Annotated in this window: 87 protein-coding genes and 1 pseudogene (1 of these 88 running past the window's edge); 39 read left to right on the top strand and 49 right to left on the bottom strand. The window is 44.5% G+C overall.

Annotated features, from left to right (window positions below; genetic code table 11):
• Together AB4585_RS02580 and AB4585_RS02575 are read right to left on the bottom strand one after the other, a co-directional pair.
• Positions 1 to 439, bottom strand: the beginning of a protein-coding gene (locus AB4585_RS02580; protein ID WP_372169307.1) for a hypothetical protein. It extends 488 nt beyond the left edge of the window; the window shows 439 of its 927 coding nt (coding positions 1–439); it begins with the start codon at positions 437 to 439; the stop codon falls past the left edge of the window.
• Positions 440 to 1,037: 598 nt separating this feature from the next.
• A complete protein-coding gene (locus tag AB4585_RS02575) occupies positions 1,038 to 1,262 on the bottom strand; it encodes an alpha/beta fold hydrolase (RefSeq protein WP_372169306.1) in 225 nt (74 codons plus the stop codon).
• Positions 1,263 to 1,620: 358 nt separating this feature from the next.
• On the opposite strand from AB4585_RS02575, the gene AB4585_RS02570 reads away from it, so the two are divergent.
• Complete coding sequence (locus AB4585_RS02570) at positions 1,621 to 2,943, top strand: P-loop NTPase fold protein (protein ID WP_372169305.1); 1,323 nt, start codon at positions 1,621 to 1,623, stop codon at positions 2,941 to 2,943.
• A 525-nt stretch (positions 2,944 to 3,468) separates the two neighbouring features.
• Positions 3,469 to 5,277, top strand: coding sequence for a hypothetical protein (locus AB4585_RS02565; protein WP_372169304.1), 1,809 nt, complete (start codon positions 3,469 to 3,471; stop codon positions 5,275 to 5,277).
• 163 nt (positions 5,278 to 5,440) lie between these two features.
• On the opposite strand, the gene pheT is transcribed toward AB4585_RS02565, so the two are convergent.
• The 7 genes from pheT to AB4585_RS02530 form a co-directional block, all read right to left on the bottom strand.
• A complete protein-coding gene (gene pheT / locus AB4585_RS02560; protein WP_372169303.1) occupies positions 5,441 to 7,828 on the bottom strand; it encodes a phenylalanine--tRNA ligase subunit beta in 2,388 nt (795 codons plus the stop codon).
• An 18-nt stretch (positions 7,829 to 7,846) separates the two neighbouring features.
• A complete protein-coding gene (gene pheS, locus AB4585_RS02555) occupies positions 7,847 to 8,830 on the bottom strand; it encodes a phenylalanine--tRNA ligase subunit alpha (RefSeq protein WP_004734764.1) in 984 nt (327 codons plus the stop codon).
• Positions 8,831 to 9,048: 218 nt separating this feature from the next.
• Positions 9,049 to 10,158 (bottom strand): GGDEF domain-containing protein, encoded by a 1,110-nt coding sequence (locus tag AB4585_RS02550; RefSeq protein WP_029236452.1) that lies wholly within the window; start codon positions 10,156 to 10,158, stop codon positions 9,049 to 9,051.
• 202 nt (positions 10,159 to 10,360) lie between these two features.
• On the bottom strand, positions 10,361 to 11,569 hold the full coding sequence (locus tag AB4585_RS02545) for a hypothetical protein (RefSeq protein ID WP_017060449.1): 1,209 nt from the start codon (positions 11,567 to 11,569) through the stop codon (positions 10,361 to 10,363).
• Positions 11,570 to 11,578: 9 nt separating this feature from the next.
• Positions 11,579 to 12,385, bottom strand: coding sequence for an outer membrane lipoprotein-sorting protein (locus tag AB4585_RS02540; protein WP_017060448.1), 807 nt, complete (start codon positions 12,383 to 12,385; stop codon positions 11,579 to 11,581).
• Between the two features lie 44 nt (positions 12,386 to 12,429).
• Positions 12,430 to 14,892, bottom strand: a complete 2,463-nt coding sequence (locus tag AB4585_RS02535) for an RND family transporter (RefSeq protein WP_372169302.1) — start codon at positions 14,890 to 14,892, stop codon at positions 12,430 to 12,432.
• Between the two features lie 171 nt (positions 14,893 to 15,063).
• Positions 15,064 to 15,849, bottom strand: a complete 786-nt coding sequence (locus AB4585_RS02530) for a TetR/AcrR family transcriptional regulator (RefSeq protein ID WP_004741595.1) — start codon at positions 15,847 to 15,849, stop codon at positions 15,064 to 15,066.
• 545 nt (positions 15,850 to 16,394) lie between these two features.
• On the opposite strand from AB4585_RS02530, the gene AB4585_RS02525 reads away from it, so the two are divergent.
• Together AB4585_RS02525 and AB4585_RS02520 are read left to right on the top strand one after the other, a co-directional pair.
• Positions 16,395 to 17,180, top strand: coding sequence for a hypothetical protein (locus AB4585_RS02525; RefSeq protein ID WP_136982501.1), 786 nt, complete (start codon positions 16,395 to 16,397; stop codon positions 17,178 to 17,180).
• Positions 17,101 to 17,883 (top strand): hypothetical protein, encoded by a 783-nt coding sequence (locus AB4585_RS02520; RefSeq protein WP_372169349.1) that lies wholly within the window; start codon positions 17,101 to 17,103, stop codon positions 17,881 to 17,883. Before AB4585_RS02525 ends, AB4585_RS02520 begins: the two co-directional genes overlap by 80 nt.
• A 153-nt stretch (positions 17,884 to 18,036) precedes the next feature.
• Here AB4585_RS02520 and AB4585_RS02515 read toward each other — a convergent pair whose 3' ends face one another.
• The 3 genes from AB4585_RS02515 to AB4585_RS02505 form a co-directional block, all read right to left on the bottom strand.
• The gene (locus AB4585_RS02515) at positions 18,037 to 18,531 is read right to left on the bottom strand and encodes an outer membrane beta-barrel protein (RefSeq protein ID WP_017107497.1); all 495 of its coding nucleotides are present in this window, start codon (positions 18,529 to 18,531) and stop codon (positions 18,037 to 18,039) included.
• Positions 18,532 to 18,674: 143 nt separating this feature from the next.
• Positions 18,675 to 22,718 carry an ATP-dependent RNA helicase HrpA gene (gene hrpA, locus AB4585_RS02510; RefSeq protein ID WP_372169301.1) on the bottom strand — a complete coding sequence of 1,348 codons (4,044 nt, stop codon included), beginning with the start codon at positions 22,716 to 22,718 and terminating at the stop codon, positions 18,675 to 18,677.
• A 198-nt stretch (positions 22,719 to 22,916) separates the two neighbouring features.
• Positions 22,917 to 24,245, bottom strand: coding sequence for a MipA/OmpV family protein (locus tag AB4585_RS02505; RefSeq protein WP_372169300.1), 1,329 nt, complete (start codon positions 24,243 to 24,245; stop codon positions 22,917 to 22,919).
• 81 nt (positions 24,246 to 24,326) lie between these two features.
• Between AB4585_RS02505 and AB4585_RS02500 the strand changes: the two genes are divergently transcribed.
• The 3 genes from AB4585_RS02500 (at position 24,327) to AB4585_RS02490 (ending at position 27,494) form a co-directional block, all read left to right on the top strand.
• Positions 24,327 to 24,857: a hypothetical protein gene (locus AB4585_RS02500; protein ID WP_029235374.1), complete on the top strand. Its 531-nt coding sequence runs from the start codon at positions 24,327 to 24,329 to the stop codon at positions 24,855 to 24,857.
• Between the two features lie 24 nt (positions 24,858 to 24,881).
• On the top strand, positions 24,882 to 26,891 hold the full coding sequence (locus AB4585_RS02495) for an alkaline phosphatase family protein (protein WP_372169299.1): 2,010 nt from the start codon (positions 24,882 to 24,884) through the stop codon (positions 26,889 to 26,891).
• Between the two features lie 153 nt (positions 26,892 to 27,044).
• The gene (locus tag AB4585_RS02490; RefSeq protein WP_017060439.1) at positions 27,045 to 27,494 is read left to right on the top strand and encodes a TerB family tellurite resistance protein; all 450 of its coding nucleotides are present in this window, start codon (positions 27,045 to 27,047) and stop codon (positions 27,492 to 27,494) included.
• A 122-nt stretch (positions 27,495 to 27,616) separates the two neighbouring features.
• On the opposite strand, the gene AB4585_RS02485 is transcribed toward AB4585_RS02490, so the two are convergent.
• Together AB4585_RS02485 and AB4585_RS02480 are read right to left on the bottom strand one after the other, a co-directional pair.
• The gene (locus AB4585_RS02485) at positions 27,617 to 28,147 is read right to left on the bottom strand and encodes a 3'-5' exonuclease (protein WP_017068784.1); all 531 of its coding nucleotides are present in this window, start codon (positions 28,145 to 28,147) and stop codon (positions 27,617 to 27,619) included.
• Positions 28,148 to 28,234: 87 nt separating this feature from the next.
• Positions 28,235 to 29,773, bottom strand: coding sequence for a sensor domain-containing diguanylate cyclase (locus AB4585_RS02480; RefSeq protein WP_136974818.1), 1,539 nt, complete (start codon positions 29,771 to 29,773; stop codon positions 28,235 to 28,237).
• Between the two features lie 348 nt (positions 29,774 to 30,121).
• Here AB4585_RS02480 and AB4585_RS02475 point away from each other — a divergent pair, with 348 nt between their 5' ends.
• The 3 genes from AB4585_RS02475 to AB4585_RS02465 all read left to right on the top strand — a co-directional run bounded on the left by AB4585_RS02475 (position 30,122) and on the right by AB4585_RS02465 (position 35,706).
• Positions 30,122 to 30,754, top strand: a complete 633-nt coding sequence (locus AB4585_RS02475) for a DUF2760 domain-containing protein (protein ID WP_017060436.1) — start codon at positions 30,122 to 30,124, stop codon at positions 30,752 to 30,754.
• On the top strand, positions 30,754 to 32,712 hold the full coding sequence (locus AB4585_RS02470) for an Hsp70 family protein (RefSeq protein WP_372169298.1): 1,959 nt from the start codon (positions 30,754 to 30,756) through the stop codon (positions 32,710 to 32,712). Before AB4585_RS02475 ends, AB4585_RS02470 begins: the two co-directional genes overlap by 1 nt.
• Before the next feature lie 153 nt (positions 32,713 to 32,865).
• Positions 32,866 to 35,706: an Hsp70 family protein gene (locus tag AB4585_RS02465; protein WP_017067721.1), complete on the top strand. Its 2,841-nt coding sequence runs from the start codon at positions 32,866 to 32,868 to the stop codon at positions 35,704 to 35,706.
• A gap of 171 nt (positions 35,707 to 35,877) precedes the next feature.
• On the opposite strand, the gene AB4585_RS02460 is transcribed toward AB4585_RS02465, so the two are convergent.
• The 8 genes from AB4585_RS02460 to AB4585_RS02425 form a co-directional block, all read right to left on the bottom strand.
• Complete coding sequence (locus AB4585_RS02460; protein ID WP_017065431.1) at positions 35,878 to 36,093, bottom strand: hypothetical protein; 216 nt, start codon at positions 36,091 to 36,093, stop codon at positions 35,878 to 35,880.
• Positions 36,094 to 36,361: 268 nt separating this feature from the next.
• Positions 36,362 to 36,835 carry a DUF2947 domain-containing protein gene (locus AB4585_RS02455; protein WP_017060433.1) on the bottom strand — a complete coding sequence of 158 codons (474 nt, stop codon included), beginning with the start codon at positions 36,833 to 36,835 and terminating at the stop codon, positions 36,362 to 36,364.
• Between the two features lie 152 nt (positions 36,836 to 36,987).
• Entirely contained in the window at positions 36,988 to 37,575 is a 588-nt protein-coding gene (gene rimJ / locus AB4585_RS02450) for a ribosomal protein S5-alanine N-acetyltransferase (protein WP_372138990.1), read from the bottom strand.
• Between the two features lie 18 nt (positions 37,576 to 37,593).
• Entirely contained in the window at positions 37,594 to 39,138 is a 1,545-nt protein-coding gene (tyrR, locus tag AB4585_RS02445) for a transcriptional regulator TyrR (RefSeq protein WP_229647229.1), read from the bottom strand.
• Positions 39,139 to 39,261: 123 nt separating this feature from the next.
• Positions 39,262 to 40,314: a YcjF family protein gene (locus AB4585_RS02440; protein ID WP_372169297.1), complete on the bottom strand. Its 1,053-nt coding sequence runs from the start codon at positions 40,312 to 40,314 to the stop codon at positions 39,262 to 39,264.
• A gap of 14 nt (positions 40,315 to 40,328) precedes the next feature.
• A complete protein-coding gene (locus AB4585_RS02435) occupies positions 40,329 to 41,702 on the bottom strand; it encodes a YcjX family protein (protein ID WP_372169296.1) in 1,374 nt (457 codons plus the stop codon).
• A 199-nt stretch (positions 41,703 to 41,901) separates the two neighbouring features.
• Positions 41,902 to 42,087 (bottom strand): hypothetical protein, encoded by a 186-nt coding sequence (locus AB4585_RS02430; protein ID WP_004734731.1) that lies wholly within the window; start codon positions 42,085 to 42,087, stop codon positions 41,902 to 41,904.
• Between the two features lie 164 nt (positions 42,088 to 42,251).
• Positions 42,252 to 43,769 (bottom strand): fumarate hydratase, encoded by a 1,518-nt coding sequence (locus AB4585_RS02425; RefSeq protein WP_102320448.1) that lies wholly within the window; start codon positions 43,767 to 43,769, stop codon positions 42,252 to 42,254.
• Positions 43,770 to 44,023: 254 nt separating this feature from the next.
• On the opposite strand from AB4585_RS02425, the gene pabB reads away from it, so the two are divergent.
• On the top strand, positions 44,024 to 45,403 hold the full coding sequence (gene pabB, locus AB4585_RS02420; protein ID WP_372169295.1) for an aminodeoxychorismate synthase component I: 1,380 nt from the start codon (positions 44,024 to 44,026) through the stop codon (positions 45,401 to 45,403).
• A gap of 162 nt (positions 45,404 to 45,565) precedes the next feature.
• Here the strand turns inward: pabB and AB4585_RS02415 are convergent, their stop codons facing one another.
• Together AB4585_RS02415 and AB4585_RS02410 are read right to left on the bottom strand one after the other, a co-directional pair.
• Positions 45,566 to 47,284 (bottom strand): ATP-binding protein, encoded by a 1,719-nt coding sequence (locus tag AB4585_RS02415; protein ID WP_372169294.1) that lies wholly within the window; start codon positions 47,282 to 47,284, stop codon positions 45,566 to 45,568.
• A gap of 1 nt (position 47,285) precedes the next feature.
• Positions 47,286 to 47,828, bottom strand: a complete 543-nt coding sequence (locus AB4585_RS02410; protein ID WP_017060423.1) for a heme NO-binding domain-containing protein — start codon at positions 47,826 to 47,828, stop codon at positions 47,286 to 47,288.
• Positions 47,829 to 48,131: 303 nt separating this feature from the next.
• Between AB4585_RS02410 and AB4585_RS02405 the strand changes: the two genes are divergently transcribed.
• From AB4585_RS02405 to AB4585_RS02395, 3 genes are all read left to right on the top strand, one after another.
• Positions 48,132 to 48,731 carry a CoA pyrophosphatase gene (locus AB4585_RS02405; protein WP_102320451.1) on the top strand — a complete coding sequence of 200 codons (600 nt, stop codon included), beginning with the start codon at positions 48,132 to 48,134 and terminating at the stop codon, positions 48,729 to 48,731.
• 309 nt (positions 48,732 to 49,040) lie between these two features.
• Positions 49,041 to 50,294: an aromatic amino acid transport family protein gene (locus tag AB4585_RS02400; protein ID WP_102320452.1), complete on the top strand. Its 1,254-nt coding sequence runs from the start codon at positions 49,041 to 49,043 to the stop codon at positions 50,292 to 50,294.
• 120 nt (positions 50,295 to 50,414) lie between these two features.
• Entirely contained in the window at positions 50,415 to 51,776 is a 1,362-nt protein-coding gene (locus AB4585_RS02395) for an L-serine ammonia-lyase (RefSeq protein ID WP_017060420.1), read from the top strand.
• A gap of 133 nt (positions 51,777 to 51,909) precedes the next feature.
• Here the strand turns inward: AB4585_RS02395 and AB4585_RS02390 are convergent, their stop codons facing one another.
• The gene (locus tag AB4585_RS02390) at positions 51,910 to 53,052 is read right to left on the bottom strand and encodes an amino acid permease (RefSeq protein ID WP_372169293.1); all 1,143 of its coding nucleotides are present in this window, start codon (positions 53,050 to 53,052) and stop codon (positions 51,910 to 51,912) included.
• A gap of 780 nt (positions 53,053 to 53,832) precedes the next feature.
• Here AB4585_RS02390 and AB4585_RS02385 point away from each other — a divergent pair.
• The gene (locus AB4585_RS02385; protein ID WP_017068771.1) at positions 53,833 to 55,455 is read left to right on the top strand and encodes a methyl-accepting chemotaxis protein; all 1,623 of its coding nucleotides are present in this window, start codon (positions 53,833 to 53,835) and stop codon (positions 55,453 to 55,455) included.
• Positions 55,456 to 55,573: 118 nt separating this feature from the next.
• Here the strand turns inward: AB4585_RS02385 and AB4585_RS02380 are convergent, their stop codons facing one another.
• A complete protein-coding gene (locus AB4585_RS02380) occupies positions 55,574 to 57,064 on the bottom strand; it encodes a SulP family inorganic anion transporter (RefSeq protein ID WP_372169292.1) in 1,491 nt (496 codons plus the stop codon).
• 559 nt (positions 57,065 to 57,623) lie between these two features.
• Between AB4585_RS02380 and asnS the strand changes: the two genes are divergently transcribed.
• Positions 57,624 to 59,024 (top strand): asparagine--tRNA ligase, encoded by a 1,401-nt coding sequence (gene asnS, locus AB4585_RS02375; protein ID WP_017060416.1) that lies wholly within the window; start codon positions 57,624 to 57,626, stop codon positions 59,022 to 59,024.
• 134 nt (positions 59,025 to 59,158) lie between these two features.
• Here the strand turns inward: asnS and AB4585_RS02370 are convergent, their stop codons facing one another.
• Positions 59,159 to 59,365, bottom strand: coding sequence for a hypothetical protein (locus AB4585_RS02370; RefSeq protein ID WP_004734707.1), 207 nt, complete (start codon positions 59,363 to 59,365; stop codon positions 59,159 to 59,161).
• 127 nt (positions 59,366 to 59,492) lie between these two features.
• The gene (locus AB4585_RS02365; RefSeq protein ID WP_017065418.1) at positions 59,493 to 60,896 is read right to left on the bottom strand and encodes a PLP-dependent aminotransferase family protein; all 1,404 of its coding nucleotides are present in this window, start codon (positions 60,894 to 60,896) and stop codon (positions 59,493 to 59,495) included.
• A gap of 218 nt (positions 60,897 to 61,114) precedes the next feature.
• On the opposite strand from AB4585_RS02365, the gene AB4585_RS02360 reads away from it, so the two are divergent.
• From AB4585_RS02360 to AB4585_RS02350, 3 genes are all read left to right on the top strand, one after another.
• Positions 61,115 to 61,414 (top strand): hypothetical protein, encoded by a 300-nt coding sequence (locus tag AB4585_RS02360; RefSeq protein WP_372169291.1) that lies wholly within the window; start codon positions 61,115 to 61,117, stop codon positions 61,412 to 61,414.
• Positions 61,415 to 61,664: 250 nt separating this feature from the next.
• Positions 61,665 to 63,206, top strand: coding sequence for an HD-GYP domain-containing protein (locus AB4585_RS02355; protein WP_102394298.1), 1,542 nt, complete (start codon positions 61,665 to 61,667; stop codon positions 63,204 to 63,206).
• 202 nt (positions 63,207 to 63,408) lie between these two features.
• A complete protein-coding gene (locus AB4585_RS02350) occupies positions 63,409 to 64,599 on the top strand; it encodes an amino acid aminotransferase (protein WP_019822582.1) in 1,191 nt (396 codons plus the stop codon).
• Positions 64,600 to 64,723: 124 nt separating this feature from the next.
• On the opposite strand, the gene AB4585_RS02345 is transcribed toward AB4585_RS02350, so the two are convergent.
• On the bottom strand, positions 64,724 to 65,365 hold the full coding sequence (locus AB4585_RS02345; RefSeq protein WP_102320457.1) for an outer membrane beta-barrel protein: 642 nt from the start codon (positions 65,363 to 65,365) through the stop codon (positions 64,724 to 64,726).
• Between the two features lie 150 nt (positions 65,366 to 65,515).
• On the opposite strand from AB4585_RS02345, the gene AB4585_RS02340 reads away from it, so the two are divergent.
• Positions 65,516 to 67,405 (top strand): DUF294 nucleotidyltransferase-like domain-containing protein, encoded by a 1,890-nt coding sequence (locus AB4585_RS02340; protein ID WP_017060410.1) that lies wholly within the window; start codon positions 65,516 to 65,518, stop codon positions 67,403 to 67,405.
• 5 nt (positions 67,406 to 67,410) lie between these two features.
• Complete coding sequence (locus AB4585_RS02335; RefSeq protein WP_102320458.1) at positions 67,411 to 68,127, top strand: 3'-5' exonuclease; 717 nt, start codon at positions 67,411 to 67,413, stop codon at positions 68,125 to 68,127.
• 210 nt (positions 68,128 to 68,337) lie between these two features.
• Here AB4585_RS02335 and AB4585_RS02330 read toward each other — a convergent pair whose 3' ends face one another.
• The 4 genes from AB4585_RS02330 to AB4585_RS02315 all read right to left on the bottom strand — a co-directional run bounded on the left by AB4585_RS02330 (position 68,338) and on the right by AB4585_RS02315 (position 74,268).
• A complete protein-coding gene (locus tag AB4585_RS02330) occupies positions 68,338 to 70,227 on the bottom strand; it encodes a GGDEF domain-containing protein (protein WP_102320459.1) in 1,890 nt (629 codons plus the stop codon).
• A 20-nt stretch (positions 70,228 to 70,247) separates the two neighbouring features.
• On the bottom strand, positions 70,248 to 71,396 hold the full coding sequence (locus AB4585_RS02325; protein WP_372055821.1) for an extracellular solute-binding protein: 1,149 nt from the start codon (positions 71,394 to 71,396) through the stop codon (positions 70,248 to 70,250).
• Positions 71,397 to 71,747: 351 nt separating this feature from the next.
• Positions 71,748 to 72,842: a 3-phosphoserine/phosphohydroxythreonine transaminase gene (gene serC / locus AB4585_RS02320; protein ID WP_017065411.1), complete on the bottom strand. Its 1,095-nt coding sequence runs from the start codon at positions 72,840 to 72,842 to the stop codon at positions 71,748 to 71,750.
• Between the two features lie 163 nt (positions 72,843 to 73,005).
• A complete protein-coding gene (locus tag AB4585_RS02315; RefSeq protein ID WP_372169290.1) occupies positions 73,006 to 74,268 on the bottom strand; it encodes a DUF945 family protein in 1,263 nt (420 codons plus the stop codon).
• Positions 74,269 to 74,451: 183 nt separating this feature from the next.
• On the opposite strand from AB4585_RS02315, the gene AB4585_RS02310 reads away from it, so the two are divergent.
• From AB4585_RS02310 to AB4585_RS02300, 3 genes are all read left to right on the top strand, one after another.
• Positions 74,452 to 76,395 (top strand): ATP-binding protein, encoded by a 1,944-nt coding sequence (locus AB4585_RS02310; RefSeq protein ID WP_102320461.1) that lies wholly within the window; start codon positions 74,452 to 74,454, stop codon positions 76,393 to 76,395.
• A complete protein-coding gene (locus AB4585_RS02305; protein ID WP_017068761.1) occupies positions 76,388 to 76,885 on the top strand; it encodes a response regulator in 498 nt (165 codons plus the stop codon). Before AB4585_RS02310 ends, AB4585_RS02305 begins: the two co-directional genes overlap by 8 nt.
• 286 nt (positions 76,886 to 77,171) lie before the next feature.
• On the top strand, positions 77,172 to 77,714 hold the full coding sequence (locus tag AB4585_RS02300; protein ID WP_017065409.1) for a hypothetical protein: 543 nt from the start codon (positions 77,172 to 77,174) through the stop codon (positions 77,712 to 77,714).
• Between the two features lie 149 nt (positions 77,715 to 77,863).
• On the opposite strand, the gene AB4585_RS02295 is transcribed toward AB4585_RS02300, so the two are convergent.
• Entirely contained in the window at positions 77,864 to 78,445 is a 582-nt protein-coding gene (locus AB4585_RS02295) for a TfoX/Sxy family DNA transformation protein (protein ID WP_017060401.1), read from the bottom strand.
• Positions 78,446 to 78,802: 357 nt separating this feature from the next.
• Between AB4585_RS02295 and AB4585_RS02290 the strand changes: the two genes are divergently transcribed.
• The 5 genes from AB4585_RS02290 to AB4585_RS02270 all read left to right on the top strand — a co-directional run bounded on the left by AB4585_RS02290 (position 78,803) and on the right by AB4585_RS02270 (position 84,360).
• The gene (locus AB4585_RS02290; RefSeq protein WP_017066065.1) at positions 78,803 to 79,723 is read left to right on the top strand and encodes an HDOD domain-containing protein; all 921 of its coding nucleotides are present in this window, start codon (positions 78,803 to 78,805) and stop codon (positions 79,721 to 79,723) included.
• Positions 79,724 to 79,777: 54 nt separating this feature from the next.
• On the top strand, positions 79,778 to 80,683 hold the full coding sequence (locus AB4585_RS02285) for a lysine exporter LysO family protein (RefSeq protein WP_017071961.1): 906 nt from the start codon (positions 79,778 to 79,780) through the stop codon (positions 80,681 to 80,683).
• A gap of 174 nt (positions 80,684 to 80,857) precedes the next feature.
• Positions 80,858 to 81,385, top strand: coding sequence for a hypothetical protein (locus tag AB4585_RS02280; protein ID WP_017066066.1), 528 nt, complete (start codon positions 80,858 to 80,860; stop codon positions 81,383 to 81,385).
• A 118-nt stretch (positions 81,386 to 81,503) separates the two neighbouring features.
• Positions 81,504 to 83,147: a pyridoxal-dependent aspartate 1-decarboxylase PanP gene (gene panP, locus AB4585_RS02275; RefSeq protein ID WP_017068759.1), complete on the top strand. Its 1,644-nt coding sequence runs from the start codon at positions 81,504 to 81,506 to the stop codon at positions 83,145 to 83,147.
• A 358-nt stretch (positions 83,148 to 83,505) separates the two neighbouring features.
• On the top strand, positions 83,506 to 84,360 hold the full coding sequence (locus AB4585_RS02270) for a MurR/RpiR family transcriptional regulator (protein ID WP_004734686.1): 855 nt from the start codon (positions 83,506 to 83,508) through the stop codon (positions 84,358 to 84,360).
• Positions 84,361 to 84,484: 124 nt separating this feature from the next.
• Here AB4585_RS02270 and AB4585_RS02265 read toward each other — a convergent pair whose 3' ends face one another.
• Positions 84,485 to 85,777: an iron-containing alcohol dehydrogenase gene (locus AB4585_RS02265; protein ID WP_017060396.1), complete on the bottom strand. Its 1,293-nt coding sequence runs from the start codon at positions 85,775 to 85,777 to the stop codon at positions 84,485 to 84,487.
• A 406-nt stretch (positions 85,778 to 86,183) separates the two neighbouring features.
• On the opposite strand from AB4585_RS02265, the gene AB4585_RS02260 reads away from it, so the two are divergent.
• Entirely contained in the window at positions 86,184 to 86,447 is a 264-nt protein-coding gene (locus tag AB4585_RS02260; RefSeq protein ID WP_009847069.1) for a GrxA family glutaredoxin, read from the top strand.
• Positions 86,448 to 86,696: 249 nt separating this feature from the next.
• Positions 86,697 to 88,379 (top strand): aspartate:alanine antiporter, encoded by a 1,683-nt coding sequence (locus tag AB4585_RS02255; protein ID WP_017060395.1) that lies wholly within the window; start codon positions 86,697 to 86,699, stop codon positions 88,377 to 88,379.
• Between the two features lie 306 nt (positions 88,380 to 88,685).
• Here the strand turns inward: AB4585_RS02255 and fabV are convergent, their stop codons facing one another.
• From fabV to AB4585_RS02240, 3 genes are all read right to left on the bottom strand, one after another.
• Positions 88,686 to 89,888: an enoyl-ACP reductase FabV gene (gene fabV / locus AB4585_RS02250; RefSeq protein ID WP_372169289.1), complete on the bottom strand. Its 1,203-nt coding sequence runs from the start codon at positions 89,886 to 89,888 to the stop codon at positions 88,686 to 88,688.
• A gap of 210 nt (positions 89,889 to 90,098) precedes the next feature.
• Positions 90,099 to 92,381 carry an acyl-CoA dehydrogenase gene (locus AB4585_RS02245; protein WP_004734682.1) on the bottom strand — a complete coding sequence of 761 codons (2,283 nt, stop codon included), beginning with the start codon at positions 92,379 to 92,381 and terminating at the stop codon, positions 90,099 to 90,101.
• Positions 92,382 to 92,436: 55 nt separating this feature from the next.
• Positions 92,437 to 93,066, bottom strand: a complete 630-nt coding sequence (locus tag AB4585_RS02240; protein ID WP_029223634.1) for a TetR/AcrR family transcriptional regulator — start codon at positions 93,064 to 93,066, stop codon at positions 92,437 to 92,439.
• Positions 93,067 to 93,826: 760 nt separating this feature from the next.
• Here AB4585_RS02240 and AB4585_RS02235 point away from each other — a divergent pair.
• Together AB4585_RS02235 and AB4585_RS02230 are read left to right on the top strand one after the other, a co-directional pair.
• Positions 93,827 to 95,134: a TolC family outer membrane protein gene (locus AB4585_RS02235; RefSeq protein WP_372169288.1), complete on the top strand. Its 1,308-nt coding sequence runs from the start codon at positions 93,827 to 93,829 to the stop codon at positions 95,132 to 95,134.
• The gene (locus AB4585_RS02230; RefSeq protein WP_136978082.1) at positions 95,134 to 95,745 is read left to right on the top strand and encodes an OmpA family protein; all 612 of its coding nucleotides are present in this window, start codon (positions 95,134 to 95,136) and stop codon (positions 95,743 to 95,745) included. The genes AB4585_RS02235 and AB4585_RS02230 overlap by 1 nt, the downstream gene beginning before the upstream one ends.
• Positions 95,746 to 96,020: 275 nt before the next feature.
• On the opposite strand, the gene nhaA is transcribed toward AB4585_RS02230, so the two are convergent.
• From nhaA to AB4585_RS02205, 5 genes are all read right to left on the bottom strand, one after another.
• Positions 96,021 to 97,187, bottom strand: coding sequence for a Na+/H+ antiporter NhaA (gene nhaA / locus AB4585_RS02225; RefSeq protein ID WP_010441484.1), 1,167 nt, complete (start codon positions 97,185 to 97,187; stop codon positions 96,021 to 96,023).
• Between the two features lie 275 nt (positions 97,188 to 97,462).
• Complete coding sequence (locus AB4585_RS02220) at positions 97,463 to 98,611, bottom strand: lipocalin-like domain-containing protein (protein ID WP_017068753.1); 1,149 nt, start codon at positions 98,609 to 98,611, stop codon at positions 97,463 to 97,465.
• Positions 98,601 to 101,054: an ABC transporter permease gene (locus AB4585_RS02215; protein WP_137001714.1), complete on the bottom strand. Its 2,454-nt coding sequence runs from the start codon at positions 101,052 to 101,054 to the stop codon at positions 98,601 to 98,603. Before AB4585_RS02215 ends, AB4585_RS02220 begins: the two co-directional genes overlap by 11 nt.
• Positions 101,035 to 101,706, bottom strand: a complete 672-nt coding sequence (locus AB4585_RS02210) for an ABC transporter ATP-binding protein (RefSeq protein WP_017060385.1) — start codon at positions 101,704 to 101,706, stop codon at positions 101,035 to 101,037. Before AB4585_RS02210 ends, AB4585_RS02215 begins: the two co-directional genes overlap by 20 nt.
• 122 nt (positions 101,707 to 101,828) lie before the next feature.
• Positions 101,829 to 103,202, bottom strand: a complete 1,374-nt coding sequence (locus AB4585_RS02205) for an MATE family efflux transporter (protein ID WP_372169287.1) — start codon at positions 103,200 to 103,202, stop codon at positions 101,829 to 101,831.
• A gap of 98 nt (positions 103,203 to 103,300) precedes the next feature.
• Here AB4585_RS02205 and AB4585_RS02200 point away from each other — a divergent pair, with 98 nt between their 5' ends.
• A complete protein-coding gene (locus tag AB4585_RS02200; RefSeq protein ID WP_372169286.1) occupies positions 103,301 to 104,731 on the top strand; it encodes a DUF2867 domain-containing protein in 1,431 nt (476 codons plus the stop codon).
• A gap of 125 nt (positions 104,732 to 104,856) precedes the next feature.
• Here AB4585_RS02200 and AB4585_RS02195 read toward each other — a convergent pair whose 3' ends face one another.
• From AB4585_RS02195 to rsuA, 3 genes are all read right to left on the bottom strand, one after another.
• The gene (locus AB4585_RS02195) at positions 104,857 to 105,516 is read right to left on the bottom strand and encodes a DUF2913 family protein (RefSeq protein WP_017060382.1); all 660 of its coding nucleotides are present in this window, start codon (positions 105,514 to 105,516) and stop codon (positions 104,857 to 104,859) included.
• Positions 105,516 to 106,733, bottom strand: coding sequence for a Bcr/CflA family multidrug efflux MFS transporter (locus AB4585_RS02190; RefSeq protein WP_017060381.1), 1,218 nt, complete (start codon positions 106,731 to 106,733; stop codon positions 105,516 to 105,518). The genes AB4585_RS02195 and AB4585_RS02190 overlap by 1 nt, the downstream gene beginning before the upstream one ends.
• Positions 106,734 to 106,933: 200 nt before the next feature.
• Complete coding sequence (gene rsuA, locus AB4585_RS02185) at positions 106,934 to 107,629, bottom strand: 16S rRNA pseudouridine(516) synthase RsuA (protein WP_017060380.1); 696 nt, start codon at positions 107,627 to 107,629, stop codon at positions 106,934 to 106,936.
• A 97-nt stretch (positions 107,630 to 107,726) separates the two neighbouring features.
• Between rsuA and AB4585_RS02180 the strand changes: the two genes are divergently transcribed.
• From AB4585_RS02180 to AB4585_RS02165, 4 genes are all read left to right on the top strand, one after another.
• Positions 107,727 to 109,469, top strand: a complete 1,743-nt coding sequence (locus AB4585_RS02180) for a DEAD/DEAH box helicase (protein ID WP_372169285.1) — start codon at positions 107,727 to 107,729, stop codon at positions 109,467 to 109,469.
• Between the two features lie 104 nt (positions 109,470 to 109,573).
• Positions 109,574 to 109,972, top strand: coding sequence for a PepSY domain-containing protein (locus AB4585_RS02175; RefSeq protein WP_004734667.1), 399 nt, complete (start codon positions 109,574 to 109,576; stop codon positions 109,970 to 109,972).
• A gap of 81 nt (positions 109,973 to 110,053) precedes the next feature.
• The gene (locus tag AB4585_RS02170) at positions 110,054 to 110,713 is read left to right on the top strand and encodes a response regulator transcription factor (RefSeq protein WP_004734666.1); all 660 of its coding nucleotides are present in this window, start codon (positions 110,054 to 110,056) and stop codon (positions 110,711 to 110,713) included.
• Between the two features lie 104 nt (positions 110,714 to 110,817).
• Positions 110,818 to 112,164, top strand: a complete 1,347-nt coding sequence (locus AB4585_RS02165; protein ID WP_372169284.1) for an ATP-binding protein — start codon at positions 110,818 to 110,820, stop codon at positions 112,162 to 112,164.
• Between the two features lie 77 nt (positions 112,165 to 112,241).
• On the opposite strand, the gene AB4585_RS02160 is transcribed toward AB4585_RS02165, so the two are convergent.
• Positions 112,242 to 113,549 carry an LssY C-terminal domain-containing protein gene (locus AB4585_RS02160; protein WP_017070602.1) on the bottom strand — a complete coding sequence of 436 codons (1,308 nt, stop codon included), beginning with the start codon at positions 113,547 to 113,549 and terminating at the stop codon, positions 112,242 to 112,244.
• 14 nt (positions 113,550 to 113,563) lie between these two features.
• Positions 113,564 to 114,292 carry a glycosyltransferase gene (locus tag AB4585_RS02155; RefSeq protein ID WP_017079049.1) on the bottom strand — a complete coding sequence of 243 codons (729 nt, stop codon included), beginning with the start codon at positions 114,290 to 114,292 and terminating at the stop codon, positions 113,564 to 113,566.
• A 367-nt stretch (positions 114,293 to 114,659) separates the two neighbouring features.
• Here AB4585_RS02155 and rplY point away from each other — a divergent pair, with 367 nt between their 5' ends.
• A complete protein-coding gene (rplY, locus tag AB4585_RS02150; RefSeq protein WP_017060373.1) occupies positions 114,660 to 114,938 on the top strand; it encodes a 50S ribosomal protein L25 in 279 nt (92 codons plus the stop codon).
• Positions 114,939 to 115,106: 168 nt separating this feature from the next.
• Here the strand turns inward: rplY and AB4585_RS02145 are convergent.
• Positions 115,107 to 115,343: pseudogene (locus AB4585_RS02145) on the bottom strand (NTP pyrophosphohydrolase); the annotation flags it as partial.

The following is a 115,343-nucleotide window of genomic DNA, read 5'->3' as shown; positions in this document are numbered from 1 at the left end:
GCCTGACATCGCTACCGAAATAGGTATCTTCATACCAATAATGCGCCATATCCGGCGCGACCTTTGTTATGAGTGTCTCAGCCACACCCAGCTTTCCAAATATTGATGAAAAAGTATCTGCTAACGCCTCTTTCAGAAAACCAATTTTAGATACCTTGTTATACGTTGTTTTATTGAACTGGCTTGTCTTGTACTTTTTGAGTTCAGACAACGCTTGCTGACGACTTGCAGGGTCTTCCGTTGGTTTGTCTAACAATGTGTTTGATAGTTCACCGTAATAGACAAACCGTTTATCGACATCTTTAAAAGCTTGTAATGAACTTGAGTATCCACAATCTCGCTGCAAGCCATGTTCTATAGCCTCGTACCAGAGTGCTTGAAGGGGAGCTTTATCGGGCTTTTGAGCGCGACCATGAATGAATATTATTTTCTTAGCCATAGCAGGACGTCCTAAACACATAGTTAAAATTATTATCATTAGAAAGCACCACTAGATTCGGTCAGCCCTTACTAATAACAGTGGTACTAATTACGTATCTAGAGGTGGTTGATAGAGCATTTATATAACTATGAGGCCGTCGTTTAAGGACCAGAAACGAGTGAAAGACGCGGGTATGACTCGCAAATTGAAATGAATGCAGCTAGCAAAACCTCCGACTAACAAAAAGGCCTCGCACACGCGAGGCCTTAGTTTTATCTATAGAATGATTACATCCACCATTTAACAACTACAGCGCCCTACTTCACTGACTTCACCGCTTTCATCAACATTGTGGAATGGTTCTAGTAAGCCAAAGCCTCCCCCTCTAGCTCCCCCTCGAATGGAGTGACCCGATCTCTTGAGACACAAGAATGAGGGGGAGAACATTCTTTGTCGCTGAACATATAGCAGCACTTGTCACGATCGGTATTCAGTTCCTCCCCTTTATCGTTGCCAACAAGAGATTGGAGATGTAAACCAAGGGGAGGTTAGGAGGGGATTATCAGCCTATTCTCACGTACATCTGCCCTAGTCGTTTCAGGATCTGTACTGCACGTTAAAAGCCCTCACTCACTTGGTTTTGCCATAGCCTGCTGTCTAGGCTCCAGCCGTGAATGAAGATCAGCGCCGTCTCCCAGCTTCCACTTCTGCCATACGCAATTTGCTCACCATCGTGAGATACCGCGATACGGTACTTAACCGTTGAATCATGAGCCATGGCATTCATGCTACCAAGAGCGATAAATACCAAGAGTGTGATGTTTAGAATTAAACGTTGCATAGTGTCTCTCTACTTACTTTAAAGGGAACACAGAAAGCGCCCCTCGCAATCAATATAGCCACTATAAAGTGTGAAGTTGTAGACAGGTCAAGGGTGATTAAGATACAAAACTCTTTTGTTGTCGTGGCTCGACCACCACATTTTTGTCCTAAAGTCGCTTAGACCTTTTACTCATTCGCATTCTGTTCAAGAGCCTTTGCCCCACTAAAAGTTGTCCATTTCTCTAATGCTGTTCGTTGTAAATCACCGTGTTATATAACGGGGGTAAATTCGACCAACTTAACGCATTTATGTTGCTTCTCTAATAGAGCAACGAATTGTATAATCAACAAATTACATAAGGCTATTAGGTAACAAAATGCGACTATCTTTACCAGAATTAGAGATAACAAAGGACGAAGGCTTTAACCCTGAGAAAGATATATTCAGAAGGGCTAAGTATGGACAACAATTAACTAACTTCATTCTCAATGCAGAAGAAAACTTAGTTTTTGCATTAGACTCTAGTTGGGGGTCAGGTAAAACAACATTTATTAAGATGTGGCACTCACACAACAATACTCATGAACCACGGTTAAAGACTATTTATTTTGACGCGTTTCAAAACGACTATCAAAGTGACCCATTTTTAGCTCTTGCGTCTGAAGTTTACGACCTGTTCGAAGACGGCGATGAAGAAAGTAAGAACGACTTCAAAGAAAAAGCATCAAACGTTTTTAAAGCTTTTAGTCGTGGAGTAATTAGAACAGGAGTAAAGGTCGCTACAGCAGGAGTAATTGATGGCTCTGCTTTAGACAGCGCAGAAAAGGAAATTTCAACACTACTCTCAGATCAAGTTGATAGTGTAATTGCTGATAAATTCGAAAGCTCTAAAGCTGATAAAAACGCACTTAACGAATTCAAGAAATACTTAGAGAAAGTAGTAGCCGAGCATACTATTAACAACAAGCTAGTTTTTGTCATAGACGAATTAGATCGCTGTAGACCCGATTTTGCATTGGAAATACTTGAAAAGATTAAACACCTCTTCTCAGTTCCAGGTTTAACTTTTGTATTAGTCATGAACCGCGAACAGTTACAAGAATCGGTCAAGTCACGCTATGGTAATGGGATAAACGCTTCACTTTATCTTCAAAAATTTATAAATGTATGGTTAACCCTGCCAAACATGAAGTCTCATGGAATTTCAGACCACACTGGCATATTTTTAAATCATGCAGCACTTAAAATGAACTCACAACTATTCAGTGGGCCCGCTACTGTCAGCCGCTTGTTCAAAACATTAATAAAGCAAAACTCAACATCTTTTAGGGAAATTGAGCGCATGCTTACCTATTTTGCAGTTTTTGAAAATACACATGCATTACTAGGTGATCACAATGACCACTTAGCTATGTGTTGTGTTTGCTATCTAAAGGTCGCAGATCCATTAGTATTACGAGGTTTGTTAAATAAGAAAATTACGGCAGAAGAAGTCCATGAATCACTTGGTATAACTACTGACTCTCTAGACAGAGCATCACAAGCATTGGCTTATCTAATAGAAGCTAGTCTATGTACCGAAGGAGAATTAGAAATTATGATCAAGGATAAAAAGGTGCTCACAAACTCTTATGGAGAAGTAAGCCAAAATATATTCAGAGAAATAACAGAAATACTTGATGGCTTTTCTGTCGGATAAAACAATGTAGATGATAAAAGCCGAACCCATTTCTAGGTTCGGCTCTTTTCCTTTAAACATAATCAGACAAAGTGCGTACTATACGAATAAGTACTAATTGGCAAATTTTCCTTATGTAAAGTTATTCATTAACAGCTAATGTTAGAGCTCCTTAAGCACATTTATGTCCGAAACCTTCACAGGATAAATTTTTACACGTAGCACTTACTAACTCAAAAGTTTCCTAAACTTTCTTAGGATCACATCGGTACACAGTTCATATGGCCGAAAAACACTCTGTGAGCCAATCCTATTGAAATAGCCCCATCACATATACTCATAATTTTCATGTTGAATTAGCACTATAGACATTAGTGAGCATATGTATTGGAAATAGGTTTGACACGTAATTTTAGCTTTTTCAGTGATTTATTTTATCTAAATCACAATGATTTTGTTGTAACTGATTGATAAAAATGCAAAATGGCAGCATAGAAATGAAGCTATAGGGCTAGTCGCCCGAGTATTAAATTTTTGAGGTTTACATTGAAAATCCTAAAACAAGAAGCATGGGATAGACTACCTTTCCCTGATTGGAGAGCAAGGTTTTTTCTTGAGTGCTTTTCTGAATCTCTATCAGTGGAAACACCACATTTTCATCAAGCCAAGATGATGGGTGTACTTGATTTAGCAAAAGAAGTACTAGAAAACATTAAAGTTTATGAGGAAAATGACAAGGGCAAAGGGTATTTAACTTCATCATTAAAAGAGCTCAAGTTAGCTCTTGAACGTGACGTTGTATCCAAAAGTATTTTTGGTGACATTTTAGGTGTTTTCGATGATTGTGCCAAAAACTTTAGTGCCGATAAATTTCCTAGATCACTCATTATTCAATTAAGTATCCTATGTAAAAGGATTCTTGAGCAGCATGATTTGTACTTTGATACGATAAAGTTACTCTTAATTGAATCCATTTGTGATGATCGTGATATAAGTAAAAAGGGAAAGATCACAGAAGAAATATACTCATTAACAAGAGCATATGTTACATTTCTTTTAAGTTCTGGTTACTCTCCAACATATTTATTTAATAAGACACAAGTACTTACCAGAGCATCCAATTATAATAACAGAATATATAAAGACCAAGTTGATTTCTTCTTTAACTCTTTGGACTGTAAGGTTAGACCGTTTAAGGTATTTTTTGGCATTAAAACTAATAAAAAAGAAACCATTAGGAACTACACTCCAGTTAAAGGAATTAAGATCTTAGATAGTATTCCTGATAAGCACTATACAATATCGACAAAGACATTTTCAAAATTCTCTCCAGATTTTTATTTTCAAATATCGATTGATACTTTAGATTATGTTGGTGCATCTCTATTAGCTAATGAAAAAATAGAATCCGAAATTGATCTTTTAAAAACACTACTATCTAAGACTAACTTATCAATTCACGATAATTGCTATGTTGATTATAAAGCTAAGGGGCATACTTACCAACGTGATGTTAATGTTAGGCTGTTAAACAGCCTACTAACTTACGATTTGAGAAGTAGTCAATTTAATCAGTATGTTAACTATGATTTTAGAAGTCGATTTAAAATTTCTTCTCAGAAAAAAATTGAGGGTGTTCTTAAAAACTTAAGGCAGGTTAAGGAATCTGCACGTTTGGAGCAGAAATTGTTAAGTTTATGGATTGGTCTTGAGTCACTATCTTATTCAGGGGATGAGAAAAGTATAATAGCCTCCGTAATTAATTTCTTACCAAAACTATATGCCATACAATCAATAAAGCAACGTGTAGAATATGTTCTTATACTCCTGGAGAGTTATCAGGTTAGCATTCCAGATACGGTTAAAGAACGTCATCATATTGATGATGATATTTTTTCCAGGAAAATTTCATTGGAAGACTTCTACAAAATCGTAACTTGCGAGTCAAGTGCTAAAGAGGTTTGTGAATCAATCATTGATTTAGAATTTTTATACTTTAGATTTTTCGCTCTTTATAAAATTATTTCCAATAAGAAAGAGATAAGAAAAAGAATTAGTTATACACGAGAGGATATCGAGAAACAACTGTACAGAATATATCAAAAGAGAAACAATATAGTACATGTTGGGTTTTCTGATAGTTTAAGCCACTATGCGATAAACCACCTTTCAGATTACGTAAACACTCTTCTATTAATCGTGCTTGATACAGTGAAAAGCGCAAACTATTTGTCTAACTTAACATTGGACGACGTCATTCTTTCGAATCAATTAGTTGTTGATAATAAAATAAAATCTATTGATAATAATCCATTTGATAAAATTGGCGACTTAGAGTTTTCTGTGATTATTTAATATAACAAATAATCAAAGTTTCAAGGTGCCTTTCAACCTTTTTTAAACAATTTAGAACCATACTCCTAATCGTTTATGTCCAATAACAAGCTAGCCCCTTATCCATCCACAACAAAAAGGCCTCGCAATGCGAGGCCTTTGGTTTTCTATCTATCAGAAGAGATTAGTCGCGAAGTGCTGCGCCGAATTTCTCTGAGATTGAAGCTACGATAGCATCTACTGAACCTGCGATGTCTGCATCTTCTAGTGTGCGCTCTACAGACTGTAGGCTAAGTGCGATAGCTAGGCTCTTCTTACCTTCTTCAACGCCTTGACCAACGTATACGTCGAACAGTTTAGCGCCTGTTAGGAATTCACCACCAGCTGCGATACACGCTTCTACGATGTCGCCAGAAGCTACTGCTTCGTCAACAACAACGGCGATATCACGACGGTTTGCAGGGAACTTAGATACAGCTACTGCTTCTGGAAGCACGCGAGTGTTGATAGCTGCCCATTCGATTTCGAATACGATAGTACGGCCGTTAAGACCAAACTTACGCTCTAGTTCTGGGTGAACAGTACCAATGATACCCACTTCTTTGCCGTCTACTACGATAGCCGCAGTTTGACCTGGGTGAAGTGCTGGGTGCTTCGCTGCTTTGAAGCTGTATGCGATTTCGTTTGCTGAAAGCTCAAGAACTGCTTCTAGGTCACCTTTAAGATCGAAGAAATCTACAGTGTTAGTTGCAATGTCCCAGTGCTCTTCGCCACGAGTACCAGAGATAACGCCCGCAAGCATCATTTCTTGGCGCATGCCGTTTTCAGCAGTTGCTTCAGGGATGAAACGTAGGCCTGATTCGAATAGACGAACGCGAGACTGTTGACGCTTCTGGTTGTGAACAACTGTGTTTAGAAGACCTTGGATTAGGCCAAGACGCATTGCTGACATGTCCGCAGAGATTGGGAATGGCAGGATTAGCGGCTCAACACCAGGTACAACAAGCTTTTGCTGTTCTGGTTCTACGAAGCTGTATGTGATTGCTTCGTGGTAGCCACGGTCTACAAGAAGGTCACGAACGCGCTTAAGCGGTTGGTTAGCTTCTTTGTGGTCATTCATTTTAAGTGCCGCTTTAGGCGCTTGGTTTGGAATATTATCGTAACCGTAGATACGACCTACTTCTTCAATTAGGTCTTGCTCGATTGCGATATCAAAACGCCAAGATGGAGACGTTGCCGTCCAACCTGCGTCCGTAGTCTCAACTTCACAACCTAGGCGAGTAAGAATTTCCACTACGTCTGTAGATGGGATTTCGTGACCTAGTAGGCTGTCTAACTTAGCGCGACGTAGAGCAACTACGTTTGCTTTAGGAAGTGAGGCTTCAGATTCGCTGCCGTTTACTGGCGCAACTTCACCACCACAGATTTCAACTAGAAGCTGTGTTGCACGCTCCATAGCTGCTGCTTGTAGCGTTGAATCAACACCACGTTCGAAACGTAGAGAAGAATCAGTGTGAAGGCCGTAAGCACGTGCGCGACCACGGATGTGATCCGGTGCGAAGAATGCTGCTTCAAGAAGTACGTCTGTCGTTTCAGTAGTAACACCTGAATCTTGACCGCCAAAGATACCAGCGATTGCTAGTGCTTTGTTTTGGTCAGCGATAACAAGCGTGTTGCTGTTTAGTTCAGCTTCGTTGCCATCTAGAAGTGTTAGCTTTTCGCCCTGCTCTGCTAGACGAACCACGATACCGCCTTCGATCTTAGCGAGATCAAATGCGTGCATTGGTTGGCCTTGCTCTAGCATCACGTAGTTTGTGATGTCTACAACTGGGTCGATTGAACGGATACCACAACGGCGCAGTTTTTCTTGCATCCAGATTGGTGTTTCCGCTTTCACGTTTACGTTCTTAACCACACGGCCAAGGTAACGTGGACAAGCATCAGTTGCTTTAATTTCAACAGATACTGTGTCTTCAATGCTTGTTGCAACAGCTTCAACTGTTGGCTCTGTAACGTCTGCGCGGTTTAGTACGCCAACTTCACGAGCAAGGCCACGGATGCTGAAGCAGTCTGCGCGGTTTGCTGTTAAGTCTACATCGATAGTTACGTCGTTAAGCTCAAGAAGCTCACGTACGTCCATGCCTAGCGTTGTGCCTTCTGGTAGCTCAAGGATGCCGTCAGACTCTACGTCGATACCTAGCTCAGAGAAAGAACAAAGCATGCCGTGCGATGGAACGCCACGTAGTTTTGCTTTCTTGATTTTGAAGTTACCAGGCAGTACTGCGCCAACTGTTGCTACTGCTACAGTTAGGCCAAGACGACAGTTAGATGCACCACATACGATGTCTAACAGCTCTTCTTCGCCGATATCAATTTTAGTTACTTGTAGTTTGTCTGCGTCTGGGTGCTGACCGCACTCAACCACTTTACCTACTTTAACGCCGGTGAAAACACCCGCAACAGGTTCTACATCGTCAACTTCCAAACCAGCCATAGTGATTTGGTGAGCTAGCTCTTCGCTGTTAATTGCAGGTTTAACCCACTCGCGTAGCCAAGATTCACTGAATTTCATAGTTTCGACTGCCCCGGATTACTTGAATTGTTTAAGGAAACGAAGGTCGTTCTCGAAGAACGCACGAAGGTCATTTACGCCGTAACGAAGCATCGTTAGACGCTCTACACCCATACCGAATGCAAAACCAGAGTATTTCTCAGGGTCGATGCCAACAGAGCGAAGTACGTTAGGGTGAACCATGCCACAGCCTAGAACTTCTAGCCATTTGCCATCTTTACGTTTCACGTCAACTTCAGCTGAAGGCTCTGTGAACGGGAAGAATGAAGGACGGAAACGCACTTCAACTTCTTCTTCAAAGAAGTTACAAAGGAAATCGTTAAGAATGCCTTTAAGTTGTGCGAAGTTTACGTTCTCATCAACTAACATACCTTCCACTTGGTGGAACATTGGCGTGTGAGTTTGATCGTAGTCGTTACGGTAAACACGACCCGGAGCAATGAAGCGGAATGGCGGTTTGCCGTTTTCCATCGTACGGATTTGAACACCAGAAGTGTGCGTACGTAGCATTAGATCAGGGTTGAAGAAGAAAGTATCGTGATCAGTACGAGCTGGGTGATCGTCTGCGATGTTTAGTGCATCAAAGTTGTGGAATGCATCTTCGATCTCAGGGCCAGACTCAGTGCTAAAGCCAAGCTCACCAAAGAACTGTTCGATACGCTCAACAGTGCGAGTAACTGGGTGAAGACCACCGTTCTCAATGCGACGACCTGGTAGGCTCACATCGATAGTTTCTTCAGCTAGTTTCGCTTCAAGCTCTGCACGTTGTAGTGCGTCTTTGCGAGCTGCGATCGCTTGTTGAACAGCACCTTTCGCTTTGTTGATCTCTTGACCAGCAGTGCGACGCTCTTCAGGTGGAAGTTTACCTAGGCTTTGTAGTTGAAGAGTGAGTTCACCCTTCTTACCTAAATACTGAACTCGCACTTCATCAAGTGCGACTAACGAATCTGCTGTATCAATAGCAGTCGTTGCATTAGCAATGATCTCTTCTAGATGTTGCATCATTTCCTCATCTACCAGTTGGTAGTGTCCGTATCGGATGATTAGTTTTTTTAGATAGCTACACATAGTAATCAAACACGCAACCAATGCCAAATTGAATCGCTAAAAGAACAAGTTATTGCCTAAAAACACGGCAAATTTAACAGGATATTAATGAGGAGTAGGAAGAAGTGGAACAATTACAGGTTCCACTTCTTAATTTGGAAATGACCTGAAGGCTAGATCTGAATAGAACAAACGCTGTTCTTCCCTGCGTTTTTTGCTAAATAGACGGACTCATCCGCCGCTTTAATCAATTCGTTCATGGTTTCGAATTCTTGGGTCATTTCAGCGACACCGACACTAATACTGCCAATCCAAACTTGATGACTGGTTTCAACCTCTAATTCAGACACTTTCTGTCGAGCGGTTTCCGCGATGTACATCCCACCTTTAAGGTCGGTGTTTGGGCAAATAACCAAGAACTCATCGCCACCTAACCGGCAAACAATATCATCATTACGGAACGTGTTTTTCAGTTCACGCGAGAGGGTTTGTAGCACCAAGTCGCCTGCATCATGGCCGCTGGTGTCATTAATGCGCTTGAAGTGGTCGGCATCAATCATAATACACACTAAAGGCATGCCCAGTTCTTTGGAGTCTTGCCAATGCAGCGCTAACTGTTTAAAAGCACTACGACGGTTATGCAAATTAGTAAGAGAGTCGGTTAATGACAGTTCTTCAAGTCTCTTATTCGCTCGTTTTAATTCTGCCGTACGTTCCTCAACTTTATCTTCGAGTAACTGGTTGAAGCGTAACAACTGTTTGTTTCGTTCAGAGACTTGTTCAAACAGGCCGTTAAGCGCAGCCAACAGCGGGACAGTCGCAGAATCTTGCTGCTTTTCTTCCGCTTCAAAGGCTTGCAGAGGTGTCGCGCCCTCTTCTATCGCGGTCATTTGTCGCGCCATGTTTTGGTCGATGCCGAGGATGTGGTAAGCAAGCCAGTGGATCAATAAATCAAGTAACTGCCGTGCTGACGACTGTTCTTCTTCCATGATGAAAGCTTGCATACTGTAGATATCTTGCATAAATACACGATGCACTTTGATATGCTCTTCAATGTGTCGCTCATACACACCGCAATCTCTCATCAAAGATTCTTCTTCTTTAAAGTGAAATTCGGCATAGCATGTGAGATCGAGTAAAGCGACGTTTATGTCGTCGATAGAGATAGTGTTCTCTGACAACAGATTTCCGTAGTGGTTGATAATACCAACAAGATATTGATGCTGTTCATCTACAACACCAATGCCTGTTTCAAAGTTTTTATCCCAATTAAATGAATTCATAAATCCCTTAAGGCCGATACCACCAGCACAATTTACATGCATATTCGGAGGTTATAGATACTGAAAAAATATAACCATTTTACCTGTAGGTTTATTCGATTGTTTGATCCACTTTATAAAAAGACGACTTTGAACATTCTAAATATGGCTCATCTTAAATTTGAGACGTCCCCCCCAACAGGAACGCCCCACGAAGCTAACACTAGAAATAATATTCCAACGCCATCTCAACAAAGTCATCCTTGCGTGCGAAGAACAACAAGTCCTCTGGGGTTTCGTTCTCAAACAACCAAGCATTCAGTCGCCACTTGAGATTGTTGTTAATACGGCTCGATGCCTCTAGCTTGGCACTGTAGACATCACTGTTATCTAAGTCTTGAGTGATACCAGTAAGCACTTCGGTGCCGTCTTCATCGTTCAAAGCGAAACGGGCGCCAAGGAACACATCATTTTGGCCGATGGTTTGGGCATTGTTGCCTCGGCTGTCATACAGGTATTCAGCGATGAAGCCGATGTCCCAGTACGATTCAAGCGCCCCTACCCAAGTGTATTCAAAGCCTGTCGCCACGCCGGTATGGTTGTCGTAGCTGTCGCGATAAATGCTTTCCAGCTTCCATAACCAGTCACCGATAATGCCTTGAACATCCAATCCGAAGTGTTGCATTTGGGCGTAGTATGGCTTGAGTTGATTGCCTTCCACACGGTAATAAGGGTCGCGGTTTGTGCCGCCTAAGTAGCTTAAACCGACATCCCAATCACCGTACATTTGGCTGTAACGCAATGCCACATCAACGTGTTTTTCTTCTCGTGAAGATTCGTAAAGCGCATCGTCCGATACTGGCACGGTTGGCCTTAATCGACCGTCTTCGCCTGCGAAGGTACGCTCACGAAAATACGGCAGTAACATGGCGTCTATGGTGCCCCACTCTTTTATCGAGGTGAAGTGCACCATAGGCTGACCTAACTTGGATTCGCCATCGACCGATTCAATGGCATCGGTCTGGTTTACCACATCCACTAAATGCGCCGATTCGGTTACGCCCCAAAATACCTTTCCAACACCCGCTCGCAGTTCGTAATCATCCCAATAGGTTAAATACAAGGCTTCGCGAATATCACCATGAGTTCGTTCATCGTCTTCACTGTCTAGGCGATAAAACGGGGTGAAGGTAATGCTGCCGTTGCCCTCTTGTTGCTCCCAGTAAAACTCTGGCTGCAACACCAGTGAGCTTTGTCCTTTGTCTTGCCCTTGTAAGCCGTCGCTAAAGAACTGCCTATGTTCAAGGTTAACCTGCCCTGCGATATCAGGACTAAAGCCTGCCGCCACACAAGGCAACGACACCTGCATAAGCCCGACGGTCGCCGCCAAGGTTAAGGATAATTGGGTTCCTGTTGCCACAATCCTTTTCATATTCCTGCCTTATTTCGCACGTTTTAGTGTGTTCTTTTGGAAATCCTTGTCTTTAAGACCGGTCTGGAACACTAAATCTGTCGTGGTTAATACGGTGCTTTTGCCTGTTTGATGGTTTTGCATCGCCATGGTGTGTGCGCGCCAGTATTGGTTTAGGTACTGTTTGTAATCTTGGAACGATAGAGTTTTAAGCAGTGCGCCTTTGCGGTCGTAAAACTCGACTTTCATTGGGCGGTAGTGCTGTTGGTCTAGCCATACCTTTTGCATGGTGTAGCCTGAGTTTTTATCGGTCGGTACTTGCTCTAAAACAAAGGTGTCTACGCCTTCCAGTTTCGCGTCTTCAATGTAGTTGAAGGTGTACTTTTCAAGTTCAAACGAGCTTAAGTCCTCATACGCAAATTCACTGCCCATAAACGGGCCAGATTTGTTGCGTGAAGAGATGCGTTTTACACGCTTGAGTGCAGGAAGATACAACCACTGGTCATCGGATTTGGTGATGTGCGAATGGTTTAGGAAAGCCGTGCCTTTTACGTCGCGTGGTTCATCAAAAATGGTTAAGCCTTTGTCGCCATCGTCATCGACTTCCAAAGATTTCAATCGCATCAGACGTGTACTGCTTTCGCCCTGTTTGTTGCGAAGTAGCATTTCCATGGTTGCGACAGAATCGCCCCACCCGACATCGACCGCTTTACGTTGCTCGGCAATTTCTAAGCCTTTCGCTGGGTCTGCTAATGCTGGGAAAGCGGCGAATGTGCTCAGTGCCAACGAGCTAACAGTAAGTAATGTAGTAGCGAATGTTTGTTTAACGCTTTTCATAAATATCTCCTTGAGTCAGCCCACCGCAGCAGGCCGACGTTTCCTTATTTGGTCGAAGTAGTCAGTTCGGCTGTCGATCTAGGCTGCGACTTGGTATCTGGCTTTGATTCGTGCTGAGTTTTAGCTGAATAGTGGGTCTGTTTGTCGAAGATCATCAGTAAGCTTGGTAGCAAGATGAAATCGACCACCAGCGCAATGAAAATCACAATCGCGCTGAGTAAGCCCATGTCGGAGTTGAGTCTGAAGCTCGACATCGCCAGTACAGAGAAACCGGCCACTAGCACAACAGTGGTGATCCACAAAGCGCGACCTACGGTGTGGAAAGCGTATCGAACCGCTTCTTCTGCTGATTTCCCTTCGATTCTTGCGCGCTGGTATTTACTCAAGAAGTGCACCGCATCATCAACCACGATACCCAACGTGAGCGTGACCACGACTGACAAACCGAGGTTGATTTCACCTGAGATAAGCGCCCATAAACCAAAGCCAATGATCGCAGGCGCAATGTTGGGCACTAGGCTGATCATGCCTAAGCGAACCGAGCGCAATGCAAAGATCATCAAGCCAGAGATAAGCACTAGGGTGATAGGCAAAGTTGATAGCATGCTCGCCATGTTGGTTTCGCCAATATGAGCAAACATCAGTGACGGGCTCGAAGCCACCACTTCATATTGCGGTGCATTGGCTGCAAACCATGAGTAAATGCGCTCTTCGAGTTCGACTAGCTCAACGCTGCCAAGGTTATCGACGGTGAGTACCATTTTGATCGATGATTTATCGACGTTGATCTGGTTGTTCAAGTCCAAGCCGTACGGCAGAGACATTTCGTAAAGCAGCAGATATTGCGCGGCAAGTTCACGGTTCAGCGGTAGCTTGTAGTAGCTGTCGTCGTCGGCATGCATATTCTTGTTCAAACGCATATAAACATCAGAAAGCGTTGCCACATGGTCAGTTTCTGGTTGAACGCGTAGCCACTTAGTAAAGTCACCAATTGCTTGCAAGAACACAGGATCAGCAATCGCTTGAGACTCGTTAGTTTTCACTGCGATACTGAGGGTTGTCATGCCGCTTACGGTCTCTTCCATGAAGTCAGCCGCTTGTCTGAATTCACTTGAGGTATCGAAATACTTCACCGATTCATCGTTGACTTTGTTGAGCGGAATTAACGCGGCAGCGCCAACAATCACTAGCGTAGAAATCGGCAGCAGTGCTTTACGGTTAGTTACGACAAAATCGCCCAGCATATCCATGAAGGTGACTTTGTCTGCCGCCTTAGGGTTGGCAGGTAGACGTTTGACTGGCAGCAGTTTTAGCAACGCTGGCAACATAGTCACAGACAAGAAGCACGCAATAAGTACACCCAGTGCCGATAAGTTACCGAAATCACGCAGCACTGGTGAGTCCGACATGTTCATCATCAGGAAACCAATCGCAGTGGTCACCGAGGTGATCAGAATCGGCATCGCATTGAGCTTGATGCTGTATTGAATGGCTTGTGCTTTCTCCATACCGCGCTGCATCGCTTGTCTCATGGTCACAATCACGTGAACACAATCAGCCACCGCCAAAGTTAAAACCAAGGTTGGCACATTCACGGTTGCGGTACTCAAGAACATCCCTGCCCAACCAGACAATCCCATGGTGGCAACAATCGAAGAGATGATCACAATGAGCGTCGCCACCACACTAAAGAACGAGCGCAGCATAAAGGTCAGGAACACCAGTACCACCAACAGCATTAAGGGAACGAGCGTTGAGCTGTCTTCTTGAGCCGAAGTCATAAATGCGTTGTTCATGGCTATGATGCCCGCTTTATGGAATTCGACATTAGGATACTGAGCTTGGTACTTGCCGATCATGGTATTGATTGCCGCAATCACCTCTTGCACTTCTGCGGTTTTGTCCACTTCTGGCAGTTGCACGGTGACGTTCACAATCGTCACATCGCCAGAGGCCGACACCAAGGCATTCTTAACCAACGGCTCGTTAAGGGCGATCTGTTTTACTTTGGCGATGCGTTCTGGTGTGTGTTCGTACTCTTCATACAGCAAGTCTTCTACCAAAAGATCATCTTCAATGGCTTCGGTGTGCTGATAATTAGCAAGGGAATCGACACGGCTTGAATACGGGATCTGCCACGCATCAACCGTGAGATTTTGAATCAGGGTGAGAGTTTCAGGGGTGAAGACATTGCCATCTTCAGGTGCGACAACAATCGCAAGGTTGTCGGTTTTTGCAAAGGTGGTTTGGATTTCATCGAACGCCATCAACTGCTTGTTGGTGCCTTCGAAGAAGATGTTGTAGTCCCCTCTAAAGTAGAGGTTCTTAGCCCCTAATGCAGAGAGAATGATGATTGAAAACACCACCAGCAGAACGATAAACGAACGCTTGGTAGGTATTGAGTGCCAACTGTTTAGATCTGTGTTTGCGCTATCAGCATTAGGGTTATCTCGGTTTTGCTGATCGAACGTGGGCTTCTGGCTGTCATGTTTCATCACAGTCTCCATTTGTGACGATTCGTCATATTTGTGTCATAAAAAGCCAGCCGAAGCTGACAAAAGACACAATGCTTAGTCAAACACTCAAGAAAACAGCAACCACAGTCGGTCAGTCTCAAGTTTGTGACGAATCGTCAAAAATGGTTATTAATAAACCCACATGTGTGGGCTTAACGGAAGCTATCGACCTACAGACTCTAAGTAAGCGATCTCTTCACTGAACAGTTCTTGTTCTACACGACGCCAAGTTTTGCGGTAATCCCAGTCACTAGAAAGGGGCTGCCAATTTAGGCCGTCTAGAATCATGTTCGCGTTGTGTAATACTGAATACGGGTCTTGTAACCGCTTAATACAATGACTGTTTGATGCGTTCTGTGACAAGGCATTTGAACCAAATGCGATTGACCAGTTAGCAAAAACGATGGCATCTGAGCCAACGCCAGAAGAGAACTTTAGGTCACCCGCTTCTACCGCTTGGTTAACCATAGAGTCGCATTGTTCAATCACCAACTCTTCCAGTTCATTCATCTCGGCGACGCGTGCACTAGACGCTTTCTCTAGTACCCATGGGCTTTTCGCCATAATCGCGCAAGTTGATAGTACCGGTTCCATGCGAGCATAGATTCGGTAAGCAACGTGCAATGCGACGATCTTTTCACGTGTGTTGCCTTCAAACTCTCCAGAGCGAGCAAACATCATTGCTTCTGTCTTGAGAGAGTGAATACATAACGCTAAAACGACGTCTTCTTTGCTGCAAAAGTGATTGTATATCGTACCTTTAGAATAAGAGCTCGCTGCCGTTAGCTTGTCCATCGTGAGGTTTCCGAACCCTTGTTCTCGAACCAGATCTTTTGCTAACAACATCAACTCTACTTCTCGGTCTGCAATAGACTGCTGCTTTTTAGACAACACGCCTTTGCAACCAAAGATACCTTGTTTATCGCCTTTACAACCAAAGCCAAACATAATTTTTTAGTCCGTATATGAGCTTAGCCGTTATCTAAGCTTCGCCAGTATTTAAAACACTCCTATCCAATATATTAACACGAATAGTAAATTCATGTAGTTAACCATTTTGTGACGCTTCGTCATTTCTGACTTATCGTCATAATAGCGCAAGTATTGATCATATCAAGGGGTTTTATAAATTAAATACATTTTGTGAATGGAAAGAGAATAAATGGGATATAGCTAAGAAAATCATCAATAGTTGACCTAAAGAGAAGACTTTAAAAGAAGACCTGTATTGTGACCAACAGAATGTGGACGCGAATTGGGCATTCTTAACCTAACAAAGAATGTAGGCACTTTAAGCTGCTATGCGTATTCATGCCCAATGATTCCTAGCTTAAACCACAAGAATGAATGACTGTAGGCTTACTTTATGGGGCAGACGTCTCCTTATGGTCAATATTTGGCTTACTAATGCCGTTTTCTGTTAAGTTGCTATAAATTCGGTAAGGGGTGACTTACAATAGTGACAACGACTTACCTTTTTTGAGAACACGATATTGAGCGCCAAATATTCTTATTTAGCTTGGCAAGTGAATACTTCTAGCCCTGCAGAAAAGCTGGTTTTATTGATGCTTGCAGACGGTGCTGACGAATTCGGCTACACCAATGTGTGCCTACAAACAGCAGGTCAACTTTGTGCTCTCTCTACGTTTGGTTTAGCCGACTGTCTTAAGTGTTTAGTCGACCAAGGTTTTCTCGATAAGGTAAAAGTAGATTATCGGGATAAAAAAGAGATTCACGTTTTCAAAATGCTCATTGAGCAAGAGCAAACTGCGGCGCACGTTGAGGTTCAACCGACCAATAGTATTCCGGTCTACTCTACGGCACCTGCACCTGCACCTGCACCTGCACCTGCACCTAAGTTTCAGCCTGCTCCGGCACCAATGCAACACATGCAGCAGGCCCCTCGCCCACAAGGTCGAGGCTCAATGAACAGCAACACCGTCTCTACTCATGATCTCAACGAAGAAGAGATACCATCATGGGCAGAACGTGCGTTTAAATTCTCCGGTTTGACCGGTGACCATAGTTTAGTATGGAAGAAATTTGTCCTCTGGTATAAAGCCAAAGCCAATGAATTAATGCCATTATCTCGGATTGAATCCAAGCTGCAGTACTGGCTAGTTAACGAGAAGCAAAATGAAAGACAACAACAGCAGAAGACCTCTCAATATTCAGGAAATGCAGGACAAGCTCAAGGAAATGGGTATAGACAAAAGCTTAGCCCATCTGAACGCTTCAGGCAGCAGCTCATTCAAAAAGGCAAAAAGCCAACCTTCTGAGCCAGCTCAACCTGTTGTACCTGACGCTACAGGTCCATTAGTACCTGAAGTGATTGAAGCGCAAAGTACCGAAGTGAAAGTAGCGGCTGCACAAGCTGCGGATTCTGGTGCGTCTCAACAAGTACCTGTTGTTGATCAAGATCCTGCAGAGCTGGAACTAACCGATTGGTGTATTCACGTGTTCGGCTCTTTCTTGAGCGTGTACGAAACGCAGTGGGAATATCAGTACGGTAGTGAGCCAAGCGGTAAGTTCATTGAGTTTGCCAACTCTGTTGATTCAGACGGCCTTAACCGCGTTTTAATGCACTGCCACGAACGTATTCAGCTTGGCAACAGCTGGCCGCCGCAAATGGGTGAGCTGTGGATCCTGAAAGATTCTTTAACTGAAGAAGAGTTACTTGATAGCCGTATTCGTGTATTGTCGCGCGCAGCTGTTAACAACATTGAAAAATGGCTAATCCAAAACAAACTGTACGACTTGAAGCGTACGGCTGAAAACAAGCTGGATGGTCTGTTTAAGAAGTACTACTTGGAAGCAAAACGTTTAGATGAGAAAGGCATGCTGGAAACGGAGTTGCCGCAATTCCTGCTTGCCGCTAACTCAGTGAAAAACCTAAACGATTTAAAACGTGAAGAGTACGAAAGCCAGCACGGCAAAGCGATTAACCCAAGAATCCAGCGTATTCTGAACAGTAAAAAGTAACCGTCTACCCGCTGCCTGTTAGAAGAAAACAGAGTTGCAATTACCCGGTTAACAGATACAAAAATGCCAGCTATCAAGCTGGCATTTTTTATGAATTCTAACGAACTCTTTAACGACTATCCGACCGTTATTTACGATCGTTTTACTGATTGATTACAGTAGGTGAATAGTTGCGTTTAGAGAGAAAACGCCTGCGTCGTCATCTTTCATTTTGAAGTTTTGGTAGCTAGCGCCTACAGATAGTGGACCGAAGATGAAGTATTCAGCGCCTACAGCGTACATGATATCAACGTCGTCTTGCTTGAAGTTATCGCCTTTCACTTCGTATGAGTGAAGACCACCCTTCGCGTATACGTGAAGAGGACCGAAGTCGATGCTTGGTTTGATCGCTAGGTAAGCAGTGCTTACGTCAACACCTTGTTTAGCACGGTTGCCGTAGCTAACGTTGTCGAAAGAACCTAGATCCCAGTAACCCGCTTCAACACCGATTAGTGGAAGGATACCTGTACCTACGTGGATGCCCACCGCGTTTTCATCTTCACCAGCGAATGAGTTTTGACCACCCATTACACCGCCGTACAACCAAGAATCAGCCATTGCTGTTGAAGATGCACCTAGTAGTGCTAGTGCCAATAACGTTTTTTTCATATTCGACCTTTTTCGTCCTAGTGGCAGGCCTTGAGTGGTAATAAATTGCCACCAAGTCGCCCTGTATGTAATAACTATTCAATTAGTAATGCAATAAGCAAGATTTATACCCAAACCTTGCTATTGCGTCTAGCTTTATTCCTTTAGCAAGCATCAATCGCGTTTTTAACACGCTTATCTGATACTGGGTAAGGCGTACCGAGCTGCTGTGCGAAGAAGCTTACACGAAGCTCTTCTATCATCCAACGCACCTCTTTTACATTTTCTGGAACCGCGATCCCTTTTGGAATTTTATTCAGCAGTTCTTTGTAATCATTCATTACTGACTCAACTTTGATCATGTGAAGACGATCTTTGTTCGGGTCAATTGGCAGTTTTTCCATGCGGCGTTCAATCGCTCTCATATAGCGTAGAATATCCGGCAAGCGTTTCCACCCACATTCTGTGGCAAAACCCTTAAAAATCAAACCTTCTACTTGAGCTTTTATGTCAGAAAGTGCGAATGCCATAGAAAGATCCACGCGTCCTTTCAGCTTTTTACTGATGCTGAATGCCGTGGTTAGGATGGTTTCAACCTGTTGAGCAATCTCTACTACGGTATCACCCAGCTCTGCACGTACGTGTTCTTTCATAGCTTCAAACTGCTCTGGTTCCCAAACCAAACCGCCCTTCTCTTCAATCAGCTTATCAATACCACAAGCGATACAGTCATCGATAAGATCGAGTACCTGTCCGTATGGGTTGAAGTACAAGCCAAGTTTCGATTTGTTCGGCAGGTTCGAGTGCAAGTATTTGATCGGTGATGGCACGTTCAACAAGATTAAACGACGCTGACCCGATTTCATTGCCGAGATTTGCTCTTGTTCGGTTTCGAACAGTTTGATCTCTACGCTGTCTTTGGTATCCACCAGCGCAGGGAAGGCTTTAACATCGTAGCCACCACGTTTCTGTTGGTAGACTTTTGGTAATTCACCAAAGCTCCACGTGTGCAGGTTCTGCTGCTCGATATCGTCGTCTGCCACTTTAGAAAGCGTTTCTTGAACCTTGTCTTTCAGGCTCTCTTTCAACTCATGCAGATCTTTCTGTTCTTTCAGCTTACGCTTGCGATGATCTACAGCGCGGAATGTTACCTTTAAGTGCTCTGGAATCTGGTCTAACTTCCAGTCATCACGTACCACTTCCACACCCGTCATGCGGCGTAGCTCTTTCTCAAGAGAATCCAGTAACGGTGCTTCAAGCGGTGTCACACGTGCCAAGAATGCATCTGCGTAGTTTGGCGCAGGTACAAAGTTACGGCGTAGCGTTTTAGGTAACGACTTAATCAAGCTAATTACTAGCTCTTGACGTAGACCCGGGATCTGCCAATCAAAACCGTTCTGGTCGATCTGGTTCAAGATAGGCAGCGGAATGTGTACCGTTACACCATCGTTATCGTCGCCCGGCTCAAATTGGTAACTCAGCTTGAGCTTGATACCGTTTTGGTGCCAGAAGTTCGGGTAATCCAGATCGGTAACGTGGCTAGCATCACCGCGGAACAGCATCGATTTTTCAAAGTTAAGCAGCTCAGGGGTTTTCTGACTGGTCTTCTTCCACCATGTATCAAAGTGACGGCCAGAAACCGCCTCTTCACCAACACGCTGGTCATAGAAATCGAACAGTTCATCATCGTCGATCAAGATGTCACGACGACGCGATTTATGCTCTAGCTCTTCGACTTCTTGTAGAAGCTTACGGTTCTGCTTGAAGAAAGCGTGTTTGGTTTCCCACTCACCTTCTACTAATGCACTACGTACAAACAACTCACGGCTGACGGTTGCATCAATCGCGCCGTAGTTCACAAGGCGCTTAGGTACGATTGGGATTCCGTAAAGCATCACTTTTTCGTGTGCCATTACCGCTGCTTGTTTCTTCGACCAATGTGGTTCGCTGTAACTGCGTTTAATCAGGTGTTTCGCTAGCGGTTCAATCCATTCAGGTTGAATCTTCGCGATAACACGGCCCCAAAGTTTTGAGGTTTCTACCAGCTCCGCAGACATGATCCACTTAGGCTGTTTCTTAAATAGGCCAGACGCAGGGAAGATGTGGAAGCGTGCATTACGTGCACCTTGATACTCATTCTTCTCTTGGTCTTTCATACCAATGTGCGAAAGCAGACCTGATAGCAGTGACATGTGAATGCCATCGTAGCTGCCCGGTTCTGTATTCAACTTAGTATCTAGCTCACGCATTGCTTGGTGAATTTGGAAGTACACATCTTGCCATTCACGGATACGTAAATAGTTGAGGTAATCTTGCTTACACTGTTTGCGGAACTGGTTACTCGACAATGCTTTTTGCTGCTGCTTGATGTAATCCCATAAGTTCACAAACGTGATGAAGTCAGACTCTTTATCGAAGAAACGCTTGTGCTTGTCATCAGACGATTGTTGCTTATCTGATGGACGCTCACGCGGATCTTGAATCGACAACGCAGACGCGATCACCATCACTTCGTGTAGGCATCGGTTACGTGGCGCTTCAATTACCATACGCGCTAAACGTGGATCGATAGGCAGTTTTGCCAGCTTACGACCAATCGCGGTTAGCTTCTTCTTGTCGTCGCCGTGGTTCTTGTTTTTGTTCGCTGACGGTTCAACGGTGGCGATCGCACCAAGCTCTTCAAGCAGCCTTACACCGTCTTGAATGTTGCGCTTATCGGGCGCTTCAACAAATGGGAACGCTTGAATATCGCCTAGGCCTAGCGCTGTCATCTGAAGGATAACCGATGCTAGGTTAGTACGAAGAATCTCTGGGTCAGTAAACTCTGGGCGTGACTCGAAATCTTCCTCAGAGTACAAACGAATACAGATACCTTCTGCAACACGACCACAACGACCTTTACGCTGGTTTGCACTCGCTTGAGACACTGGCTCAATCGGTAGACGTTGTACTTTAGTACGATAGCTGTAGCGGCTAATACGCGCCGTACCCGGGTCGATAACATACTTGATGCCCGGAACGGTTAACGAGGTTTCTGCCACGTTGGTTGCCAGAACGATGCGTCGACCAGTATGAGACTGGAAGATACGGTTCTGCTCACCCGCCGATAGACGCGCGTAAAGCGGGACAATTTCGGTATCACGAAGGTTGCGTTTACTTAATGCATCTGCGGTATCACGAATTTCTCGCTCACCGTTCATGAAGATCAAGATATCGCCAAGGCCTTCATCACACAGCTCATCAACGGCTTCAAAGATGCCTTCGATTTGGTCGCGGTCTGAATCACTTTCATCACCACCTAATGGGCGGTAACGCGTATCAACTGGGTAAGTACGACCAGACACTTCAATGATCGGTGCATTGTTGAAGTGCTTAGAGAAACGCTCTGGATCGATGGTTGCCGACGTGATGATCACTTTCAGATCAGGACGCTTTGGCAGTAACTCTTTCAGGTAACCCATGATGAAATCGATGTTCAGGCTACGTTCGTGCGCTTCATCGATAATGATGGTGTCGTACTGATTTAAGAAACGGTCGTGTTGAATCTCCGCCAGTAGAATACCGTCGGTCATCAGTTTGATTTGGGTATTGTCAGAAATCTGGTCGTTGAATCGAACCTTATAACCAACGAACTCACCCAGCTGTGTTTCCATCTCTTCAGCAATACGGTTCGCAACCGAACGCGCCGCAAGACGACGGGGCTGAGTGTGACCAATTAAGCCAAAGCGGCCGCGGCCAAGCTCAGAACAGATTTTTGGTAGCTGAGTGGTTTTACCCGAACCCGTTTCACCCGCCACGATAACCACTTGGTTTTCAGCGATGGCTTTCGCGATGTCTTCGCGCTTTTGGCTAACCGGGAGAATTTCTGGGTATTCAATCGTTGGTTTCTGTGCCGCGCGCTGAGTTGCCGTCATCATTGACTTAGCAATGTCTAACGCAATCTCATCAAAGACAGCGTGCTTAGCTTGTTCGTTCTTAATTTTACTCGCACCAGCAATTCGCTTACTCAAACGGAAGCGATCGCGCATCATACATTCGTTGAGCGCTTTACGAAGAGAGGCTGGGCTATTCTGAGATGATTTGTTGTTTGTCGCTGATTGTTCAGCAGATTTTTTCGATGCAGCTTGGTTTGGTTTCGCTTTGCTCTGTGAAGAACTTGGCTGTGCTGCATTCTTGTTGTTATCTGCTTTTTCCGGAGACGAAGTCAAAGCGTGTCCTATTCTTGTACTTATTAAACTCGCGCGATTATATCACAAGTCTCAAACAAAAAAGCCTGACAGCAAAGGGAAAACCTTTAGCTATCAGGCTGATTAATCTCGCTAACACTCGCAGGAGCTATGAAAGCGCGGTCAAATGTAATTCGTACTTAGTCAACTCTGGTTTAAAGCTAACGTTAAAAACTGCGCTTAAAACTCATATTGGAAGTAAACCGTGTTGTAGTTACTACCGCCTTTGATACGACCATACTGAGAGGATTTTTCAAAGATTGCAGAACGGTGATGCAATGAATAACCGAACCATAAGTTGTTCAAGTCATTCTTACCAATCAAGTCGCCAACGTTGACATCGAATGAGAAGTCTAAGTAGTTCAATAGATGGCTTGCTGTGTAGCCTTTACGCTCCATCTCAGAGCCTTCGATGTAGGTAATCGAATCGATGTAAGACATACCTTCTGCCACACCAACACGCCACTGAGTTGGCCAATCAAAGGTGTAATACGCTTTGATTGCGATAATGTATTCGGTGCTGCTTGATTGAACGTCTGAGCTCCAGTGGTGGGCAATACCTGGGGTCAAATAGATATCCAATGGCAAGCCGAAGATCTCATCAGTTAATGGGTGTCCATAGAAGAACGAGGTCAACTGGTTGTTGTATTCGTCTTTTTCTCTATTGAACTTCATGATGTCACCAATATTGGATGGCGTTCCCCAGCCGTGTGCGACACGTAAGTAAGGCGCATTGCTCAGTTTAGGTTTTGGCGCTTTCTCTTTGTCGTTAAAGAAACCAAAGCCAAGGTACAATTCCCCCTGATAACGGTCTTCAACAATCGAAGAATCGTAAGCGTTATCGTCCAATCGAGTCACACTGGTTGAACCCAATAAGTACAAGTTAGAAACCACATGGTAACGCGTTTCAACACCAACATTTAAGTCAACACCAGCACCAATGGTTTCATTAGATGCGGAGTAATACTCACTGTTGAAATCAGCACTTTTATAACGCAGCGTCGCGCTCGGGTAAAACTCCCAATCTCCAGTTTCATACTTGGCTTTAGCTCGTAAGTTACCGTGGAAGTTGTATTCACTGTCGCTCATTAACTCCGTCTCGACAGACCAAGAATCATCAAGTTGGTAGGTCAGTTGAGCACCAAAGTCCGCCGTATCGCCTTCAATCGCGTTCTGCTCAGATGCAGGAATATCAATAAAGCGCATGCGAGAGATAGCATTGAAAGACCACTTCTCATCGTCAGTTTGATAGAGGTATACCCCCATCTCAGTACCGTCAATAAACACATAATCGTTCTTGAAAAACAGCATCGGTACGAATGAGCTAACCGATTGGTCGCCACCAGACGTGTCATAAGGGATGCTTGCTGTACGGAACATTGCAGCGATGCCCCACTCTTGCTCTTCAGCGGCCCACGCATTAGCACTTACGAAAATGCCACTTAGGAAAGCGCTACCTAGTAAAACCAATCCAGATGAAGGAAGAGTCGGTAAATATTTGAGCTTCATTCTTGTGTAATTACTCTTTGAAAAAAATATTGTTTTACTGATTAGACATTTATTAACCATGACGGCTAACTATTTTTAGGTTTGCTCGGCATTGACCGTTACAATGTAGAATATTCTCGGTTAAATGAAAGTATTGTGAAAGTCTCCGAATTACAAAACATTATAGATCACTTACCCAAAGATTCCGATCCAGATATTGTTATGGGTGAGGCGTGGTTGCCTGAGCGTTTGGTGGATACCAACCTAGACGGTGACATGCTATTTCTTGAATTCGATAATGCCCCTGAAGACAATCAAGGGGATGAAGAAGGCCGTGGCTTTGTTGAGCACGAGATTGCTATGATTCGAGAAAAGCTCGAACTGTTATTAGACGAGCCTTCCGATACCAAGACCAAAGCCGATGCCCTATTGGCAATATTTCTAATGGGCCATGAACTTTCTAGCTCAGAAGTTATCGAAGTTCTTGAATCAACAGAATCTGAAATGGCAGAGCCTGAGATTGCAGAGTTTAAAACAACAGAATCTGACTCAGTAGAACTTGAAGCATCAACGCTTGAAACCACAAAGCCAGACACAAATAAGATCGAAACAAAAGAACACCACGACGACTAGCCACCAACGATTTTAGGTACCGTATTGAAACCCTCTACGACATCATCTCTTCCCCTGTTACTCGCCGGACCCATTTTAAGAAAAACCACCGCGACTGAAGTGGTACTTTGGTTAGCCACCAGCTCGCCTCTTACAGGCAGAGCCGAGCTTCATACTCAAGAAATAGACGATTCTGAAGCAGCACAAGACCAGCCGTTTTATACCTCATCGCTTGAAGAACATGATTCGATTCAAATCGGTACACATGCGTGGATAACGCTAATTCGCTTACAAGGTGAGTTTCCGACTAATACGCTGCTTGAATATGACATTCACACAGAGTCAGGTTCACTAAAAGAGCTCGCCCCTCACCTTGTTTACAACGGTAAATCTCGCGTTGAGTTTAAGATATCGACCTCAGCTGATTACATTCTTCATGGCTCTTGCCGCAACCCGCATCATCCAAGCAAAGACAGCCTAGTTGCAGCCGATAACAAGATGGCCGATCAAACCGTCGCTGAAAGACCTGACATGCTGATGATGAGCGGCGACCAGATTTACGCCGACCATGTGGCAGGGCCAACACTTGATGCTATTCAGCAGGTGATTCAACTGCTTGGCCTTGTAGGTGAGAGCTTACCGACTGACTCGCAAATTAAGCAAATCAACAGCAGTGACGCGCTGTATAGCAGTGAATATCACTTATATCAGCGTCATCACTATTTACCGCACCACACCGCTTCAGAATCCACGCTCGATAAGTTCTTCCTGAATCGTGGCGTGCCGATATTTAGTTCTACCGATTGTGAAAACCACTTGGTCACGCTGTCTGAGTTTATCGCGATGTACTTGTTGGTTTGGTCTCCAACACTGTGGCAATGCGTCAATCGAGAGCGTTTAATTGAGAATAACTTCACGCAAGGTGGACGCCAATTAACACCGACTGAGCAGCAACAGTGGCGGGATGAAAGCGTCATTATGGATGATTTCATTGCTGGCTTACCGCAAGTACAACGTCTGTTCGCGCATATTCCAACTTACATGATCTTCGATGATCACGATGTTACCGATGATTGGAACCTTACTGTGGGTTGGGAGCATGCTGTCGACCAAAACCAGTTCGCCACTCAAGTGATAGGTAACGGCCTTGCGGCTTACTGGATGTGTCAGGGTTGGGGTAACAAACCGGAGAGCTTCGACGAAACGTTTATCGAGCAAGCAAAACAGCTTTTTGTCGCTCAACCGCGCATTACTAAACAAGCGCATAATGAAGCCGATGATAGCAATACTATTCACTCTGTTAGCAATATCGAGCCAGATAAGCATCAAGCCTTTATTGAGATGCTGAGTCGCTTTGAAGAGTGGCATTACACAATAGATACTTCACCCAAAGTCATTGTGTTAGATACTCGAACGCGTCGTTGGCGTTCCGAGTCGCGCATGAATAAGCCTTCAGGTTTGATGGACTGGGAAGCCTTAATTGAGTTTCAGCACCAGTTACTGCATCAAGATAAAGTAGTGATCGTTTCTGCTGCACCGATGTTTGGCGTGAAGTTTATTGAAACACTGCAAAAAATGGCGACCACAATCGGTAAGCCATTGGTGATTGACGCTGAAAACTGGATGGCGCATCCGGGCAGTGCTAATACGCTGATCAGCATCTTTACCCATACCAAAACACCGACCAATTTCGTGGTGCTTTCTGGTGACGTTCACTACTCCTTTGCTTACGATATCAAGCTTAGGTATCGTCGCAACAGCCCGAACATCTATCAAATCACCTGCAGTGGTATTAAAAATCAGTTCCCTGCTCCGCTGCTTAAATTCTGCGATGTATGGGACCGTCTGTTATACAGCCCTCGCTCAGTTTTGAACTACTTCACCAAGCGTAAACGCTTGAAGATCGAAAAGCGAAGCCCCGACAATCAGACCTTCTATCGCCTTTCAAACCGCAGTGCGATTGGAGAATTGAGGCTAGACACTGATGGGAAACCGCAATCGATCACGACACTCAGTGGCGACGGTAAAATTACCCGTTTCCCAGAGCCCGATTGATAAAATGCTCCTTATCGCTCGCGTATCCGTAATGTCAGTTTTTAGTAAAGACGCTTGCGATCACACTCTGTAGACCCAATAGTTATGCTTATGGTTATAGTTGATAGCTATCAGCGTTACGGAACTCGATACAAATTTTAACTGGAGCTCGTTATGTTCAATTCTCTCACATCAATGTTTAAACAATTGATTGAAGGCCAGGACCTAAGCAAAAACCAAGGCACATCACCTAATATCGCCATCGCGAGTTTGTTGTGTGAAGTCGCGGGTGCCGACCATCAGATCAATGAATCAGAAAGAGTCGCTAAGCTACAGCTTCTGCAGCGTTTGCTGGATTTAGATGAAGAACAAGCAAAGGTACTGCTCGCGCAAGCAGAGCCGAAAGTAGAGCAATCAGTATCGCTGTATGACTTTACATCGCAACTCAGAGACCTATCTCAGCCAGTGCGAATCGACTTAATCAAAGCGATGTGGGAAGTAGCGCATGCCGACGGGGAAATTGACCCTATCGAAGATTCTGTGATCCGCAAAACAGCAGAACTGCTCTACGTCGACCACTGTGACTTCATCAAGAGTAAGTTAAGTGTTTTAGGCGAAAATTAGTGCCTGAAATAATGAATTGGAAACTGAAATAAATAAAAGCGACGGGTTAAGAAACCGGTCGCTTTTTTGAATCGGTAAACTGAAAGCTGACTAAACAGGGCTGAGAGGAGCTAAAAATTTAGCTACAACATAGTTAATGTGAGTTTCGCAAGATTATAAGCATCGACATAACCCGAGTGCTGACGACCTTCCCACTCAATATTTTTGGCTTCTTGAGCAGCGCGGTGACCAATGCGTTTGTCTTTCAAGCGATTCTGAACACGGTAAAGCGTTGCGATGTTTAAGAACTCGCTAAACGGAGGCTCGATGCCTTTTTCAATACACTCTTTGTGTAAGATAAGGTCGTCACGTCCCCACGCTGCGTAGATTTTTTTGGGACCACCAAAGTTCTTAATCATCGACTTGATGACAGACTCTAATGGGCGACCCTGCTTTTCGATTTTACGAGGTGTAATGCCCGTTAACTCGGCACAGAATAGAGAGACTTCGTCTTTCTCTGGCTTAACGTAGTATTGTGCTCGCTTCACGATAGTACCGGATGCTAGATCAATCTCAGCAAGACCAACTTCAATGATCTCTCCTGTTGTTCCCACACCGTCTTCGCTCCAACAGCACATTTCCAAATCGAAACACACAACTCGATTGTGATTCATACGTCGCCTAATTCTCTCGTCAAAAATTTTGTGAAATTGTACATGAGCCCAATACAGAACTCGACCCTAGTTGTATCAAGTGCTCATTTAGCCTGCAATTGTCACTCGATTTCGGCCATTCGACTTACTTTGATAGAGCATACTGTCTGTTTTTTGCAGAATCTCTTCCGTGTTTTCATTAGCGTAAATAGCAGCACCAATACTCAAAGTACAACTGAGCTGTCGACCTTTGTGCTCAAAATGAGACTGGCTCACTGTTCTTAGAATACATTGTAAGTATCGTTCTAGGGCTTCATGGTTTGTAATACTAGAAATGATACAGAACTCATCTCCACCTATACGAAACAGGTTATCCCCCTCTTTCAAGCTCACTGAAATCAATTTAATTACATGAATGAGTAAAGCATCCCCTGCAGGGTGACCGAATTGGTCGTTAATGCCTTTGAACTTGTCGACATCAAATCCGATGAGACTAAAGGGTTCATTTCGCTGTATCGCTTTATCTAACATCTTATTGAAAGCACGTCGGTTATAAACCTCGGTCAGGCTGTCGTGGTTGGCTAGAAAACGAAGCTCTTCTGTTCTTTTATCAAGCATTTGATACAAGCGCTCTTTCTCTCGGATTTGCATATTAACGATATACGCCAACAGCAATGAGATAGTTGTTCCGACTAACGCGATTCCGGTTAACACCAGATAACCATAGAAAGAGATGCATGAATCTATTTTGTAATCGACCTTCCAATCTCGATTGGTCAGTGAGATTGTTTTGGTAATGTGGTGCCCAGATACCGCTTCATAACCCTCGGTTTCAAACAATATTGGGGAGTTTTCTGCTTCGAAACCCGTATCGGTAACACGAATATAGACATCCATGTCTCCCACTGCCGAAGCCAGTAGATTTTCAAAGTAGTAAGTCGTTCGAACCACACCAATCACAACGCCAAGTAGATTATCGCTTTCGCCTTCAAACACAGGGTGATAAACCAACATGCCGGTCTTTAGTGTATTTTGATCTAAGCCGTCTTGAAGCAAGCGAACTTTGTCTGAAATATTCGCTTTACGTGTCTGTTTAATATTATCTAAAACCAGCTTGAAGCGCTCACGAGAAAAATAAAAGCCAAGTACATTGTCGTTTGCTTGTGTGTTGGGATACAGGTCACTAGCAATGAACGCCGGCTCACCATCTAAGATGTAACCAAAGACTTTGGCTTCGTGTTTTGGAATAGTGAACAGCTCGTAAGACGGGTATTTTTCTTTCATCTTAGCGGTATGCTCGGCAATCTCGTCTGCTGCCACTTTTTGCATCCACTGCAAGCCAATTAGACTTTTTGAAACATTAATCGTTTGTTGTGCAAAACGATCAAACTTATCCCAGTTTTCAGGATCATTTGCGTAGAAAAAATTAGCACCAGAACCAATGTAAGCCACGTCATTAGCGATAAACGCTTCCAAACTCAGTGTCTGGTGAGTAGTAAAGCTATCCAAATTCATATTTAACGCGCGGTTTTGGTTTAACGCGACTAATATAAAACACAACACAGTAATCAAAAAACTGACCAAAAATACGACCAATGGGAGAGTTCGTCTCTTCAACCCTGTAAGTGGGTCGGTAGTGTGCGGCATGTGGCTTCCAAATAGTCTCTAATGAGTTAAAAGTATATAACGGAAGGGAATCATGCTCTATTTCTGTTTAGTCTTAAAACTGACATAAAACGGGCATTGTTTACCTTGCCCTCACATCGACGACCAATATTCGACCGAATCTCGACTAAATTTCAAGCTAACACACCAAAAACCCACTTGATTAAAAACATTAAATACCACTCTTAAGCCTTGAATATGCTAGTATCCATCCATATTTATAGCTTGAAAGTGACCGTTTCGGCTTAGTGCCAATGAGTTTCTTTCCAACCTGTATATTCCTTTGAACCGACGAATATACCGTTAAATCAATTTTAAAGAGAAATCACTATGATCGTTGATTTGAACCTAATCCCACAAACGTTTGATATGCTTCACGCAGGCCTAACTGCATCAAGCGTTTTACTACTGTTAATTGCCGTTTCTCGTAAAACCAAAGTGGTTGAGAAAGTCGTAGAAAAACCAGTAGAAAAGGTCGTTGAAGTTGAAAAGCCAGTTGAGAAAATTGTCGAAGTAGAGAAAGTAGTAGAAGTTGAACGTGTGATCGAAAAAGTAGTAGAAGTTGAATCTAAGCTTGCTACAGCACCAACAGACTCTGCAATGCAGCTACTGTCTATCATGCAGCAAGAAGCGCGCCTTATCGACTTCTTAAAAGAAGACCTAACGTCATTCTCTGATGAAGAAGTTGGCGCAGCAGCTCGTGTTATTCACACTGGCGGTCAAAAAGTATTGGCTGATTACGTAACGCTGTCTCACATCCGCACTGAAGATGAAGAAACACGTATCACTATCGCTGAAGGTTTCAACCCTCAAGAAATTCGCCTAACTGGCAACGTAACGGGCAATGCACCATTCAACGGCACACTAGTTCACAAAGGTTGGAAAGCAACTGACATGAACCTGCCTAAGCTTGCTGAAAACTACGATGCATCTGTAATTGCACCGGCAGAGGTGGAGCTATAATGGAACACCAAAATCATTCAGCTCAAGAGCCATCTTCTCAAGAGCAAAACCAGGTACCCAAGTTCAGTGTTGGTATCGATTTAGGTACTACACATTGCGTTTTGTCTTACATAGACACAAGCAATGAAGACGCTCGCGTTGAGGTGATGCAAATCCCTCAACTGACGGCGCCAGGTACAGTAGAAACTCGCAGCCAACTTGGCTCGTTCCTATACCAACCGCACGAACATGAAATGAATGCGGGCTCTCGCGTTCTTCCTTGGTCTTCAGAGCCAAAAGCGCTAGTGGGTGCAATTGCTCGTAACCTTGGTTCTAAAACCCCTATCCGTTTGGTAGCAAGTGCAAAATCTTGGTTATGCCACGGTGGTGTTAACCGTCGCGATGCTTTCCTTCCTGCAGGCAGCCCTGAAGAAGTTGAAAAAGTATCTCCGCTTAAGACAACTGAATTGTACCTAGAGCATCTTAAAGACGCATGGAACCACGCAAACCCAGAACACAAACTGGCAGACCAAGATGTAACGATCACGGTTCCAGCTTCGTTTGATCCTGCGGCTCGTGACCTAACAGCAGAAGCTGCACGTAATGTTGGTTTCACTCACCTAACGCTTCTTGAAGAGCCACAAGCGGCTCTGTACAGCTGGATTGATAACAGCAACGACACATGGCGTGATGAAGTAAACGTTGGTGACATCGTTCTTGTTGTCGATATCGGTGGTGGTACAACCGACCTTTCGTTAGTTGAAGTAACACAAGATGACGGCAACCTAAGCCTGAACCGTATCGCAGTAGGTGAACATATCCTACTTGGCGGCGACAACATGGACTTAGCACTGGCTTACCGCTTGAAGATGAAACTGGCGCAAGAAGGCAAAGAACTGGCTCCTTGGCAGGTTCAAGCAATGACTCACGCATGTCGTGATGCGAAAGAAGCACTGCTTAACGATGCTGAACTGCAATCTGTTCCTATCGTTGTTCCAAGCCGTGGTTCTAAACTGCTTGGCGCAACACTGAAAACAGAACTGACTCAGCAAGAAGTTCAACAAACATTAGTGGACGGCTTCTTCCCTAAAGTTGCTGTAACTGAGCACCCTGTACAAAAGACGCGTGGCGCACTGACTCAAATGGGTCTGCCTTACGCTCAAGACGCAGGTATTACTCGTCACATTGCCGCATTCCTTTCTAAGCAAGCGAATGCGCTTTCTGGAAATAGCGAAACGGCTCAGCAAGATTTCAACCCGTTTGCAAACATGCCCGGTATGCCCGGTACGCAAGGGTCAGAAGCGCCAGCGGCAGACTTCATCAAGCCAACAGCAATCCTGTTCAATGGTGGTGTTCTAAAATCGAACCTACTTGCTGATCGTCTTTCAGATACGATCAACGAATGGTTGATCAATGCTGACGAAGAGTTCGCAAAACAGCTTTCAGGTTTAGATTTAGACCTAGCGGTTGCAAGTGGCGCTTCATACTACGGCGCAGTTCGTCGTGGCCAAGGCGTTCGTATCCGCGGTGGTATCGCTTCTTCTTACTACGTAGGAATTGAAAGTGCGATGCCAGCAATCCCAGGTATGGCTCCTCCAATGGAAGCGCTGTGTGTTGCCCCATTTGGTATGGAAGAAGGTTCAAGCGTTCAAGTACCTAGCCAAGAGTTCGGTCTAGTGATTGGTCAGCCAGTACACTTCCAGTTCTTCGGTTCAACCATTCGTCGTGAAGATGAAGCGGGTACACACCTTGATCACTGGGCGCCTGAAGAGCTTGATGAGCTTCCTGAAATCCAAGTGACTCTGCCGGTATCTGAAGGCCGTCGCGAAGGTGAAGTCGTTCCAGTGACCCTGGCTTCTCGCGTTACTGAGTTAGGTACCTTATACCTAGAAGCGATTGCTACTGACAACGGTCAGAAGTGGCACGTTGAGTTCGATGTTCGTGAAGACTCGAATAACGACTCAAACGAACAAGCATAATGAATCAACGGCACCTTAGCGGGTGCCGTTACTTTATCAATGCATTTCTCAATCTAGTCCTGCCTGTTTCTCAGGAATGACGTTTACGAATAACAACAATAAGACCAAAGCTATCAAAAAACTGGTCATCACTCTGGAAGAATAAGGTTTTGTATGGCAACTCCTCGTTTTTTAGTCGGCATTGACTTAGGTACAACCAATACGGTTGTCGCTTACTGTGAAATCAACGACGACCTACAACATGCTCCCGTTTCTCTTTTCGATATTGACCAACTCATCGGCCCCGGTGAAGTGGTTCGCAAGCCCTTACTCCCATCCTTTCGTTACCACCCAGCACAAGGTCAAATATCCCCTTCTGACCTGACAATGCCGTGGGAACCAAGCCCCGTTGAAGGCGATATTAAGAACGTTATCGTCGGTGAATGGGCACGTGAATTAGGCGCTAAGGTTGAAGGCCGCCAAGTATCGAGTGCTAAGAGTTGGCTGTCACACCAAGCGGTGGATCGTAACTCCGACATTCTGCCTTGGGCAGGCGCAGCAGATGTCGATAAAGTCTCGCCAGTTGTGGCGAGTGCAAGCTACCTCAACCACATTCGCCAAGCATGGAACTACCGTAACCCGAGCAACAAGCTTGAAGACCAAGATGTTGTGGTTACCGTTCCTGCTTCCTTCGATGAGACAGCACGTAAGCTAACACTCGAAGCCGCAGAACTGGCGGGCTTAGGTAAGATTCTATTACTCGAAGAGCCGCAAGCCGTTTGTTATGACTGGTATGCCCGTCACCAACAAACCGCAGCAGATGAACTTCAACAAATCCCACTGATTCTAGTGTGTGATGTTGGAGGTGGTACCACCGATTTAAGCTTAATTGAAGCCAAATTCGATGCGAACAGCGACGGTAATAACGAGCTCGCACTCGACCGTATTGGTGTTGGTGAACACTTGATGCTTGGTGGTGATAACCTCGATTTAGCCCTTGCCCACCTTGCAGAGCAACGCTTCAATCAAAACAAAAAGCTGAATGCCTCTAGCCTAACCAAACTGATTCAACAGACTCGCGCCGCAAAAGAGAGCCTGCTTTCTGCCAATGCGCCCGATGATGTAAAGATCACCATGCTGGGCAGCGGTTCAAAACTGCTTGGCGGTACTAAGAGTATTGGTTTAACTAAACAAGAAGTCCATCAAATCGCATTGGAAGGTTTCTTCCCGCTTTCTGAGTTTACTGAAACACCCGACAAACGCCGCAGTGCTGTGGTTGAGTTTGGTCTGCCTTACGTGGCTGACCCTGCGGTGAGTAAGCACGTTGCAGAATTCCTAGCAACGCACCAACAAGTGTCTAAAGCCGCATTGGAAAACTCAGACTCTATTGAGTTCGATGACACCAAACCTGCAATTCCAGTTGGCGTGCTGCTCAATGGTGGTGTGTTTAACAGTGAACTGGTAACAGAGCGAATTACTCAGCTACTGGGCAACTGGAACGGTTCTCCTATCACAGTGCTTGATAACCCTCATCCAGATTGGTCTGTTGCCCTTGGCGCGGTTGCCTTTGGTAAAGCACGCCGCGGTGCACAGCTGAAAATCGGTGGCGGTGCTGCCCGTTCTTACTTCTTGCATCTGCAAGAGAAAAACAAGATGGGTAAAGCGCTTTGTCTGCTTGCCAAAGGAACCGAAGAAGGCCAAGAGATACGCTTGAACAGCCGTCGTTTCTCGCTGACTTTAGGTGAGCCAGTACGATTTAATCTTCTGACTTCAACACACGATCAAATTGCTCATGACACCGCCATTCAAAACGGTGTGATGGTCAATGTAGATGCCGACTTGTTCTCCCCTCTCCCACCGTATATTTCTACGCTGGAAGGCTCAGGTACTGCAGAACTTCAAGCCAACCAAAAAGAGCGTGTTGAAGTACTGCTCGCTTGTCAGTTAACCGAAGTCGGCACATTGAAAATGGAGTGTGTGAGTATAGAAGATGACTCTAAGCGTTGGTTGCTTGAGTTTGAAGTAAGAAACAAGCAAGGCGATGAATCTGATACCTCCGCGCTTCACCCAAGATTGGAAGAGTGTAAGGAGTTGATTTCTCGCCTGTACAGCGGCAACAAGAAGAGTGCTGAATCGAAAGAGATCAAAACACTATCGAAAGATCTTGAGAAGCGACTAGGTAAACGCGATGAATGGGACTTCACGACCCTTCGTCATCTATTTGATACCTTCTCATTAGGTCGTAAACGTCGTCGCCGCTCAGAAGCACACGAGAAGAACTGGCTACGTTTGGCGGGATACTCGCTACGTCCTGGCTTTGGCGATCCGACTGACTCATGGCGTATCGAACAGATTTGGGGCCTTTACCAACAGAACATTCAGTTCAAGAACCACCAAGGCTGGACAGACTGGTGGGTATTCTGGCGTCGTGTCGCTGGTGGGCTAAACCAAGAGCAGCAAGAGAGTATCTTGGCTGACATCGCTAAATACCTTCACCCAGGTGCAATGAAGAACCCTAAGACAGCCAAAGATGCGCAAGATAATGGTTATGAAGCCATGGTCCGTTTAGCGGCGTCACTTGAGCAACTTGAGGTTGAAGACAAAGTGCTGCTGGCAAGTTGGTTCTTAAGCAAAGCGATCAACCATAACCAATTTGAACAGGCTCACTGGTGGGCGCTAGGACGATTAGCATCAAGAACGCCTTTGTATGGCAGCCAACACAGCGTAATTCCTAGAGAGCAAGCTGAACAGTGGTTACCAAAACTGCTTGAACAGAACTGGCAGAAAGAGCAGATGATCGCCTTCGCAGCGGTGATGATTTGTCGAAAAACCGGTGACCGTCAGTTTGATATCTCTGACGACTATCGCAATCAAGTGATTGAGAAGCTTAAGCAAAGCAAGGTACCTGACTCATGGTTAACACTAGTGAGTGAAGTGACTGAGCTTTCTGAGAGTGAATCTAAGCGTGTGTTTGGTGATGCGTTACCAAGCGGATTAAGCCTAATCAATAACTAGGTTTGAAAACGATTAGCTTTCGTTGCTAATGGTAAAGAAGCTAGCAAGAAAAGAAAAAGCCACTTTCGATTCGTTGAAAGTGGCTTTTTTATTGGTGGCTTAAGGCTGGTATGTGTAATCGACTTATAGCTTTTTGGTTAAGAGCCTTAGCCGTGTTGCAGTTCATCATTGTTAATGTTTGGTTCCAGTTGGGTTGATAGGAAAATCCGTATTTTCATAAATGTCAGATAGTTTTTTCGGTTTATTCTCTTTTGCTCCTTTGTTCGATTGATTATGAGTTTCGCTTAAAAGCCATTCCTCATGCATTTTTGCTGAATCCAAAAACTCTGGATCCTCCATTGCTTCCTTGCGAAGTTTATTTACACGTTCGAGAGTATCCCAAATCATAATACTTCACCTCCACTAAGGCAGTAATATAAAGATAGCTCAACCCCATGAAACTTCAACTAACCCAATGAGATAGCGATCTCAATTTCGTAATTCACTCGCTTTAAATGAGTGGATATGGTCACCTTTAGTTGGGCTCAAATAGTGGGTCTTTCCCCATGATCTTCGAAGATCATTAGGCACAAAAAAAGCGAGCTCGATGCTCGCTTTTTGTTTTTCTATCTGTTGATCGAAACACCAACACTCACTCGATTAAATCACACCGAGATTAAGCACGGTTACCGATTTTCACCTTGCCATTGGTAGCAAACCAAAGGGCTTCTGAACGACGACGACCGATTAAAATCGGGCCATCATCGTAGAACAAAAAGTTCTTCCAATGCTTCTTGAAAATCGCCCATTTGGTTTCAAGAACATTGTACTTTTCATAACAAAAATAAACAGTTACGTCATCTTGCCAATCAATAAAGTTAAGAATCTCTTCTGGCATTTCAGGCTCATCCGCTTCCCAATGCGCCATCCAGCTGATCTCTTCATTCCAGTTCGATGCTTTGCTTGGCCAGTCTTGCGAGCTCAGTCGTTCTGCGTCTGGGCTTTGAGGGCTCACGTTCTCTTTCCAGAACTGAGAAGCTCTCGCCTGTGTCATTGGCTTAATCTTTTCCAAGTCCTCTGCCGGCAGCGGCATTGACTGGTGTGTGAAAATCCATTTTCTTTGGTATTCGTCCAAAGTTGTGTATGACATCAAAATTCCTCAAATATCTTCTCAGGCTGATGGATTTACCATGCCTATCTGTTCTTTTTGATGCAGTGACGGTTTCATTTTATCTATGTCGTCACTGCCTCTAAATCTGTATTTACGCTTAATTGGTACTTACGCCTAATGACTATTGATCTCTATACAGCGCGTCTATCTTCCCAGTTTGGGTTAACTAATGCCGTCAGTATATGGTCTTCCCATTTACCGTTAATCTGTAGGTAGTCTTTAGCAAAACCTTCTCGGACAAAACCAAGATGTTCTAATACACCAGCACTGCGTTCGTTGTGAGGCATGTAGCCCGCCATTAAGCGGTGCATGTTCTGCACATCAAACATGTAGTCTTTGGCCATGCTCAAACCTCTGCGCATGTAACCATGGCCTTGTGCACTTTGCGCCAATGAGTAACCGACATTACAAGCGTAGAACGGGAAACGCGACAAATTACTGAACGATATGGTGCCTAACATTTCATTAGAGTCAGCGTTAATCAGTAAACAGTAATAGCCTAGCCCCATTTTATGAAGCTCGTTTAACTTAATCAGTCGCTGCGCCCAACTCGCTCTATCAAAGAACGCATCTTCGCGTATCGGCTCCCAAGGTTTCAGGTACTCTCTGTTAAACTGAAAGTACTCGCTGATCATGCCAGCGTCATCGATTTCAGCCGTGCGTAAAATCAGATTACCATCATGCTTATAAATGCGCTCTGGTGTACTCAAATCTTCCATAATCTTGTTCTTATTCGATCAGTTCTTTCTGATACCGTAATCACGAAGCTTATTCGCAATTGAGGTATGAGATACATTCAAACGTTTTGCTAGCTTACGGCTTGATGGGAAAGACTGATAAAGCTTCTCTAGAATCTGAGATTCATAGTCTTTCATGATTTCATCGAGCGAACCATCTAAGCTCAGGTTCGCCATTCCTGCCGTCAATGTTTCAAGCTGTGGCAAGTGGAATTGCTCAACCGTTAGCGTGTCTGAATCCAACTCTGTTAGTGCGCGTAGAACCATGTTGTCTAACTGACGAATGTTGCCCGGCCATTGGTAATTACCAAGCTGGTCGACTAACTCTTGAGTCAATTTTGGTTTTAACATACCTAACTGCTGCGCGTACTTTGCAACGAACAGTTCCAATAGCGGTGCTACGTCGTTTGAGCGTTCACGCAATGCAGGGATAGACAGAGTCAGTACATTCAAGCGGTAAAACAAATCTTCACGGAACGAACCCGAGTCGGCTAATTCAGAAAGACGGTGGCGCGTTGATGCAATAATACGAACATCAGCGTGCATCTCTTCTTCTTCACCAACACGACGGAATGAACCATCTTGTAGGAAACGCAGCAATTTGATTTGTAGATGCGGGCTCATCTCGCCAATTTCATCTAAAAATACGGTACCGCCATTCGCTTGTTCGAAAATACCTTTATGACCTTGCTCATGGTTGAATGAACCCGGCGCATGACCAAACAATTCCGTTTCCGCTACGTCATCAGGCATCGATGCACAGCTTAGAATCAAGAATGGGAAAGACGATCGATTTGAACGGTTATGACACGCTTTTGCCAACATCTCTTTGCCTGTCCCTGTATCGCCTTCAATTAATAGAGGCTGATCCAGCATAGCCAATTTCTTAGCTTGGCTGATCAAGGCTTTATGGCGATTAGAGACACCAACAAAGTGTTCGAAACCTAGGTTGTTCTGTTCTGGGATTGAATCTGGCGAGTTCATCTCTTGATTACAAGAGCGAATCGTCATTACTGCGCTTGCCAGTACCGCTTCGTTGACATCACCACCAAGGTAAATCGGCAGGATCTCAATAGAGAAATCTAAACCATCTAACACGACAACTTCACGATGGCGCGTTACATCGCCTTCGATCCAGCGAGCAAAGTTAAAGCTAGGAACAAACGTCGCTAGCGGTTCACCGATGACTGCGTCTTCTTGCTTATTAAAAAGGTTCAATGCAGCGTGGTTAGCCATATCGACTGAGCCTTTAAGGTCAATCGCAATAACAGGATCAGGTAGGTTTGCCAGCAGAGCAATCAGCTCTGTGTTATGCCTTTCGCTTGGCATAAATTGGATTTTACGTACATCCTTCACACCTGAAATTCGGCGAATTTCAGCCATAAGTTCACTAAAAGCATCAAAATCGATATCAGGGCAGTTTAGGTAAATAATACCTTTAACATCAATTTCGATTCCTCTTAAATCAATGCTTTTTGAGGCCAAGATATCGAGCAACTCACGTGTTAAGCCGAGTCTGTCTTCACACAATACTTCAAGACGCACAAATAGTCCTATTATAGGTGTCAGGATAAGTTGACAGTAGTGTGGATTAAGCTCTGAGTTCAGTCAAGAAGAAGAGTAAACATATGTTTACTCTTCTTCTCAAACTATTGAGCTTTAAATGCTTTATTTGAGAGTGATACGCTTTATTTCTGAAAGGACGGCTTTGCGGAGGTCTGCCAGTTTTACTTTTCTCTCGTTATGCCAAGGCATAGGTCGAAGCAATGTCATGGCTTTTAGACCCAGTCTTGCAGTAAGAATACCAACACCTAGCCCCTGCCCTGCTCGAGCTGAGACTTTGCCTGCAAGATCCATCGAGACGAGATCCATACTTGCATCAATTGCGAGTTCACTGGCTCCCGCTGCTGCCATGTTGATTAACACCAATTTAAATAGCTTAATCCTAGACCAGTAGCCAAGCTCAATGCCATACACATCAGCAAGCTTGTCGATCATGGTGAAATTTCGCCAAGCCACCAGCAACATATCAGCCGCCGCCAATGGACTCACTGCAACCAAAGCCGCCGATTCGGTCGAAAACTTAGTGACGATTTGAGTCGCTACTTTGTCTTGTTGACTCACGACTAACGCATCGTACATATCCAACACTTCTGCATCACTGTGTGCTGGGTTAATGCTGTTTCGCCACTTATCGTACGAAGGAGACTCAGCGATAATGCCACCTTGCTTGGCGATGTTTTCACAGAACGCTTTGCCCTTGCCGACACTTTGACTTTGGAGTAGCTCTTCACTCTGCTCTTGGACACTAAAGTGATCTTTAAGTGAACGCAGTTTCCACAGCTCTTTGCCTATCGCGCCTAAACCCAATGAAGCAATGGCAGCAATAAAGCCTGCCCAACCTAACGCAAGCCAGTCAGCGGTTTGAATAGCAGTAATGACAGAGTCAATCGCCTGCCAGCCCACCAGACCGGAGAAAGCGACAAGTAAGCCCGTTCCAAACCACTTCTTCTTTTTGCTTGGTCGAATCACTTGTTCCAATTGCTGCTCAGCTTCACCATCAAGTTCGGCTTCCACTTGCGGTGCGACAGGGACAAATTTCTCTTGCTCTGTGAACAGTTGTTGAGCACCTAAATCCAGGCCAACGTCGGTCTTGTCTTGCTCATCAAAAGAGGTCTTCAACGGTTCATTAAAGACCTGCTTTGTTTTTAATTCACTCATTTTGATTGCCTCAATTACTTCAACTTGTCGCCAATGAGATACTCTAAAACCTTGTCGACTCTTAGATGTTGGCAAGGCTCATCGGAATGTTGCTCCATCGGTCTAAAGTTCGTGAAATCAAACTGGTTGGTTTCCCAATACTGTTTGTTGGGCAACTTACGCGGCACCTCTCCCGGATACATGGTTTGAGGGACATTATCCAAAGTCACACCTTGCAACGCCGGAACATTGTCTGAGCCAGACGAGATATAACCCGCGCTGGTCGCTTGAATAGACGCGATACTCATACAACTCATGTCGATGTGTTCAAACGCCGCCTGCTGCCAAGCCGGATGTACCATCTGTTGTAACAGTGACACCAAGTTCGGATGTTGATCCGGTGTCACGTGGTCAGCCTTGGTGGCTGCAAACAAGATCTTGTCGATCTTCGGCGCAAATAAACGTCTTAAGATATTGCTTCGACCGTACTTAAAGCTCTTAAGTAACTGTTCTAACGCGCCACGCATATCCATGAAAGAGTCATAGCCCGCATTAAGTGGCTGTAAGCAATCCACCAACACGATTTGTCTGTCGAACGTCGCGAAGTGATTCTTGTAGAACGCTTTCACGACCTTCTGTTGATACTCTTCATAACGCGCTTTCAGTACCGCATAGTTACTTGTTTTTGAGAACTTACCCTCAGGTGCGAGACACGGGAAGAATTGCAACACAGGCGCGCCTTCAAGCTCACCCGGTAATACGAATCGACCCGGTTGAACCCAATGCAATCCGTTACTTTTACAAGTATGAAGGTACTGGGTGTAGCTATCGGCAATCGCGACCAGTTTCTTTTCGTCTGCTTCTGCTAGCAAATCGATATCACCACGCATTACGTTCCACTGTTGCGAGTAAGTTTCTCTGTCGCCTTTCAATGCGGCAAACTGAGATTGGCTCCAGGTATCGAAGTCCATGTCCAGTAACGGCAAATCAAGCAGCCATTCACCTGGATAATCGACAATATCGAGATAAAGGGTGCTGTTTTTACTCAGCAGCTTTTTCGCGCCCTTTGCAGGCTTATATTTGATGGCTAGACGAATCTCACTGACATCACGCGTTGGCACCGGCCATTCTGGTGGCTGTGCATTCAACGACTCCATCGCTTCATCATAAGAGAAGCGTGGAATCATCATGTTGTGTTGCGGGATACGCTTTGCGCCAATAATTCTTCCATCTCTCGCCGATGCAAGCAGTGGCAAGTTTTTGTGGGTAGACGTATGAAGAAGCTGATTAACCAGCGAAGTAATGAATGCTGTCTTACCCGCACGAGAGAGCCCCGTGACCGCTACTCGAATATGAGAATCCGTTCCTCTGCTTATAAAGTCACTCATTTCTTGAGTTAGGTGTTTCATTTGAACGACTCCGTGATAGTTAGGCTAGCTGGTTATGATAATAGAAAGGCAAGCCTATGTTCTTTCCCCGTTGGGATAGTTTGTATGCTTTTGCTTATGTTGATGAGTATGCAATACACATTCTTAATGCTAGATGAATAAAAGCCCCTGACTACATTCATAATCAGGGGCTTTAGAATTTTTGCACGATATCCGACGTCTAATCGTCTTCAATCAACTTGTAGATAACAAACAGTGCAATCTCTGCAATTAGCCAAAGCGCACATGTAATCGTCACGTATTTATTATCAAAGATACTGATCCCTTTCAAGATCAGGTCGTAGCCAACAAAAGCACCAATCACCACTGCCAAGATAATCTGTAGGATCTGAATAAAACGAGGCATTCCTCTCTCCTATGTTCTTATATCAAACTATGTGTTTATCACTATATCATTGATAATAAGACAAAAGTGCAGATAATGCTGCACTTTTGTCTTTAACTTTCTGTCAAAAATTGCAATTCAAACGCTGAAGTTAGCGACAATTACGATTTTTTGGCGTCGATTAATTACGCTTTCTCAGCTTCAGCAATCTTCACTTTCCACGTGTCAGGGCCGATCTGGTGTGCGTTCACGCCGTTAGAGTCAACCGCTACCGTTACAGGCATATCTTCAACTTCAAACTCGTAAATCGCTTCCATACCGAGATCTTCAAACGCAACAACGCGTGCTTTTTTAATTGCTTTCGCGACTAAATAAGCTGCACCGCCAACCGCCATTAGGTAAACCGCTTTGTGCTCTTTGATTGATTCAACCGTTGCAGGGCCACGTTCCGCTTTACCGATCATGCCCATAATGCCAGTTTCGTTCAGCATCATGTCAGTGAACTTATCCATACGTGTTGAAGTTGTTGGGCCTGCAGGACCTACCGCTTCATCACCTACAGCATCAACAGGACCCACGTAGTAAATGAACTTGCCTTTGAAATCAACGCCGGCTGGTAAGCCTTCGCCGCTTTCTAGCATGCCTTGAATACGTTTATGAGCAGCATCACGACCGGTTAAGATCTTACCTGACAGAAGAACCGTTTCGCCGGTCTTCCACTCTTGTACGTCTTCTTTAGTCACTTCATCAAGGTTAACACGACGTGTATTTGCGCCCGCTTCCCAAGTGATGTCTGGCCACTCTTCTAACTTAGGTGGCGTTAGCTCTGCTGGGCCGCTGCCATCTAGCGTGAAGTGAACGTGACGCGTTGCTGCACAGTTCGGGATTAAGCAAACTGGCTTAGATGCTGCGTGTGTTGGTGCTGTTTTGATTTTTACGTCAACCACAGTCGTTAGACCGCCAAGACCTTGTGCACCAATACCTAGCTTGTTTACACGGTTGAAGATGTCTAGGCGAAGCTCTTCTTCTGCGTTCTCAGGGCCTTTTTCGATAAGCTCTTGAATATCGATGTGTTCCATCAAAGATTCTTTCGCTAGTACCGCTGCTTTCTCAGCCGTACCGCCAATGCCTATACCTAGCATACCCGGTGGACACCAGCCTGCACCCATTGTTGGCAGCGTCTTCTCTACCCATTCTGCAATATCATCAGAAGGGTTCAGCATAACCATCTTGGTTTTGTTCTCAGAACCGCCGCCCTTAGCCGCGATTTGAATTTCAACTTTGTTGCCTGGAATCATATTAATGTGGACAACCGCTGGTGTGTTGTCTTTGGTATTAATACGCTTACCTGCAGGGTCCATTAGGACAGATGCACGCAATGGGTTATCTGGGTTGTTGTAAGCTTGACGAACGCCTTCATCAACCATCTGTTGTACTGTTTGATCCGTTTCCCACCTAACATCCATACCGATGTTCACGAAACAAGTAACAATACCCGTATCCTGACAAATTGGACGATGGCCTTCCGCAGACATGCGCGAGTTGATAAGAATCTGAGCGATCGCATCTTTAGCTGCTTGACTCTCTTCTTTCTCGTACGCTTTTTCTAGGGCTTGGACAAAGTCTAAAGGGTGATAATAAGAAATGTACTGAAGTGCGTCAGCGACACTGCTGATCACATCTTGCTTACGAATAACCGTCATTGCATGCCTCTTTATTGTTCTGGTTCCATGTGGGTTCACAGTTTGACTATATGTGCCAAATCGAATTAGGTGGTTTAGCTTTTTATTGTGTTGAGCTGTATTTAGTTGCTTTAGCAATCGCTTGCATAGCTTTAAACTAAACCACTTGGATTACTCCGTTCTAATCAAGAACCCATTTTATTTTCAATTTATGATACTCTTGCTTCCTCTCACACGCCATGCAGTGATCGAACTCTTTGTCACAAATTAAACAAATGAATAACAACGAATTTCGCTCTATCCAAATCAAGCCGCTTGAATATCAATCAACTTTAGCTAAACAGCTGTTTTCCCATATTGAAAACCTGCCGTGGGCAATGCTATTACGCTCCGCTTCAGAAAGCCACGTTGATAGTCGATACGATATTTTAGTTGCTCAACCCATCGCCACCTTCGAGACAATCGGTGCAGAAACGACCGTTAATGTTAATGAGACGTGCGAGGTTTCAGACTCTGATCCTTTCGAACTACTCGACCAATATCAGCAACAATTATTGCCTGCGACTAAAGAGCACACTCAGTTGCCATTCGTTGGCGGCGCTTTAGGCTATTTTAGCTATGATTTAGGGCGCAGAGTCGAGACACTTCCATCACTCGCAAAGCGTGATATTGAAGCACCTGACATGGCAGTTGGCTTGTATGAATGGGCTGTTATCGTTGACCACCAATTGAAAACGGCGTGTATTGTCGGTGCCAATATCGATGAACATCATGATTGGCTAATGCAGCAGATGGCTCAATCACACCTATCACATGCGCCCTTTGGGTTAACCACACCGTGGCAATCCAATATGAGCGAAGAGAGCTACGCCACTAAGTTCGATAGTGTTCAAGAGTACCTGTTATCCGGGGACTGCTATCAGATTAACTTAGCTCAGCGCTTCAATGCCCAATACCAAGGTAGTGAATGGCTGGCTTATGACAAGTTAGAACAGTACAACTCAGCGCCCTTTTCGGGTTTTATCCGTTTGGCCGACTGCGCAATCATCAGTGTTTCGCCAGAGCGTTTCTTAGAACTCAAAGACAACGTCATTGAAACCAAGCCAATCAAAGGCACACGACCTCGTTCTGAGGACCCGATGATTGATAATACCAACGCGCAAGACCTAGCAAGCGCCGATAAAGATCAGGCGGAAAACTTGATGATCGTCGACCTACTTCGTAATGACATTGGCCGAGTAGCAAAACCGGGCACAGTGCATGTACCAAAGCTCTTCGATATTGAAAGCTTCCCTGCCGTGCACCACTTAGTGAGCACGATACGAGCGGACCTTGATGACCAATACTCTGCAACTGACCTTCTGAGAGCCTGTTTCCCTGGAGGCTCGATTACTGGCGCACCAAAAGTTCGCGCGATGCAGATCATTGAAGAGTTAGAACCGCATCGACGTTCAGCGTACTGCGGCAGTATTGGCTACATCAGCCGAAATGGCAGAATGGATACCAGTATTACCATTCGTACATTAGTCGCCGAGAACAACACGCTTTATGCTTGGGCTGGCGGTGGTGTGGTATTTGATAGTGATTGTGCTTCTGAATACCAAGAAACACTGGATAAGCTGAGTCGAATTCTACCGGTACTTGAAGATTGCTAAACCTAGTGTCATTAACTGCGAGTTCCGCGACTTAATGACGAGTTCCGTAGCTTAACGGCTAGCAAAAGTTCGATATAAAAAGAAACCGAAGGATCGTAAGATCACTTCGGTTTTTTAGTCTGTAAGTTAGAGTACATAACTCACAACGCTTTATTCGCGTGTTTAAGCGACCTTAACCGCTGAGACACCCCACTTCTTGAGCATCTCTTTCAGATCGTTGGCGGTGTAAGGCTTACTCAAAATGTCATCCATTCCACACTGAATACAACGTTCGCGTTCTTCCAATGTCGTTCCGGCGGTCAGTGCCACAATAGATTTAACGTAACCCTTCTCTCTTAGCTTCTCTGTTGCTTCAAACCCGTCCATAACAGGCATTCTGCAATCCATGAATACAATGTCGTATTCGTTGTCTGACGCGAGCTCAAACCCTTCGACACCATTACTTGCAATAGCTGGTTCAATCTCATGTTTACGGAGCATCTGTTGGATGATGATCTGGTTCATCTTAATATCATCAACCACCAGCACTTTAAGTAGTGACAATTCCGCCTCATACTCAAAGCCCTTGGCGACACTATCACTCTCTGCCGGAACATCGACAACTTGAAGAGGAATCGAGATGGTAAACGTCGTGCCTGAACCAACGACACTGGTCACCCCAATATCACCATTCATCAGAGCCACCAGTTTGCGACAAATCGCTAACCCAAGTCCTGTACCCTCATAGTTCCGACTACTTGAGTTATCTGCCTGCGTAAAAGGTTCAAACAGCGTCTTATGCGCCGATTCAGCGATTCCGACTCCGGTATCTTCTACAGAGAAAACAAATTGGTTTTTGTCCCACTCAATATCAACATTCACATGCCCTTCTTCTGTAAATTTAATCGCATTACCTATTAAGTTCACAAACAGTTGTGTGATGCGCTCTAAATCGCCTTGGAAATGGGAGGGAACGTTTGACGTAACACTGATATTGAATTCGAGCTGCTTCTCAATTGCTCGATTGACGAAGATGCTTTCAATCGTGTTTCTCAAATCACGTAGGGCAAATTTCTTTGGAATAAGCTCCAACATCCCTGCATTGATTTTGCTGTAATCCAATAGATCATTAATGATGGTTCGGAGAAACTCTCCAGATTGGCTCAGGTTGTTCACTATCTCACGCTGAGAGCTATTCAGTTCGGTATCACTGATCAACTCGGCACTGCCTAGTAAGCCATTAAGTGGAGTTCTTAACTCATGATTAATCATCGCCACAAAGTCACGCGTTGCCCTTTCGGACTCTTCCGCTCGTTTACGTGATTCAATATTTCGGTTTATTGCTAGTTGATGGGTTAAGGCACTGCAGATAAGGTCCGTGACCAACAACAGTTGGCTTTGGATAAACTCGTAGTCTTGGTCTAACAACCTGACTCTGACGATTAACGCACCAACTATGACTTTTTCAACCTCTAAGGGCACGGTCAGTAGGTTGTCTTGCCAATGAGGTTCTTGAATGTCTTGCTCTGACACCTCGACAGTCTCATCGCCATAATCATAGGTCTGTAACTGAGGGATGAGCTTGGGAGGTAGAATCAAACGACTGGCTTCGATTAAGTAACTGTTAGTCACGTTGGTCGTTAGTTCAGATAGCATGACATCATCGAGATCATTTCTTAGAAACGCGCGCCCAAAATCAATCAACAGGTTGTCGATTTGTTCTTGGAATTCAATGCGGCGTATATTCGCGTTGGAGCGCTTTTCTAACTGACGCAAAGCAAGCTCAAGTTGTTGGTTAGCCTCGAACAGTTCGAGGCTCTTCTGTTCCAACAATCCTTCAGCCGCTTTCCTTGCCGCGATTTGACGCTTAAGCTTCTTCTCTAGGGCAGATGCCAGATCCATATTACTTTTCTACTTTGAGATTAAACCTAACCACGCTTTGGTCATCATTTTGTGGCGTCATCTCCACCGCGATAGATTCACCGTGGTATTCAGCACATCCTTCAATAAGCCCTAAGCAAACATGAGACATACACCTTGCGCTTTTGTAGTCAAAAACAAGTTGTGCTTCGGTCGTGGTGATAAAACTGAATTCAGGTGGCTCAGCATCCGGATAGAGCTTCTTCACTTCAACATGAATGTAACGCTCTACGTGCTGAATAAATTGAAAGGTGGTATTGCTGTGAGCAAGGCTCGCTTTATTCGGTAATGAGGCCAGTAAGTTCTTAAATACAGACTGCCCAAACACGCGTTGCAAGCTTGCCGCATCAATATCGGTTTTCTTACTCAAGTTGATAATCAACCTGACAAGGTCTTTGTGGTCGTAACTGCCGACCGACGTATAGATCCCTTCATCTTCTGACATTTCTAGAACTTCTTCCAAAAGCTCTAGCCCAAACTTGTCTTCAACAAGCTCTAAAAATTCGGTGAATATGATTCCTTTCATCTCATACCTTTTCTTCTATTTCTTTTTAGAATGGTCCACTAAGTTATTGTTATCAAATTCTTAAACAAAAAATCTACGTTTCGTCACCCAATTTTATGACATCGATAACGCTTACTCGCCTGTATGCACATATTGAATATAGCAAAAATCGTCATTTTGAGGAGATTCATCGGTAAACAGCCCCTCATGACGCCCAATTAATAGCTAAAAGAGGGAAATTGAATGAAGAAAAACTCGATATTGGTAATCAACCCACGGTTATGTCTATACTTAAAATCATAATAATCAATATATTGGCTTGATATGAATAAAGAAAACTTCCTTCAGCAATTCCAACTTAACCCTACCGTTGGCTATCATCCTGAGTCAGTAGAGCGTGTTTCGCACATCAGTGGCGAGCAATTACGTAAAGCGGCAGTGGTGGTAGGTTTAGTTGAAAGAGAAGATGGTTTACATGTCATTTTTACTAAAAGAGCGGCTCATTTAAAGCATCACCCCGGCCAAGTCAGCTTTCCTGGTGGTAAACACGAACTTTCTGACCCTTCTATGCAATTCACTGCACTCAGAGAGCTCCATGAGGAGGTGGGAATTCGATCGGATCAAGTTAAAATTATTGGGCAATTACCAGCATTGAGTACTATTAGTAAATTTTCTGTGACGCCGATTATTGCCATGGTCGATCCTGACTATGAAGCCATCATTGATGAGAACGAAGTTGCCTCAATTTTTGAGGTACCCGCTACCTATGTTTTAGACCAAGCCAAGTTACACAGCCACACTGTTAACTTTAAACAAATCAAGCATCGGGTTTTTGCTATGCCCTTCCAAGAGCACCTAATTTGGGGCGTTACGGCGCAAATTATCCAATCGCTGCAGCAACACGTACTGCAACGAATCACATAGCAACTACGTTTTGTTTAATCTCTGTTAACAAAATCCAGACTTTCTATGGAACAGATTTATTAATGCAATTTTACGCAAACGTTTCCCTGGTATAAATCTATACAACCCCGCCTTTCGCATAAATAAAACTAATACCAGACATAAACATAAATCACATGTAGCACGCTATTTTCGTGATCAAAAATTCGTTTTTCGCATATCATGTGACACGCCGTTTCATTACATGATTTAGATCTATTTTTTGCAGAAGAAAATTCTGCAGAATTATCCCCGACTTATTTCCTGTTCCCAAAAAATGAGTAATTTAACATGAACACAACAACTTCTTCGGCAAATGCCGTTAAAGATTCAAGCAAGTTTAACTATAAAGATTTTACCTGGTGTTTATCACTATTCGGTACAGCAGTTGGTGCTGGCGTACTATTCCTTCCAATCAAAGCTGGTGCGGGTGGTTTTTGGCCATTAGTTATCCTAGCTCTAATTGCGGCACCAATGACTTGGTTCGCACACAAATCTCTAGCTCGTTTCGTACTGTCTGCTAAAAACCCTGAAGCTGATATTACAGACACAGTTGAAGAGCACTTCGGTAAGACTGGCGCAAACATTATTACTTTTGCTTACTTCTTCGCTATCTACCCGATCGTTCTTATCTACGGTGTTGGTATCACAAACACAGTTGATTCTTTCCTAGTAAACCAAATGGGTATGGAATCTATTCCTCGTCCTCTTCTTTCTGGTGCACTTATCCTTGCTATGACAGCAGGTGTTGTATTCGGTAAAGAGCTGATGCTTAAAGCAACTTCAGCAATGGTTTACCCACTAGTATTCATCCTACTAGCGCTATCTTTTTACCTAGTTCCTGATTGGAACACTTCAATGATGGACGTAAGCCCAGAATGGTCAACAATGCCTTCTATTATCTGGCTTGCTATTCCAATCATCGTGTTCTCTTTCAACCACAGCCCAATCATTTCACAGTTCTCTAAAGAGCAACGTCGTGTATACGGTGATGACGCAGTTAAGAAAACTGACGCGATCACTGGTGGCGCAGCAATGATGCTGATGGGTTTTGTAATGTTCTTCGTATTCTCTGTAGTGCTTTCTCTATCTCCAGAGCAACTAGCAACAGCGCAAGCACAGAACATCTCTGTTCTTTCTTACCTAGCTAACGTTCACGAGTCTCCACTTATCTCTTACATGGGTCCTCTTGTAGCATTCGCAGCGATTACTTCTAGCTACTTCGGTCACTTCCTAGGTGCTCACGAAGGTCTTGTTGGTCTAATCAAGTCTCGCTCTGGTTCTTCAGTAAGCACTATCGAAAAAGCATCTCTAGCGTTCATCGTTGTTACAACTTGGATTGTTGCGGTAGTTAACCCAAGTATCCTAGGTATGATTGAAACAATGGGTGCTCCAATGATTGCAGCTATCCTGTTCCTAATGCCTGTGTTCGCGATGCAGAAAGTACCAGCAATGGCTAAGTACAAAACTTCAGCACCTGTACAAATCTTTACAGCTTTATGTGGTCTAGCGGCTATTAGCTCTGTAATCTACGGCGCTCTTTAATCTCAAGCCCTTTTTATAAGATGGCATCCATCTTATATCACGAGATTAGACAAAAAATATAATGATAATAAATGAGCCTCCCTACTCCCCTTGAGAGGCTCTCTTTTTGAGGTAATCGCTATGATTAGTGTATTTGATATCTATAAAATCGGTGTTGGTCCATCGAGCTCACACACAGTTGGGCCAATGAAAGCGGGTAAAGAATTTATTGATGACCTACGTTCAATGGGAAAATTGCGCGACATCACTAAAATCACCGTGGACGTATATGGATCGCTATCACTGACAGGGAAAGGTCACCACACAGATATCGCAATCATCATGGGTCTTGCTGGCAATACTCCTGAGCGTGTTGATATCGATTCTATTGCTGGCTTCATTGCTCGCGTAGAAGAAACTGAGCGCCTTCCTGTTGGCATGCACTGTCATACAGTATCGTTCCCACGCGATGGCGGTATGAACTTCCACACTAGCAACCTTTCTCTACACGAGAACGGCATGAGCATTCATGCATGGGTTGGTGACGAAGTTGCATACTCAAAAACGTACTACTCAATTGGTGGCGGTTTCATCGTTGACGAAGAGAACTTTGGCAAAGAAGAAGAAAACCCAATCAAAGCACCTTACGAATTCACAACAGCTGAAGAGCTGGTTAATCAGTGCAAAGAAAGCGGTCTTTCTATCAGTACACTGGTTATGAAAAATCAAGCAGCGTTCCACTCAGACGAAGAGTCTCGCACTTACTTCGCTAACATCTGGAAAACTATGCGTGAGTGTATGGATCGCGGTATGAATACTGAAGGTATCCTGCCTGGTCCACTACGTGTTCCTCGCCGTGCAGCAGCACTTCGCCAACAGCTAATGACTTCAGAAAAAACAACCAATGATCCAATGTCGGTTGTTGACTGGGTAAACATGTTTGCTTTCGCAGTAAACGAAGAAAATGCAGCTGGCGGCCGTGTAGTTACGGCACCAACAAACGGCGCATGTGGCATCATCCCTGCTGTATTGGCTTACTACGATAAGTTCATCCAAACAGTGACAGAGAAAGATTACATCCGTTACTTCGCAGCTTCTGGCGCGATCGGTGGTCTTTACAAGCGTAACGCTTCAATCTCTGGTGCTGAAGTTGGCTGTCAGGGTGAAGTTGGTGTGGCATGCTCTATGGCTGCTGCTGGTCTTGCTGAGCTTATGGGTGGTAGCCCTGAGCAAGTATGTATGGCTGCAGAAATCGGCATGGAGCACAACCTAGGTCTAACATGTGACCCAGTTGCTGGCCAAGTACAAGTACCATGTATCGAGCGTAACGGTATTGCTGCAGTTAAAGCAATCAACTCGACTCGTATGGCACTTCGTCGTTCTTCTGCTCCTACTGTTTCTCTAGATAAAGTTATCGAAACAATGCTAGAAACAGGTAAAGACATGAACGCTAAATACCGTGAGACTTCTCAAGGTGGTTTGGCTGTTAAGGTTGTTTGTTGATAGCCTTTGAATCAATCTGTTTTTAATCAGCAGATAATAAAAAGGAACGCCGATGCGTTCCTTTTTTGTATCTGAATTCCGGCCACTTATATCTAAGATGCTCGATTCGCATCTTAGATAATGGACCAAAGAACTAGATCACTTGTGAGATAAGCAGGAAGCAACCAAACAGCAGTGAGAACAACATCATTGCGCTGCCACCTTCTGCTCGGTATCGGTCATCAGCAACTTTCATGAAACGCTGTTTGTGGACCATAACCACAGGAACAAACACCGCTAGGAACACCAAGATGATACCTGCGTAATTCAGTACTTGTAGGAACTTGTCTGCCGCAAGCAATGAACCAGCCAACGGCAAGATAAAGCTAATGCAGTACGTTACCGCTGTATTTTGGTTGAACATGTCTTTGTTCTGGTTGAACAACGCCATCGCCACACCAAAGAAAGAGGTCAACAACGCCAAGCCCGTGAAGGTAGACAGAACGTTACCCACCCAAGGAGACTGAGCCTCAAACGCCGCCATCAAATCTGATACGTTCTCAAAGCTTCTGAATTGATCTTCACTCAAGTTGCCCACTACCGCAAACAACCAACACAAGTAACACACTAATGGGATCAGAGAACCGATGATCACCATGTTACGCAGCTGTTTATCTGTCGCTTCGTGGTTGTAAGAAACCAAGGTTGGAATCACCACCATAAAGCCAAAGCTCGTAAACAGGATGGCACTGGTTTTGATTAGGTCAACGTGGTCATGGCTGGTTACCTGCATCAAGTTTTCTTGAGTCATGCTCGGCGCTAAGAAGGCCATGGTTGCAAACAAACTAGCAAGCATCACGAAGAACAATGCTCGATTGAGCTTATCAATCACACCAGTACCACTTGCGACTACTGCGCCAGCAAGCAAGGTAAACACGGTTTGGCTGGTAGTCGCGGTAATTTCGACGCCAAAGTTAGACAGTAACTTACTCAGCAAGTCACCTGCGCCCAGAATGTAAGCCATTAATAGGCAAATCAACAACGCGTATAGCAAGCCGTTGGTAAGCAACTGACCTTGTTTACCCAAGGTTTTTCGGGCAATAGAGTTTAATCCTAGACCGCCACCCGCTTTGATGGTCGCTTCTAGAAGTAGTAATGCTGCGTAAGTCGTACCGAAGCAGATCAGTACCATAAGCAGTGTGCCGTAAAGCAATCCGAATTGAGCTAATACCATTGGGATCGCAAGCATACCAGCACCGAGAGCGGTACCAGCGATAATTAGGGAGCTACCCATCATTTTTATATTCATTGTTTTTAACTTATTTGTTTAGTTTTTATAGATGTGAGTCTTCGTTCATCGAGCGGATGACAAAGGAGTTCAGATAGAAATAAAGTTATAAAACGAATAACAATAGGAGCGATAAGCGGTAAAGAAGCGTGCAGAGACGTTGTCGAACAGGGCGTTCAAAGGGGAGCTTGTCTTAAAAGAGGTAAAACGAGAAGCGTGAGTAAGCATTAACTGATGTGGTGAACCTTCCGTAGGTTCAATAATCGGTGATGTAATCTTGAATTTCATGTATGTGTCCAATAAGTCACATTCCATAGTATTTGAAGCAGCGTATCCGTTGCTGCCCTACCTCTATCATAGAGGTCTTTTCATCTTATCGAATGAGCCTCGAAACACAACGCTATAACCACAATTTTTGCTATTAAATTGAACAAAACAGCCATTTGGATATAAATTAACCACTAAGTCGTCTAAAACAATAGTCTTTATTGATAAAAGACAAGCGGACAAATACATCGAGCTAATTAACAACCTAGGCTTTTCTAATTATCAGCACAATCAAAACTCGATGCTGCACTTCAATTTTCCCAAAACAACAGTCTGTTTTAAGAACAGCGAGGAGCTTGAAGCGCGTTCCATTTCAACACCAGATTCCGCACAAACTTGTTACATCACAGAAACATAAGCACAACCGGAGTGTGGTCACACAATTCGTTATACCCCATAGGTGGTAGGAATTCTTACTAGTACAGTATTTGCGTCATTATAATTAATAAAAACAAACACCTTATGCGCTCAACAATCACCTTTAAAATCCTAGTGGCCCTCGCCATCGTGTTCACCTTTTTGCTGGCAATATCGACCTATTTCCAATATTCGCAACAAAAGCAACTTGTAAACTCAGTGTTAAGTGAGCAGCTTCACGACAAAGCAAGTAACTACTTCGATAGCCTCAATATGATGATGCTCACCGGCACCATGGCACAAAAAGAGACCCTTCGTCAGAAAGCACTGGCTCAAGAAGGCATTGAAGACGTTCGTGTTTTACGCGCCGACGCTGTCAGCAAGTTATATGGCCCAGGTAATGACAACCAAACACCGGTTGACGATATTGATAAACGAGCGCTAGCGGGCGAAACCGTTATCGAACCTTTTTCTGCTGATTGGGGCAAAGGCTTGGTTATTGCTCTGCCAATGAAGTCGAGTGAAGATTACCGAGGAACCAATTGTGTCGCCTGTCATATGGCACCAGAAGGTGAAGTCTTGGGTGCGATTCGTCTCGAATATAACCTTAACCATGTTAACTCGCTGATTAACACTCAAACCATGGCTGCTATTGGCATTATGGCAGTGATCTCGTTTGCCGGATTTGTCCTTACGATGGGATTAATTCGTAAGATTATCGTGCGCCCGCTGCAACAGACTTCTCGCTTTATGACCCAAGTCAGCAACGATAAAAACCTATCCACTCGCCTGCCGGAACAAAGCAAGGATGAGATTGGCACGCTGGCTAACTCCATCAACTCGTTCATGGGAACCGTATCCGACAGCTTAGAAAAGGTACAAAACACCTCGCACAAACTGAATGCGTCTGCCAACCAACTGACTAGTGTCGCGCAAATTACCGAGCAAGCCGCCAGTGACCAGCAAAGTGAAACCGCCGAAGTGCAACATAATGTCGAAGGAATACAGGCACAGCAAGTCAATGTAGAACAAGCGACTTTAACGGCTTCAGAGCTTATTAATCACACCGCCGATGTGGCATGTAAGAGTGCCAACCAAGCACACGACGCAAGCAGTGAGATAAAAAACCTCGTTAGCAGCATAGAAGAAGTGAAACACAAAATACTGACACTCAATGAGCAAACCGGAGAGGTCTCTTCAATATTGAGTGTGATTCGTGGCATTGCTGACCAAACCAATCTTCTGGCCTTGAATGCAGCGATTGAAGCAGCTCGTGCGGGAGAACAAGGTCGTGGGTTTGCGGTAGTGGCAGATGAAGTTCGCCACCTTGCATCGCGAACCGCAGAAGCAACAGGCAGCATTGAGTCAATCATTCATCAATTCCAGCAAGGCAGTGAAGAGTCGCTAACTTCTGCCGATCGCGTTTGCGAACAAGCCCATCAAAGCTCAACCGATATCGACGCACTTTCAATTGAAATGAATGGTGTGGTCGAAGAGATGAAACAGGTGCTGGCTCACGCACAGAATATTCAGCAGCAAACACAATCCACCACACAAGCGACTCAAGATGTTCAACAAAAGGTTGAAACCATCACCTCTCACGCCAACAACACGTCGCAATCCGCGGCTGAAACTCGCAACATCAGCAATGACTTAGAAGAGCTGTCTGATCACCTTGAGTCACTGATTAATCAGTTTACTTTGTCGAGTACAAAGAAGAAGTCATAGATCGCCAACAAAAAAGCGCTCAACAATGAGCGCTTTAACTTCATAACAATGTCTAGTTCAGGCTTTCAGGCTTTCAGGCTTTCAGGCTTTCAGGCTTTAAAAGTACCTTAAACCAAGATTAGTGCGTAATGGAAACCGCGGTTAAGTCTTTATGCTTGTGATACATCGCGTGTTTGACTATCAGGTTCGCACTCACGCTATCCATTCCTGACACTTCAACGTAAGCCCCTTTTTTACGGAACTTGAACACAACCTTATCAAGCGCCTCGACCGAGGTATTATCTAAGAATGACGCATCCGATATATCGATGGTCACTAAAGAGGTCGCGTTGTCATAATCAAATAAGTCGACAAACGCATCTGACGAAGCAAAGAAGACATGGCCTTTTACTCGGTGAATGGTGTGCATTTCGTTTGTCACGACTTCATCGGATATAAACACCATGGATTTGCTGGCATGTGCATAAAACAGAGCCGACAGCACCACGCCAACCGCAACACCTATTGCTAAATTATGAGTAAACACCACCACCGCCACGGTTGCTAGCATGGTTACATTGGTTGGCAGTGTGTGATCTTTAAGCTCAACAATGGAACGCCATGAGAATGTGCCGATAGAAACCATGATCATCACAGACACTAAAGCGGCCATCGGTATCAGCTTCAACCAATCAGAAACAAACACCACCATTAACAACAAAACCACCCCAGCGATCATGCTGGACAATCGGGTTAAGCCACCTGATTTGATGTTAATGATCGACTGACCGATCATTGCGCAGCCCGCCATTCCACCAAAAAGGGAAGCCACGATGTTCGCAACGCCCAGCCCTTTGCACTCATTGTTTTTATTACTTTCAGTATCTGTCAGGTCATCGACAATTGTCGCCGTCATCAATGATTCCAATAAGCCAACCAGAGACAGAGCGATAGAATATGGAAGGATGGTCGCAAGCGTATCAAACGTGAATGGAATATTAGGGATCAATAACACAGGCAGTGAATCAGGAAGCTTACCCATATCGCCAATCGTTCTGACATCTAACCCAAACAACAAACTAATGATTGTCAGGGTAGCAATCGCGACCAATGGAGAAGGTATTGCACGACCAAACTTGGGAAAATAAGGAAGCAGATAAATGATCACCAAACCCAAAGCGACTAATACGTAAACACTTGAAGGGACATTGATCAATTCAGGGAGCTGGGCCATGAAGATTAGGATGGCGAGCGCGTTAACAAATCCAGTAATCACCGATTTGGAAACGAAATTCATCAGGTTACCAAGCTTGAGATACCCAGCCGCGATTTGAATGACGCCAGCTAGGAATGAAGCTGCGAGTAGGTACTCTAGTCCGTGCTCTCTCACTAATGTGACCATTAAGAGCGCCATAGCGCCTGTTGCACCGGAAATCATCCCCGGACGACTGCCAACCAAAGCGGTGACAACACAGATACAAAAAGATGCATAGAGCCCTACCTTAGGGTCGACGCCTGCGATAATTGAAAATGCGATGGCTTCAGGGATCAATGCGAGTGCAACCACAATCCCAGATAATGAATCTCCTTTAACGTTTGATAACCAGTGTTTTTTTAAATAATTAAGCATGTAATTCTCTTTTACTTGTACAGCCAGTCCTGCCTTGTTCAGACATAATTTGATCGACTGTTTTTCTTGAATGAGCGAGCGCTCGAAAAGTGCGGGTGTAGAGAGAATACAGGGGCTAAGGCGGCGTAATTAACACGTAAATATTAAACTCCTCTTGTTGCTTTAGTGGGAAATTAAGAAAGTGATCAAGTCCAATATGACTGAATCCGCGCCAATATAGAGCGAGTCTCAACACAATCACACTCCCATTATTGAAAACAAAGGTTTCGATTACGCCTTGCTCGTTCAACGACTGACATTGGGCTGAAAGGTAAGGTGCAGGCTAAGATCGAACAAAAAACACCCCCTCAAACGTATTTATGGTCAGTAGACAAAATATTTCTTTCACCAAGCAAGAATAAAGGTTGAAGCTGTCGGTATGACAGGTAATATGTTCAATCGATTTAAAAAGTTTATACAACTTAATGTTTCGGCTAATTATTGTGCAAATGTATGTTTATATGCAGCAATGCCAGAGACTTTGAGTTGAATTTGTCCCTCAATGGAGAATGAAATCAACATGACTTACGCGCCTGTAACAGACGTACTTGGCGGCAAGCTAGCGGTAGACAGTGAAGTAACTGTTCGCGGCTGGATCCGTTCACGTCGTGATTCCAAAGCTGGAATCTCTTTCCTTGCCATTTATGACGGCTCTTGTTTCGACCCGATTCAGGCCGTGGTTCCTAATAATCTTAATAATTACGAAAACGAAGTATTAAAGCTAACGACTGGCTGCTCTGTTGAAGTAACAGGTAAGATTGTTGAGTCTCCTGCGAAAGGTCAAGACTTCGAACTAGCAGCAACTGACGTTAAAGTTGTAGGCTGGGTTGAAGACGCTGACACTTACCCAATGGCTAAGACACGTCACTCTATCGAATACCTTCGTGAAGTTGCTCACCTACGTCCACGTACAAACGTGATTGGCGCAGTAGCACGTGTACGTAACTGTCTATCTCAAGCGATTCACCGTTTCTACCACGAGCAAGGCTTCTTCTGGACTTCTGCTCCGCTTATTACTGCATCTGATGCAGAAGGCGCAGGTGAAATGTTCCGCGTTTCTACGCTAGACATGGAAAACCTACCACGCACTGAAAAAGGCGACGTAGACTTCAACGAAGATTTCTTCGGTAAAGAGACGTTCCTAACAGTATCTGGCCAACTTAATGCTGAAGCTTACGCTTGTGCACTAAGCAAGGTTTACACGTTCGGTCCTACGTTCCGTGCTGAAAACTCAAACACAAGCCGCCACCTAGCTGAGTTCTGGATGGTTGAGCCTGAAGTTGCGTTTGCAGACCTTAACGATGTAGCGAAACTGGCTGAAGACATGCTTAAGTACGTTTTCGCTGCTGTTCTTGAAGAGCGCCGCGACGACCTAGAGTTCTTCGCTTCTCGCATCGACAAGCAAGCAATTACTCGTCTAGAGCAATTCGTTGACGCTGACTTCGCACAAGTTGACTACACTGACGCAATCCAAATCCTACTAGACTCTGGTAAGAAGTTTGAGTTTGACGTTGAGTGGGGCATCGACATGTCTTCTGAGCATGAACGTTACCTAGCTGAAGAGCACTTCAAAGCACCTGTTATCGTTAAGAACTACCCGAAAGACATCAAAGCTTTCTACATGCGCTTAAACGACGACGGCAAAACAGTTGCGGCAATGGACGTACTTGCACCAGGCATCGGTGAAATCATCGGTGGTGCACAACGTGAAGAGCGTCTAGACATCCTAGACGAGCGTATGATTGCTATGGGTATCGACCCTGAGCACATGAGCTGGTACCGCGACCTACGTAAATACGGCACAGTGCCACACGCTGGTTTCGGTCTTGGTTTCGAGCGTCTAGTATCTTACGTAACAGGTATGGGCAACGTTCGTGACGTGATTCCATTCCCACGTACACCACGCTCTGCAAACTTCTAATTCGAGCCTAAATCGAATTTAAAAGTTAAGAACAAATAAAAACCTCCGCACTAGCGGAGGTTTTTTATGTTCGGAATAAAACGAGACGATGGCTGTTTCTGCGTACTACCATCTGAGACTCATTATTTCAAAAGCTAATCCACATCTTGGTCGATAGCGTATTTTATTGCAAGACCGCAAATTGCCATCATAACGAATGGGATCGCGGCAGTGGTGTATTCCGCCCACGCCATATCAGCGAATGCTTTTGCCAGCAGTACGTGGCCGAGAATAAGCAGAAGCGCACACACAATAGCGACAATAATCAGCTTAACTTCATTTCCCATAGTCATTTTCAACATAACGGTATCTCCAATATTTGGTCTACCGTTATTGAATCACAACTCTTTGGTCAATTAGGCGTACAGTTACCCCACAAACAACCCGTACAGTTGGAATGATTGTCTTTTTTATGAGGGACTTAAGGTTTTACGAGTGCGTAAGTTGATGTGCCAGTTTGCCAAGCCAGATGAGCGCCTGTTCTTTCTCTTCTGTCAGTTCATAAGAGAAGTTCAATCGTATCGCGTTATCCACTCTGCCATGCTCACTAAACAGATCGCCAGATGCAACGCTAATGCCTTGCTCGATAGCCAGTTGATGAAACTGTTGGCTGTCGAATTTTTCAGAAAAGCGAATCCATATCAAGTAGCCACCAGCCGGCTCTTCAATCTCGATTGAATGCGGAAAGTACTGCTTAATGACATCGATAAATCGCTCTTTCCTGACGACAAGGTTTTTACGCAGTTTACGAAGGTGATTGTCGTAGCTTTCATGCGTTAAGAAATGAGCGACACCAAGTTGAACAGGAGCGCTACTCGATAACGTAGAAAGAAGCTGTAACTTTTGAATCGCGTCGTTAAAACGCGTGTTCACAACCCACCCTACTCGATAACCAGGACACAAACTTTTTGAATACGACCCACAAAGCAAGACGGAATCGGTCTTATCGAAGGCCTTTAGTGGCTTCGGCTTATGCCCTTCGTAATAAAGATCGCCATACACGTCATCTTCAATAATGTAGGTTCCATGCTGTTCTGCAATCTCTACCACACGGCGCTTTGCCTGTTCCGACAAACTGGTTCCCGTTGGGTTTTGAAAAGTAGTCATCAGCCAACACGCTTTAACATCTTGGTTTTGTAGCGCGTTTTCAAACTGCTCTATATTCAACCCATTGATTGGGCAAACGTCCACTTCGATCGGGTTAAGCCCGAGCCTCTCGACAGCCTGCAGAGCACCATAGAATGCGGGAGACTCAATCACGACGTTATCACCCGACTTGGTGACCGTTTGCAGGCTCAAGTTGAGCGCCTCCATAGCACCCGACGTAATCACGATGTCTTGATGATTAACCGTGATCCCTTGCTGCAGATAACGCTGTGCGATTTGCCTTCTCAAGGACTCACTGCCCGGTGGTAAATTATTTATCACACTCGCGCCAGTCATCTTCCTACCCGCGCTGGCAAGGTTTCGAGTCAAGGTAGGTAACGGGAAAAGGTCGGGATCTGGGAATGCAGAGCCGAAAGGAATCACACCTTCGGCTGAACTCGACTTCAAGAAATCAAATAAACGGTCATTAATGGCTTTCTTTTCACTAACGAGTGGCTGTGCGTAGTCAACGCCGTCCAGCCTTGGCGCTACAAAGTAGCCCGACTGAGGTTTAGCTATGATCCACCCTTCGCTTTCTAGCAACTGGTAGGCTTGTAAGACAGTACTATTGCTGACGTTGTAATTTCGACAACTCATGCGTACCGAAGGGATCTTCTCTCCGGATCGCCACGTATTGTTGGCTATCTGAGTTCGAATATCCTTTGCAAGCTCTTCATAACGCGCCATCTAATTGTACTACCTAGAGAAATTCTGTGAGCCGGTGATTTTATCACTTACGCCAACAACTATTGCTGCTATCCATATGATCGCACCTAATTTCCACAATAGTGTGAATTGGTTCACAGATAACTTTGTAAGCTTTGCTAAGTTTGCACCCAAGGTAGGAGCTAAGTTGGCTTTCTACCTCAATAATTTGATGTAACCCAAAAACATGCGAGATAACAATGAAAAAAATAGAAGCAGACCAATTAAGTTATAAAGGAGAGTCAAACGGTGTTCACAGTTGGACAACACCGAGCGGTCAGCCATATTACTGGCACCCAGATTGGCTCCATATTGCTGAAGATGCGACAGGCTCACATCCAAAGCAAAAGATCGATGTCGAACAAGACCAAGCACCAACGGAAAAACACGCGGTGTCTGCTATTCTGAAATACATCAACCAATGGGCTGCAGACAAACTAGCGTCTCACCCTGAGATTGAAACCGGCTCAATCGAAGCTGAAATCAATCTCAAAAAGTAACGGGTTAAAGTAGATAGCGAACTCAATCACGCGCGATTCTAACCCAAAACACAGACTGAATAGCCTCGACCCTCGACCGGGGCTATTCAAGTATCTTCATAAAAATGCTGCAATAACCCCCACCTAGCTAACAAATCTCTAACACAAACCAGTTTCTTGTATCAATCCACGAAAGCTATCGATAGAATTCCCGGTCTTATTCGCGTCAGTTATGCTAATCATTCGCAATTCTAAAGTCGTGAATCAATGAATGCGTAAATCTAATAAGAATGAGAACAAAGGCTTACCGATGGATACTTCAAATTACAATCAATCGCTAACGACTAAGTTATACGTCATTGCTGGCGTGCTGTTTGGCACCTATGGCAGTCGGGTGTGCCCTATGCTCGATAGCTTAACGACGTTAGAGATTTTCACACAAGTCAGTATTGTGTTTATCTTATTATGGCTCGCACGTCGTTACCCATTGGCGCAACATACCTTGGTCAAGCAAGGCCGATTCGCGCATCTCGATACCCTGCTATTTTTTGCTGCAAGTGTGCCTTTCGCGCTCTACTACAACTTAAGCTATGAATTCACCATAGATAGTAATTTGAAGGTGCTGTTTGGCATGAGTCTATTCGGCTTCTTTACCGGAACCATTCTTCAATTGAATGCCAAGCTCAGCCAAATGGATAAAATGGAGACGACTGGACAATTCGACTTCCAACTGGTTGGTGAAAGAAGTTCACTGGTCAAGCAGATGATAGGCTTGGTTATCGTGCTTCTGGTAACACTGACGACTATGTTGACGATGATTGCTGTCAAAGACATCTTTTGGCTAGAACATAACCCTGACCGCTTATTGGATGGCACCGGCAAGATCAGCGTGATCAAAGAGTTTATTTATTTGGCTATGGTACTGGGTGGCTACGCGATAACCATCATGACGCTTTGGAGCAAGCTAATTAAGCGCATTCTCCTAAGCCAAGAGCACGCATTGAGTAAAGTCACCAATGGCGAGCAAGGCGTTCGCTTACCTATTTTCGGCTACAACGAGCTTGGCTCAATGGCATCTATGACCAATACCATGCTTGATAGCCTTGAAACCGCGCAAAACGAAGTCAAAACCACACGTGACGTCGCCATTGTGAGCTTATCGGCATTGGCTGAATCTCGAGACAATGAAACGGGCGCACATATCCTAAGAACTCAAGAGTACGTCAAGGTACTAGCACAAGAGCTCAGCAAGTCAGAGACCCATTCAAGCTTGTTAACACCAAACTACATCGAGTTGCTTTACAAATCTGCGCCTTTGCACGATGTAGGCAAAGTCGGTGTGCCTGATAGCGTGTTATTGAAGCCAGGTAAGTTGACTGACGAAGAGTTTGAGATAATGAAAGGTCACCCCTCGATTGGTGCTGAAGCGTTATCTATTGCAGAAAAGCAGTTGGGAAGTAGCTCTTTCTTAAGAGTCGCAAAGGAGATATCTCTGACTCACCACGAGAAATGGAATGGCAGCGGTTACCCTAATCAGTTGTCTGGTGAAGATATCCCGTTATCTGGCCGTTTAATGGCATTGGCCGATGTTTATGATGCGCTCATCTCGAAGCGAGTCTACAAGCCAGCCTTTACTCATGAACAAGCTAAACAGATTATTTTAGAGGGCAATGGGACGCATTTTGATCCGCAAGTTGTCCAAGCTTTTCTAGCGGTTGAACAAGCATTTGTTTCAATTGCCGCGACCTACAAAGATGGCAAAAATGTAGCGAGTGAACTCGAGCGCGAAAGCTTTATTGCTCAACCAGCGTAATCTATTCAAAATCCACTAACTTCTTGCACCCTATAGGTTAATCCGTAGGGTGTTTTGTTATCAAATACCCTCTTTAGTCAATAAATCTGATTGAAATGGATTTTTTTTAGCCTTTCTGTTCACTTCGTATTGTCTTAAAAATTCCATACAGGTATAACTACCCATAGATACTATCCCCTCTCAATTGACATGGATGAAGATTATGTTTGAAAAAGTGTTAGCTGCTCCCGCCGATCCTATCCTCGGCCTTACTGAAGAGTTTAAAAAAGACTCTCGTGCAGAGAAAATCAACCTTGGTGTTGGCATCTACAAAAATGAAGATGGTCAAACGCCTGTACTTAAAACAGTAAAGAAAGCAGAAGCTGCACTTCTTGAAAACGAAAAAACCAAATCTTACCTAACGATTGAAGGTACGGCTGAATACGGTCTAGCGGTACAGAAACTTCTTTTCGGTTCAGACGCAGAGATCGTTGCATCTCAGCGCGCTAAAACAGCACAAGCTCCAGGTGGTACAGGTGCACTTCGCGTAGCGGGTGAATTCATCAAGCGCCAACTGGGCGACGTAAAAATCTGGATCAGTAACCCAACTTGGGCTAACCACAACGGCGTTTTCGCTGCTGCGGGTATCGAAACTGCTCAATACAGCTACTACAACGCTGAAACTAAAGACAAAGACTTCGCTGGCATGGTTGCTGACCTAGAGAAAGCTTCTGAAGGCGATATCGTTCTTCTTCACGGCTGCTGTCACAACCCAACAGGTATCGACCCAACAACTGAAGAGTGGGAAGTTCTTGCTAAACTGGTTGCTGAGAAGAAACTGCTTCCTCTATTCGATTTTGCTTACCAAGGTTTTGCAAAAGGCGTTGAAGAAGATGCTGCTGGCCTACGTATTTTTGCTCAATACAACAAAGAGATCCTTGTTGCTAGCTCGTTCTCTAAGAACTTCGGCTTGTACAACGAGCGTGTTGGTGCATTCACTCTGGTTGCTGAATCAGCAGACGTAGCAACGACAGCATTCTCTCAAGTTAAGAGCATTATCCGCTCTATCTACTCTAACCCACCAGCCCACGGCAGTGCTGTCGTTACTCACATCCTTGGTGATGCTGATCTACGTGCTGAATGGGAAGCAGAAGTGGCAGAAATGCGTGACCGTATCCAAGAGATGCGTGAACTATTCGTAACGACACTGAAATCAGAAGGTGTTGATGCAGACTTCACATTCATCGAACGTCAAAACGGCATGTTCTCGTTCTCAGGTCTAAGCAAAGAGCAAGTAACTCGCCTAAAAGACGAATTCGCAATCTACATTGTTGGTTCTGGCCGTATCAGTGTTGCTGGTATGACTAAGTCAAACATGGGTCCTCTATGTAAAGGTATCGCTGCGGTTCTTTAATCGAAAAGCGAAACCTGTATTTGCAGACCAATAGATGTGTAAAAGCCAGCAATTAAGCTGGCTTTTTTGTGTCTGTCTCTTTGTATATAAGAGCTATTAGTGCACTTAGCCTTTTCGTTACTGGCTAATACTCTAGGAAAAATTCCACTCCTAGCTCGTGAGTACGCTCGCTACGAATTTTACCTTCACCATCTCGATGTTGATATGACCCACCAATCGCAAACTTATTGGTCACTAGATAACGTAAACCTAAGTGATAGACCTCTTCATCAAACAGGTCACTTCGATTCACTTGCACACTCCCGTTAGCTATCCAACGTTTCGCAAAGCCATAGTTAAGCTCAGCTTTTACCCCTTGGATGAACTCAGTGTCTGAAGATTCAGTTCGGTTGGTGTCATTATCTTCAACCTTACCTTTTGTGATACCAAGCAGGTAGTAAGCCACTATATCTAAATCTTTCTTAATGCTGTAACGGTAACCAACACCTGGCATCAGCGTATCAATTCGAGTTGTGGTGTCATCAGGGTGAATAAAGCGTGCGCTGTAGTCTCCCAGCAACGACCAATCATCCGTCATCGCGTAACTGACGCCTAATCCATACGACGAGGCGTTATTATTACTGCCTGCATCTTCATTTAAACTGCCCGAATGCGCCGTGGCATAAATATGGTCGTAATCTAAAATATCCACCGCGTTAGTGTCCGCCCACAAACTTGGAGAAAACATAAAAACCGCAGATACAAAACTAAGCTTCCACTTCGACATTCCTATCATCCTTAAACTGTCACTCCATTAATTGAAAGGTTAGTCTATCCATAAGACTTTAAAAAGGTTTTAGCTCACAGATTGATTTGTGACGGCAAAATATTATCAAATGTTGTACCATGAAATCATACAAACCAATGGATGATCATTATGGATGCTGAGTTATTAGAGATTCAAAACTTTCTGGCACAATACCCCCCTTTCACAGAACTCCCTGAGGAGATGTTGGCGAAAGTGACCAGTAGCGTGGAAATTTCTTATTACCGCCAAGATACCCCTATCATTCACTTTGGTGATCAAATTCATGACTTATACATCGTTCGAAGTGGCGAAGTCGAAGTCTACCGCCGTAAAGGCGAACTCTATAACCGCCTGGATGAAGGCCACTTGTTCGGTCAAATGGGCCTACTGACCAACAACAAGGTGCGTTTCCCAGTTAAAGCCACCGAAGATACCCTGCTTTACTGTATTCCTGAGCCTATCTTCCAAGAGCTCTACGACAACTACGACTCCTTTGCCGATTTCGTAGAAGTAGAAGATAACGCGCGACTGCGCCAAGCCAACTCAGACAGCAACGACGCTAACGACTTAACGACATCCAAGGTTAAAACGCTGCTGACCAGCGAAGCACCAATGATCGAAAAAACGCGCACGATTCAGCAAGCTGCGACCATGATGGCACAGGATAATGTTTCCTCTTTGTTGATCATCGACCCAGAAATCGTTGAAGATGATGAAGATGACTCAACACCCGTGATTGGCATCATCACCGACCGAGATTTATGTACTCGCGTTTTAGCTGAAGGGCTTGACCCATCGGATGAAGTCTCTAGCGTAATGACACCTGAGGTTATCTCTCTCGATCACAATGCTTACGTATACGAAGCTATGATGACCATGCTTCGCTATAACGTGCATCATTTACCAGTGCTTAAAGATAAGAAGCCGATTGGTATTATCGAAGCGACCGATATTGTTCGTTATGAGTCTCAAAACTCGCTGTTATTGGTAAGTAGTATCTTCCAGCAACAAAGTATCGAAGATCTGAAGGTGCTTTCCGAGCAAGTAAAAGACAGCTTTGTGCGCTTAGTTAACGAAGATGCCAACGCCCACATGGTGGGTACTGCAATGTCGGTAATTGGTCGTAGCTTTAAGCAGCGAATTATCGAACTGGGCGAAGAGAAATTGGGCAAGTCGCCTATTCCTTACTGTTTCCTCGCACTGGGCTCTATGGGGCGTGATGAGCAGCTGCTGGTTACCGACCAAGATAACGCAATCATTCTTGATGATACCTACGACGAGAAAAAGCACGGTAAATACTTTGAGGAGCTGTCGACCTTTATTTGTGATGGCTTAGATCAGTGTGGCTATGTGTATTGTACTGGCGATATCATGGCGACTAACCCAACGTGGCGTATGACTCGTCGACAATGGGAAGAGTGCTTTGCCGATTGGATTGATGATCCAAACCCGAAAGCACTGTTAAATGCTTCAATCTTCTTCGACTTAGATGGCGTTTATGGTCGTCTGAAATGGGCCGAGCAATTGAACAGCTTTATTGTTCGACGCGCACGTAAGAACAATCGCTTCTTGGCGTGTCTTGCACGTAACGCACTCAACCGTACACCTCCGCTCGGCTTCTTCAAAGATTTCGTGATGGAGAAAGATGGCCGTCACAACAACTCTATCAACCTTAAGCGTCGTGGTACTGCGCCACTCGCCGATTTGATTCGTGTTCACTCGCTCGCGGTAGCGTCTCGCTCTAAGAACTCGTTCGAACGCTTAGATGACATTATTGACGCCGGTATTCTGCCAAAAGGCCGAGCTCAAGATCTGAAAGATGCGATGGAGTTTATCTCTCTGGTTCGTATTCGCCACCAAGCACACGATGTCGACAACAACATCGAGCCTGATAACAACATCGAGCCAGAGAACCTGTCTGACTTCGAACGACGTAACCTAAAGGATGCATTCCAAATATTAAGTAATGCGCAAAACTTCCTTAAGTTCCGTTATCAAGCCAGCAACAAGTTTAAGTAGGGCCTATGAACAAACTATTCAGATCACCTGCGGTCGATTGGCCATTTAAGTTTGCTCAGAAGCTTGAACGAGCGAGAGACGAGCGCTTAAAGCACTTTTATAGCCAGCCTCTTCCTGCGCCTGATACGCCACTTTCAGAAGTGATGTTTTTGGCTGTCGACTTTGAGACAACGGGGTTAAACCCAAACAAAGACGGCATCATTACCATTGGTTTAGTGCCATTTACGCTCAATCGCATCTACTTGCGACAAGCCAAACACTGGACTCTAAGACCAAAACAGAAACTTGAAGAAGAGTCTGTCGTGATTCATGGCATCACTCACAATGACATCATTGATGCGCCAGACCTTAGCGAAGTGTTGGGCGAGATCTTAGAATCAATGGCGGGACATATCCCTGTGGTTCACTATCGTCGTATCGAACGTGACTTTTTGGACAATGCATTGAAAGTGCGACTCGGTGAAGGCATTGAGTTCCCAGTCCTCGACACGCTGGAGATTGAATCTCAGATCCAAAATAAACTGGCTGGCGGCTTGTGGAACAAGCTGAAAGGTAAGAAGCCAGCTTCAGTGAGACTGGGTCAGAGTCGTCGTCGATACCATCTGCCCGACTACACGCCGCATCATGCATTAACTGACGCTATTGCGACCGCTGAGCTACTCCAAGCGCAAATTGCTCATCACTTTGACTCTGAGATGCCTCTGAAGAGTTTCTGGATCTAGCTGAGTTACGTAAGCTAAATACAAACACAAAGCCCATCAACTTCCATTGGTCGGCTTTTTCATTTTTATCGTCTGTGTTTAAGCAACGGTTGGCCCGACTAAGCGCATTTCCCATAAGCGTTTAAACATATTATAACGTCACACCCCAGCAGTTCCGCTCTAATGGGCGTCGAAAATCGTGATCGCTATTTGTCAGCGCGATTGGCATTATTACTTCCCAACCACAGACAACGTTTGGTAATAAAGACGCTTTTGCTGATACATATTCTCATCAGCGACTGAGAACAATTGCTCAACGTCTGTTGAATCACTAGAGGCTGCACCAATCGAGAATCTGACAGGAATAGAGATACCCGCTTTAGTCTCGATTGCCTGTTGCTCCTGAGCAATGTACAACTGCTCAGTCATCTTTGCGACATTGAGCGAACTCGACTCACCAGACGTTAAGGTAAGCACCGCAAATTCATCTCCACCCAAACGGTATAGATTACTGGCAGGTGTCAATTCGTGGCTGATTACGTCTACGCAGCGCTGTATCAGCTCATCCCCGATCTCATGCCCATGAACATCATTGGTCGTTTTCAAGCCATTGATATCAATAATGATCAAAGAAATCTGATTTTGATTGTCGTTAATGCTGCGTTTACTGAATTCGAGATCTTCATTAAAAGCTTTACGATTCAAACAGCCAGTCGGCATGTTAATCCGTGTAATATTTTCGAGCTCTAGCCAACCAGCTAACTGTTTTTGGTACATGTCAAAAATCAGAAGATCTTCTTCACTGAGGACATCAAATGAACTTGAACAAAAATACCCGATCGCCGTCCCCTGTGAGTCACAGAGTATCAGGTCAGCCTCGCCAGTCCGGTTAAAATGAAACTGAATCGAATGTTGAACAAGTAATGTCTTTAACTCTTGATCGACCATTTGAGGAATCAACCGATATTCAGCCGCGTGTCTTGATGATGCAAACTGAACGATCTTCAAAATACGATGCTTCTGGGATTCTTCACGCGCGAGCGAATTAGTTAACTTGCTGGTTTTCTCTTCGACTAAGTCCTCTAGCTGAACATTAAATCTTTCGAGTTTATCGTTACTTTCGGTAAGCTCACGGACTTGGTATTGTATGCGACCCCACAAGGTTTCCAATAAACGACTCAGCGTGACGAACTCTGTAAAACGATGTTCATCCACACTATGAGTCGGTGACTGGTTATGCGAATACGACGTAACAGATTCAGCCAACAAGTTTAACTGCCCTGAGAACCAGCGGCTTAGGAACAGAGCAAACACAATCGAGATGGCAAGCGTCGCCACCAATATTCTGACAAAGACCACCTGAGCTTGTTGCATCTCTAATAAACGCTCACTGTCGGAAATATGATGTTTGACGTTCAGTACCAATTTGTCGGTAAAGAATGTGCTGTCGATAGAGATAATGTTCGCACTTTGTTCAGAAGATTGAGCATCCGTTGAATCAATATAGTTAAACTCAACCGACTCATTTTGATAAAGGAAAGGCGTCACTTTAGTCTTAAGTCTGTCATACCCCATAAGAACCACAAGATAACCCTGCGGCGTGTATGTAGAACCTTCTATCAAACGATAAGGTAAAATCGGCGCGACAAAAACGATACCTGTAGCGGCATTATCCGCCACTTCAGTTTCGGTAAACTCGGTGTGGAACAATTTCCCTTGCCCATAAACCGATTGAGGACGCTTCAAGCTTTCTAATAACTGGCTCTGCTCAAAATGGTACAAGCTGCCTTTGCTGTCATAAATGGGCTTCCAGTTTTGGTCCAGAATATAAGTCGCGGACACACTCTCCGCTAGCGCATTGAAGCTATCCATCTTGTCCCAAATAACACTCGAGAAAAAGATATTACCACCCGCTTTAATCAATGATCGGTCATGCGAATACCATTGAGTTAGGCTCGCCGTCAGCTTAATTTGCTCTTGTACGGTTTGACGAATACCGGTCGTAGAGTTGTCCAGCTTGGTTTCTTTTTGCTCTAAAGAACTTTGGTTTTGTTTATTGAGAATCAACTGTCCCGCTAGGTAAACAGGAAGCATTGAGCAAGCCAGCAACACCAAGCCCATGGTGTATTTTAATGATAGCTTCAATCTCTTACCCTCATATTCGCCGAGTAATATTGAACAAAATCATTGTAAAATTTATGCAGTTCACTCTTTGGCATCCCTGACTTGTAACGCTGATACGCCCGAGCCGATGCCTCCCAAACGATCGCCATCTTGTAGTCACTCGACATCATTTGCGATGCTTGAAACTCATCGTACATATTTGAAAGTGTCTGGTTACCTTCCTCAACACGGCGTTGATTAACCTCATAAAACGGCGAAACCATGGCACTCGAGTGAGCTAAAGAGGTGAAACTGTTTGATTGCAGGTATTGAACGACTTCTTTCAAAGCCAATTTCTTATCTGGGTTTTGCATGCCTTTTTCCGTGACAGCAAAAACCTTTGCGCCACTAAATGAAGACATACTTTCACCACGATAGGTCGGCAACGAATTGATGTACAAATCTCGACCAAAGGCGGCATCGAGTTCGCTGAACGCCCAATCACCGTCAATCAAAAACTCGACTTCCCCATTGATGAACCTCTGCCTCGCGCAAATATCGCTGCACGATGATTCGATGACTTTTTTCTGCTGCAACATGTCGATGAAATCAAAGATAGCAACTAACCCTTCACCATTAACATTCTTCGACGATAATAAGTCTTCAGAAAAAAGCTGATAGAAAGCTAGATAGAAGTACATGTTTGGATTGGGAAAAAGCACGCTCACTTGATCGGACTGAGCAGAGCGTTCAATTAGGCTCTCCCATGTCACGACTTGCGCTTGAGGCTTGCTCGAATACAGAACGACTTGGTTTCCAATACCAACCGGTAACGCCTTAAGCTCACCGTTGATGACCACTGCATCGAGCGCTTTTTTCTCATAGCGTTGGGTATCGACCCAAGCATCAGGAAGCGTCGCTAAATCGATATATTCAGTTAGACCTAAGAAGTCAGAAGGAACCCAGATGGCGTCGGGAAAGGTATTGTCTCTAGGATCAGCAACAAGCAGTTCAGAACGAATACTGTTGACGTCAAACGAACGAATTTCTACACGATGATCAGTCATCGCTTCGATATGTTCTTTTACATAATCGGCCGTTTCATAATTAATACCAGCCCATATTTCAAGTGTGGACGAACAAGCAACGGCCGGAAATAGCATCGCAAATAGACTCAATAACCTCACACTTGGTTCCTTGTGGTAAGAATTAGACGTTGGATTTTAATCGCCCATCAATAAACCGGGCGATGCGGCTTATCGCTCACTGCTCATGATTAGAGACCTAGCTTTGGGCGACACGTTATATAGTAAAAAGTGCCTAAATAACAGTTGATACTCTCGCTTTAAGAGAAAGGTCTGCTCATTCTGATACATCCGTCATATCTCTGGATGACTGTTCTTACAATAAATCAACATACCATACCCTTTATTATTAACGACAAAAAAAATGCCGCAAAAGCGGCATCTATCTCGTTCGGTGCATTCGACACAATAAAAATCAAATAAGCAATTTATCAGTCAAAGCCCTATCATCGATTAAGCGTATTTCTCTTCGAAATCTTTCATGAAGCTAACCAGCGCTTGAACGCCTTCCAGAGACATTGCGTTGTAAAGTGAAGCTCTCATTCCACCTACTGCTCTATGGCCTTTCAGTGATTTCAGACCTGCAGCATCAGCCAATTCTAGGAACTTGCCATCTAACTCAGGTTTCGCCAGTTGGAACGGCACGTTCATTCTAGAACGGTTTGCAGTGTGAACATCGTTTTTGTAGAAAGCTGAGCTATCGATTGCATCGTAAAGCAGCGCTGCTTTCTCTTTGTTCACCAACTCCATCGCTTCAACGCCACCTTGAGCTTTCAGCCACTTGAACACAAGGCCTGATAGGTACCAAGCGTAGGTTGGTGGTGTGTTGAACATTGAGTCTTTTTCAGCAAGTACTTTGTAGTTCAGAATACTCGGCAACACGTCGTTTGCGAGTTCGAGTAGATCATCACGTACGATTGCAATGCAGATACCCGCAGGGCCGATATTCTTTTGCGCGCCCGCGTAGATAACACCGTACTGAGACACATCAATCTTACGAGACAGAATGTTAGATGACATATCCGCTACGATTGGCTTATCCGTTTGAGGAAGCTCGCTGATTTCAATACCATCGATGGTTTCATTCGGACAGAAATGTACATACGCAGCTTCCGGGTCAATTTTCCAATCTTTAGCTGGAACAACCGCTGCTTTACCATCAATTGACGTCTTCGCGTTGAATACATCGATTTCGCAATATTTGCTCGCTTCAGTCACTGCACTTTCTGCCCAGTAACCCGCATCAATGTAAGTCGCTTTCGTCGCATCACCTAAAAGGTTTAGAGGAACAGCAGCGAATTGAGCACGAGCGCCCCCCTGACAGAAAAGAACTTTGTAGTTGTCTGGGATGTTCAGAAGATCACGTAGGTCCTGTTCGGACTCGTCAGCAACTTGAATAAATTCCTTGCTGCGATGGCTGATTTCCATCACGGAAGTCCCTAAACCATTCCAATCAATAAAGTCCGCTTGCGCTTGTTTCATTACCGGTTTAGGCAGTGCAGCTGGGCCAGCACTGAAGTTGAATACGTTATCTAATGTAAGTTCCATGGGGATGATTGCTCCTGCTAAATAATAACTATGCAAGTAATACCATGTTTTACCCAACATAAAAACAACAAAAGAGGTCTTAAGACCTCTTTTGTTTTGTACCGTATAAAATGTTTAAGCTTAACCTGCTAAATCACCCTATCAGTATTCACGCCTGCTCTGTTTATTGAACCAAAACCGGCATAAGTAGAGCGATTAATGGAATTTCTTGTCCATTTTCGAACACTAGGTTTCCATTTTCTAAGTCAGCGCTGATTTCATAACCACTGTCTGTTTCCTTGATCATTTCCATCACAAGCAATTCATCGATACCTTCACGGATGAATGGATACTCTTCAACAAGTTCATTTGAGAAGCTAGAGTGAACGTTGCCCGTTAATGCAGGCATGATCATCGAAGGGTTGCTGCTGATGTTTTCGGTCCCTTCCGGCACGCTCACCAACCACTTAGATTCGAACTGTCCCTTACCTAACTCTAACGACATGTTGTTCATTGAAAGGTCGAAACCTTTAGCAAACAGGATATCGATAAATGGAATGATCTCTGCAACGTCTTCTTGCGTCTTCACAGGATTAGATTGGTAAATCTCAAAGATTTTCTCAAACGACTCGCTATCCAACTTCGACATTTCAAAATCGACGTTTAGGTTGTTCAACTGGCCTTCACTGGTCTCGATGTTTGCGATATCCAGCTTGAGGTTGCTGCGCAGACGCTTAGTTGCTTCATCTAGATGTGATTCAAAATCGTACTTAGAATTTTCAATGGTCATGAAAGGCTGCATTGCAGAATCTGAAACCAAGAAGCTATCGATAGTAAAATTCTGAGTACCTAACCAGTAGCCTTTCGCTTGTTGGCCTGAACCCACACCTTTCAGATTAGACAGCGTTACCTCTTCACCGGTTTCAAAATCAATTTGAACTGAAGGGATTGAAAGCTCGTAATCAACTTGGCCTAAAACAGTCGCATGGCCAGAAAGATTCGATTTAGTGATCGAGACCGAAGTCCCATTCTCATCAGAACCTTGGTGATTGAACTGGCTTAACTCAAAGTTAAAGTCAGTGTTGCCGTTTAGCTCAGTACTAGTGGTCAGAGTTAAAGGCAGAATATCGGTATTCTCAAACGTCGACAGTGCATTTAGACTCACCAAACCATGGCTAACCGCACTATTTATGACAAACTCACTCGGCAACCCATCAATCGCAAGTTGCTCTTTCAGGTTTTCATCCGTCACAGTTAAACGAGTGGTTACGTTGGAAGACAAGTAACCTCTATCGTATTCCACGATCTCAGCTTGAATGCTTGAATTGTTAAGCTTTGCAACACCGTCAGTAATAGCATTTTGTCCAATTTGGCCAACCGCTAAAGGCCAACATAGTGCCAATGAGATTGCTCCGCCAATTGCACCAATTTTTCTTAACTGTTCCATGAGTTCTCTTTCTACACGTGTCTGTTTTTTTTAGTCTACCCCATCAGTAGCAAACAAGAAACATTGAGTTAAATCAGTCTATTGCTCGATACTTCGATTGCCTCAATAAATTAACGGCTAGCTCTCATCCTTATTCGGCGGTTCTTGCTAGGCTAGAGACGTCGCTACTATTAAGGTTGAGCTGTGAATCAATACGCTGTTATCTGTTTGGACAATAATCCGGTTAGCATTGAAAGAATACGTTCGGAGCTGGCTCCGTTGGCTTCTGTATTCGATATTTATACTGCCGAGAACATAGAAGATGCACATCACGCATTAGAAGATATTCATGATCACAACCAAACCGTAGCCTTGGTGATCACTCATCATCATTCTGAATTTAATGGCGTGCAATTTCTGATTGAACTTGAGCAGCTGCCCCATAGTAGTACCGCAAGAACGATATTAGTCAGCGCTTCGTCAGACATTCAATCCATTCTAACCGCTGTAAATGAAGGCAGGCTCAACCACTGTCTAACCAAACCGGTTCAAGATCAGGTTCTATTCAAATCAGCGCAAAAAGAGCTGACCTCTTTTGTCATCCAATACGACTCAGAAAACCTGCTCTCTTACAGTGATGCATTGGATCAACAACGCTTACTCAGAGCGCACATTGAACAAAAGATTCACTCTTTCCAATCGGGTTTCATTCACGACTACCACCAGCTTTCTGATAATGCCCTTGCAGAACGTGTCGTCAGTGCTCTGCAGGATGTCTTCTCAAAAGATGATAAAACTAAGGCCATTCGTGACTACTCCCCTGAGCATCTGCTCACTGTGGAAGGCGAAGACAATCGCTTTTTATGGCTGATCATTGAGGGTGAAGCGGCTCTATATAAGAAAGATGAACTCGGGCAACAGAGGGAAGTGGTACGTCACTCCAAAGGGAATATTGTCGGCGGGATGTCATTTGTGACAGGCGAGCCTTCGTTTTCTACCGCGATCACCCTAACGCAAACACGCGTTATCAAGCTGGATAAAGATAGCTTTGCTCAGGTGATGCATTCAAACAATACCCTGCTGCCTTTATTTACCAATCTATTGCTCCGTCATTTTAATCGACGTTTGCAACGCAGCATCACCAATAAGATCAAACTGCAGCAAACACTAGAATCATTAGAGTCTGCACATCAACAACTGATCGAAAAAGAGAAAATGGCGATGCTCGGACAGCTTGTCGCGGGAGTCGCACATGAGCTGAATAACCCGATTGCTGCCATATTAAGAAGCATCGAAACTCTGTCAGACCATCTCGACCAAATATTGGCAAACCTATCCGTTCCAGAGTCCAATAAAGGGACTGACGTACTGGCACATTCAAAGTTAGCTAAGCCACTATCAACAGCCCAAGAAAGACAGCTCGTAAAGCATCTTACGTCGACGATTAATGACCGTGCTTTAGCAAAAAAAGCCGTGAGACTAAACCTAAGCCAAGACTCTACGGTTCTAAACACATTAAAGGCGTCCCCTGTCGCAGGCAAAGAGCTGCTCAATGACTTAGAGCATTACCATTATGTTGGAAACTCTATCCGCTCAATTCAAGTGTGCAGCAAGCGTATTGCCGATATGGTCAAAAGCTTAAAAAGCTATGCTAGAGAAGATGAAGAAGTTCGCCACTACACAGATATCCACGAAGGGCTTGAAGATACCTTAGTGATCTTCGAAAACAGGCTTAAACACCACCAACTCGAAAAGCATTACGATACCGACTTACCGCCTTTATTGTGCCAGTCGCTCTCGCTGCAACAAGTGTGGACCAACCTTATCTCCAATGCGCTCGATGCCCTATCTGAACGAGGAAAAGTGACCATCACCACTTCTCAACAGACAAAAGGCGACGACGCGTTTCTTGTGGTGCAAATCTCCGATACTGGCCACGGCATTGCCAAAGAAGACATCAACACCATTTTCAACCCAAATTTCACGACTAAAAAAGAAGGCAACTTTGGTTTAGGGATTGGGTTATCCATTTCTCAACAAATCGTTTCGGCTCATCAAGGGTTTATTTTGGTGGAGTCAGAGGTAGGCAGCCATACAAACATGCAAGTGTGGCTTCCATTCAAACAAGAAGGAGCACCTCATGAATAAGTACCTAATTTTATGTGTCGATGATGAACCTGAAGTTCTCAATAGTGTCCTTCAGGACTTGGCGATATTTGAAGAGAACTTTCTGGTTGAAGGTGCAGAGTCGGTCGGTGAAGCCAAGCAAGTAATCAAAGAAATGGGACAAGATGGTATTAAGCTCGCGTTAATCTTGTGCGACCACATCATGCCAGAAAAGACCGGCATCGATTTTCTGATCGAACTCAATCAACACGACGCTACTAAACCAACACGTAAGCTGCTGCTCACAGGGCAAGCAGGGCTGGAAGATACCGTCACGGCCATTAACAACGCTGCACTTGATTTCTATATTTCAAAACCTTGGCAAGGCGATCAACTGAGAGACACGATTACTCAACAATTGACTGACTATGTCATTGCCAACGACAAGCAATTGCTAAACTGGACTTCCATCTTAGATACCGAGCGCATACTGACTTCAATGGCGGATAAACGCACCAGTTTTGGTGAATAGCACTGATTGGTTAATGGATACTGAGAATAGCGTCATCCGATATAAAAACCTTCCAAATGTATACAAATTTTGGATAATTCGCTCGTCTATTTTTCTCATTCGCCATAAACATGAGATCTCCGTTACATACTGATCCTTAATTTGCTTGTTTTTTAACTAAATGAGTAAGGTTTTACATTTTAAAGGATTACTTTTCCGTGAGTTAGATTAAACTGTCTCAATGTTTATGGTTTGCCGATTTGTCTCAAACCAAAGGAATTAACACTAATATAGGTTTACGGTCGTTATGCGCAAAATTCTACTTACTACCGCTATGCTATTGGCTTCTGGTCAAGCACTAGCTGTTGATGAACAACCACAGGTAATGAGCAACTTTAACTATGATTACTTTGAAGCACGTATCGGTGCTAGCCCAGTAACATTTGGTGGTGCGTTCAGTAAGTCCATTCACCCGAACGCTCACGCTATAGCACGTATCGATTCAGAATTTGAAAGCGATTACGACTCAGCTGTAGGTCTTGGTTTCCACGCTCCATTAAACAACTGGGCAGACCTAACAGGTGAAATGCTAGCTCGTATCGTTCAACCTGAGAACTCAAGCTCTACTGATATCGGTATGGAAATCAACATTGGTGTTCGCCAATGGCTTGGTCCACAACTAGAAGTTGGTGGTAAAGGTGGTTACGTTTCTATCGATGACAACGATGATTGGACAGGTTCTGTTTACGCGCGTTTCCACTCTACAGAGCTTTTCTCTCTAGGCGCTGAAGCTCGTATTAACGACTTCTACGGTGACCAACTTATGTTCACTGCTCGCTTCAAGTACTAATACTTAAAGCCAAGCTAGCTCTTAACGAGCACTTAGCCTTTTGATACTTAGTCTTTTAAGAAATCCGACTAAGACAGAAACAAAAAAACCGAGGACATTCCTCGGTTTTTTTTATTGACAGTAATCTTAAGCATATAAGGCAAACTTCTTTAGTGGCAGCTCTTCAGTAATTGCTGCTTGCGTGGCTCTTGTAATAGTTTCCAGTGAATACCATCAATTGCACCCGCAAATTTCCAAAGTAGTTTTAGGTCAACATCGTTTCCGTACGCTTCGCGAACCTTATTAAACACTTCAGGTGCGCCCAACTGCATAAACATTGAAACATCATCCACACCCGCCTTTTTAACCATGCGCTCTAACGTAAGCTGCATGTTTGGTAGATCTCTTAATCTACGGCTAGCTGATGACTTCTTGAAGCTACGCTGCTGAATTGAATTATCGATTGAAGTACGAATAATACTATCCAATTCAGGATGTTCACAGGTAAACAGATCCGTAATGTCGTAGTAGTTTACGGTTGCTGTTGTCTGCTTCTTTACATGACGATACTTTTCACAATCAAGATCGGTCAGTTTTTTATCTAATGATTTTCCACCTCTAATGAATAAACAACCTTCACTCAATAAAGCGAACATAGCGTCATTTTGAAAGAGGCCAATACCTCCGAACATAGAACGTTTTTGATGCTCACCAAATTGATTCACGTAATTAATAAATGCTGTCTCGGTCATATCCGTTGATCCTTAATCAAATTACCCCGATTAGGTTGATCACCAGACAAGCAGCTTGTTATGCGAAAATTTTAAATCTATTTTGTTATTCTATAGGTGAATATTATGGTTTCGTTTTTCACCTTTAAATAAATCATACTTCGAAAAGAAAAATAAGTCTGGACTTAGTTCACATCAATCAATTGAGTATTCCGGTTTTTCATGATTGACTTCACAGTAAACTATCAAACCATGCTTGAATTTGGACACCTAGTGATACACCGGTTCAAATTATTAAAGGTTATGTAGACGGGTGAGTATTGCCTCGCAGCATCGTGGCTTGTAAAATGGCAGGACAGACCTGTTTTTACTTTTTATATGAATCATTTATCGTTTTTCTGGCTACCTCAAAATAAGACTCTTCTCTTAAAGGGTCTAGAATCAGAGTTTGCCCAACTTGTTGGACATTCTATCTCAGCGGGAAAAATAACACTTCCTCCTATCCCTAACGTTGTACTGAAGATTCAATCGCTTTGTACCCTTGAATCAACTGGGATTGCTGACGTTGCCGAGTGCTTACTCGAAGACCCAGGCCTCGCTGCTATTGTCATTCGTGTGGCTAACTCTGTCGTCTTTAACCGACGTAATATTACTTGTGTTGATATTATGACGGCGGTGTCGCGCCTTGGCATATTAAGAGTACGTGACATCGTGACGGCTCAGGCTATTGAGCAACTCAAACACTCAGTCAACCTCAGTAAAGAATGTAATAAGGTATTGGTTCAGAGCGCTTCTGTATCAAAAGAGCTGGGCGCTACTATGGTGCTTGTTACCAACAGCTTCAAAGAGCTCTCCCCTACTGAATACCGTTACCTTGAGCATGAAAAATCGCTGCTTGTTGGATTACTGGCTGATATTGGTTTGTTCTGTTTGGTTAGCGAATACCACCTCTACCTCGAAAATGGCAATTACCTAGATCACGACATCGCTCTACAAATCTTCCAAGGCCAATGTTCTGCTACCAGTAAATTGGTGCTTAACCGTTGGGGCTTCGACAGCGACTTTATTGATGTGTGCAGCAATACCATCAATAACCACGAACAGCGTGAAGTCTCTTACTTAGATATCGCTCGAATCGCTAACCACCTGCTGATGTTCAGAAACAAGGATGAGAACATCGATGATCACGAAGTTGAACTTAACGTGACAGGTGCAGAGGTGCTTTATAAATTAAGCAACTTGAGCAAGCATGATTTTAATGCAAAGCTAAGCGACGTGATCAATACTAGCGGCTTCTAAGTCACTGTTAAATTACAAGTAAGTGTAATATGAAGTAAATGCAATGGGGAAAGCATGTTTACAGGGATGATCTTTATATTTGCGCCACTCGTCGTGGGGTATCTTTTTGCAATTTCGAACGCTCAGACATTAGAATTTATCAACCGCTCAACATCGCGGTTGATCTACGTGATTCTGGCGTTAATGGGACTAAGCTTAGCCGCCCTCGATAACCTAGGTAGTAACCTGCAGACAATCCTTCTATATACCGTCACTTTCTTTGTCTGCTTAAGCGTATGTAACCTAATGGCACTGCCCGCTATTGATAAGTTATTGCCACTCAAAACCGACAGTAGCAAGAAGAAGCTTCCCCTCTCTTCTATGGCGATGGAATCTGCAAAACTCATCTTAGTGGTAGGTTCAGGGCTAATCGCTGGCTTAGTGCTGCCTATTGGCCTTGATTGGGTTGATACCGCAAGCGAATGGATTCTGTTTGTTCTTCTATTCTTTATCGGCATTCAGCTGCGTAATAGCGGACTCACACTTCGTCAGATCTTACTCAACAAGCACGGTATGGTTATCGCAATCACCATTATCATCACCTCAATGTTAGGTGGTGTAATCGCGGCTTACATCCTAGATATCCCTCTGTTCAAAGCCTTGGCAATGTCTTCTGGATTTGGTTGGTACTCTCTGGCTGGTATCTTAATGGGTGACGCCTTTGGTCCTGTCTATGGTGGCGCTTCTTTCATGCTTGAGCTGTTAAGAGAGTTAGTTGCCTTGGTACTGATTCCAGTGCTAATTCGCAGCTACCCATGCACTTCCATTGGTTATGCTGGTGCGACTGCGATGGACTTCACCTTACCGGTCATTCAAACAACAGGCGGCGTTCGATGTGTGCCTATCGCTATCGTCAGTGGCTTTATCCTCAGTTTGCTTGTTCCGATATTGATGTTGTTCTTTGTATCTCTTGCTAACTAGATCGCAGGAATAGCGTTTGTTTTAGATTAGAATGCAACTCGAATACCAATGCCCAAGACACCGATACAGTTACCGAAATAAAAAGACACTAAGTGTCATTGCTCAACAAATAACGATCACGGTAACCTGTAACGACAAAGTTATAAAAAGAATAAACTTACAAAAGGAACCACTATGAAACGCCTTTGCGTCGCATTACTGCTAGCTTCAACTTCTACTTTCTCTTTTGCAGCAGATTCAATGTCTGAGACAAACCAGTGCCAAGCAAAAAAATATGATGCGTACATCGACGCTTCTTTGAATTGGTATGCCGACCTTGCTGCATTAACCTCTGAGCAATATCCAGAGCTAACAGAAGTGAGTGAGTGGTTCCTAGAAGGTCGTAAGCACCACTTTGAGCTTAACCGTGCTGCGGTTCACTACTACTTAGTAAACGACTCAAGCAAAGTGGCAACAGAGCAACCTGTAGAAGGTTGGTTGCAACTTGAGCAACACGACATTAAAACGCTATCAACACGTGATGATGAGCTTGGTAAAATCGCGAAAACAACATTCGATGACCGCCAATCAACGCCTCACGCTCAAAACTACGAACTACGTTCTGCCTTTGCAGAGCTGCTTAGTCACCCTAAGCAAATCGACTCAGCGCTGCAGCGTTACAACCAGTCGATCAGTAAACTTGAAGCGATTAAGTGTAAATAACCCCGCATTTAATATGCTTTTTTGAGAAGTTGGATTTCATAATTAAGACGGGACATTGTTCCCGTTTTCGTTTAGATTGTCCCGCTCGCGTCAATATTAGAAAAATAACTCGCTTGCTATGGTTACGGAACAAAAAACAGCAGATGTTAGCTTCGACAGTCTTCTACGTATCTTCACGGTACCTGAAGGCCCAGATTCAACACTCACTCAAATTGAAGACAAACTTTCACGAAACCTGAATCAATTCTTACGTGAACATATTGTGGCTGAAGAAAAGCCGCTACGTGAAATTGAGAAAGATTTTTCAAATGCTCATATCCCAGAGCAGCCTGAGTTTGTTTCTGAACATACTGAGCATCTCCTCGATTCTCTTGTGTCTCATTCGGTTCACACGTCTTCGCCAAGTTTTATTGGCCATATGACCTCTGCGTTGCCGTACTTCCTGATGCCGCTTTCAAAAATCATGATTGCGTTGAATCAGAATCTAGTAAAAATCGAGACCTCAAAAGCTTTCACTCCCCTAGAACGTCAAGTTCTGGGCATGTTACATCGCCTGATTTATCAAGATAGTGACCAGTTTTATTCTCGTTGGATGCACAGCGCAAACCACTCTTTAGGTGCGTTTTGTTCTGGCGGTACCATCGCGAACATTACAGCGCTCTGGGTTGCACGTAACAACGCACTAAAAGCGCAAGGTTCGTTCAAAGGTGTAGAAAAAGAAGGCCTGTTTAAAGCCATGAAGCACTACGACTACGAAGGCCTTGCCATCTTAGTCTCTGAACGTGGCCACTACTCTCTGAAAAAAGCCGCGGATGTCCTTGGTATTGGTCAAGAAGGTCTAGTGTCTGTTAAAACAGATAACGACAACCGTATTTGTACTGATGATTTAAGACTCAAGATCGAGCAGCTCAAGCAGAACAAGATCAAACCTTTCGCCGTCATTGGTGTGGCTGGTACAACCGAAACCGGTAATATCGACCCGCTAAGAGACATTGCTGAGGTGTGTGCCGAATCCGATTGTCATTTCCACGTTGATGCAGCTTGGGGCGGTGCGACTCTGATGTCTAACAATCATCGTCACCTACTTGATGGTATTGAACTGGCGGATTCAGTCACGATTGATGCGCATAAACAGCTTTATATCCCTATGGGTGCGGGTATGGTTCTGTTTAAGAAGCCAGATGCGATGACTGCGATTGAACATCATGCTCAATACATTCTTCGTAAAGGCTCAAAAGATTTAGGCAGCCATACGTTAGAAGGTTCTCGTTCAGGTATGGCAATGCTGGTTTACGCCGCAATGCACATCATTAGCCGCCCAGGTTATGAACTGCTGATCGACCAAAGCATCAACAAAGCGCGCTACTTTGCCGACCTAATTAAAGATCATAGCGACTTCGAGCTGGTTTCAGAACCTGAGCTTTGCCTACTGACTTATCGCTATGTCCCTGAGTCAGTCAAAGCGGCACTGCTTAAAGCTGAGCCTGAACATCGTGTCGAACTGAATGAGTTGCTCAATGAGCTGACTAAGTTTATTCAGAAGAAGCAGCGTGAAACAGGTAAGTCTTTCGTGTCACGTACACGCTTAAACCCTGAAGCATGGGTACATCAGCCAATCATCGTTTTCCGCGTGGTATTAGCAAACCCACTAACAGGCAATGACATTCTTTCGTCAGTGCTTGAAGAACAGCGTGAGATCTCTAAACTAGCACCAAACTTGATGGGCAAAATCAACAAACTGGTTACGCAAATCAACGCATAGTCATTCAATTTTAGTTGCATCAAATTGAAAATTTCTTTCTTTTTGATGTAACTAAGCTGTCAGTTCATACCCATTTTGCATTCTTTTTGCTCAAACTCTCTTCCAATTCTGTAGTTTTCTAAAATTTTGTTGAGGTTTGTCATATTCTTAAGCATTCATGCCCTGTTTTTGTATTAGTAAATAGTATGTTGGGTTTATACTGACTCTATGGTGCTAGTTAGCTTGATATCTATTTGACGCAGCAGTATTTACGAAACCGAATATACATCGGCTTTGTGTTTACTGATATTTGCTTCAGCCATACCCCCTGGTAAAAGATATTAACTAGCAAGTTGTTCTCTATACCCTTGTGAACACTATGAATACATTAGAAAAAATACAAAAAAACCTGGAAAATTTCAGCAAGTCTGAGCGCAAGGTAGCCGAAGTAATTATGGCTTCCCCTCAAACTGCAATTCATTCTAGCATTGCTACCTTAGCTAAAATGGCTGACGTGAGTGAGCCTACAGTTAACCGCTTCTGTCGTCGATTAGACACAAAGGGCTTCCCTGACTTCAAACTTCACCTAGCTCAAAGCTTGGCAAACGGTACACCTTACGTGAACCGTAATGTTGAAGAAGATGATGGTCCAGATGCTTATACGCATAAGATTTTCGAATCAACTATGGCTTGTCTAGACGTTGCTAAAAACAGTCTAGACGCGATGCAAGTAAACCGTGCTGTTGACTTGCTGACTCAAGCAAAACGCATTTCGTTCTTCGGACTGGGTGCCTCTTCTGCTGTCGCCAAAGATGCTCAAAACAAGTTTATTCGTTTTAATATCCCAATCACATGTTTCGAAGACATCGTGATGCAACGAATGAGCTGCATTAACTGCAGTGATAACGACGTTATTGTTCTTATCTCTCATACTGGCCGCACTAAAAGCCAAGTTGAGATTGCAAACTTAGCGCGTGAAAACGGTGCGACAGTTATTGCTATCACAGCAAAAGATTCTCCACTGGATAAAGCGAGCTCGTTGTCTATTTCTCTGGATGTTCCAGAAGACACTGACGTTTACATGCCAATGGCAAGTCGCGTTGTTCAGATGACGGTTATCGATGTGCTAGCGACAGGCTTTACGCTACGTCGTGGTTCTGGTTTCAGAGAGAACCTAAAGCGCGTCAAAGAGTCACTTCGTGATTCACGTTACGAGAAGTACTCTCAGTTCTAATCTGCTTAGTCATGAACTGAAAACAGATGACCAGGGAACAAGTTGAATTAAAAAAACGGAGCCTAGAGCTCCGTTTTTATTTGTCTGTATAAAATGACTTATACAACGAACAAGTTTAAGACCGTTAGATAGTCCAACTATTGCCCTTCTCAACCACGCTGTTTTCGGACGCATAAGAATTGATAATGGTAAAGCTCGACTCGACAGCTGGCTCTTGCCCAATTTGATTCATTGAAGCTCCCTCATGATGCCCTTCTCTACAACTGCACTTCTCGCATACTTGCTTCAAAATATGCACGAGCCTCTCTTGGTTAAGCGGCAAAGGGTTTCCTTTAATCGCCACTGATTTGAGCGCGTCGGCAGACACCTCATCAAACTGGGCTTCACAGACACCAAATTCCAACAAGTTGGGTAACTTAAGCGTATCAAGCACTTCCGATAACCAAGAAATTGCCTCCTCTTCTATTGCTTCTACGTTACCTGTTACTATCTGAGCGATTCGCTGATAACGCGCTAGGATGTCGCTTCTTTGCTGCTCTTTTGCAACGGCTATGTTCTCCAACATCACAAACGGCGCTAAACGCGCGGTAATCACACTATGAGGCGCAGAAATCTTACCTCCTAGTGCGGAGGCTAAACCATGGGCTGCGCCAAGCTTGGCATTAGTTATCGCCATACCACCGAGCATAGAAGCGAAAGCAAGATCAGAACGCGCTTGAGGCTCATCATAAACACACGCTTTAACCACAGAACCACTCAACTTACGCAGCCCTTCTTCACAAATCATATCGGTTAACGGATTCGGTTCACCACACACGTAGGCTTCCATTAGATGAGTAAAGGCATCCATCGCACCTCGCCCAGATAGATATAGATTGGTTCCATGAGTTAGGGTTGGGTCGACAATCGCAACGTCGGCCAGCATGTCTGGGCTTCTCAGGCTGATTTTCACTTGGTCTTGGCCTGATTTCAGCACCGCGTTTTTAGTGACCTCGGCGCCGGTACTCGCTGTGGTTGGAATTGCGATAAACGGAAGTGGTTTGGTTTTAAGAGGAACATTACGCCCGACCACTTCAACATAGTCATATAAATTGCCTTGATTAGGTAAAACCGCAGCCAACGCTTTGCCCATATCGATGGCGCTACCGCCCCCCATGGCGACAACCATATCTGGCTTAAATCGACGAGCAGAAATAGCCGCCTCTTCAACCATTTTGATATTAGGTTCACCGGAAACGGCAATGTGCTGATAACGCATACTCTGCGCATCAAGATAGTCAGTAACAATTGAAGTGCGCTCTAATGTATTGCCTGTAACCAATAGCACGCTGTAGCCATATTGATTAAAGAGAGACAATGAAGCGGAAAGTGCTCCATCACCAAAGATGATCTTTGTAGATGTCATAAATTGAAACATGGTGCCTCCTGCGCCTATGACCGAACAAAACTGCGAACTCTTGGTTATTGGAATTTAGCCTTTATATAGTGCATCAGTATTAAGATGCCTCGTTCTGTATGCGCTTTTTTTGACGAGGTGCAACTTGTCGCATTAAAGATGGATTAATGTCGTATTCTTAGGGGTAATTCACACTCTTAAATTAAGGGTAATCAATCTGAATACCCATCAGAAATCAGCATGGATCCTTTTTGTGACCATTATTTGCTCTGATAGACAAAACCTATTGTATTAAGAGGTAATTCCATCTTTATTTCCCCATGGCATTGAGGCATAGTTGGTTTTATGAAATTTTGAGTGGCATTCACTAAAGAATAGTTAACATAATCGAGTTAACGAGCCTCATCCCGTATTTAGGAGAAATTAAATGTTTGTAGTTATTTTTGGTCGCCCTGCTTGCCCATTCTGTGTTCGTGCAAAAGAGCATGCTGAAACTCTTAAAGCTAAACGCGATGACTTCAACTACCGTTACGTTGACATCCACGCTGAAGGTATCAGCAAAGCTGATCTAGAGAAGACTGTTGGTAAACCTGTCGATACAGTTCCACAAATCTTCATCGACCAAGACCACATCGGCGGCTGCACAGAATTTGAAGCATACGCAAAAGAAAACCTAGGTCTTTTCGACTAAGCTAGGATTTCTCAAACGAGAATCAGGGCTAAAGCCTTAAACAGCTGACCCATTTAGGCGTTAGACTGTACGATTTATAGAAAGCCCGCTCACTGTAGCGGGCTTTTTTATGACCAGTTTTCATACGGAATAAGAATAAGGTCAAAATCAAGTAAATTAACAAAATATTGCTTATAATTTATTTATATTTAGATACAATTCACCTCTCAAACTTACCCTGTGTTCCACGCCAATTATTGAGCGACCACCGTGAATATCGACGTTGTTTTTCTGTTAGAACAAAACCCCATTCTCCTCATCTTTGTTGTTTTATCGATTGGATTAGCCATTGGTAAAATTCGTTTCGGTAGCCTCCAACTTGGTAATTCAATCGGTGTTTTGATTACTTCCCTTATCATGGGACATCTTGGCTTTTCTTTTAACGCAGATGCGCTCACCATTGGTTTCATGCTGTTCATCTACTGTGTTGGCATTGAAGCTGGACCAAACTTCTTCGGTATCTTCTTCAGAGACGGTAAGCACTACCTCATTCTGAGCCTTGTGGTACTTTCTACCGCAATTGCCCTAACCTATTTCAGTAGTCATTACCTTGGCCTAGGCTTTGGTTTATCTGCAGGCATGATGGCAGGTGCCTTAACAGCAACGCCGATATTGGTAGGTGCTCAAGATGCTCTGAATTCTGGGCTTGCAGAATTACCAAGAAACATGGACTTGAGCCTGATTATCGAAAACCTTTCAGTCGGTTACGCGATGGCTTACTTGGTTGGCTTAATCAGTATGATTATGTTTGCTCGCTTGATTCCAAAACTTCAAAAAGTGAACCTACACGACTCGGCAGAGCAAATCGCCCAAGAACGTGGTTTAGGCGCTTCAGGTCAGCGTAAGGTTTACTTGCCCATTATTCGTGCTTATCGAGTGGGACCAGAGCTCATCTCTTGGACTGACGGTAAGAATCTGCGTGAACTGGGCATCTATCGCCAAACAGGCTGTTACATCGAGCGTATTCGTCGTAACGGTATTCTTGCCCATCCAGATGGTGATGCAATTCTGCAAGAAGGCGATGAGATCGCATTGGTTGGTTTCCCAGATAGCCACGCTCGTCTAGACCCAAGCTTCCGTAACGGTAAAGAAGTTTTCGACCGTAACCTTCTCGATCTGCGTATCGTGGAAGAAGAGATCGTCGTTAAGAGTGACAGTATCGCAGGTAAGCGCCTATCAGACTTAAACCTGTCTGAATACGGCTGTTTCCTTAACCGCGTAGTACGTGCTCAGATTGAAATGCCGATGGACTTAAACATCGTGCTTTCTAAAGGTGACGTCCTACAGGTGAGTGGTGAAAAGAGTCGAGTGCACGGCCTAGCTGAGAAAATTGGTTTCATCTCAATCCACAGCCAAATGGCGGATTTGATGGCCTTCTGTAGCTTCTTCATTTTGGGTATTTTGTTTGGTTTGATCACCATGACATTCGGTCAGGTATCGTTTGGGCTAGGTAACGCGGTTGGCCTGCTTCTATCGGGCATCATGCTTGGTTTCCTACGAGCGAACCACCCTACTTTCGGTTATGTGCCTCAAGGTGCTCTGAACATGGTCAAAGACCTCGGTTTGATGTTCTTTATGGTCGGTATCGGCTTGAGCGCCGGTGGTAAGATATTTGAGCACTTAACCCAAGTTGGCCCACAGGTAATAGGTATTGCCCTAGTAGTGAGTGTGCTGCCAGTATTCTTCGCTTACTTGGTTGGCGCTTACGTATTGAAGATGAACCGAGCTTTGTTGTTCGGTGCAATCATTGGCGCGCGAACTTGCGCTCCAGCGATGGACATCGTAAATGACCACGCTCGCTCAACGATTCCGGCTCTGGGTTATGCGGGTACTTATGCGATAGCCAATATATTGATGACCTTAGCAGGTACTTTCATCATCATAATTAGCTAGCATCTGCTGCATTAAAAGCAGCCAAGCTTAGATATTTCAAATGCACTAATTCACTTTGGGTTAGTGCATTTTTTATAACCTGTTTTAAGCGGTTCAAGCCTTCTTCCCCACTCCTGCTCTTAACTCTCTTCATCCCTTATTTCTACTCTTGTCCCCCTTCGAATCGCGGTAGCCGTATCCGCTCTTAAATCTCTTCGCATCCCGCCACTCGAATCCCATATCTGCTCTTAATCTCTTGAACCAAATAGCAGACAAAAAAATAGGCGCTCAATGAGCGCCTATTTCGTTTAGATTCGATAACTTGAATTAGATGTCAGCTACATCAAATTCAACAGCTGGGTTAACGTCAGCTTCGTAATCAACACCTTCAACACCGAAACCAAATAGCTTCAAGAACTCTTCTTTGTACTCTACGTAGTCAGTCAGTTCTTTTAGGTTCTCAGTTGTGATTTGAGGCCATAGGTTACGACAGTGATCTTGAATGTCTTCGCGAAGCTCAAGGTCATCTAGACGTAGACGGTTCACTTCATCCGCTTCTGGCGCGCTGCCGTCTTCTTTGTATAGACGTTGGCTGAACATACGGAAGATCTGTTCCATACAACCTTCGTGAATACCTTCTTCACGCATCTTCTTGAACACCATAGCGATGTAAAGAGGCATTACAGGGATTGCAGAACTTGCTTGAGTCACTACAGACTTAAGAACAGCAACGTTTGCAGTACCGCCAGTTTGGCCTAGCTTCTCGTTCAGCGCTGTCGCTGCACGGTCTAGATCCATCTTAGCTTTACCTAGTGCGCCATCCCAGTAGATTGGCCACGTTAGTTCAGTACCGATGTAGCTGTAAGCAACCGTCTTACAACCGTCCGCTAGAACACCAGCTTCAGAAAGAGCATTGATCCAAAGTTCCCAATCTTCACCGCCCATTACAGTAACAGTGTCTTTGATCTCTTCTTCAGTTGCAGGCTCTACGCTTGCTTCGATGATTGTGTCTTTGTTCGTATCAACCGCAGTTGACGTGTACGTTTCACCGATAGGCTTTAGAGATGAACGAATTACTTCGCCAGTCTCTGGCATTTTACGCACTGGAGACGCCAGTGAGTATACAACCATATCGATTTGGCCTAGATCTTCTTTGATCAGGTCAATTGTTTTCTGTTTCGCTTCGTTAGAGAAAGCATCGCCGTTCAGGCTTTTTGAATACAGGCCTTCTTCTTTAGCTAGCTTGTCGAACGCTGCTGAGTTGTAGAAACCAGCTGTGCCCGGCTTTTTCTCAGTACCGGCTTTCTCAAAGAAAACACCGATAGTTGAAGCGCCGCCACCAAATGCAGCCGCAATACGTGAAGACAAGCCGTAGCCACTTGAAGAGCCAACAACTAGTACACGTTTAGGTGCGTTTGCGATTGGGCCTTGAGCTTTTGTGTAAGCAATTTGTTCTTTTACATTAGCTTCACAACCGACTGGATGTGTTGTAGTACAGATGAATCCGCGAATTCGAGGTTTGATGATCATATTCAACTTCCTTAAAAAATCAGGTTAAGGATAAAAGTTTCGTACGCAAATGGCATCTAATTTCTGTAAAAATGTGGCGAAAATGCAAGTGGTTGGAGCACTCAGTGAATATTTGCTGACTAAGTCACCATTTGTTAACGCCTCTATTGCAACTTCTACGACAAAAACAAAAAAAGGCACCTAATAAGGTGCCTTTTGTCATTTCTTTATCTAAGCAACGCTATTTAGCTTAGGTTTTAACTCTTTTCGCGTCAAAGTTTCACTAAAGTCATGACTGAAGTGGTCAACTTGAATCGCTGTATAACGAAGTTTATCAGCAGCAACAATTTGGTCGACTTCTTCTTGCGTCAGAACATCAGCAGCAAGTGCTTGAGCCAGTTTATCTGCCAGCAAGCCTTTACGAGCCACCTTTCCTTCTTTCACTGCTTTGAAGATCTTACGCTCCAGAGGCTTGATGCTGTACATCGCATTGAAAGCGTTCTCCATAAGGCCAACACTATCATCCTCTTCCTTGCCGATGTAGCAAAGGTGAGTCAGACGTTCACGGTGTGCTCCCGGAGTCATCAAGCTTTCTGCTAGTTGAACTGTTAGGTTATCACTTGGTTTTTCGAAGTGGTTACCAACAGGGAAAACTAGACCTTTAAGTACTTTACCCACCATCTTATTAGGGAAGTTACGGTACGCTTCTTGTAGTGATTTAGCCGCATTGTGGAAACAGTGTTGAACCGCGTAGTGCACGTAGTCTAGGTCAGCTTGTTGGCGACCTTCGTCTTCATACTTCTTAAGTGCAGCAGAAGCCATGTATAGGTAACTTAGACCATCACCCAAACGTGCAGAGATAAGCTCTTTACGTTTCAGTTCGCCACCTAGCGTCAGCATTGCGAAATCCGCACTGACTGCAAGCGCACGGCTCAAACGAGTCAGATCTTGGTAGTACGGCTTAGTTGGACCGCTCATGTCGGCTTTAATGAACTTAGAACCAGTTAGTGCCGCACCAAAAGCACCGAACGTGTTTTTAGTCGCGTGTGAGATGTGCTTGAACAACAAGCTATCAAAGTCTTTTGCACCTTGCTTCTCGTCTGGGTTCGCTGCCGCTTCCATTTCGCTCAATACGTATGGGTGACAACGTGTCGCACCTTGACCGAAGATCATCAGGTTACGAGTTAGGATGTTCGCACCTTCTACTGTGATAGCAACTGGAATACCTAGGTAAGGCGCAGCCAAGTAGTTCATTGGGCCATCTTGAATTGCACGACCTGAATGGATATCCATTGAGTCATTCAGAATAGTACGTGCCATCTCTGTCATATGATATTTCGCGATTGCCGTTACGATACCCGGCTTCTCTTTCATATCCAGTGAAGTGGTTGTTAGTGTACGAGTCGCTTCTAATAGATACGTTAAGCCACCAATACGGCCTAAGCTCTCCGCAACACCTTCAAACTTACCAATCGACATACCGAACTGCTTACGAACATAAGCGTATGCGCCAGTCGTTTTCGCCGTTAGGTGGCCCATCGCCGTGCCAAGTGCTGGTAATGAGATACCACGACCTGCAGACAGACATTCCACCAGCATACGCCAGCCTTTACCTGCGTAATCTGCGCCACCGATTAGCCATTCCATAGGAATAAATACATCGTGACCGCGTGTTGGACCATTCATAAACGCAAGACCAAGTGGATCATGACGCTCACCAATCACAACACCTTCGTGGTCTGCCGGGATAAGCGCACAAGTGATACCTATGTCTTCTTTGTCACCCAGTAGCTTTTCTGGATCGTGCAGTTTGAAAGCCAAACCAAGTACCGTTGCCACTGGTGCTAGCGTAATGTAACGCTTGTTCCAGTTAAGTTTGATGCCTAGTGTCTCTTTACCTTCGTGCATGCCCATACACACTGTACCGACATCAGGGATACCACCCGCATCAGAACCTGCTTCAGGGCCTGTTAGTGCGAAACAAGGGATATCTGTACCGTCAGCAAGACGAGGTAGCCAGTAATCTTTTTGATCTTGAGTTCCGTAGTGAGACAGTAGCTCACCAGGGCCAAGAGAGTTTGGAACCATTACCGAAACCGCTGTACTGATACTACGCGTTGCAATCTTAGTTACGATTGTAGAGTTGGCGTGCGCCGAAAATTCACGACCACCGTACCCTTTCGCGATAATTAGCGAGAAGAAACGCTCTTTGCGTAAGAAGTTCCAAACTTCCTCCGGAAGGTCTCGGTCTTCTTTCACAATTTTATGGTCATCAAGCATAGCGAGCAAAGTTTCAAGTTCATTATCCATGAACGATTGCTCTTCTGCTGTCAACTGAGGTTTTGGGTACTGGTGAAGCTTAGTGAAATCTGGTTTACCAGAAAACAGCTCTCCGTCCCACCACACGCTACCCGCTTCCATCGCTTCTTTCTCGGTGCTAGATAGTGGTGGTAGTACTTTTTTAAAGAGTTTAAAAGCTGGGTCACTTACCCATTTTTGTCTTAGAGAGCTCATAGTTCAGATCCTTTTGTTCACTATATTGTTTGTGAATATTTTGCTTTTTATTGTTTTATTCTTTTGCTGACATGCCAGCGGCCAAAAATGGAATAAGAATATCGACCACTGCCTTCGCATCTATCTTTCTGTCATAGTCATTCTCTGCAATTTCTATTAGAGCCTGACTGGATGCCATGGTGAATACACAAGTCCCTAGGGTGAAGTGTAATCGCCAAAATAACTGTTCTTGAGTGAGGTTCGGGTTGGCTTTCATTACTGAGCTGGTAAACAGAGTCAGTACTTCGCTGTAGCGAGTTGTAATGAACCAACGCAAGTGACCTTGCACATCCGTATAACCTCGGCCAATGAGTAACATAAATCGACTCGTACCATTTGGCCTTACATCATTCAGTGCTCTTAGCGGCTGTCTTAAAGACTCAAACACGTCACTCATAGAATACGTTTCGTTCAAGTTTAAGTTCACTAAAGCGTCTTGCAGTGCAGGCATAAATGCTTCTAAGTATCGATTTAATACGGCACGAACCAGAGTCTTCTTATCGCCAAAGTGGTAGTTCACTGAAGCAAGATTGACATTGGCTTTACCCGTAATAGTGCGTAAAGAGGTGTCATTAAAACCGTGCTCAGCAAACAAGCCTTCAGCCACATCTAAGATTTTGTCTTTGGTTGTACTTCTTGGTGCCATTTCAATCACTCGTATTAAACAACTGTTTGAAATATACGCTGAGTACATTTATTTAACAAGCAAGCAACATCACATTTTCACAAATTGGTCGTACCAGTTAATTGCTTTATTCACTAACCGATTGAATCGATGCATGTTTACAAAAAAAGGAAAAATTAATGAATTTTCTGGGAACTGAAATAGAAATGGCGGGTCATAAATTAAGTAGAAAACAGAGTATTTAGAAGTTTAACAGGCCGTCAAACTTGTCTCTCCCCTGCTTTCTTAATTACTGCATTTTCCTTATTAACTCCTATACTTGTATCCGCCCAAACCGTGTTGGTTTGGGCTTTTTTTTTGTTTGTTGTTTGGGACGAGAGTGAGCCTTACTTACCCCTCTTCACAGCTACTAACTACAACCTGAACAGCGCGACCGCCTCTTTATATGCTGTCATTTCTTCCTAAGAGTCGAACTACCATGCTTGGCACATTGTTATCACTGGAACTCGTATTTCAAACAACCTACTAGCCAACGTTTACCTATCTGAGTCCAAACCTAATACTACGTTTCCTCTATTTACGGTGCATCCATTCGAAGCTTGCCACTTGCTACTATTGGTAAATTAATCAATAAGGATAGAGACTTACATTCGAAATAAAGCCAACAAACTTAGCAATTTCTTGCAGATGTCCTAAGCTTCGTTTAATACCCTTTTCAATTAAGTAGTTAAACGCTTGTTGGGAAGCGGCGGGAGCTTTTAAAAGTAGAAGGAGACCTACTTTGAGACTGTTGAAATTACCTATTATGTGTTGCTTAGTTATTGCAGCTCCACTCTCTGCTCAAACTTTAGAACAGGCCGTAGCCATTACCTTGACTACCAATCCTGAGATAAAGAGTATCTTTAATGAGTTTGTGAGTGTACGGAAACGAAATGACGCCGCAGGTGGTGCTTATAGACCTAGTATCGACCTGGATGCTGGTATTGGTTACGAAGGCATAAACCCTGCACCAAATAACGGCCCCGATACCGATCTCACAAGAAAGGAAGCGACGATTTCCCTCACTCAGTTGCTGTGGGATGGTTCATCGACTCTCAATGATATTGATCGTACTGCCGCAGAAGCAGAATCGGTTCGTTTGCAATTGCTCGCGGATGCCGAAGACAAAGCGCTAGAGGTAACACAAATCTATCTAGATGCAGTGAAAGCCACTGAAGTGCTGGCACTGTCAGAAAGTAATCTTTCAATACACAAGAAAATCTATAAAGACATAAAGAAACGAGCGAATTCAGGCATAGGTTCGACAGCTGATGTATCGCAGGTAGAAGCTAGGATTGCGAAGGCTCATGGTAATCTGTTGGCCGCACAGAATAATTTGATCGACACCCACACCCAGTTTAGACGAGTGGTGGGTCAAGAACCCCTAGGCTTAATTTACCCAAGAGCCGATATTTCTAAAATTCCTTTGTCGTTAACGGACGCCATTGTCGATGCATTAGACCAACACCCAGTGATCAAAGTTGCAAACGCAGATGTCGATTCAGCCCACTTCCAATACAAACAATCAAAGGGCGTGAACTACCCTACCTTCTCTATTGAAGCATCTCAGTCATGGCGAGATGATGCTGGAGGCGATGAAGGTTCGAGCCAAGAGACTTTGGCAATGTTGAGAATGCGATACAACCTCTACAACGGTGGTACCGATAGTGCTAATTCAGAAGCTGCAGCTTACCAACTCAATAAAGCAAAAGATCTAAGAGATCGTGCTTATCGACAAGTTGAAGAAGGCCTTCGCCTCTCTTGGAGTGCATTGGATCTGACGTTACAACAAAAGAACTTCTTGTCTGATCACGTGGATTCGGCGTCAGAAACCGTTATCGCTTATGAGAAACAATATCGAATCGGCAAACGTACGCTACTTGATCTGCTTAACACTGAAAACGAATTGTTTGAAGCCCGCAAAGATTACTTAGATGCGCATTACTCTGAACAGTACGCTAAATACCGTGTAATGAACGCGACAGGCTCTCTATTGAACGCTCTACTGGTCGACATTCCAGACGAGTGGACAACGGCAGTGGAGTATTAATGATGAAGAGACCTTATTTATTACTTTCCGCATTAACGATAACGCTATGTGCATGCTCTAGCCAAAATGAAGAGCCCTACATAGAAACGCCAGAAGCGGAGCAAATTTCTGACCTGCAAGACGATGATAACGATGGTGTGGTCAATGCACGAGACACCTGTCCTGGCACACCAGAGTCGTCTCTGGTAGACAACGAAGGCTGTGGAGAGACGGTTAGCTCGCAAGAAGTCAGACGGCTGAACATCCTTTTCGCCAATGACTCCTATGAAGTTAACCCTATCTTCTCAGATCAAATCACTACCATGGCTGAGTTCTTAGAAACCTACCAAAGTGCATCGATAGAAATTCAAGGTTACGCCAGTAAAGTCGGCGCGAGTGAATACAACTTAGAGTTATCAAAGAAGCGCGCTCACCACGTTGAAGATGAATTATTGTCGAATGGTATAGACCCGAGCCGAGTAAGAGTTGTCGGTTACGGTGAAAACCGCTTAGAGAGCGATGGCAACGATGCTACTTCTCATGCACTGAACCGTCGAGTAACAGCAACGGTTGTCGGGCTGAATGAGCAGATCGTCGAGGAGTGGACCATATTTACCACGCTAGAAAAATAACATGACACTGTCACTCTGGTCATCCAAAACGATCCGCAATTCATGCCGATCAAAATAATGAGTTGAATCTAGGAGTTTTAGATCATCAATAACTAACCAAACTAAAAATACTAGCAGTTAGGATCAATAAAGCCGAGATAGGAAACCCTATCACGGCTTTTTTGTTCTTTGCTGTCACATGAATCGGGGAGGATGATTCTGTGACTCGTCTTGCTACTCAGAAGTTAGCTTGTTAATCAGTGAATAGGCTCGCCGTTAAACGAGCCTACCGCTGATTATAGTTTTACTTCTTGTTGCTTTGCTGTTTTCGGTAAAGAAACGCTTAGCAGGAAGTAACCTAGAATTGCAGCTGTTGTAGATCCCATCAGGATGCCTAGTCGAGCTAGTGTGTCAAACTCTACATTCGTTGGGCCAAATGCTAGTGATGAAATAAAGATAGACATTGTAAAACCAATACCACACAGGACAGATACTGCGAAGATGTTCATAAAGTTCACACCTTCAGGGAGCTTAGCAACACCCAATTTCACCGCACCCCAGCTGAATGCAAAGATACCAAGAGGCTTACCAATCAATAGACCCATAGCGATACCAAGCGGTAGCATACCTGTTAGGCTTGAGATTGAGATACCTTCCAATGAAATACCTGCGTTTGCAAAAGCAAAGACTGGCAAGATTGCAAAAGCGACGTATGGGTGCAGAGCATGTTCTAGATGCTTCAGCGGAGAATGTTCACCTTTATTGCCTTTCAGTGGGATAGCAAAACCAATCACTACACCAGCCAGCGTTGCATGAACACCAGACTTCAATACTGCAAACCACAGAATTGCACCAACAATGAGATACACACTCAGCTTAGTTACATGCTTGTTGTTTAGCATGAACAGCACACCAGTTGCGATGAAACCAACCGTTAACGCAAGCGTTGATAGGTCGCCTGAGTAGAACAGTGCAATGATAACAACAACGCCAAGGTCATCGATAATTGCTAAAGCCAATAGGAACACCTTCAAGCTAACCGGTACACGGTTACCAAGAAGCGCCATGATACCTAATGCGAATGCAATATCAGTTGCCGCTGGGATAGCCCAACCTTGAAGCGCTTCTGGGTTACTTGAGTTAAATAGCACGTAAATAAGTGCCGGAGCTAGCATACCGCCAACGGCTGCGATAGCTGGGAAGATTGCTGTCTCTTTAGACTTTAATGCGCCTTCTAAAAGTTCGCGCTTAACTTCTAAGCCGATTAGAAGGAAGAAGACAGCCATTAAGCCATCGTTAATCCAGTGAGACACAGACATACCAAGAACGTAACTATGCAATACGCCTTGGTACATTTCGTTCAGTGGTGAGTTTGCTACAAACATTGCGATCGCCGCAGCGATGACTAGTATGATGCCGCCAGCAGATTCCATTTTAAAGAAGTCACGGATGACGTCGGTCATGATTTCGCCCTTATATTTATTATTTAAATAAACGAATAACAAAGAATAACCATGAGTTTATATCCAAGCGTAATCGATAGATAATCACTTCTTCGGATGTTTAACTTCGGTTTTTCCTACAAATACTAAACAATACGTCGTATATTCCATAATGTTGTTATGCACCATGAATTAAGTATAGATGAGATCATCGAACCTGTATGCACAATTCATTGGGGGACGCTAAAAGGCGTAGGCATAAAAAAAGGCTATCAAATTATAGCCTTAGGTGTTTTTTAGTAGCCGGTTAACTGCATAAAGCCTGTCGCTTCATGACTCCCGCTCGCCTTAATCGGCCCTTCCCAATATGGTATGACAAATGGAAGCCACATATCCCTGCGTATAATACGCGTTGTGAGGTTAATATCATGCTTAGGGACGTTAATGATCCACTGCAAAGGCATCCGTCTTCCATTCATCAACGTTGTATTTTGCAATGGTTGAATGGAAATGTCGGATTCCGTTAATTGGTAAACTTTGCCTGAGCGCGTTGCTAATGTCCCGAATATGTAAGGCAACTGTTGGTTATGACGATAGCGGTTAATGCTCAGCGCTGTGCCGTCATCGAGGTTAAATACAAACCAATCCCAACCTTGTTGGCCCACTCCAAGTAAGCCACTGCCCCACTCTTTATGTACCCACGCAGTTCCTTCCACTTCCTTGGTAACGCCGTCTAGGTTCAACACACCACTCAACGATAAAAATGGAGCGCTGAAGTTATAAGACGCGACAGGTAATAAGTCGTGCTTTTTCTGATAACCGTTATCGCCGTTGAGCACATAGGGCCCTTTTGCAATGGTGTCGAGTTCAAGTCCAAACGTGTCTGTTTGCACTTGAAGGCGTCCTGGGAATGGGGTGTTGCCGAGTGCACGCCAGTTCCAGTTATCAATCCAAAGCCTGAATGGACGATTAGTCATTCCCGCTTGGCCAATGCCGCCACGAGCCATGCGCTGTTCTTTCCATACTTTGGACTTAGAAGAGACCACTACATTTGAGATATAGACTTGAGGGCTTTGCCACCCTGGTGTTTCACGTTCGTCCGTTGCGATACGGAAAAAGCTCCACTGGACCGAATAGTCTTTACCATCATCACCTTTCAAAGATGCAAAGTAATGCCACCACTCGTGCTGAAACTCTGGGTGGAACTTAAAATCTTGTGGTAGCGAAACATTACGGTCTGGCAAAACAGGTTCGAACACATTGAAGTGTTCATTAACCAATATTGAGTTAACTTCATTCACGCCCTTTTCACCAGGATCGATGAAATAGGAGTAATAACCCCAAACACTTAAAAAGATGCCGAAGAAACTGATTAATAGCAGAGAAGACAGAATTCGTTGTCTTAACTTAGTTGAAGTATTCCGTAAAAACATACTAAAGCGCATCCCTCAGTGACTTCATCGGAGTGTTCCGAATCATTCTCATCACTGGTAAAGCACCAGCTAGCATCAATGCTGCCATGGCCCATGCAAATGTCTGTAAATAGTCCCAAGGAATCACTTGTAACTCAAGTGACCACCCAAAAGACTGCTTTATCACGATATCAACAATTAGGCTCGCTAGCGCTAATCCGAGCGGAATCGCAATTAAGGAGGAAATAAGCCCAAACACAAACAACTGCAAACTACCTGTCAGGATCAGTTCTTTCGCCGAGACACCCAAACAGCGCTGCAAGGAAATATGCCTTTGGCGAGACACTTCTCCCGCAACCGTCGCAAAGAAAATACCGAAGACGGCGATAACCAAGGTGATGTTACCTAATGTATCTGCAATCGCGAACGTCCTATCGAACACCCGCATCGCTTGACTGTGGATGTTGTTGTTATCGAAAACGCGCTCGGAGCCAAGCCTGAATACGCTTTCTAATCGGCTGCGAAGCCCTAATGAATTCACATCGTCTTTGAGTATTACCCCAAGGCCGACATTACCCCGCCCTGCAAACCCATACAGCCAGTTTCGATGCGACATCATGACTTGATGGTAAGGGTTACCATAATCGTAATAAACACCGACAACCTGCCAACCAGAGCCGAGACTGTCATAGAGGTCAATGTAGTCGCCAGGGCGAATCCCCAGCTTGAGAGACATCGATTCACTGATCAACACACCTTTAGAGTGATGTAAGTGATACCAGTAATTCGGAATACCTAATTTGATCGTCAGCGCTTCTAGCTCACCTTCAGAAGGTCCCGTACTGACCACCTGAATACTACCGACTGGAGACGCCACATCTTTCTCCCAACGCCACCAAACCGAATCCACTTCAGGTTGGTCAGATAACCAATTACTCATACGAGCAGCGGCATTGTTGGTTGGGTAGATATACAGATCGGCAGCCAAACGCTGTGTTAGCCATTTATCAGTGGTATCTCTAAAGCTACCGACCATGGTTTCTACACCAATATTGGCTGTTAAGGCTAACATAAACGCCATCGTCGCCACGCCACGGTAGCTCATACTGGAAGCTGCATCAGCAAAGAACCAGCGAGCACGAACCCAGCGCAACGAATAAGAGAGGCTGTTAAATAACTTCCACATCAAAAACGGGGTAAATAGCGCCACACTGATCAGCATTAGCGCGATAATCGCAAAACCCGTTTCTTGAGTCTGAGGGGCTTGATACACAGCAACAGCAGCAACCAAGAAGCCACAGCCAATCAACGCTTGCCAAGTGAACTCGGTACCCGCAAAACGCATCAAAGACAAACGAGAAGACAGACGAATCGGTTGAGACTTAAGTAAACGAACCAGTGGCCACGCACACGCTAAGAAAGCACCAATCAATGCCATCAGTAAGCTGTAACCACTCCAACGCCAATTCCAGTCGATCGTTAAGCCGACGTTAGCGTCGTATAAATCGCCCAAGCTTGAAGATACGGCAGGTAACAATTGGTTTGCTAGCATCACGCCAAATACATTGCCGCAGATCCAGCTCAGTAAAACCAATAGCAGTAACTCTAAACAGAGCGCTTTAGTCAGTTGCCAACCAGACACACCCGTTTGTCTTAAAATCCCGACTAACGGTTGACGCTGAATAAAAGAAAGCGACATTGCTTGATAGAAAATGAACAAGCCAACCACAAACGACAGCATACCCATCGCTTTTAGGTTTAAGTGGAACGCACTGGTCAGCGACTCAAGCTCTGCCTTAGAGCTACGAGAGATCGTCAAACCATTAGGTAACATATTTTTAAGACGTTCAAACTTCTCAGTGGGCATGTCTGAACAAGCAATCACTGAAAGCCCAGCACTGCGTTTAAGCATTCGGAGCAAGGAGATATCCGCAATCAACCTTGTACCATTAATCATATTATTTTGATCAACAACCACAGGACCAAGTTCAGAACCATCCATCAAAGGGATGTAATCACCGTTGTGCCATTCCATGTGTTCAGCAAGATCATCACTGACAAGGATTGGATATGGTGGCTTCATGAGGTTCAAAGCGGTGAGATCTTTTAACGCTATACCAGGTTGTAGCTGAAGCATAGAAACAGGATCTATACCGACAACCATGAAGTTTGCGCCATTTTCATCAGTGATACGATGGTGATCAAGAGGAGAACACTGTTGAAAACCTTCACGGCGAAGTTGGATATAAAAGCCTTGCGGGATTTTATTGGCGTTGTGTTTTGGTCGAATACGGTAAGGAAGAGGATTCGAAAAGAGTTTTTCGCCATGCGCATAGCTTTGCTTGGCGTGTTGGTTGATAGCAGTAACACCAACCAAAAGTGATACGCCGAGGGTTAAACCAAGCCATACCAAAATAATCTGCAGTGGGTAACGTCGATAGTGACCGAGTAGTGCCTTAACTACGGGCCATAACATGCAGTTGCCCTCCTTGTAGACGGATCCTACCATCCATATGCAGAGCTACTTTTTCACTGTGTGTTACCAACAGCAACGTACATTCTAATTGACGAGCCAAAGAGGTCAGCAAACGCATTACCGCTTCTGCATTACGCTCATCTAAACTACCGGTCGGCTCATCGGCCAGCAATATTTTTGGTTCCATATACAGCGCACGCGCAATGGCCGCACGTTGTTGTTGGCCACCAGACGCTTCTTCAGGGTAACGGCCAAGTAAAGGCATAAGATCTAAAGCAGAGAGAATCTGTCTCCAGAGACCTTTGTCTTCAGGTAAGCCTTTTAACTGGCGGCAAAAACGGATGTTATCGGCAATATTTAACGTTGGCAGTAAGTTGAATTGCTGAAAAATATGGCCAATGTTGTTTCTGCGATAAGCGGTGCGGTCACGCTCGGTTGAGTCGTGCATATTGAAGTGAGGAAAAGCGATTTCACCTGAGTCCGCTAGGTCTAAGCCCGCGATAAGATTCAGTAAAGTACTTTTACCTGAACCGCTTTCTCCCATTAATGCCAGCTGGTCACCTTGGTTTAATGTTAATTCAGCACCTTGCAAAACAGGGTGAAACTCCCCCCCATCGACATAGCCTTTACATAGGTCTGACAGCTTTAACATTAAACAGCTCGCATTAGTTAGAATTTGGAAGGAGAATCTACACTAATTCCCTGTTAGGAGGAAGTATTTTGAAAGATAGATCACACGCCAACGATAAAGTGATGCGATTGGTGCGCCCTACTTCAACTTCCTATCAAGTTTTTAATCCATTTTCTTGTTTTCATGCGATAGAGCGACCCGCCCCACTTGAGGACTTCTTCCGTTAGGAAAAGCAGATATACCCACTCAGGTGGAAACTTAAAATAGATAGCCGCGATGGCTGCCAATGGGATACCGATCACCCACTGAGCAATCAAATCTTGATAGAGGCAGAACTTCACATCACCACCCGCTCTCAACACCCCAACGATCACAGTCAATGGCACCGAGCGAATGACAATACCCACACAGAGGATCAGAATGAACTTCTCTGAGAGGGCTCTGGTTTCTTCCGTCAGTGCGCTAAAGGCATTAAGTATTGGCGTTTGAACGAAATAGAGAAAAACGGCTACAACAATACTAGTTAAGAAACACAAAATTGTTAAGCCAAGCGCTTGATAGTAAACCGCTTCATTGTTTTTCGCACCAAGTTGATTACCCACCAAAACAGCTGCCGCATTCGAAAGGCCAATCAATAAACTCAATGAGATAGATTCAACCGGCGTCATGACCGATAGCGCAGCCAGACCTTGAACGCCCGATTGCCCCATGATCGCGTGGTAAGCAAACAAACCACCCGCCCATGCTAAGAAGTTAAACGTGGTCGGCAGAGACAGATTCAAGAAGCGAACCACCTTATCAATCGAAGCTGCCGCTTTAATATCGCAAAACTTAAATGCTAATAAATGCTTAGAGAAATAGAGATAACCAAACAAAGTCGCGACTTCAATCGCGCCACTCAGTACCGTCGCAATCGCCGCACCTTTGATTCCAAGCGCAGGAAAGCCTAAGTTACCGAAGATCAGCACCCAGTTTAAGAACACGTTAGACAGGATGCCGATACCGCTGAAAAATGTACTTAGCCCGGGTTTGTGCATCGCTCTCAAACCCACAGCCATACTGCTGACACACGATACCGCTAGCATGCTAAATGACGTAATTACGATGTATTCAACGCCTAGGTGGATGACCTCTTCAGAGTCAGTTGTCACGCCCATGATTTGTGCAGGAAATGAAACGAAAAATGCAATGGTCAGTAAAGCAAACAGTGTCGAAACCAGCCACGTCAGTGCGGTACTTTCTCTGACACCTTGTCTGTTACCCGCGCCCCAATATTGAGCAGTAAGAAGAGCACCACCCGTGGTAACACCCACCAGCATAATGGTCGTCACGAACATTGCTCGGCTCGCGACCCCCACCGCTGCAATGTCTGCTTCGCCAAGTTGGCCCAACATCAATACATCCACCAAGCCTCGGCTTGAAAACATAATGCTCTGCAAGGTGATAGGCAGTGCAATAGCAATAAGCCTGCGAACAAAATCACCTCGTGTGTGATGAATAATTGAAGAGAGCAACATAGAGAAAGACCTAAACGGAACGTATTGATGAATAAAGATAAATATCGCGCTATTATATCAATGTTCGGTTTTTAACCACAGATATAAATGGAGTAACAATGAAGAAAGTACTGGTTTTAGGCGCTTCTGGATATGTTGGTTCGCAACTCCTCCCTCTCCTGCTTGAGCAAGGCTATCAAGTCACGGCAGCAGCAAGGCATATCGACTATTTAAAGGCACGGACCGAGCCTCACGACAACTTATCGCTTGAGTATCTTGATCTGGCCGATCAAGCTGCGACAGAAGCCTTAGTCCCCGACTTTGATCTTATCTTCTTCCTCGTCCATGGCATGGCGGAAGGCCACGACTTTATCGATTATGAGCTGAACTTAGCCCGTAACTTTGTTTCTGCTCTTGGGCCAAAGAATCAACACGTCATCTACCTGAGTTCTTTACAGCCTCAGACTGGTGATTCAGAGCACCTTCAAGCGAGAAAGAAAACCGGCGAATTGCTTCGTAAAGGGCCTGTACCCGTTACCGAACTTCAAGCTGGCGTGATCATTGGCCCAGGATCTGCGGCATTCGAGATCATGCGAGATTTCGTGTACAACTTGCCGATTATGATTGCGCCAAAATGGGTTGACTCTAAAGCCAACCCGATTGCTTTGCAGAACCTGAACCACTATTTACTAAAACTCGCACAAGACACGCCTAGCGAAAGCCAAACCTTTGAGGTTGGCGGGCCGGATATTGTCTCTTACCGAAACCAATTTGCTCATATTGCCAAAACCGCCGATCGTCCACTCAGGCTGTGGGCGACATCGCTACTGACACCAAAGATTGCTTCATATTGGTTAGGCGTGGTGACTTCTGTACCGTCTAACATAGGTAGAGCACTACTTGCAGGCTTAAAGCACGACTTCATCGCCAGTTCGACCATCATTAGAGAAAAGTACCCTCAGAAGCTTATCTCGTTCGAAAATATGGTTGAACAAGCCATTCACGCTGAAGGAAACTTTGTCAAAAGCAATGTATGGGGCTTTGATAAAACCGCATTCAAACGCTGGCAAGCTGGGTATGGCTATTACCCGAAGAAAACAGGCGCAAGTATCACCTCAAGCGCTTCATTGGAATCGCTTTGGCATGTTGCTCAGCAAATCGGAAGCCCCAAGCAAGGTTACTTCTTTGCTAACGCTTTATGGCGCACACGAGAATGGCTAGATGTTCTGTTTGGTGGCGGTATACCGGTTCGACAAATGCCTGAAGGCCCAAACTTAAAAGTGGGTGAAAAAATCGACTCGTGGAAAGTGATCCGTTGCGAAGAGAATCAGTTCTTATCTCTGCTTTTCGGAATGAAAGGCCCTGGTTTAGGTCGGCTGGAAATTACCGTATCTGACCACGGAGAAGCTCGTGAACTGAATATCTCAGCTTGGTGGCATCCAAAGGGCTTTCTAGGATTACTGTATTGGTTTGCGATGATGCCAGCCCACCTGTTTATCTTTAAAGGCATGGTAAAGGCAATTGAGAAGCAGGCTAAAGAACAGGATTAAAAGCAGATGCGGGATTCGAGTGACGAGATGCGAAAAGACTAAAAGCAAATTAGCGACACGCGCTATGAGAGGCAAAAAAAGAGCGGATAATTCCGCTCTTCGTATCTCTCATCTCGAATCCGCTATTAGCCGATAACGCTAATTGGGATCTCAGCCAGTTGGTTGCCTTGGTTAGCAGGGTAAACGATGTATTCACCGTGATACTTCACCGCAGACTTATAGTCCGTTACTTTGTGAAGCATGAAGCCCGCTTCCATCGCCGCTTGGATGAACTCAGCATGGTTGCCACGAACAAACCAGTTCATTGGCTTAACCATCAACTCCCCGTCGAAAGAGTCGTCACACTGTTTACCGCATAAAGCAAAAGAGTGCTCGCCATCGGTGAAGAATTGAATCTTGCCGCCAGTCGTTAGCTCGTCTTCACTCGATACGCTCCAACCCATCTCGTACATTTTGTCCATGAACGCTTCAACATCACTGTCTTTTAGCGTTTTAGGCTCTTCGCCTTCAGGGAAAAAACGTCCGTAAAACGCAGAAATACGTTTAAAGGTAAAAGTTAAATCAGAGTTGTTGCCTTTTGAGCGACCCTGTTTCTGCCAGCGAACTAAGTCAGGCACAATCACGCGATCATAAGCTTGAGATTTAATCGCTTTTGTTACCCAACGAACAAGATAAAGGTTGTTCGCGATAGGTGCGTCGATCGCTTTACCAGACTTATGCAGAGCATACAGCTCGCCCAGCGCATCGTTCACTAACTTCTGAATTTCAATATAGTATTTTGACATTATGCCTTCTTTCCTAATGTCCAATATAGTAATGCTGACAGTATTGCACATGCTGCCATCATCATAGCCATTGGCCCTGCAGTGTCACTTGGTAGCATAGCAACAATTGCCCCCACTACAGAACCAGTACCAAATCTTAATGTGCCTGCAAGCGAAGAAGCTGTGCCGGCCATATTCGGGTATCCGCTTAAAAGCAGTGCCATTGAGTTACTACCAATGGTAGACAGTGTGCCGATAAACAGCATCACGAATGGCACAATACCCCACAAACCGATATCTAACATCCAACCGACTAACAGACCTAAGCCCGCAAACAGTTGAATGGTTAAACCGACTCTGAGCATAGCGTGAGAGCCCACTTTCTTAACGATTCGACCGTTGATGCTCGTCATCAAGATCATAGCAACAATATTCAAGCCGAACAGGTAGCCAAACAGATCAGGGCGAACGCCATAGATATCGATGTAAACGAATGAACCTGCCGTTAAGAACGCAAACATCCCTGAAAATGAGAATGCACCAGAGAAAATCAGGCCCATCGCCGTTGGGTTCTTACACAGTCGAGCATAGTTACGAATCGTTGTTTTAAAGCGCAATGGTTGTCGGTTTTCTGCAGGAAGCGTTTCTGGGATCTTCATCGATACCGCCAGAATCACGATCACCGCAAAAATAGCCAGAACCCAGAAAATTGAACGCCAACCGAACCACAACGCTAAGTAACCGCCAATCATCGGAGCAACCAATGGCGCAACTGTCATCACCAAAGTAACGAAAGACATGGTTCTTGCGAAATCTTCACGATCGAACATATCTCTTACCACCGCTTGGATGATAACGGCCGCCGCAGCACCAGCAAAACCTTGAGCGGTACGGATGTAAGTCAGCGCTTCAATGCCATGAGTTGTCGCACTCACCATAGAAGCGATAGCAAACAAGAACACACCAATAAGCAGTACAGGCTTGCGACCATAGCTATCCGCCAACGGGCCATGCAGCAACTGCCCCAGCGCGAAACCTGCGGTATAGGCTGTTAGCGTGATTTGTACCTCACCCGCCGTCACACCAAGATCTTTAGCAATGGTCGGCATCGCTGGCAGATACATATCAATGGCTAGCGGAGTAAGTGCACCAATCGCACCTAGAATCAAAAACAGCACTAAGCCTAATTGAGGTGTTTCTAGTTGGGAGCTTTGGCTCTGTGAGGTCGATGTTTGCATGGTTCTCCGAATGTTCAACTGATAGAGCTAGGGACTAGCGTGAGTACGCGAGTCAAAGATTGGCTGAGACTTTCCTAGTACCAGTCAACATCATCAGCCGACGCTATCCATGGTCGGCTTTACAACGAAAGGGCTATTTCCAGCAAAAGTGGTCTCTTGTTAAGAACAATTTCTTGTTAAGAGCAACTTCTAGCTAAGGACTACTTCCAGATTGAATCGACTTCTTCTTGCGTTAGGTAACGGTATTCACCTAACTCTAAAGATTCGTCCATCTCAATTTCGCCAATACGTTCACGGTGTAGTGCTTCTACCTTGTTACCAAGAGCAGCAAACATACGTTTAACTTGGTGGTATTTGCCTTCGTGAATCGTTAGCAGCACTTCACGCTCTGCACGAACTTCTAGGTGTGCAGGAAGTGTTAGGCCATCTTCGCTCTTAAGCTGGATGCCCTCTTTGAATTTTTCAACGTAATCGTCTTCAACAGGTTCAACCAACCACACACGGTACGTCTTCTCGCACTTGTGCTTTGGCGAAGTGATACGGTGAGACCACTTACCATCGTCTGTAATCAACACAAGACCTGTTGTATCAATATCTAGACGACCAGCAAAGTGCAGCTTGTCCATTTTGATTTCATCAAGTAATTCAAACGCGATACGATTTGCGCCATCTTCATGCGAACAAACAAAGCCTTCTGGCTTATAAAGCATGATGTAACGTGGGCCGTGAACATTCAGTTCATTGCCTTGCCATTCCACAACGCACTCTTCAGTTACCTTGAGTGAGCCGCTTTTTTGAATGACATCATTTACTGTCACTGCCTTGGATTTTAATAAGTGTGTTGCTTCTCTTCGAGTGACGCCTAATGCATCGCACAGAAATTTATCTAAACGCATGAATACCTCAACTAATCTAAGTCGGGTATTATAGTCACCTTTGCTCAATTAGTTGAGCTATTTCACACTATTTGTTTTCCTTCTTACAAGACGCGATATGTATACACTCCGCCCGTACCAAGCTGATTCTGTAAAATCAGTGATTCATTACTTCAGAAAACACCAAACTCCGGCAGTACTCGTGCTTCCGACAGGTGCAGGAAAAAGCCTTGTGATTGCAGAGTTAGCAAGGCTTGCGAAAGGTCGAGTGTTGGTGCTTGCTCACGTAAAAGAGTTGGTTGAACAGAACCATGAAAAGTATGAAGGTTACGGGCTGAAAGGCTCGATTTTCTCTGCGGGTTTAGGACGCAAAGAGACCGACCAACAAGTCGTGTTTGCTTCGGTGCAATCTGTGGTGCGAAATCTCGATTCATTCTCTAACCAATTTTCGCTGTTGGTTATCGACGAATGCCACCGTGTTCCCGATGAAAAGACCAGTAGTTATCAGAAAGTCATCACTCACTTACACGAGAATAATTCGGGCATCAAGGTGCTTGGATTAACAGCGACCCCATATCGTCTTGGGATGGGTTGGATTTATCAATACCACACTCGCGGTCAAGTGCGTTCAGATGAGCCACGTTTCTTCCGCGACTGTATCTTTGAGCTGCCGATTCGTTACCTGCTCGATGAAGGTTTCTTAACTCCTGCACGCATGATTGATGCACCCGTGTTGAGCTATGACTTTTCGCAGTTAAAGCCCGCGAGCACTGGTCGCTACAAAGAAGCTGAACTCGACATGGTTATCGAGCAATCGAAACGAGCGACTCCGCAGATTGTCGAACAGATTATTCATCTAGCCCAAGACAAGCTAGGCATCATGGTATTCGCTGCGACCGTTCGACACGCGCAAGAGATCCTCGGCTTATTGCCAGCAGGTGAAGCTTCAATTGTGATTGGTGACACACCGACGCTCGAGCGTGACCAAATAATCAGCGACTTCAAAGAACGTAAAATCAAGTTCTTGGTTAACGTGTCGGTATTAACCACAGGCTTTGATGCGCCACACGTCGATTTAATCGCGATTTTACGGCCGACAGAATCCATCAGTTTGTATCAACAAATCGTTGGCCGAGGCTTACGCCTATCTCCGGGTAAAAAAGAGTGTTTGGTGCTCGACTATGCTGGCAACAGTTACGATCTTTACCAACCTGAAGTGGGCGATCCTAAACCCGACTCAGACAGTGAAATCATCACCATCCCCTGCCCAGCATGCGGCTTCAACAATAACTTCTGGGGCAAGCTAGACAGCAATGGCTTCTTGCTTGAGCACTTTGGGCGCAAATGCCAAGGCTACTTTACCGATGAAGACACGGGCGAGCGCGAGCACTGTAATTATCGCTTCCGAGCGAAATATTGCGGTGAATGTGGTGCTGATAATGACATTGCTGCGCGCATTTGTCATGAGTGTGATGCCACCTTGGTCGACCCAGATAAAAAGCTTAAGGAAGCGTTAAACCTAAAAGATGCGTTGGTGTTTGAGTGTTTAGAGATGGATCTTAACGTTCTCAAGGACGACAAAGGTAAGTCGCAACTTAAAGTCACTTACCGTGGCGAAAACCAAGCGCAAGTGCATGAATTTTGGTCATTAACCACCAAGAAACAGAAGCAGAACTTTAAAGATCAGTTTGTTCGCCCTCACCTTGCCGACAGACACCGCCCTTTTGAGGAAGCCTCACCAACGAAAGTGGTTGCTCACCAACATAGATTCCGCCCACCTCAATTCGTGATTGCACGTAAAGTCGGGCGTTTTTGGAAAATGAGAGACAAGATATTCGAAGACGAGCTTCAGCAACGTTAACATCTCATTTTTTGAGAACCTAAATCTCATTATTCATCAGGTTCACTTTCTGTTCAGAATTACTTTTTTATACTGAACGCTATCAACCTTCTCTAGGATTCGCTATGTTTAGTAAAGTTATGATTTCTATGTTTTCTTTAAGCTTAGGCTTATGTGTCGCCGCTAGTGCGTGGGCTGACTCAGATCATAACGGTCATGATCTTGTACAAGATGTCCATAAAGCGGGAACCCGTATCGAATTTGAAGAAGATCAAGACGAAGTCTACGAAGCTGTACGCGAAGGCTATATTCGCCCTTTCTCAGAAATGTATGCGGCCGTTGAAAACGATCTTCATGGCAGAATCATTAAAGTAGAGCTAGAAGAAGATGACGACATTTGGGTGTATGAACTAAAAATCAATTACCAAAACAACATCATCAAAGTCGAATACAACGCCGAGACGTTAGAGATGCTCATGATTAAAGGCCGAAACTTTAAAGACGCAATTAAACACGGCGAATAATTCAGAGCCGCAACTTTACATTAATCACGACGAGCAATTAAGCACAACGAACAGTCATTACAAGAATTAAGAAGAACAATTATGAAAATTTTAGTCGTTGAAGACGAACCTCGCTTGGGCCAACAAATTCTAGAAACCCTTGAGGGAGCCGACTGGGTTCCAGAACTTTCTCAAGACGGTATCGACGCACTCTACCGTGCAACGTCAGAAGAATGGGACGCGATTGTCCTCGATTTAGGTTTACCTAAGCTTGACGGCCTAACGGTATTAAAAGGCATTCGAGACGAAAACATCAACACGCCAGTGATTATCTTAAGTGCTCGTGACACGCTAACTCAACGTGTTGAGGGCTTGAACGCCGGTGCTGATGACTACCTAACTAAGCCATTTGAGATGGTCGAGCTGATTGCCCGTATCCGAGCTCAACTGCGCCGAGCATCAGGCAGTGCTGCTCCGATACTTCAAATCGGTGATCTAAGCCTAGACACACGCAGTTCTAAAGTGTTGTGGCAAGGTCAAGCAGTTAGCCTCACGGCGCTGGAATATAAAGTTGTCGCGTACTTCATGCATAACCAAAACAAGGTTATCTCGCGCACTGAGTTAGTTGAGCATATCTACAAGCAAGACTTCGACCGAGACTCAAACACGGTTGAAGTGTTCATCGGTCGTATTCGTAAGAAAATCGCACCAAAAATCATCAAAACCGTTCGTGGCCTTGGCTACCAACTGAATGCTGAATAGCTCAGTCGTCAATCACGCCAAGAGCAACCATTAATTAAGTGGACAGCCTGTTCTGATCATCGCAATACGATAAGTTACGATGAGCAAAGGCAGGTTGGAAATGCATGAATCTAAAGAAACGAACACTTAAAAACATCAGTTTAAAAAGCCGCTTGCTCCTTGCTGCGGCTTTTTGGCTAGGTGCGATGATATTAGCGGCTGGTGTCGGGATTCCGAAACTGGTTAACGACTACCTCGTCGATGACATGAAGCAGCAGCTTGGCTTAACCATGGATGAGTTAACCGCCAATATCGAAACCAATGACAGTGGTAACCTGATCATGGCAGAGCGTCTGTCTGATCCTAGGTTCAACCAGCCCTACAGTGGTATTTATTGGCGCGCCGCTACCCAAGAGCAGATCATTCGATCTCGCTCGCTATGGGATAAAGACCTCACCATCAAGCGTTCACCGATTCACACATCAGTCAAAGGGCCAGAGAAAGAAAAGCTGATTTACATCGAGCAAGATATCTACCTGCCTGAACTGAGCGACCCTGTCACGATCACCATTGGTATTGATGAAGATCCATTAGAATCCACACTGACAGAGCTTACTGGTCAAGTCTGGTTGATCCTAATGTTGCTGTTTGTTGGCGTGCTGATGTTGATCGGTATTCAAGTCAGTTGGTCGTTATTACCGCTCAGCAAGATGCAACGCGAACTGGTAATGCTAAGAAACGGCGGGCAACAAGGGTTAAGCGATAACTACCCGAAAGAGGTTTCTCCATTAGTCTCTGACCTCAATGCCCTGCTCTTTCACTATCAAGAGTTATTAGAACGAGCTCGTAACCACGCGGGTAACTTATCTCATGCGTTGAAAACACCGCTTTCAGTTCTAAAAAATGAGATAGAGCGACTTCCAGAGGATGACAAGGCACTGCTGCAACAGCCCATTCATCAGATTCAAAGCCAAATTGATTATCACCTTGGCCGCGCTCGTATGGCAGGTGCAATGAACATTCTTTCGGTGAAGTCTTCACCTTGTGAGCGTGTCGAAGCTATCTCAATGGCGTTTGATAAAGTCTACGCTGCCAATGAAGTCACCATGATTAACGAGCTAGACTCTGAGATTGAAGTGGCAGTAGAAAAAACCGACCTTGATGAAATGGTCGGCAACCTACTCGAGAACAGTTACAAGTGGGCGGGCAGCATTATTCGCGTCCATGCAAATGAACTCGACGATGGCAACATAGAGTTGGTGATTGAAGATGATGGCCAAGGCATTCCTGAAGAGAAGCTTGAGCAAGTGACCAAACGTGGCGTCCGACTTGATGAAACCACACCAGGAACAGGCTTAGGGCTTAATATCGTAAATGAAATGGCACACAGTTACCGAGGCAGCCTAACGCTCAGCAAGAGCTCAATGGGCGGCTTAAAAGCTTCTCTGGTGCTTAAAGTAAGTAAAGGCTGAACAAGCTAAGTAAAAGTTAAACACAATAAGCCCTAACGTAATGCTAGGGCTTAATTCTATCGACCTTATATACAACTCTATATATCGTTCACAGCAACATCCAAAGTTTGTGAATTATCACTAAGGGTCGTTGCTCCAATCGTTAATACCCGGCCATCAGTGTAATAGTCATGATCGTCATTGATCACTTCCACCGTTGCTAATGGGTACTTGTCTAACTCGATGTCTGGTAGTAACGTTCGTATCTGATTAGCAAGCCGATCTCGCTCTTCATCAACATTAGGGTCAATGTTATGAAGTACGGTCACAATGCCTGAGTAAGGCGTGACTTTAAGGCCATCATCATAGCTAATTGCGCCTAACCACTGAGGCTGGTTAGTTTTAATATCAACACCTGCACGCCACCAACGAATATGGCTGCGCTTCATCAGGTTACCCGGCAATTGAAAAGCCATATCTTGCGGCTTGTCTCGCCAATATAAATCAGACACTGGCGGCGTTTTTTCTCTAAGCAATGCGAGATAACCAACCCATTCAATCTCATTTCGAGAGAAGGTTTGATTCTCTATCCAGCCTAATTGCTTCATTAAGTCTCTTGGGGTTGCTCCAACATAAATTACGTTGATCGCTTGCGCCGAGTAGAACGAAGATTTACCGGGGAACGCTTTATAGGTAACCGAGTTCCAGTCGACTTTGTTTATTTGAGCCGTCTCTGGTTGATTCTGAAAGTCATCCGCTTTCCAGAAAAAGTGAGCGTAGTTCGCAAACAATACCCACGCCAACAACAGCGCACTAGACTTAAGTACTAAGCATCGCCACTTCATTCGGTAACCGATAATGGTGAAGACTAATACCGCGAACACACCAACGATCAAGCTATTATGCTCCGAGATAAATATCTTAAGGCTATTAAGCCACGGGAAGTTTTCAACGCCGTGCGCCAGTAACATGCCCCAAGCAATGAACTGCCCTCCACCAAGGGCCAAACCGATAAACGCCAACACACTAAAATTACGCCACGGTACACGATGCGAGCCAGCTATAAATGGCACAACCCAAGCGATAGGCCCTAATAAACGAGCAAAAAGAATGATGTATGTGCCTTTGCGAGCAACCAGATAGCGGCAGCGCGCAATTAATCTTTTGGTTTTAGGGCGAAACTTAATGAGCCTTCGTTGCACCTTAACACCGTATTTATAACCAATGAAATAACTGAGTTGATCACCAAGCAAACCACCTAGCATCACCAAAACCAACGCCATCCATGCACCTGAATACAGTTGAAAGCCCGCTGCGATAAAGAACGGCTCTCCCGGTACAAATAGGTTTGGGCCAATGAGAGCATCACCCAATGCTCCCAGAAACAACCCTAGTCCATCAAACATAACAACCTCAACGCTTACTGTTCTTTGTAGTGACCAAACTTGTAGTTCATCTCGTTATTACGCATTTCTCCTTTAAAGAAGCGTCTTACATTGGCTTTAAGATAAGTAGAGCCTGTCTTCACAACGCCATCTTGGTCTAAGCGACGTGGGTCAAAACCAAAAGTCATATTTAGGAATCTAAATCGCCATGTTTTGCTCGCACGTTTTACGTAGTCACAATCTTCACACAGGACGATCTCTTCATCAAAACCGCCGATCTCATCATGCGCCCGTTTAGTCGAGAAAATACATGCGCCAATCGCCGTCGGGAAAAAGAACTGAGTAGTAAACAAGCCTGCGTTAAATAGCCCGTAACCAAACTTGTGTACAAGCGGCAAACCTTTCGAGCTCATGTACACACCCGCCACTTCAAGCTTCTTCTCTTCTAGTTCATAAAGCGCTTTCGCAAGGAAGTTTCGAGGCAAGCTCACGTCAGCATCTAAGAAAAGGATTCGGTTGTATTGCGCCAATGAAGCACCCGTGTTTCGGCCAAGGCTCACACCACGGTTTTCCATGTGATGCACCGTTAATTTTGGCAACGCGTTTTCATAAGCTTGCGCCACTTCTCTGGTGTTATCTTCACTGTTCGAGTCGACAACAATCACTTCAAACTCTTGGTGGGTTTGCACGCTCAACTCTTCCATTAAGCGGCTAATGCGTTTCTCTTCGTTTAGCGTAATTACGACAATGCTTACCGGTTCCATATTTTCACCTATTCATTCTGCTGTTTAATTGACACTAAGATTAACGAACTAAGACTTAACCAAGTCTTAGGCAAACATTCATTTTCCGTTCATTAACTTGATGATTTAGCAGTGATATAAATAGATAAGGATTGCGATGTAAAAGGGAGTAAAATGCGCTAAACAAGCGTTAGCGAACGTTTTATCTCCAAACGAACCCATTATCGAAGGAAATTCACTTTGAGATGGGCTTCTGACTTGCTCATATTGGAATGTGATGTTAGTATCCGCGCTCGCTTAAGCATGAACTTTTATGTTTAAGCATTACCACACACTCAAGGTCGCATTGAGGTGTGAAGTTAATTTTTACTAATTTGAGAGTAAAACTATGAAATTTGAAGCAGTAGTACGTACTGAACTAGGTAAAGGTGCGAGCCGCCGCCTACGTCACGCTGGTAAATTCCCAGCTGTAATCTACGGTGGCGAAGCTGAAGCTGTAGCTATCGAACTTGTTCACGCTGACGTGATCAACCAAATGGACAAGCCTGAATTCTACGAAGCAATCACTCTACTGATTGACGGCGCAGAAGTTAAGGTTAAGCCACAAGACGTTCAACGTCACGCGTTCAAGCCAAAAGTTGAGCACATGGACTTCATCCGCATCTAATTCCCTACCAAGGAATAAGATTGGATTAATCCAGCCTTCTGCATAGAAAAGATAATCGATCTTACCAGTCGAGAAATCTAGAAATTCGAAACCCCGATGCTACCAACATCGGGGTTTCACCGTTTTTGAGCCCTCAAAAAACGTCCAAAACATCTTATCGAATCCAAACTAAAGATACCTACCCACGCGCTCTACTTCTTTCAAAGCAATACCATCGGCTGCTATACCAACAGGAGCTGAACCTAGTGAATACCACTTAACATCATCAGTCTCTTGAACGGTGATACCTCCTTTCCAGTCACTCACGATAAAATAATGAATCAACTGAAGTTCCTTCGTAGGATGGTAAAGCGAACACAAGTATTGGTAATCAATCGGAACAACATTAATACCAATCCGGAAAAT

The organism is Vibrio sp. 10N.222.49.C9, from assembly GCF_041474985.1.
In the GTDB taxonomy this organism is placed as follows: Bacteria; Pseudomonadota; Gammaproteobacteria; order Enterobacterales; family Vibrionaceae; genus Vibrio; species Vibrio crassostreae_C.
This window is presented reverse-complemented; position numbering and strand designations above follow the sequence as displayed.

What these genes read in the sequence shown, in the direction of transcription:
- AB4585_RS02575 (WP_372169306.1), bottom strand. Translation starts at nt 1,262, where the DNA reads ATGCAACGTTTAATTCTAAACATCACACTCTTGGTATTTATCGCTCTT.
- AB4585_RS02570 (WP_372169305.1), top strand. Translation starts at nt 1,621, where the DNA reads ATGCGACTATCTTTACCAGAATTAGAGATAACAAAGGACGAAGGCTTT.
- pheT (WP_372169303.1), bottom strand. Translation starts at nt 7,828, where the DNA reads ATGAAATTCAGTGAATCTTGGCTACGCGAGTGGGTTAAACCTGCAATT.
- pheS (WP_004734764.1), bottom strand. Translation starts at nt 8,830, where the DNA reads ATGCAACATCTAGAAGAGATCATTGCTAATGCAACGACTGCTATTGAT.
- AB4585_RS02550 (WP_029236452.1), bottom strand. Translation starts at nt 10,158, where the DNA reads ATGAATTCATTTAATTGGGATAAAAACTTTGAAACAGGCATTGGTGTT.
- AB4585_RS02545 (WP_017060449.1), bottom strand. Translation starts at nt 11,569, where the DNA reads ATGAAAAGGATTGTGGCAACAGGAACCCAATTATCCTTAACCTTGGCG.
- AB4585_RS02540 (WP_017060448.1), bottom strand. Translation starts at nt 12,385, where the DNA reads ATGAAAAGCGTTAAACAAACATTCGCTACTACATTACTTACTGTTAGC.
- AB4585_RS02535 (WP_372169302.1), bottom strand. Translation starts at nt 14,892, where the DNA reads ATGGAGACTGTGATGAAACATGACAGCCAGAAGCCCACGTTCGATCAG.
- AB4585_RS02530 (WP_004741595.1), bottom strand. Translation starts at nt 15,849, where the DNA reads ATGTTTGGCTTTGGTTGTAAAGGCGATAAACAAGGTATCTTTGGTTGC.
- AB4585_RS02520 (WP_372169349.1), top strand. Translation starts at nt 17,101, where the DNA reads ATGGGTATAGACAAAAGCTTAGCCCATCTGAACGCTTCAGGCAGCAGC.
- AB4585_RS02515 (WP_017107497.1), bottom strand. Translation starts at nt 18,531, where the DNA reads ATGAAAAAAACGTTATTGGCACTAGCACTACTAGGTGCATCTTCAACA.
- AB4585_RS02505 (WP_372169300.1), bottom strand. Translation starts at nt 24,245, where the DNA reads ATGAAGCTCAAATATTTACCGACTCTTCCTTCATCTGGATTGGTTTTA.
- AB4585_RS02490 (WP_017060439.1), top strand. Translation starts at nt 27,045, where the DNA reads ATGTTCAATTCTCTCACATCAATGTTTAAACAATTGATTGAAGGCCAG.
- AB4585_RS02485 (WP_017068784.1), bottom strand. Translation starts at nt 28,147, where the DNA reads ATGAATCACAATCGAGTTGTGTGTTTCGATTTGGAAATGTGCTGTTGG.
- AB4585_RS02480 (WP_136974818.1), bottom strand. Translation starts at nt 29,773, where the DNA reads ATGCCGCACACTACCGACCCACTTACAGGGTTGAAGAGACGAACTCTC.
- AB4585_RS02475 (WP_017060436.1), top strand. Translation starts at nt 30,122, where the DNA reads ATGATCGTTGATTTGAACCTAATCCCACAAACGTTTGATATGCTTCAC.
- AB4585_RS02470 (WP_372169298.1), top strand. Translation starts at nt 30,754, where the DNA reads ATGGAACACCAAAATCATTCAGCTCAAGAGCCATCTTCTCAAGAGCAA.
- AB4585_RS02465 (WP_017067721.1), top strand. Translation starts at nt 32,866, where the DNA reads ATGGCAACTCCTCGTTTTTTAGTCGGCATTGACTTAGGTACAACCAAT.
- AB4585_RS02460 (WP_017065431.1), bottom strand. Translation starts at nt 36,093, where the DNA reads ATGATTTGGGATACTCTCGAACGTGTAAATAAACTTCGCAAGGAAGCA.
- AB4585_RS02455 (WP_017060433.1), bottom strand. Translation starts at nt 36,835, where the DNA reads ATGTCATACACAACTTTGGACGAATACCAAAGAAAATGGATTTTCACA.
- rimJ (WP_372138990.1), bottom strand. Translation starts at nt 37,575, where the DNA reads ATGGAAGATTTGAGTACACCAGAGCGCATTTATAAGCATGATGGTAAT.
- AB4585_RS02440 (WP_372169297.1), bottom strand. Translation starts at nt 40,314, where the DNA reads ATGAGTGAATTAAAAACAAAGCAGGTCTTTAATGAACCGTTGAAGACC.
- AB4585_RS02435 (WP_372169296.1), bottom strand. Translation starts at nt 41,702, where the DNA reads ATGAAACACCTAACTCAAGAAATGAGTGACTTTATAAGCAGAGGAACG.
- AB4585_RS02430 (WP_004734731.1), bottom strand. Translation starts at nt 42,087, where the DNA reads ATGCCTCGTTTTATTCAGATCCTACAGATTATCTTGGCAGTGGTGATT.
- AB4585_RS02425 (WP_102320448.1), bottom strand. Translation starts at nt 43,769, where the DNA reads ATGACGGTTATTCGTAAGCAAGATGTGATCAGCAGTGTCGCTGACGCA.
- pabB (WP_372169295.1), top strand. Translation starts at nt 44,024, where the DNA reads ATGAATAACAACGAATTTCGCTCTATCCAAATCAAGCCGCTTGAATAT.
- AB4585_RS02415 (WP_372169294.1), bottom strand. Translation starts at nt 47,284, where the DNA reads ATGGATCTGGCATCTGCCCTAGAGAAGAAGCTTAAGCGTCAAATCGCG.
- AB4585_RS02410 (WP_017060423.1), bottom strand. Translation starts at nt 47,828, where the DNA reads ATGAAAGGAATCATATTCACCGAATTTTTAGAGCTTGTTGAAGACAAG.
- AB4585_RS02405 (WP_102320451.1), top strand. Translation starts at nt 48,132, where the DNA reads ATGAATAAAGAAAACTTCCTTCAGCAATTCCAACTTAACCCTACCGTT.
- AB4585_RS02400 (WP_102320452.1), top strand. Translation starts at nt 49,041, where the DNA reads ATGAACACAACAACTTCTTCGGCAAATGCCGTTAAAGATTCAAGCAAG.
- AB4585_RS02395 (WP_017060420.1), top strand. Translation starts at nt 50,415, where the DNA reads ATGATTAGTGTATTTGATATCTATAAAATCGGTGTTGGTCCATCGAGC.
- AB4585_RS02390 (WP_372169293.1), bottom strand. Translation starts at nt 53,052, where the DNA reads ATGATGGGTAGCTCCCTAATTATCGCTGGTACCGCTCTCGGTGCTGGT.
- AB4585_RS02385 (WP_017068771.1), top strand. Translation starts at nt 53,833, where the DNA reads ATGCGCTCAACAATCACCTTTAAAATCCTAGTGGCCCTCGCCATCGTG.
- AB4585_RS02380 (WP_372169292.1), bottom strand. Translation starts at nt 57,064, where the DNA reads ATGCTTAATTATTTAAAAAAACACTGGTTATCAAACGTTAAAGGAGAT.
- asnS (WP_017060416.1), top strand. Translation starts at nt 57,624, where the DNA reads ATGACTTACGCGCCTGTAACAGACGTACTTGGCGGCAAGCTAGCGGTA.
- AB4585_RS02370 (WP_004734707.1), bottom strand. Translation starts at nt 59,365, where the DNA reads ATGTTGAAAATGACTATGGGAAATGAAGTTAAGCTGATTATTGTCGCT.
- AB4585_RS02365 (WP_017065418.1), bottom strand. Translation starts at nt 60,896, where the DNA reads ATGGCGCGTTATGAAGAGCTTGCAAAGGATATTCGAACTCAGATAGCC.
- AB4585_RS02360 (WP_372169291.1), top strand. Translation starts at nt 61,115, where the DNA reads ATGAAAAAAATAGAAGCAGACCAATTAAGTTATAAAGGAGAGTCAAAC.
- AB4585_RS02355 (WP_102394298.1), top strand. Translation starts at nt 61,665, where the DNA reads ATGCGTAAATCTAATAAGAATGAGAACAAAGGCTTACCGATGGATACT.
- AB4585_RS02350 (WP_019822582.1), top strand. Translation starts at nt 63,409, where the DNA reads ATGTTTGAAAAAGTGTTAGCTGCTCCCGCCGATCCTATCCTCGGCCTT.
- AB4585_RS02345 (WP_102320457.1), bottom strand. Translation starts at nt 65,365, where the DNA reads ATGTCGAAGTGGAAGCTTAGTTTTGTATCTGCGGTTTTTATGTTTTCT.
- AB4585_RS02340 (WP_017060410.1), top strand. Translation starts at nt 65,516, where the DNA reads ATGGATGCTGAGTTATTAGAGATTCAAAACTTTCTGGCACAATACCCC.
- AB4585_RS02335 (WP_102320458.1), top strand. Translation starts at nt 67,411, where the DNA reads ATGAACAAACTATTCAGATCACCTGCGGTCGATTGGCCATTTAAGTTT.
- AB4585_RS02330 (WP_102320459.1), bottom strand. Translation starts at nt 70,227, where the DNA reads ATGGGCTTGGTGTTGCTGGCTTGCTCAATGCTTCCTGTTTACCTAGCG.
- serC (WP_017065411.1), bottom strand. Translation starts at nt 72,842, where the DNA reads ATGGAACTTACATTAGATAACGTATTCAACTTCAGTGCTGGCCCAGCT.
- AB4585_RS02315 (WP_372169290.1), bottom strand. Translation starts at nt 74,268, where the DNA reads ATGGAACAGTTAAGAAAAATTGGTGCAATTGGCGGAGCAATCTCATTG.
- AB4585_RS02305 (WP_017068761.1), top strand. Translation starts at nt 76,388, where the DNA reads ATGAATAAGTACCTAATTTTATGTGTCGATGATGAACCTGAAGTTCTC.
- AB4585_RS02300 (WP_017065409.1), top strand. Translation starts at nt 77,172, where the DNA reads ATGCGCAAAATTCTACTTACTACCGCTATGCTATTGGCTTCTGGTCAA.
- AB4585_RS02295 (WP_017060401.1), bottom strand. Translation starts at nt 78,445, where the DNA reads ATGACCGAGACAGCATTTATTAATTACGTGAATCAATTTGGTGAGCAT.
- AB4585_RS02290 (WP_017066065.1), top strand. Translation starts at nt 78,803, where the DNA reads ATGAATCATTTATCGTTTTTCTGGCTACCTCAAAATAAGACTCTTCTC.
- AB4585_RS02285 (WP_017071961.1), top strand. Translation starts at nt 79,778, where the DNA reads ATGTTTACAGGGATGATCTTTATATTTGCGCCACTCGTCGTGGGGTAT.
- AB4585_RS02280 (WP_017066066.1), top strand. Translation starts at nt 80,858, where the DNA reads ATGAAACGCCTTTGCGTCGCATTACTGCTAGCTTCAACTTCTACTTTC.
- panP (WP_017068759.1), top strand. Translation starts at nt 81,504, where the DNA reads ATGGTTACGGAACAAAAAACAGCAGATGTTAGCTTCGACAGTCTTCTA.
- AB4585_RS02270 (WP_004734686.1), top strand. Translation starts at nt 83,506, where the DNA reads ATGAATACATTAGAAAAAATACAAAAAAACCTGGAAAATTTCAGCAAG.
- AB4585_RS02265 (WP_017060396.1), bottom strand. Translation starts at nt 85,777, where the DNA reads ATGTTTCAATTTATGACATCTACAAAGATCATCTTTGGTGATGGAGCA.
- AB4585_RS02260 (WP_009847069.1), top strand. Translation starts at nt 86,184, where the DNA reads ATGTTTGTAGTTATTTTTGGTCGCCCTGCTTGCCCATTCTGTGTTCGT.
- fabV (WP_372169289.1), bottom strand. Translation starts at nt 89,888, where the DNA reads ATGATCATCAAACCTCGAATTCGCGGATTCATCTGTACTACAACACAT.
- AB4585_RS02245 (WP_004734682.1), bottom strand. Translation starts at nt 92,381, where the DNA reads ATGAGCTCTCTAAGACAAAAATGGGTAAGTGACCCAGCTTTTAAACTC.
- AB4585_RS02240 (WP_029223634.1), bottom strand. Translation starts at nt 93,066, where the DNA reads ATGGCACCAAGAAGTACAACCAAAGACAAAATCTTAGATGTGGCTGAA.
- AB4585_RS02230 (WP_136978082.1), top strand. Translation starts at nt 95,134, where the DNA reads ATGATGAAGAGACCTTATTTATTACTTTCCGCATTAACGATAACGCTA.
- nhaA (WP_010441484.1), bottom strand. Translation starts at nt 97,187, where the DNA reads ATGACCGACGTCATCCGTGACTTCTTTAAAATGGAATCTGCTGGCGGC.
- AB4585_RS02220 (WP_017068753.1), bottom strand. Translation starts at nt 98,611, where the DNA reads ATGCGCTTTAGTATGTTTTTACGGAATACTTCAACTAAGTTAAGACAA.
- AB4585_RS02215 (WP_137001714.1), bottom strand. Translation starts at nt 101,054, where the DNA reads ATGTTATGGCCCGTAGTTAAGGCACTACTCGGTCACTATCGACGTTAC.
- AB4585_RS02210 (WP_017060385.1), bottom strand. Translation starts at nt 101,706, where the DNA reads ATGTTAAAGCTGTCAGACCTATGTAAAGGCTATGTCGATGGGGGGGAG.
- AB4585_RS02205 (WP_372169287.1), bottom strand. Translation starts at nt 103,202, where the DNA reads ATGTTGCTCTCTTCAATTATTCATCACACACGAGGTGATTTTGTTCGC.
- AB4585_RS02200 (WP_372169286.1), top strand. Translation starts at nt 103,301, where the DNA reads ATGAAGAAAGTACTGGTTTTAGGCGCTTCTGGATATGTTGGTTCGCAA.
- AB4585_RS02195 (WP_017060382.1), bottom strand. Translation starts at nt 105,516, where the DNA reads ATGTCAAAATACTATATTGAAATTCAGAAGTTAGTGAACGATGCGCTG.
- AB4585_RS02190 (WP_017060381.1), bottom strand. Translation starts at nt 106,733, where the DNA reads ATGCAAACATCGACCTCACAGAGCCAAAGCTCCCAACTAGAAACACCT.
- rsuA (WP_017060380.1), bottom strand. Translation starts at nt 107,629, where the DNA reads ATGCGTTTAGATAAATTTCTGTGCGATGCATTAGGCGTCACTCGAAGA.
- AB4585_RS02180 (WP_372169285.1), top strand. Translation starts at nt 107,727, where the DNA reads ATGTATACACTCCGCCCGTACCAAGCTGATTCTGTAAAATCAGTGATT.
- AB4585_RS02175 (WP_004734667.1), top strand. Translation starts at nt 109,574, where the DNA reads ATGTTTAGTAAAGTTATGATTTCTATGTTTTCTTTAAGCTTAGGCTTA.
- AB4585_RS02170 (WP_004734666.1), top strand. Translation starts at nt 110,054, where the DNA reads ATGAAAATTTTAGTCGTTGAAGACGAACCTCGCTTGGGCCAACAAATT.
- AB4585_RS02165 (WP_372169284.1), top strand. Translation starts at nt 110,818, where the DNA reads ATGAATCTAAAGAAACGAACACTTAAAAACATCAGTTTAAAAAGCCGC.
- AB4585_RS02160 (WP_017070602.1), bottom strand. Translation starts at nt 113,549, where the DNA reads ATGTTTGATGGACTAGGGTTGTTTCTGGGAGCATTGGGTGATGCTCTC.
- AB4585_RS02155 (WP_017079049.1), bottom strand. Translation starts at nt 114,292, where the DNA reads ATGGAACCGGTAAGCATTGTCGTAATTACGCTAAACGAAGAGAAACGC.
- rplY (WP_017060373.1), top strand. Translation starts at nt 114,660, where the DNA reads ATGAAATTTGAAGCAGTAGTACGTACTGAACTAGGTAAAGGTGCGAGC.